Below are 110168 nucleotides of genomic sequence, written 5' to 3'. Positions count from 1 at the left end.
CCAGACGCACTACGTCGTCCCGGCGGACGCGGTGACCCCCGTCCCGGACGCCGTGCCCGCGGCGCGCGCCGTCCTCGCGGGCACCGTCGAGACCGCGGTGAACGGAGTCTGGGACGCCGCGCCGCTGCTCGGCGACCGGATCGCGGTGGTCGGCGGTGGCATGGTCGGGGCCGCGGTCGCCGCCCTGCTGGCCCGATACCCGGCCGCGCGGGTGCAGTTGGTCGACGCCGATCCGGCGCGCGCCGCCACCGCCGCGGCGCTCGGCGTCCCGTTCGCGCTGCCCGCCGACGCCCGCGGCGACTGCGACCTCGTCGTCCACGCCAGCGCCACCGAGGAGGGCCTGGTCCGGGCCCTCGAACTCCTCGCTCCGGAAGGCACCGTGATCGAGCTGAGCTGGTACGGCGACCGCCGGGTCAGCCTGCCGCTGGGGGAGTCCTTCCACTCCCGCCGGTTGACCGTCCGCAGCAGCCAGGTGGGCGCGGTCGCCCCGGCCCGGCGCGGCCGGCGCACCTTCGCCGACCGCCTGGCGCTCGCGCTCGACCTGCTCGCCGACCCCGCCTTCGACGCGTTGATCACCGGGGAATCCCCCTTCGAGGACCTGCCGTCGGTGCTGCCCCGGCTGGTCTCCGGCGCGCTTCCGGCGCTCTGCCACCGCATCCGCTACCCGGCGGCCGGCGCCCCGGCCTCCGGTGCGGTGTGACGCCCCGTCCGCGCCCGCTGCCCCCGATTCTCCGTCCGCGACCTTCCGTCGGCGACACCTCTGGAGGAACACCCGTGTTCAGCATCACCGTTCGCGACCACCTGATGGTCGCGCACAGCTTCCGCGGCGCGGTCTTCGGGCCCGCGCAGCGCCTGCACGGCGCCACCTTCATCGTGGACGCCACCTTCCGCCGGCCGGAGCTCGACGACGACAACATCGTGGTCGACATCGGCCTGGCCACCCAGGAACTCGGCGCGGTGGTCGCCGAGCTGAACTACCGCAACCTCGACGACGAACCCGCCTTCGCCGGGATCAATACCTCGACCGAGGCGCTGGCCAAGGTGATCGCCGACCGGATCGCCGACCGGGTGCACGCCGGCAACCTCGGCGAGGGCGCCCGCGAACTGAGCGGGATCACCGTCACCCTGCACGAATCCCACCTCGCCTGGGCCAGTTACGAGCGCACACTGTGAGCCGGCGCGGGCGCACCCGGTGACCGGCCCGGGCCCGGACGGTGCGCGGGTGGTGCACGCCGTCCTGCCCGGCGGCGTCGCCGACACCTGCGCACCCAGTGGCGGCAACGGCTACGACCTGCGGGTCTGCCACGACTTGGCGGCCCTCGGCTGGCGGGTGCACCGCCATCCGGTGCCCGGCGACTGGCCGCAACCGGACACCGCCGCCACGGCCGCACTGGCCCGGCTGCTGGCCGGACTGCCGGACGGTGCGGTGGTGCTGCTGGACGGACTGGTGGCGTGCGGAGTGCCCGACGTCCTCCGCCCCGCGGCCGCCCGGCTGCGACTGGCCGTCCTGGTCCATCTCCCGCTCGCCGACGAGACCGGGCTCGCCCCCGGGATGGCGGCGGCCCTGGACGCCCGGGAACGGCGCGCCCTGCACGCCGTCCGGGCGGTGATCGCCACCAGCGACTGGGCGGCCCGCCGGATCCGCACCCACCACGGGCCGGGGCTGCCGCCGGTGACGGTCGCCCGGCCCGGCGTCGATCCGGCGCCGCTCGCCCCGGGGACCGACGGCGCCGGTGGGCTGCTGTGCGTGGCGTCGGTGACCCCGCGCAAGGGTCACCACCGCCTGGTGGACGCCCTCGCCACCGTCACCGACGCCCCGTGGACCTGCACCTTCGTCGGCGGCACCCGGCACGCCCCGGACTGTGTCACGCAACTCCAGGCACAGATAGGTCAGTTGGGTCTGGAGAGCCGGATCCGGGTCGCCGGCCCACGAACCGGCGCGGCACTGGCTGCCCGCTACGCCGCCGCAGATCTGGTGCTGCTCGCCTCGTACGCCGAGACGTACGGCATGGTGCTCACCGAGGCGCTGGCGCGCGGGATCCCGGTGTTGGCGACGGCCGTGGCCGGGGTGCCGGAAGCGGTCGGGCGGGCCCCCGATGGGAGCGTGCCCGGACTGCTGGTCCCGTCGGGCGAGCCGGCCGCCCTGGCAGGGGCGCTGCGCGCCTGGTTCGACGATCCGGAATTGCGGTGCCGGCTGACGGCCGCGGCGCGCGGTCGCCGTGCCATGCTGGAGGGGTGGGAGATGACGTCGCACAGTCTGGCCGGAGCGCTGGAACGGCTGCGGAACGCGCCGTGGAGCCCGTGACGGGGGCGGTCGGCCGACCGCGGTTCTGCCCGCAGTGGCTGGAGTTGCGGGAGCGGGCGGACGCCGCGGCCCGCGCGCCGGAGCTACTGCATCCACTGCGGGACCGGCTCGCCGCGGCCCCCGCTCGGGAACGCACCGACGGCCCCGACGGCCTGGTGATCCGCGACCTGGGCTGCGGTACGGGCTCGATGGGGCGCTGGCTCGCGGTCCGGCTGCCCGGCCCCCAGCACTGGGTCCTCCAGGACCACGACGCGGCCCTGCTCGCCCGGGCCGCCGGCCGGATGCCGTCAACCGCCGCCGACGGCCGGCCCGTTACGTCCACCACCGCCTGCGGCGACCTGGCCGCCCTGACCGCCGCCGTCCTCGCCGGGACGTCCCTGGTGACCGCCTCCGCGCTGCTCGACCTGCTCACCCGCGACGAGCTGGAGACCGTCGTCGCGGCCTGTGCGGGCGCCGGCTGCCCGGCGCTGCTGGCGCTCTCGGTCACCGGCCGGGTCGAACTCACCCCGGCCGACCCCCTCGACGCCGAGATCTCCGCCGCGTTCAACGCCCACCAGCGCCGGACGGAGGGCGGCCGCCGGCGCCTGGGGCCGGACGCGGTCGCGGTGGCCGTCGAGGCGTTCACCCTGCGCGGTGCGCGGGTGCTGACCCGGCCCAGTCCCTGGCGGCTGGGCGGGCCCGAGTGCGGGCTGGCCGAGCGGTGGTTGCGGGGCTGGGTGGCCGCCGCCCGGGAGGAGCGGCCGGAGCTGGCCGCCGAGGCCGACCGGTATCTGCGGCGGCGCCTGGAGGTGTGCGCGGCGGGGGAACTGGGGGTCACGGTGCACCACACCGACCTGCTGGCGCTCCCCGATCCGGCCGGGATCCCCACTCCCCGCCTCAACTGATGAAGCGTCAGGCATGGTCCTGGCTCCGCATGTCGGGCGGATTGGCGATCCTGGCGGCCCTGTTGTGGCACCTGGGTTCCGGGGCCTTCCTGGACGGACTGCGCCGGATCGACGCCGGCACCCTGCTCGGCGCCGTGGGCATCGGGGTGCTGACGACCGTGTGCAGCGCCTGGCGGTGGTGTCTGGTCGCCCGCGGCCTGGGCCTGCGGCTACGGCTGGGGCGGGCGGTGGCGGACTACTACCGGGCGCTGTTCCTCAACGCGGCACTGCCCGGCGGTGTGCTCGGCGACGTCCACCGGGCGGTGCACCACGGCCGGGCCGCCGGGGACGTGGGGCGCGGCGTGCGCGCCGTCGTCCTGGAGCGGGCCGCCGGACAAGTGATCCTGCTCGTGGCCGGGGCCGGGGTGCTCGCCGTCCGGCCGTCGCCGGTGCGCGGGGCGGTCGCCCGGGCGCTCACCACCCCGGCGGCCGGGCTGGTGCTCGTGGTGCTCGCGGCCGGTGTTCTCGGGGCCGTGTCGCTCGGCCGGGCCCGCCGGCGCCGGGGCGGTCCGGCCGCTCGGACCGGCGGCGGGCTGCGGACCGCGCTGACCGAGGCCCGGCGGGTCATGGCGAGGCGCTGGCCGGGCGTCGTCGGGTCGTCGGCGGCCGTCCTCGTCGGCTACGTGGGCACGTTCCTGCTGGCGGCCCGGGTCGCCGGGGTACGGGCGCCGGCCGCCGACCTGGTGCCGCTGGTGGTGCTGGCGCTGCTGGCCATGGCCCTGCCGCTGAACGTCGGCGGCTGGGGACCCCGGGAGGGCGTCGCGGCCTGGGCCTTCGCCGCCGCCGGGCTGGGTGCCGGACAGGGGCTGGCCACCGCCGTCGTGTACGGGGTGCTCGTCCTGGCCGCGAGTCTGCCCGGCGCCGGGGTGCTGCTGGTCCGCTGGGGCACCGGGCTGCGGAACGCCCGCCGCCGGCCACCCAGTCCGCGCCGTCCGCCGTGTCCGCCGCGTCGCGGGGGTCGGTCGCCTTCTGTCCGTACGGCGGTCGTCGAACGGTCCGCGGACGGGTGAGCGGCCGGCGCGGTGCGGTCTGCGAGGGAGGGGCGGCGGAGGAGAGGGCGGCGGCCCGGTCGACCGGATCCGGTCGAATTTCCCTGGTTCAGCATCTACACATAAAGGCGACATAAGAGCAAAATAAGGATGAGTGGTCGATGCCACGTGATGCGGCCCCGACGCGTGACCGAAGGAGGCGAGTCGTATGGCCGACGTCTCACACCCCAGGGGAGATCTCGCTGGTCACCCTGACGTTTCCGAGATGAGGGCCCGGTTCGAGCGGACGCTCGGCGGGCGGGACGTGGTGTTCGTCGACGGGCCGGTGTTCCTGGTCGGTCTGTACTGCGCGGCATCACCCTGGATCGTGCACTACACGGCCTCGCAACCGGCGCTGGTGAACCACAACCTCATCGTCGGCATCGCGATCGCCCTGCTGGCGATCGGGTTCACCGTCACTCCGGAACGCATGTACGGCCTGAGCGGCGCGATGTGCGCGATCGGCGCCTGGATGATCGTGTCGCCTTGGATCGTTGGACGCGGTCCTGACATGGGGGTCATCTGGAACAACATCGCCATCGGCGCCCTGACCCTGCTGCTGGGTGCGCTGTGTATCGCCGTGGCATCGAGGAGTCGCCGCGTCACGTGAGGCGCGCTCCCGCGGGGGCGCGTGAAAACCACCGGCCCGCTTGCCCTTCGGAGTCCCCAAGCGACGGCAAGCGGGCCGGGCACGTCCGGCGGCGTACGGGCGGTCCCCATTCGGCTACCGGCGCTGGTCCGGTCCCCGTCCGGCTACCGGCGGTGGTCGCGGCCGGAGGTGGCGGAGCGGGGTGGTGTGAAGTGTTGTCCGGCCAGTCCGGCCAGCACCAGTCCGCCGGCCAGGAGCAGTCCGTGCGCCAGGGCCACGCCGGTGACCAGGACTGCGATTGCGGTGGCCAGTATCAGCCAGACCGCCCAGCGCCGGAACGGTGCCGCGGGAGCCGCCGGTATGCGGACGGGCGGGTAGGGGGCGGCGTCGGGTGGGAGCTGTTCCGCGAGGTCGCGGAGTTGATCGTCGTCGGGGGACAGGGAGGGTCCCTCCTCTCCCGGGTGGTGCTGCCGGTCACGCCGAACGGGCAGGGTGGTGGATGGGGCATTGCATCGAAGATCGGGCCGACAGGGCCCGAGGTGTGGTGCGCAACGGCACTCAGGCGTTGTTGTGCCCTGCCGGGCCCCGTGCGTAACGCCGTTGACCGGACATCACCGGAGAGGAGCTCCACCATGTCGGACGACCAGTCGCAGCAGCACCGCCCGCACCCGGAACCCCAGCAGTACCGGCGTGCGGACGAGGTCCGGGACGCCCTCGTCAAGCTCACCTACGGCGCCATGGCGACGGCGACATCACCGACGCCGTCTCGGAGATCATCTGGACCGGCGGCAAGATTGACCCCCGCAATTACCAGGACTTCACCGTCGCTTTCGGGCAACTGCTCACCGGAGCCAGCCAGTTGGCCTTTAAGGCGTTGCAGACCTACTCCGACGGCAAGATCGTCCGCTGGATCGAGGCGAAGCGGCCCGGCCAGCCCGAGCCGGAGAACCCGGCCCCGACGCTGAAGCTCACCGCGGCGGCCCCCGACGACGCGCCGACTGCGGCACCGAAGACTCCGACGGCCGCGCCCGCGAACGCCCACGACTCCACGGCCCGGAATCTGGGCATCGCGGGCCTGGCGGTCGGCGTCCTCGGCCTGGCCCGCTCCCGTGCCGGCAAGCAGGAGCGCGGGGCATAGCCCATGCGATGCCCGGTGGGTGACCGGCAATCCCGGAAGCTCACCGGACACCGCCCCCGATCTACCGACCAGACCGGGGGAGTAAAGAGAAGGAGGACTGGCTGCGGCCCCTGCCGGAGCCAGTCCTCCTTCATGTTCTGAGCCAGGAACTCTCGGTTCCATGGGAGTCCTCGGGCGTCGGAAGAGAGGGCCGGACAGAAGTTTCATGGGAAAACCGTCCCGGGCTGATGGGGCGGTCGGCGCTGTCGCCGCTGGTGGCCGGGGTGTGCAGCTGCCAGCGCAGATCACGCACCTGGGGTTCGCGTGTCAGCCGGACGGCCAGTCGTTCCAAGGCAGCGGCGGCGGGACTGTCCGCGGTGAGCGTCATCTGCAGGAGCACATGGACGCTGCCGTCCGACTGGATGGTGTGGAGACTGTGCAGACGCGTGTCGGTGTCTGCGAATGCGAGGAAGCACAGGGCGCGTATCTTCTTCTCGACGCGGCGGTCGCACACGGCCTGGAGCGTGCAGTGCGTCAGCACAGGGCACACAACGGTCCTGGGGCGCCGGTGGAGCAGGCGGTGCAGGAGATTCATGCGGGCACCTCCCGAGCGGGTCGGCCAATGGAGCGTGTTCGGTGGGGAGTTGACGGGCCGGCACAGCCGCTCTGTGCTTCCTGCGCAGGCGTCTCCCGCAGCGGAGACGGTGGTGGTGTCGGCCTTCTGAGGGGCGGGGGAGGTTGGGTGCGCAGCAGCGATCCCCTGCGAGGGCGCAGCACGGCGACCCGGCACGGCCGGTGGCCGCATGGGTGTGGGGGAGGGGCGCCTACAGCGCGCAGGGGAGGCGGTTACCGCGTACCGGAGGTCGGAGAAGACATACGAATGCGGGCCGACTGTGGCCCGGACTTCTGGAGTGGCCGTCCATGTCTCTCGCCTCCTTGCGGCCGGGACGCACGAGCGCCGGACGGACACGACAAAGCGCGGACCGGCCCACCATGGCTGGTTCACCCCAGCTCGTCAGAGCTTTGGACACTCCACGGCGCAATCCCCGTGCCGGGGAAGCGACTTGGGGTCACCCCTTGGGCCGGGGAGACCTGTCCTGAACCTAGGCGTCTCTTGACGTCATGGGGCCAGTGGCCGGTGACCGTGCAGACGCCTCACCGAACGAGGTGTCTGAATTCATTCGTTTCCAACGGCCAATAAACCTACCCTCGCTCTTGCCTGATCGTGCAAGCCCTTGACGCAACCTTGACCGCGGCCTCTGCGGGCGGCGCACGGCACGGGATCAGTGGTCGTCCCAGTGCCCGTCGTGCAGGGCGTGGCGGTGCCCGTCGTGGACGTAATCCACATGGTCGGCGTGCGGTATGGCGACGTGGCCGCATCCGGGCCGGTGCTGGTGGTCGTGGTCCTGGTGGACCGTGTGGCCTGTGGGCTCGCACTCGTCGGCGTGGTCGTCATGGATCCGGTGCACGTGCCCGTCGTGTACGTAGTCGACGTGGTCGTCGTGCGGGACGGCGACGTGCCCGCATCCCGCCCCGTGCTGGTGCGTGTGGTTCGTGTGAGAAGTGTGCGCACTGGTCAGCATGGCAAACCCTGCTCTCTCCCCCCGCGTCAACGGATCTCTTCCGACGGGAGAGCCTGCACCTTCAGTGTTAACCAAGCTTGGCATTCGCAAAAGTCGCCGGAGGTCGGCCGGAATCAGGGTGGTTCCGATCCCCGGTGCACTCCGCGGGCACAAATAGACATGGAATTCATTTTCATCTAGCGTGGGCGGAACCGCTGCTGAGCCGTGGACGCAGAGCACCGGCTCACCGGCATGTGACCGCACTGCCTGCCTGTGCCTTCGCCGGACGGACTCACAGAAGCGAGCTCACAGAAGCGAGCTCACGGAAGCGAGGAACCACCACGATCAGCAGGAACGCGTCAACACACTGTGGCTCCGGGTGCGTTCGCCCATGCATGCGGCTCGGTGCTCAAGACGTCCGTCGAGGAGATCCCATGCCATTGCCCGGCCAGCTGTCAGCGCGACCGCCGCAGTTCCCCGAACTGAAGGAGGCCGTGCGGCGTCTGCTCGGCCTCGACGAGGACAGCGCCGTGGTGATCCGCCAACTCGCCTGCACCGAGCCTGGTTGCCCGCCGCTTGAGACGGTCATCGCCGTCCTGCCGATGGACGGCCCCGCCCGCCGCTGGACCCTGCACCGCCCGGCCGACCAGGTCACCGAGGGCGACCTGTGCCGCCTGCTCGCCACCGCACCCGAAGGAGCCTGACCCGTCATGACCGACACCGCCGACCGGACACCGCAGGCCGTAGAAACCGCCGACGCCGTGGACGACCGCGTCCCCGTGACCGTACTGACCGGGTTCCTCGGCTCGGGCAAGACCACCCTGCTCAATCGCATCCTCACCGAGCAGCACGGCCTGCGAGTCGCCGTCATCGAGAACGAGTTCGGCGAGGTCGGCATCGACGACGCCCTCGTCCTGGACGCCGAAGAAGAGATCTTCGAGATGAACAACGGCTGCATCTGCTGCACCGTGCGCGGCGATCTCATCCGCATCCTGGGCGCGTTGATGCGCCGCCGGGAGAAGTTCGACCACATCCTGATCGAGACCACCGGCCTCGCCGACCCCGCACCCGTCGCCCAGACCTTCTTCATGGACGACGAGATCGCCGCCCAGCTGCGCTTGGACGCCATCGTCACCCTCGTCGACGCCGCCCACGTCCTGCAGCACCTGGACGAGGTGAAGCCCGAAGGCGTGGAGAACGAGGCCGTCGAGCAGATCGCCTTCGCCGACCGGATCGTGCTCAACAAGACCGACCTCGCCGACGAGGCCACCGTCGCGGAGGTCGTCTCGCGCATCCACGCGATCAACACCGGCGTCCAGATCATCCCCGCCCAGCGCGCCGAGATCGACCTGCAACAGGTCCTGGACGTCGGCGCATTCGACCTCGACCGCGTGCTCAGGGACGACCCGTCCTTCCTCACCGAGACCGAGCACCAGCACGACACCACCGTCACCTCCGTCGGCATCGACCTGCCCGGCGAACTCGACGAGGACCGGCTCAACCAGTGGCTCGGCACCCTGCTGCGCACCAAGGGCGTCGACATCTTCCGCTCCAAGGGCATCCTGGCCATCGCGGGCGCCCCCAAGCAGTACGTGTTCCAGGGGGTGCACATGCTGCTGGTCGGCGAGTTCGGCCGCGACTGGAACGACGGGGAACTCCGCGGCAACCGGCTGGTGTTCATCGGCCGCAACCTGGACCGATCCGAACTGGAACGCGGCTTCGCCGGCTGCCTGGCCGTCGCGGGAGTCGCCGTATGAGCATCGCCGCACCCGGCGCCGACCTGGGGATCGCCTGGGATATCACTCTCGACGACGCCCCGGTGGCACTCAGTACCGAACACGATCTGGTCGCGGTCGCCGGAGCCGAGGGCACCACCGGCATCTTGGACACCGCCACCGGCACCCATACCGCTACCGTCGAACTCCCCGGCGGCGCACTGCATGCGGCGCTGTCCCCCGACGCCCGGCACCTGGTGGCCACCGGGCCGACCGGATACGCGCTCTGGCAGCGGGAAGACGGCAGCACCACCGTCAGGGAAAGCGGTGCCTGGTCATCGGCCGCCCGATGGGCCGATGCCGAGCGGTTCGCCGTCGCCTCCGGCCGCCGCGCCCTCGTACTGGACACGATGGGCGAGGAGTTGTGGGCCACCGAACCGGCCGCCAGTACCGTCACCGACCTGGCCTGGATGCGGGGCGGGCGACGCCTGGCGGTCGCCGCCTACGGTGCGGTGCGCTGCCACGAACGCCACCAGGCCGCCCCGGTGCGGACCTACTCCTACATCGGCTCACACTTGGCGCTGGCCGTCGCCCCCACCGACCGGTGGATCTGCAGCGGCAACCAGGACGCCTCGATCCACATCTGGCGCACCCGGGACGCCGGCGAACTCACCATGTCCGGCTACCCGGAGAAGGTCTCGCGTCTCACCTTCGACGACTCGGGCTGCTGGCTCGCCGCCGACGGCGCCCCCGACGTCACCGTGTGGGACTTCCGCGGCAAGGGCCCGGCCGGCACCGCACCACGCTCGCTGCGCTGCCACGAAACCGTCACGGCCCTGGCCTGGCGGCCCGGTCCCGACGGTCACCTCGCCACCGGGGGCGACGACGGCACGATCGCCCTGTGGCGGGCCACCGCAGGACGGCCAGAAACCCGGCTCCGCCCCGCGCGCACCCTTGACGGCGATGCCGCGGTGACGGCGCTCGCCTGGGCGGGGCCGCAACTGCTCGTCTCCGCGTACCGCGACGGCCGCGTCCGCGCCCACCATCTGCCCTCCCGGACCGCTCTGTGACCACGCACGGGGTGGTCGGCGCATCCCAGGCCCGCCCGGTCGCCCTGGTGGTCTGCCGAGGATGCTGCTGCGGCAACCCGCGCAAGCACCCCGGCAGCGACCACGAGTGGCAACTGGACCGGCTGTACGCGGCGGCTGCCGACTCCAGCGGTCGGTTCACGGTCCGTACGACGGACTGCCTGGGCCCCTGCGACCAGGCCAACGTCATCGTGGTCCAGCCCTCCGGCGAGGGGCGGCGCCGCGGCGGGCGCGCCACGTGGATCGGCTGGGCGATGGGCGATGCCGCAACCGATGACATCGTGCGGTGGGCCGCCGACGGCGGTCCGGGGATCGCCGAGCCACCGCCCACGTTGGAGCTGCAGTTCATCCGCCCGCCGGGCGAGATACGCAAGCGTGCACGCGGGCGGGGCCGTGCACGCAGGTGAGACTGCGGCCGGTCGGCTCGCCGCCAAGTGCCCATGGCCCGAGTGCCCGGCGCACAACGCCTCGGCCGTAAGGGAACCGAGCCGGCCGAGTGCGGGTCCGACGGCCCCCATGGACGGAGCCACGGTCGCGACCGTCGCCGCCACCCTCCAAGCCCTCGCGGCCCCTTCCCGCCTTCGGATCCTCACGACACTCCGGCAGGAGCCACGCTCCGTCACCGAACTCGCCGCCGCCATCGGCCGGGAACAGTCCGCCGTCTCCCACCAGCTCCGGCTGCTGCGCATCCTCGGCCTGGTGACCGGCGAACGGTCGGGGCGTCGCATGGTCTACCGACTCCACGACAACCATGTCGCCCAACTCCTCGACGAGGCGGTCCACCACGTCAGGCACCGCACACTCGGGGTCAAGGACAGCCGGGGGTAAAGGCCGCCACGAGCACATGGCACACGGAGCGCCGTGGAGGCTCGGTGCCGCGTCGGGTCACCGGTCTCGCGCCGATGGGCAGCGCCCGATACCACCGGCGGCCAGGGCACACGCTCAAGGGCATCTTCTTACGCTTCAGTGGCCCACTTCTCATGGCCCGCCGCTGAGCGTCTGCCTCCCATGGTGCACCTCTGGCTATCCCGCGCCCGCGTCGTCACCGCACGGGCGCCTGCTCCTGGTTGCAGTCGGGGCAGAGGCCAGTGAGCTCGACGGTGTGCCGGACGTTGGCGAAGCCGGAGGTCCGGGCGGTCTTCTCGGCCCAGCTCTCCACGGGTTCCGAGTCGACCGTGAGGCTGAGGCCGCATTCGGTGCAGATCAGGTAGTGGCGGTGGTCGGGGCCGGGGCGGTAGCGGAAGAGGCGTTCGCCGTTGCTGTCGCGGACGACATCGGCGCGGCCGGCCTCGGCGAAGGCGGTCAGGGTGCGGTAGACCGTGGACAGGCCGACCGGGGTTCCGTCGTCGGCCAGTTGGTTGTGCAGTGCCTGGGCGCCGACGAAGCCTTCCACCGCCATCAGGGCCGCCAGCACGATGGCGCGTTGCTGGGTGAGGCGGCCGATCAGCGCCACTTCCTGCGCCGGTGCGGCGGTGTGCGGTCGGTTGGTTGCCATCACCGGGCTTTCGGTCACGCCCCCGCGGGGGCTGAGGTGGGGGTGCGGGTGGCGGGCCGTCGTATCAGGAAAGTGGCGACGTAGACGGCGGTGGCGGCGGCCATGATGGCGAAACTCGGCGGAATCTCCGGGAACGCGTGGGCGGCGAAGAGCCCTGCCCAGATCTCCAGTACGGCGAGTGCGGCGGAGAGGGCGAGCGCGCGGTAGGGGCGGTCGGTGAGCCGGGTCGCGGCGCCGGCGGGGGCGGCCAGCAGGCCGAGCAGGAGCAGCGAGCCGACGGCCTGGGCGGCCTCAGCGGCACTGATGCCTGCGACGGCGAGGAAGCCGAAGCCAAGCAGGCGGACAGGCACTCCGCGGGCGGCGGCCACGGCTTCGTCGAGGGTGGCGAACAGCAGCGGGCGGGCGATGAGCAGCACCGTCAGGCAGATGCCGGCGGCGACCAGGGCGGCCGTGACCGCACTGCCCGCGGAGATGCCGAAGATCGACCCGAACAGGACGCTGACGCCGGCGTTGCCGTTGGTGGTGCTGCGGGAGGTGGTGTACAGGGTGGTGAAGAACGCGCCGAGGCCCAGGATCCAGGAGAAGACACTCCCTATGACGACGTCGTCGGCTCGTGCCGTGCGGCCGAGGGCGCCGAAGAGCAGCGCGACGGCGATGGTGGCGGCGAACAGTCCGAGGCGGAGGTCGTAGCCGAAGGCGAGGGCGGCCATGGCTCCGGTGAAGGCGACGTGGCTGAGGGCGTCGCCGGTGAAGACCTGGGCGCGCAGGACGAGGAAGTAGCCGACGAGCCCCGAAGCCACCGCGATAGCGGTCCCCGCCAGCAGCGCGTGCTGGAAAAAGGGCTGGGCGAGCGGCGAGGCGGCCAACAGACCAGTCATGCCGTGACCTCCGTGGCCGGTAGGGACGGCCTGATCCGGCCGCGGATCGCGTACAGCGCGTGCCCGCCCCGGGCGATGACGTAGCCGGCGAAGGCGAACGACGTCACGAAGAAGCCCAGTGGATACGGCCAGTAGTAGGCGGCGGTCAGCCCGAGCCAGGTGGCCGCGAACGCCAGCAGCACAGCGAGCGCAAGACTCAGTCCCGGACGGGCGGTGAGGGTCTGGGCGGTGGCGGCGGGGATGACCATCAGGGCGAAGACGAGCAGGGTCCCCGTGATCTGGCTGGCCTCGGCGGTCGCCGCGCCGAGCAGGGCAAGGAAGAGCAGCGAAAGAGCGCGGACCGGGACTCCCCGCCCGGCGGCGACCTGGGGGTCGACGGACGCGAAGAGCAGGGGGCGCCCGATGAGCGCCAGCACCGCGAGCACCCCGGTGCCAACACTCGCCAGCACGGTCACCTGCGTCGAGGTGATGCCGAGGAACGTACCGAACAGAATGGTCTGCGGCCCCTCCAACAGCCCCTTGTACAGGGCGATGAAGAGGAAGCCGGAGGCGAGGAGGAAGGCTTGCACGGTTCCCGTGAGCGCGGAATCCTCGTGGTCTCCGCTGCCGCGCAGGGCCGCGATGACCAGTGCGGCGGCCACGCACAGGGCGAAGTACCCGTAGACCGCGCTCACCCCCAGCAGGACCGCCCCGGCCGCACCGGGGAAGGCGACCGCGGAGACGGTGTGCGCGGCGAACGTCTGCCGCCGCAGCACCACGAACCACCCCACCACCGCCGACACCACGGCGGTAATCGCCCCCGCCCGGAAGGCGTTGACCATGAACGGGAACGCCCACATCTGCTGGAAGTCGGCGATGAGGTTCCATGACCACACCGGGGAGTTGGCGTCAGCCAGCAGCACGGCCGCCTCCGGACGTCTCGTGCCGGTCGGTGTGGCGAGCGGGCGCCTCCGGCTGCCCGACCACGACCAGCCGCCCGGCGGAGGTCCGCAGCACCTCGACCGGGGTGCCGTAGAGCCGGGTCAGCGTCTTTGAGGTGATGACCTCCTGCGGGGTGCCGGCTGCCGCGCCGCCCTCTGCCAGGTACACGACCCGGTCGAGGTGGTGGAGTATCGGGTTCACATCGTGGGCGACCATCACCACCGCCACCCCCTCCTGATGACAGATCCGGCCGATCAGCGCGGCCACCGCACTCTGGTTGGGCAGATCCAGACTGTCCAACGGCTCATCCAGCAGCAGCAGTTCGGGCCTGCGGACCAGCGCCTGCGCGATCAGCAGCCGCTGCTGCTCACCACCGGAACACTGCCCGATCGGCCGGTGCGCATACCCCGACGCCCCGACCAGCTCGACGACCTCGGCGACGCGTTCACGCTCGGCGCGGCGGCGGGCGGTCGGGAACGGCAGGGGCACGCCCCAGCGGTCGCCGTCCAGGCCCATGCGGACGACGTCGATACCGCGGATGCGCATCGAGGCGTCGAAGCTGCGGCGCTGCGGCAGGTAGCCGATGCGGTCGTTGGCCTGCCCCGGACGGGCGCCGAGGACCCGGACCTCGCCGCCCGCGGCGGGCAGTGTGCCGAGCAGTACCTTGATCATGGTGGACTTGCCGACCCCGTTGGGGCCGAGGACGGCGGTGAACTCGCCGGGCCCGACGCGAAGGTCCGCGCCGGCCCACAGAGTCCGGCCGCCGACGCGCACGGCGGCGTCGCGCAGCGCGACCACCGGGCCGCTTCCGGCTGCTGCGGCCGTGCCGCCGGTTCGGGGCGCGGGGACGGTGTGGCCGCCACGGTCGCTGTGGGCGGCGGCTTCGCGGACCTTCGCTATCGGATTCATGGCGTCAGGTCACTTCCCGGTCGCCTTGGCCAGGGCCTGCTCGATGCCCTGGAGCTGGGTGGTCTGCCACTGCTGGAAGGTCGCCCCGGCGGGGGCGAGGGTCTCGGTCACCGTGGCGACCGGGATGCCTGCCGCCTTGGCCGCCTTGACCTGCGCCTGCACGTCCGGCGTGGAGTTCTGCGAGTTGTAGACGTAGACCTTGATCTGCTTGCCCGTGATCTGCTGGTCGATGGTGGCCTTGTCCTTGGCCGTCGGGTCCGAGCCCTCGCTCATCGCGTCCAGGAACGTCTCCGGGGTGAGCATCTTCAGCCCCAGCCCCTCCGAGAGCGGCGTGACGATCGACTCCGAAGCACCGATCGGGGTGCCCGCGTACTTCGCCTTGATGTCGGCTATGAGCTTGTTGTAGCCGGCGAGCGTCTTGGTCTCGAAGGTCGCCTTCTGCTGGTCGAAGGAGGCGGCGTCGGCCGGGTCGAGCTTCTTGTAGTCAGCGGTGATCTTCTCGATCACCTTGTGGACGTCGGCCGGTGAGTACCAGCGGTGCGGATTGCCGCCAGGCTTCACGCCGACCAGGTCGCCGACCTTCAGCTCCTTGCGGCCGCTGGCCGGGTTGGAGGCGAGCAGCTTGTCCGCCCAGGCGTCGTAGCCGATGCCGTTGACGATCGCGTACTGGGCACCGGCCACCGCGCGGCCGTCGGCGGCGGTCGGCTCGTAGTCGTGCGGGTCGGTGTCCGGGTTGGTGATGATGCTGGTCACCTTCACGTGGCTGCCCCCGAGCTGGGAGGCGATGCTGCCCCAGAAGTTCTCCCCCGCCATCACCTGGATCGTCTTGCCCGAGCCGCCACCGGAGGCGGCGGCGTTGCCGGTCTTCGCCGAGGAGGTCGAGCAGGCCGTGGCCGTCGCGGCGGTCGCGACTGCCATCGCGGCACCGAGCACGATGCGCACGGGGCGTCGGACAGAACGTGGGGCGGAAACAGGGACGGAGGACATACAGGCTCCTTCGGGCAAATGCCGGACACGGAGCGACGTGATCCGGCCACATAGCGACACGCCACAGGCTAGATGGAAATGATTTTCACATCAATCAAACATGAAAACCGTTGCCATCTTTTGACCTGGCGTGCGACCAAGGTCCGGCCCACCACCGTCGAAGATCCCCGCAGACCCCCGAGGGGCCTCCGATGCGAGTCGGCCAAAGCAGGCGAATGCAGGGGAGAAATGTGGCCTGCAGTAGCGCACAACGCCTGACGGGCCCTCCGGCGACAGTCGTTCGGCTAGCACAGCCGCACCCTCAAGTGCGGCGGCACTGATCACGGCCAGCCGAACGCCCTGAATCGCCCCGGGTTTGATGGAGACATCGAAGCCCCGGAAGGATGCCGATCATGTCTGCTCCCCGTAAGTACCCCGACGAACTGCGTGAACGCGCGACGCGTCTGGCGGTCGAGGCCCGCAAGGACCTGGTCGGCCGGGCCGGCGCGATCAAGCGCATCGCCGATCAGTTGGACGTGCACCCCGAGGCTCTGCGGGGGTGGGTCAAGCGGGCCGAGACCGACGAAGGCATCGTGCCCGGGACCACCAGCCAGGACGCCGCCCGGATCGCGGAGTTGGAACGGGAGGTGAAGGAACTGTGGCGGGCGAACGCGATATTGAACCGAACCAGCTGTGGGTGGCCGACATCACTTACATCAAAACCTTCTCCGGCTGGGTCTACGCCGCCTTCGTCATCGACGTCTTCTCCCGCATCACTCGGACCGCGGAGTCCAATACCGAGCTCTCCGCTACACCGAACGCCTTGAACAGGAGGCCGCCGTGGCCTCGGTCGGCTCCAAAGGCGACTCCTACGACAACGCCCTGGCCGAGGCGTTCAACAGTCTCTTCAAGGCCGAACTGATCCGCAACAAGGGCCCGTGGACCGGCATTAACGACGTCGAGGTCGCCGTCGCCGAGTACATCGACTGGTTCAACCAGCGACGCCTCCACGGCGAGCTCAGCCACGTCACTCCCGCCGAGCACGAGGCCGCCCACTACCTCACGGCCGAACCCCCTGCGTCACTCCAGAAAACCAGCTAACTCAGCCTCCACCAAACCCGGGGCTTGACACGCAGTCCGTGCAGAAGATCCCAGAAGGTGCCGGGCCGATCGCTGTGAGCATCTCGTTGAGGGTGAGGCCGCAGCCTTGGCCAGAGGACGGCCATGGATGCCGGGCTGTTGCCAGTACAAGTGCCGCAGCACCGCGATCAGAACCGGGGCATGAACAGCCTCCGCCTCGCCACGCAGGCGCGCGACCTGATCCAGCACGCCCTGCCGCGTGAGGACGAGCCGCCGCTCGGCCTCCGCGAGAGCGACTTCGGCATCGGTGAAGTCACGTACCGACTGCACAACGTCATCCCGGATCTCCTGCGGAATCTGCTCACTCATGCCTAGAGCCGGTGCACCAGGTCAGCCAGTACACCGTGGCCAACATCGCGGTACGGCGTTGGTCACGTCGACGCGTTGCATCCCGTCCTCCGCGGATACGCGCGTGAGGTCCCGTACCGGCGCTGCTGTGCCGGTACGGGACCTCACGCCCGTTTTATGGGAACCCCCCAAGAGGCCCTCGACCACTTGCCTTTGGTGAACCGTGGACGCGCCCCGTGGATCGTCCACTCATCACCCAACGGCAATCACCCGCTTGTGCATCGCTCTGCACGCTTGCTGCACGCCTGTCCACCGGTAGCGATCATGGCTTCCATGAAGCGCCGCTCCGCTGCCGCCGAATGATCACAGCAAGAGCAAAGATCCAGGTCAGAGGCTATCTGACCTGGACCCCAACAGAGCCCCCTGTCGGATTCGAACCGACGACCTTCGCTTTACAAGAGCAGTGCCATCGCGGTTCGAGCGGCTCGGGTCACCTCTTCGGCGTCGGGGAATCGGAGCGGTGGATCGTCGTGGTGAGGCGTCGCAGCGCGGCGTGGCCAGGTGGGCCCCAGGTGCGCTTGCCACCCGGACGGCCGTGGATGCCTGCCTCTCCGATGAAGATGCAGGCAAGGGCTTTCAACACCGCCCAGCCGCGGGCGCGGCGTCGGGTCGCTGGGTCCGGGGCCGGTTGATAGGCGTCGTAGAAGCGGTCGACGGCGCCGTCCGGCAGCAGTATCCAAGCGGCAGCGAGATCGCAGGCCGGGTCGCCCGCAAAGAGATCGCCGAAGTCGATCACGCCGCAGAAGGTGCCGTCCGCGGTGAGGACGTTGGCCGGATGCAGATCCCCGTGAAGCCACAGTGCCGGCCCCGTCCAGTCGGGCGCGGCAACGGCGTCTTCCCAGACGGCGCGGACGGCGTCCGGGTCAGGGATCAGCCCTGACTCGGTGGCCGAGGCCAAAGCCTGGGCGAACGCCTCGGCCTGGCCGGTCAGCGGCCCTCCGCGGTCGCGGCCGGTCGGCGCCCCTTCGGGGGCAGGTCGGTGAAGCGCGGTCAGAAAGGCGGCCAGGGTGTCGGCCGCCTCCGCGGCGCGCGTGGCGGGGACGCGGTCGGCGGGCGTTCCCGGCACCCAGGTGGTGACGATCCAAGGCCGCGGAAACCGCTCGGAGGGCTCGCCGAGGCGCTGCGGAACGGGGACCGGCAGAGGAAGGTGCGGGGCGAGGCCGGGAAGCCAGGCGTGCTCTTTGCGCAGCAGCGCGTCCGCGGACATCGTCGCCCAGGGCAGCCGGACGGCGAGGTCGTCGCCGAGCCGCCACAGCTGGTTGTCCCAGCCCCGCGCGCCCAGCCGCACAGGGCGATCGGCTAGGTCGGGGTGCTGGTCGCGCAACAGATCCCGGACCAGTTCCGCGGTGATCTCGATCTCGGCGTGGGTCATGCGGAGCCACGATAGCCAGCCAGCGGCCCGCCGTTGGTGACGTCCGGTGTCCTGTGCCGCGGAGGCTGTGGGCAGGGCTGTGGCTGCGTGGGCGGCGAGTTCTTCCGGTCCACCAACCTCATGGAGAACGGACACGGGTGCCGCTGACCGGTGTCGCCGCCGCAGCGCCTCACAGCTGTGCGGTCGTCTGCTCCCCGGACGCGCTGCCCGCGAGCCACTGGCCCCATTCCAGGTTGAAGTCGGCGTAGCCGTTGTCAGCCGGGGCCTTGGCGCGGGGGGAGCCGGTGATGGTGACCGGGTCGCCCTGCTTGACCTGGCCGTAGAACCACTTGGCGTCCGACATGGACAGATGGACGCAGCCGTGCGAGCCGCGGGCGCTGCCGCTGCCCGGAGTGGGGTCGCCGGTCGAGTAGTGCACGTACGTGCCGGACTGAGTCAGGTGGATGTCCCAGGGCAGCGTCAGGTCGTAGTAGTTGGGGCTGCCCTTGTCGCAGCTGATGCCAACGCTGCAGGAGGTCATGTGGACCTTCTCCTGCTTGTCGATGACGGCCATCGTGCCGTTCCACGTCGGATACTGGGCGCTGCCCGCATTGATCGACAGGGTGCGTACCGCCTTGCCGTTCCGGGTCACCTTCATGGTGTGGCCGGTCACCGAGATGTCCGCGCGCACGTCGTCGCCGATCGTGAAGGTGTGCGTGTAGTCGTTCACGCCGTAGCGTCCGTTGCCGTTGCTGACGTCCTTCATGTCAGCGTCGATCTTCACCTTCGTACCGGAGGGCCAGTAGGTCTTCGGCCGCCAGTCGGCGCGCGTGTCGCTCATCCAGTGCCAGGCGCCCGCCACCGGCTGCGAGGCGCTCACCTTCATGTGCTTCTCGACCGTGGCTCGCGCCTTCGCCGCCACCGGGTTGGTGAAAACCACCGAGATCGGCATGGCCACGCCGACCGTGGTTCCCGTTTGCGGGGTGAGCGTGTCCAGCAGCATCGGCGGGCCCGCGGGTTTCGTCGGTGACGGCGAGGCGCTCGCACTCGCCTTTCCCGAAGCCTTCGCGTCGTCCCCGCTCGCCTTGTCACTGCCGCCCCCGCCGCAGGCACTCGTGCCCACCAGCATCGCGACCGTGACGAGTGCGATCCCTATGCCGTCCCTGCGCCGCCCCACGGCCTGCCCCGCTCTCTCGCTCCCCGGCCCTGAGGGGGCCCGACGCCTTGTCAGACAGTGACGGCACGGGTCGCAGTTGCGTGCGGCACGTAGATCTTTAGTGATCCATGTCACTCAAGCGTCGATGGCGCGCACTCGGCGTTCCCTGGCACAGAACGGACTGCGCCCGCTCCACACGTGCGGCGGCCGAACTTCTTCGGTTAAATCGAACGTGTGGGCCATGCGCCCGTGATGGCCCGCTGTCCCCGAGAGGTGGCGCGCCGTGACCACTGTGCCCGTGGATGACGCCCGGCCCGTCGACGACCACGAGGATTTCGCCGACGCCGACCGGGGCTTCATCGCCTCGCTCGACCCGCCCCGGATCACCGCTGCGGACGGCCGGGTGGTCTGGGACGCCGAGCGCCACGCCTTCCTGGCCGGAAACTGCCCCGACTCCGCCGACCAGGGCCTCTGGCGCCAGGGGCGGCTGGTGAGCCGGCAGGGCCTGTACGAGGTGACCGACGGCATCTACCAGGCCCGCGGCCTGGACCTGTCCAACATGACCCTCATCGAGGGCGACCACGGTGTCCTGGTCGTCGATCCGCTGCTCTCCACCGAGACCGCCGCCGCCGCGCTGGAGCTCTACCGCAAGCACCGCGGCGACCGGCCGGTCACCGGCCTGCTCTACACCCATGCGCACGCCGACCACTTCGGCGGCGCCCGCGGCGTCCTGCCGGCCGGCCACCACCCCGTACCGGTGCTGGCCCCCGCCGGCTTCCGGGACAGCGCGGTCGGCGAGCAGCTCTACACCGGCCCGGCGATGGCCCGGCGCGCGGTGTACATGTACGGGACGCAGCTGCCCGTCGGACCGGACGGACAGATCGGCTGCGGCCTGGGCACCCTCCCCTCCGCCGGCACCCGCAGCTTCGTCCCGCCGACGGTGGACGTCACCCGCACCGGCCAGGAGGAGATCGTCGACGGGGTCCGCCTGGTCTTCCAGCTCACCCCGGGCGCCGACGCCCCCGCCGCGATGAACTTCACCGCCCCGTCCCACCGGGCGCTGTGCACCGCAGAGAACGCCGTCCACACCATGCACAGCGTCCTCACCCTGCGCGGTGCCGTGGTCCGCGACACCCGGCGCTGGGCCCACTACCTCAACGAGGCGCTGGTCCTCTTCGGCGCCGACACCGAGGTCGCCTTCGCCTCCCACCACTGGCCCACCTGGGGAAACGCCCGCATCCGCCGCCTGCTCGCGGGCCAGCGCGACCTCTACGCGTACCTGCACGACCAGACCCTGCGGCTGCTCAACGAGGGCCGCACCGGCCCCGAGATCGCCGAGGAGCTGCGGCTGCCCCCGGGCCTGGAACGGCTCTGGGCGCACCACGGCTACTACGGTTCGCTCAGCCACAACGTCAAGGCGATCTACCAGCGTTACCTCGGATGGTTCGACGGCAATCCGGCCCACCTGTGGGAGCACCCACCGACCGAGCAGGCCAGGCGCTACGTGGAGACCCTGGGCGGCGTCGCGGCCACCGTGGACGCCGGCAAGCGGTACGCCGCCGACGGCGATCTGCGGTTCGCCGCCACCCTGCTCAACCACGCCGTCTTCGCCGCCCCGCACGACCTGCGCGCCCGTCGGGAACTCGCCACCGTCTACGAGCGGCTGGGTCACGGCTGCGAGAACGGCACCTGGCGCAACTACTACCTCACCGCCGCCATGGAACTGCGCGGCACTCCGGCCGCCGCCCGGCCCGACACCACCGGCCCGGACGCCCCCGCCCCCGACCTGGTCCGGGCCCGCAGCGTCGACCAGCTCCTGGACTCGCTCGCCATCCGCGTCGACGGGCCCCGGGCCTGGCACAAACACCTCACCCTCGACCTCTACCTCGCCGACGAGGACCGCACCTGGCACCTGACGCTCTCCAACGGTGCGCTCACCCACCTCAGCACCCCCGGCGTCCCCGCCCCCGACAGCCGGCCGGACCTGACCCTCAGCCTCACCAAACCCCAGCTCCGCGAGCTGCTGGCCGGCCGCGTCCCGACCGCCGTCACTCAGGAGGGTGAGCCCGGTGCGGCCCTTCACGAACTGCTCGGCCTGCTCAGCGCCCCGGACCCCAACTTTCCCATCGTCACGCCCTGATCCGGTCCGCTCCCACGGCGGACGCGGGCGGTCAGTGGCGTGGGGCAAACTGGGCCGGTGGCGAGCAACATTCCCCAGGAATCGACGAGCTTCGTCGGCCGACGAGTCGAACTTCGGCGGTTGGCCAGTGAGTTGACGCAGCATCGGTTGATCACGTTGACCGGCCCCGGCGGTGTGGGCAAGACCCGGATCGCGGTGCGGGCCGCCAGAGCCGCCGCCGCGCGGTTCCCCGACGGGGTCCGCTGGGCCCCGCTGTGGCCCTTACAAGGCGACCAGCTGCTGGTCGCCACCGTCTGCGACGCGGTCGGGCTGGCCGACCACTCGGCCCGGACACCGGTGGCCGCCCTCTGCGAATGGCTCGCCGACAAGGACCTGCTGCTGGTGCTGGACTCCTGCGAGCACCTCGTCGACGCCTGCCGGGACCTGGTCGGCGACCTGCTGACGGCCGCCCCCGGCGTCACCGTCCTGGTCACCAGCCGCCAGCCGCTGGACATCGTCGGCGAGGCGCTCACCGAGATCGGCCCGCTGCCCTGCACCGGCGACAACGACGCGCTGACGCTGTTCACCGAGCGGGCCGGCACCGCGGCTCCCGAGCTCCGGCTCACCGACCCGGTCAACGCCGAGGCCGCGGCCCTCATCTGCCGGCGCCTCGAAGGCATCCCGCTGGCCCTGGAGCTGGCCGGCGCCCAACTGGCGCACCGCCCGCTCGCCCAGGTCGCCGAACGACTCGGCTCCCGCCTCGACACCCTCGACGGCACCGGCATGCCCTGGACCCCGCGCCACCGCACCCTGCGCACCGCCATCGGCTGGAGCCACGAGCTGTGTGCACCGCTGGAGCGGCTGCTGTGGGCCCGACTCTCGGTCTTCCGCGGCACCTTCGACGTCGGCTCCGCCGCCGCGGTCTGCGCCGACGGCCCGCTCACCCCCGACGGGGTGCGCACCACCCTGGCCGGCCTGGCCGCCAAATCCGTGGTCAGCCGCGAGGGTAACCGTTTCCGGATGCTGGACACCCTGCGCGAGTACGGCCGGATGTGGCTGGCCGAACTCGGCGAGGCGGCCGTCGTCGCCGACCGGCACGCCGACCACTTCGTCGGCTTCGGCCGCCGCGCCGAACTCGGCTGGCTCGGCCCCGACCAGGTCACCTGGTACGGGCGGGTCGCCGAGTCGTACGTCGACCTGTGCACCGCGCTGGACCACCTCCTGGGCAGCGCCCCGGCCCGCGCCCAGGAGCTCTCCGCGGCCATCGGCTTCTTCTGGACCTGCTGCGGCCATCTGCACGAGGCCCGCGACTACCTGGAGCGCGCCCTGGCCGCCCAGGACGCGCAGGGCACCCAGGACGCCCAGGGCGCCGCCCGCAGCGGGGCCCTGTGGGCGCTCGGCGTCGCCGTCCTCCTCCAGGGCGAACTGCACACCGCCGAGACCCTGGGCCGGGAGTGTGCCCGCGCCGCCCGGGAGGCCGGTGACCGGGATGCGACGCTCGCCGCCGGCTACCTCATCGGCCTCACCCACCTGATGGCCGGCCGCCCGCTGACCGCCCACACCGTCGCCGGGCAGGTGCTCGGCCCGGCGCCGGACGACCCCTTCGACTCCGCCGGCCGGCTCCGCTGCCACCTCGTCCGGCTCTTCGCGCTCACCGCCCTCGGCAGGTTCCACGAGGCGCGCGACGTGGCCACCGCGCTGCGCCACGGCTGCGTCGAGCGCGGCGAGTACTGGTCCCGCTCCTACACCGACTACCAGCTCGCCCTGGTCTCGCTCTTCCAGGGCCGGCCCGAGGAGTCCGCGGGCCACGCCCGCGCCATGCTCGCCGCCAAGCGGCGCATCGGCGACAACTTCGGGATCGCGCTCGGCCTGGACGTGCTGGCCGCCGCGGCCGCCGCCCAGGGCGACGGCGCGGTCGCCGCCCAGGTCTACGGCAGCGGCCAGGCCATCTGGCGCACGGTCGGCCACCCGCAGCGCGGCACTCCCGAACTCCGCGCGATGCGCGAGCAGTGCGAGCGGCGGGCCCGCGCGGCGATCGGTGACGACGCGTACGCCGCGGTCTTCGACCGGGCCGCCGAGCAGAACCCGGACGTGCTGCTCGCCCGGATCCTCGACGGGGAGCTGTGACCACCGCGTCGGCTGTCCGGCCTCAGCCGTCGTCGCCGGCCAGCGCGTACAGCAGCTCGTAGGCGGTGGTCACCATCCGGCAGGTGCGGCCGCGGCGGGTGGCCAGCCCGACCAGCCCGGTCCCGGACGCCGGGTGGTAGCCGACGAACGCCTGCTGGCCGAAGGTCGCGCCCACGTGGAAGAGCAGTGGTCCGCGCGCCGCCGGGTGCTGGTACCACGTCAGGGTGTGGGTGTTGCGGTGCCGCCAGCCGCGCCGCAGCAGTGGGATCCGCACCTCGCGCAGCGCCCCGGCCAGCGGGCTGCTCTCCGGGAAGAGGTGCGCCTCCACGTAGGTGAGGAGGTCGTCGGGGGTGGACCGGACCGCGCCGGCGGCGGCGAATGCCCCCATGTCGGTGCTGCGGACCGGGGTGGTGCCGTTGGTGCGGTGGCCGACGGCGTCGGTGCCGGTCGTGCCGGGCGCCAGGGTGGTGCCGGTGAGGCCGAGCGGCTTCAGCACCCGGGCGGTGAGCAGGTCGGGGTAGTCGGTCCCGGTCGTGTGGCCCATTGCCGGGCCGAGCAGCGCCAGCCCGAAGTTGGAGTAGTGCCAGCGGGTGCCGGGCCGGTGCCGGGGTCGGGTCCGGGCGAAGGTGCGCAGCAGCCGCTCGGTGTCGTAGCCGGAGTAGCCGTTCTCGTACGGGCGGACCAGCGCGCCGAGCAGCAGGTCGGTGGGGATCCGCGGCAGTCCGGAGGTGTGGGTGGCCAGGTGGCGCAGGGTGATCCGGCCGGACCACGGATGGCTCAGCGGTAGCCGCGGCAGCCGGGCGGTGACCGGATCGTCCAGGGAGAGCACCCCGTTCACCGCGAGGTCCGCCAACAGCAACACGCTGAACGTCTTGGACAGCGAACCGAGTTCGTAGCGCAGGGCCGGGCGCGGGGTGGGCGGCGCCAGTGCGGTGCCGCCGCTGACCACCGTGCGCCGGCCCTGCCGGGTGACGGCCAGGACGACGTCCGGGGCGTCGATCCGGGTCACCGCGTCCGCCAGCCGGTCTGCGAGCCCGGGCCCGCCGGATGCGGCCCGCATCAGCCGGCGGAGGTGGTCAGCGCGCGGGAGGTGGCCATCGCCGAGGCGAACGCGGCGACCAGGGTGGGGTGGTGGACCTGGTCGAAGACCACGTCCGGATCGCCCTCCGGCATCCCGTACTGGATGGGCATCGCGCCGGATTCCGCCTGGGCCGCGGCGTACCGTTCCCACAGCCGGGCGTCGAGGGTGGGGCGCGGCAGGCAGGCGTCCACGACCAGGAGTTCCCCGAGCAGGTCCCAGTGTTCGAGGTCGGCCCAGTCGTCCAGCCAGGCCGGCAGGTACCGGGTGAGGTAGTCGGCGACGTCCGGCGGGATCCGGTCCGGCGCCTCGCCCCAGTTGGTGAGGTGGAAGACGGTGTGGGTGATGTCGTACGCGATGTGCAGCTGCACCGTCCAGGGTTCGGGCAGTCGGCCCAACCAGGTGCGCGCCAGTGCCTGGTCGAAGTCGGCGCTGGGCGTCAGTCCGACCTTGCGTTCGGCGTTGAGCACCCCGAGCCGCCGGTTGGGCACCATCTCCAGTGCGGTCCAGGTCGTGGTCCGTCGGGACACCTTCAGTGCCGCCTCCAGGCCCGGGTGGCGGTGGCCCAGTTCGTGCAATGGCGCGTAGACCTCCAGCGGCACCGGGGAGTGCGGCTCGTGGTGTTGGAGCGTGGCCAGTACGTTGCCGCCGTCGAGCAGTTCCCGCCAGGCGAAGTCCAGCAGCGCACCGGCCCGGGTGCGCTGCCGGGATCCGGCCACGCCCTCCCGGAACAGCACCTGCATGTTGATGGCCAGTTCGCCGATGGGCTTGAGCCGTTCGATCGTCGCGCTGCCCGTGGAAAGGTCCTCGGGCGTCAGTCGGAAGAAGTCGCGGTGCGCGTCGAGCCAGCTCAGGGCCCGGTCACCGACCCGGTGCAGCAGAGCCGGGGAGGCCGGGGAGGCCAGGGACGCAGCCGTCACGGTCACAGCGCAGCCTCGCTTTCGATGGGGGTCCGCCCGGCCACCGCCGCCGTGTCCCCGACCCGCATCGGGCCGGCTTCGGCCTCGTCCGAGGCGATACGGGCGAGGGTGCCGGCGAACGCGGTCACCAGGGTGGAGTGGTAGCAGGCCCAGAACGTCTCGGCCGGGTCGGTCGGTATCGGTGCGGCACCGGTCTCGGGCACGCTGCCGTCGGCGGCCTGTGCGGCGGCCAGTCGCTGCCAGGCCGCCGCGTCGTACGGGGTGGCCGGCAGGCAGGCCGCGACCGCCAGCAACTCGCCCACCAGGTCCCACAGTTGCTCCTCCTGCCAGTTCGCCAACCAGGAGGGCAGCCAGAGCCGCAGGTAGCCGGCGGCCTCGGGGGCCAGTCGCCGGCGGTTGCGGCCCCAGTCGGTGAGGTGGAAGACGTCGTGGGTCAGGCCGTACGCCGCCCTGCGGTCCAGCGCCCAGGGCTCCGGCAGCAACCCAAGCCCGGTGAGCGCGAACTCGGCCTCGAAATCGGAGTGTTGGGGCAAGCCGATCCGCCGCTCGGCGTTGAGCACCCCGAGCGTGCGGGTGTGGTCCTCGCGGGCCACCCGCCAACCGCGCAGCCCGGTCGTGGTCAGTACCAGCTCCTCGACGGCCGGATGGCGCAGCCCGGCCTGGGCGAACGCGCCGTAGATCTCCACCGGGTAGGTGGCGTACGGCTCGCCGCGGATCAGCTCGGCGAACAGTTCGCCCTCGCGGGTCTCCTGCCAGGCGAAGGCGAACAGTCCCTCCGCCGCGGCCCGGAGGTCCGCGCGCGGGTGCGAGGAGGCGATGAGGTGGGTCAGTTCGGCCAGTTCGCCGAGGGGTTTGAGGGTGAGGTTGGGATCGGCGTCGGTGGTCGCGTCCGGTGGCAGGCAGAAGAAGTCCCGCCGCTGTGCCAGCCAGCCCAGGCTGGCCCCGACCATCCGGTCCAGCAGCTCCGGGTCGCCCCGGCCGGCGGTCACCAGCCCCGCCCGAAGAACCGCTGGGCGGCCACCACGTGCAGGGCCACCCGTGGGTCACCGCCACCCATCTGCCGGACGAAGGCGAGGCCCGCGTCCAGCCCCAAGGTGGGGGGCACGTTGGGGAGCCGGGCCAGCCAGCGGCCCGTTCCGGCGGCCTGTAGCCAGTCCCGGCGGCGTACCGCCCGGACGAAGCCGCGGGCCAAGTCGTCGGTGCGTGCAGTCAGTTGTTCCTCCAGGTCGGCCGCGAGCCCGGGGAGGGCCAGTGCCGCGAGTTGGGAGACCCGGTGGGCGAGTCGGGGCCAGGGGTCGGTGCCGGTCCACTCGGCACCGGTCTCGGGAGGGCGCGGCCAGGGCTGCGCGCCCGAGGGGAGGTAGGCGTGCGTGGCCTCGACCAGGCCGCGATAGCTCCATGCCGATACTTCGGAAGCGTCCGCGCCCGGGGGATAGGTCGCCAGTGTCTGCCGCACCACCGCTTCGTCGTCCGCACCCATCGGCACCGCCCGGTGCTCCAAGGCGTACGGCGCGAGCGCGTCGGCGCCCAGAACCCGGACCGCGGCCGGGGCGAGCGGGTCGCCCTGACGCAGGATCCGGGAGAGCGCATAGGGGTCGCCCCCACCCTGAAGGGCGAGGGCGACCCCGGTTGCGGCATCGGCGATCACAGCGCTGAGCGGGACTGCTCCCTGCGTCTGTTCAGCCAACGCGAATCCCCTCAGCGAACGCCGGTCTTCGGGCGAGGGGTGGGGGGCGAGATCAGCAGCAGGCCGAGCAGCAGCAGCCCGCCCCCGCACCGACGGGTATCGCGGTAGACACCGTCGGGCTCTGAGGGGCTGAGCAGCCCCTCGACCTCGGCGGACAGAGCAGTGGTCTCGATCGGTGCTGTGCGATCCGTAACCATGCGATCAACTCCTTCGACGAATGGGTCTCCAGGCTGGCATTCGCTACAAATCGCCGCAAACCGGACTATTCCAATGATGCGGGTCCGTCGAGGGAGCGCCGATTGCGCCCCGTTGAGTGAAGCGGCCGCACGGTCCGCACTAACTCAACTTCAATGCAAGGGAGTTGAAAATGTCATCCGCCGCGCCCCGCGGGCGTTCGCCGAGCACGTGCGCGAGGTGCCGAAGTCGCGCCGGCCGCGAACCGGACTGCTCTGTTCGGTGACTTTTGCCGGCAGAGCCGCAGGTGTCGGCCGGTCGGAGCGGCCACCCCCGCCCCTCCCGCCCACCGCCCCTCCCGGACCCTGGCCGACCGACCAGGGCCGCCCTAGATCGGATGGTGGAAAACTTGGTTGTGGCCAAGCAAGCACCTCCCGGTGGGAGTGATGCGCCGTGGGAAACAAGTGGGTCGCGCTGTCGAACACCACGCTGGGCGTGCTGATCGCCTCCATCAACATGTCGATCATGCTGATCGCCCTGCCGGACATCTTCCGCGGTATCGGAGTGGACCCCCTCAACCCCGGCAACACCGGGCTGCTGCTCTGGCTGATCATGAGCTACCTGGTGGTCACCGCCGTCCTGGTGGTCAGCTTCGGTCGGCTCGGCGACATGTACGGCCGGACCCGGATGTACAACCTGGGCTTCGCGGTCTTCACCTTCTTCTCCCTCCTGCTGTCGGCCACCTGGCAGCACGGCACCGCGGGCGCCCTCTGGCTGATCGCGATGCGGCTGTGCCAGGGCGTTGGAGGCGCGATGCTGATGGCCAACGCCAGCGCGATCCTCACCGACGCCTTCCCACCCGACCAGCGCGGGCTCGCCCTGGGCCTGAACCAGGTGGCGGGGATCGCCGGATCCTTCGCGGGGCTGGTGCTGGGCGGACTGCTCAGCCCGCTGAACTGGCGGCTGGTCTTCCTAGTGTCCGTGCCGTTCGGGCTGTTCGGCACGGTCTGGGCCTACCTGAAGCTGCGGGACACCGGCATCCGCACCCCGGCCCCACCCGACTGGTGGGGCAACCTCACCTTCGCCGCCGGCCTCATCGCCGCCGTCGCCTCCCTGCTGCGCGGCGGCCGCTACGTCCACGACGACCTGGCCCGACCGGAGCGCCGCACCCGGAGCCCGCAGCCGGCCCCCGCCGCGGTCCCGGAACGGCCCCCCACCCCGCCGCCGGTCGCCGACCCACCGCCCACCGCCCCGCCACCGGGCCGTACGACACCGGGAGCCCCCGATGGCTGACCGCCCCGGCTCCACGGGCGGACCGCCGGACCGGCCGGTAGAAGCGGCCGGCCGGCTGCGCGCGGTGCTCCAACAACTGGTGCCGCTGCTCCGCGGCCAGAGCCCGCACCCGGACCTCACCCCCAGCCGGCTGGCCGCCCTGGCCGAGCTCGCCGCCCACGGCCCCTTGAGGATCGGCGAACTCGCCGCCCGGATGGCCATCACGCTCTCCACCACCTCCCGCATGGTCGACCAGCTCGACGGCAGCGGCTGGATCGCCCGCCGCCCCCACCCCGCCGACCAGCGCGCCAGCCTGATCAGCCTGAATGACGCCGGGCAGGCGCTGCTGTGCGCCGTAGGGCGGGAGACCGCCGGCGTCCTCGCCGAGGAGATCGGCCGGCTCGCCCCCGCACGGCAGCGCCGGTTGCAGGACGCGCTGCCGGCGTTGGAGGAGCTGACCGAGGCGCTGCGGCGGCGCCCTCCTCCCGGACCTGCAGCTCCCGGACCTGCAGCTCCCGGGGCTGAGGGGCGCGGAGCGACTCCCAGCCGGCGGACCGGCAGACGGGCGTGGGGCGACAGGGCCTAGAGTGCCGACGTGCCCTCGTACAGCATTGGTCAGGCAGCGCGGCTGCTGGGTGTGAGTTCGGAGACCGTCCGTCGCTGGGCCGACGGCGGGCAGTTGCGGATGGACCGGGACGGGGCGGGCAACCGCGTGATCGACGGGGTGAGCCTGGCCGCGTTCGCCAAGGAACGGGCGGCCGGCGCGCACCCGGTGCCCGGCGAGGTCCGCACCTCCGTCCGGAACGCCTTCGCCGGCATCGTCACCGCGGTCACCCTCGACGACGTGATCGCCCAGGTCGAAATCCAGTCGGGGCCGCACCGGGTGGTGTCGGTGGTCAGCCGGGAGGCCGTCGAGCAGCTGGGCATCGAGGTCGGCGTCGAGGCCACCGCCCGGGTCAAGTCCACCCATGTGCACGTGGACCGGCCCGACGAGCGCGGCTGAACCCGCCCGCGGACCGCGGCGGTCAGCGGCACAGCAGCGCCGCGTGCAGATCCAGCTTGTGGTCGAGCCGCGACAGGTCGCGGCCGGTCAGGGTCTCGATCCGCTGGACGCGGTAGTGCACGGTGTTGACGTGCAGATGCAGGATCTCCGCGGTCCGCGCCCATGACCCGTGCTGGGCGAGGAACACCTCCAGCGTCTCCAGCAGCATCCGGTGCGAGGCACTGCCACCGCGCGCCAGCGGGCCGAGCACCCGGCTGCTGAACGCCGCCCGGACGTCGGACGGCACCCCGGAGAGCAGCGCGCCCAGCGTGGTCAGTTCGTCGACGGAGGTCACCTCGGCGCCCTCCGGGGTCGCCGACCGGGCCGCGGCCAGGGCGTAACGGGCCTGGTCCAGCGCCGGGTTGAGGTCACCGGCGGCCGCCGGACCGCTCACCCCGGCGTGCAGTGGCGCCTGCGGACGGCATGCGTGCAGCGCCGGCCACACCTCGCCGAGGGACGGCCGCCCGTCCTCGCCGCCGGCGACGACCACCGCGGCCGCCTCGCCGCCCGGCAGCAGCCCGGCCGCGAACGGCCCGCCGGGCGACTGCCGCAGCGCCTCGGCCAGCGCCCGGACCGCTTGCCCGGGCTCCGCACCGTCCGATGCGGCCACCACCACGTGGAACGGGCCGGTCGCGGGCAGCCCGCAGGCGTGCAGCGCCGCGTCGAGGGCCGCACCCTCGGCGGCGCCCGCGGCGATCAGGGCCAACAGGGAGTCCGTCGCCCGACGCGCGGCGGTCCCGCGGGCCGCGTCGTGGTGCCGGTACTGCGCGATGACCTCGGCGATCTCGTGCAGCACCCGCGGCGGGGCGTCGTCCGCGCCGCGCAGATGCAGGAACCAGGCGTCGTACGGCCCCGGGTCCCCCTCGATGCGCAGCGTGCTGCCGACGCCGGCGGCGAGGTCCCGCCGGGCCTGCCGGGCCGTCAGTTCGGGGGCGTCGGGGGTGTGGGCGATCACCCGGCCGGCGACGGTCAGCAGGTAGCAGGCCGGGCCGCCCAGATGCGCGAACGCCCGGTCCAGCAGGGCGTCCGGTGCGGCGTCCCCGGCGAGCAGCCCGGCGAGTTCGGTGCGCACGTTCTCGGGGAGGGCGTAGTGGCCGGCGGGGCGGCGGCTGAGGTCGCCCCACCGCCGCAGGTACACCGCCTCGGTGATGGCCCGGAAGGTGGTGTGTGCGGGCACCGCGAGCAGGGCGATGCGGTGTGCGCGGCAGGACTCGACCAGGACGTCGGGGATCTTCCCGTGGGTCTCCTCCCCGGCCAGTAGCGCGGCTGCCCCGGCGTCCGCCAGCGCCGCCACGAAGCGGTCCACCTTCTCCCGGTCGTCCCCGGGCGCCCACCACACCAGTCCGCTCAGCACCAGCTCGCCTGGTTGGAGGAACCGCGCGGGGTCCTCCAGGTCGGTGGCGGTGACGCCGCTGACCTCTTGGGTGAGCAGGGGGTCCTCGCCCCACAGGAGGGCCAGGTCGAGCGCGTCGAGCTGGAGGAGGTCGTGGACGTGCATGTGGTGGCTCCTTGGACGGCTACCGGGCACGGAACCCCGGTATCTCACATTCACGAGGTGAATGTGGGTTCTGGCATCGTAAATGCCAGGCGTTCTTGCCGGTATACCTCTTGGTTGATCATCCAGATCCGGGCCCGGACGTTGGTGCGTTTTCCGTGCTCCGGACCAGTCGTGCGCCATGCCGCCGGGTTGCTTCACTCGGTGGCATGGACCTGAACACCGTGCTGGAGGTGCGGGATGCCCGGCAGCACGCCCCCTGGTGCACCGGCGATGCCTGGCTGGGCGGCGGCACCTACCTCTTCTCCGAACCGCAGCCGCACCTCCGGCGCCTGGTGGACCTGAGCCGGATGGGCTGGGAGCCGATCAGCCAGCTCCCGGACGGCTCCCTGGAGATCGCCGCCACCTGCACCATCGCCCAGCTCTCCCGCTTCGCGGCAACCTTCCCGGCCCCGACCGCGCCCCTCTTCGAGCAGTGCTGCCGCGCCTTCCTGGCCTCGTTCAAGATCTGGAACATGGCCACCGTCGGCGGCAACCTCTGCAACGGCCTGCCCGCCGGGCCGATGATCTCGCTCACCGCGGCCCTCGACGGCAGCTGTCTGCTCCAGGCCCAGGACGGCTCCCGGCGCCGCATCAAGGTCGCCGACTTCATCACCGGCGCTGGCCGCAAGGACCTCGCCGCCGGCGAACTCCTCCGCTCGGTGACCCTGCCCGCCCGCGCGCTGACCTGCCGGACCGCGTTCCGCCAGGTCTCCCTCTACGGGCTCGGCCGCTCCGGCGCCCTGGTCATCGGCGCCCTCGACCCCCTGGACGGCTCGCTGGCGCTCACCGTCACCGCCGCCACCGTCCGCCCGTTCCGCCTCTGGTTCCCCACCCCGCCCAGCTCCGCCGTGCTGCGCGGCACCCTCGACGGGGTCGTCACCGCCCCCGAATGGTTCGACGACATCCACGGCCTGCCCGTCTGGCGGCGGCACATGGCGCTCCGCCTCGCCGAGGAGGTCCGCGCCGAACTCACCCCCCACTCGCCGTCCCCCAGGGAGGTTGTCCGATGAGCTATGCCCTTCACGTCAACGGCCGGGACTTCGACGCCGAACCGCGGCCCGGTCAGTGCCTGCGCACCTACCTGCGGGACCGCGGCTGGTTCGGGGTGAAGAAGGGCTGCGACGGCGGTGACTGCGGGGCCTGTACGGTCCACGTCGACGGCGAACCGGTGCACAGCTGCCTCTACCCGGCCGTACGCGCCGACGGCCGCCGGGTCACCACCGTCGAGGGCCTGGCCGAACCGGACGGCGAACTCCACCCCGTCCAACGGAAGTTCCTCGGCGCCCAGGGCTTCCAGTGCGGCTTCTGCACCGCCGGCTTCCTGATGACCACGGCCAAGCTGAACGAGGACCAACTCGCCGACCTCCCAAGGGCGTTGAAAGGCAACCTCTGCCGTTGCACCGGCTACCGGGCCATCGAGGACGCGATCCGCGGCGTCACCCATGTCGAGGAGCCCCGCCCCGGCGAGTCGGTCGGCCGCAGCCTCGGCGCCCCGGCCGGCCCCCAGGTGGTCACCGGAACCGCCCGCTACACCTTCGACATCGAGGTCGAGGGGCTGCTCCACATGAAGCTGCTCCGCTCCCCGCACCCGCACGCCCGGATCGTCTCCATCGACCCCACCGACGCGCTGCGCGTCCCCGGCGTGCGCCTCGTCCTCACCCACCACGACGCCCCCGAGCGGCTGTTCTCCTCCGCCCGCCACGAGCACCCCACCGAGGACCCCGACGACACCCGGGTCCTGGACGACGTGGTCCGTTTCGTCGGCCAGCGGGTGGCCGCCGTGGTCGCCGACACCGAGGGCGCCGCCGAGGAGGGCTGCCGCCGGATCGCCGTGGAGTACGAGGTGCTTCCGCACGTCCTGGACCCGGAGGAGGCGATGCGGCCCGGCGCCCCGGTGGTCCACGCCAAGGACTCGGAGGGCTGCCGGATCTCCCGCCCCCAGGACAACGTCGTCGGCGAGGTGCACGGCGAGATCGGCAGCGTCTCGCAGGGCTTCGCCGAGGCCGACCTGATCTACGAGGAGACCTTCCGCACCCAGCGGGTGCAGCACGCCAGCCTGGAGACCCACGGCGCCGTCGCCTACTTCGAGGAGAAGGAGGACGGCGACGGCGAACGGATCGTGGTCCGCTCCAGCACCCAGGTCCCGTTCCTGACCCGACGCGCCCTGTGCGCCCTGTACGACCTGCCGGAGGACGGGGTCCGGGTGGTCGCCGGCCGGGTCGGCGGCGGCTTCGGCGGCAAACAGGAGATGCTGGCCGAGGACATCGTGGTGCTGGCCGCGATGCGCCTGCACCGGCCGGTCAAGCTGGAGTTCACCCGCGCCGAGCAGTTCTTCGGCGCCACCACCCGGCACCCCTTCACCATCGGCATCAAGGCCGGCGCCAAGCGGGACGGCACCCTGACGGCCCTTCAGCTCCGGGTGGTCGCCAACACCGGCGCGTACGGCAACCACGGACCGGCGGTGATGTTCCACAGTGTCGGCGAGTCGATGGCCGTCTACCGCGCCCCCCACAAGAAGGTCAACGCCTACTCCGTCTACACCCATTGCGTCCCGGCCGGCGCGTTCCGCGGCTACGGGCTGGGCCAGGTCACCTTCGCCGTGGAATCGACCATGGACGAACTGGCCCGCCGCCTGGGCATCGATCCCCTGGTCTTCCGCGAACGCAACATCATCGGCCCCGGGGAGCACATGATCAGCCCCGGCGGCGAGGAGGAGGACCTCCACATCGCCAGCTACGGCCTGGACCAGTGCCTGAAGGTCGTCCGCGACGCGATCGCCACCGACCGCAGCGCCGACGACGCCCCCGAGGGCTGGCTGGTCGGCCAGGGCACCGCGATGTCGATGATTGCCACCGGCCCGCCCGGCGGCCACTACGCCGATGCCACCGTGACGCTCCTGGAGGACGGCACCTACGACATCGCCGTCGGCACCGCCGAGTTCGGCAACGGCACCACCACCGTCCACAAGCAGATCACCGCCGGCGCGCTGGGCACCACCGTCGACCGGATCGTCATCCGACAGTCCGACACCGACGTCGTCCGGCACGACACCGGCGCCTTCGGCTCCGCCGGCACCGTCGTGGCCGGCAAGGCCGTGATGCGGGCGGCCAACGGACTGGCCGAGCGGATCCTGTCGTTCGCCGCCGAATACGCCCGCACCCCGCGCAGCCAGTGCCACCTGCTGACCGACGCCGTGGAGTGCGCCGGGCGGACCGTCCCGCTCAAGGAACTGCACGAGGCCGCCCGCGAGCGCGACGTGGAACTGGCGGCGGCCGGGCACTGGGGCGGCTCCCCGCGCTCGGTGGCCTTCAACGCCCAGTGGTTCCGGATCGCCGTCGATCCCGACACCGGCGAGATCAAGATCCTGCGCAGCGTCCACGCGGCCGACGCGGGCAAGGTCATGAACCCGATGCAGTGCCGCGGTCAGGTCGAGGGCGGGGTCGCCCAGGCGCTCGGCGCCACCCTCTTCGAACAGGTCCTGGTCGACGCCGGCGGCAAGGTCCTCACCCCCGCCTTCCGCCGCTACCGGCTGCCGGCCTACGCGGACGTCCCGCGTACCGAGGTGCACTTCATGGAGACCTCGGACGCCATCGGGCCGCTGGGCGCCAAGTCGATGAGCGAGAGCCCGTTCAACCCGGTCGCCCCCGCCTTCGGCAACGCGCTGCGCGACGCCACCGGGGTGCGCTTCACCGAGGTGCCCTTCCTCCGGGACAAGGTGTGGCTGGCCCTCGCCGAGCACCGCGCGAAGGGCGGCGAGGAGGGCTGGTCGGCCCGGGCGCACCCGTCGCGGGAGGGCTCCGTGTGACCACGGCCCGGTCGCCCGTGCGGGGGTGGCAGTTCCGGGGCGGCACTGCGGGCCCCGGAACTGCCACCCTCTTGCCCGCATTCGACTCACTTACGCAAGGGGAACATGGGTTGCTGGTTGGTATATGTGATTGAGTCATGTGCCGCCGGGGCATCACCGGGAGGCAGCCGCCGCGTGGACCGTCTCCAGGGGGACACCAATGAGCCGACTCAGCCCGCCGCCCCGTCCCGTTGCCATCCGTGCCACGCCCGGTGACGCCCCGCCCGCCGCCCGGCGCTTCCTGATCAGCGGTCAGCTGCGCCGCCCGCTCACGCTGACCGTTGCCGACCTGCGGGAGCGCTGGCCGCAGCGGCACGCTCCGGTGGTCTTCGACTGCGCCACCAACGGCCCGCAGCACCACACCTTCGACGGCCCGCTGCTGCGGGACGTGCTGGACGAGGCGGGCCCGGTCTTCGATGCCCGGCGGCGCAAGGACCGTTCCCGTTTCCTGTTGACCGTGACCGGCGGGGACGGCCACCACACCGTGCTGTCCTGGGCGGAGATCGACGCCGACTTCGGCGACGCCCCGATACTGCTGGCCACGGCGATGGACGGGGAACCGCTGGACGCTGCGGGCAGCCAGCTCGTGGTGCCGTCCGACCGCTGCGGCGCGCGGTACATCAGCGCCATCACTGGCATCTGGGTGGGTAGTTGCCCGGTGCCGGGGGAGCGGTAGGCCGCAGGCCGCGCCGGCCGGTGGGGCGGCCCGCGTGCCGACTGTCGCCCGGGCCCGTGCGCCGTCCATGGCCCGAGCCGGGGCGGCCGCGCCGGCCCCGCGGCGGATCGCTCAGTGTTCGGCGGCCAGTGCGACTTCGGTGGACTTGATCAGCGCGGTCACCTCGGAACCGGTGGTCAGCCCCAGGTCGGCCGCCGCGTCCTTGGTGATCGCGGCGGTCAGCTCCCCGCCCGCCACGGCCACCTTGACCCCGGCCATCGCGCCGCCGGTGGCCACCGCGACGACGGTTCCCGGGAGCCGGTTGCGGATGCTGAGCCCGTCGACCGCGCCGGTGGACAGGGCGACCTCGGTGGACTTCACCAGCGCGCGCACCGCTGAACCGACCGTGATGCCCAGGTCGTTGACGGCTTCCACGGTGATCGCGGCGGTGAGCGTCTGGCCGCCGGCCAGTCGTACCGCGACGGTCGACATCACCTCCCCGGCGGTGACGGCGAGAACCGTGCCGGGGAGCTGGTTACGGATGCTGAGGCTCATGGGAACCCACTTCCTCGGGTACGAGATGTGCGGCGGAGTGTGCGGCGAAATGCCGAGCGGCGCAGCGGGATGCGACGTACTGAGATGCGGTGCAGTGAGATGCGGTACGGCGAGATGCGGTACGGCGGCGGGAAAGCTGTGTATTGAAGTGCAATGAGATGCAATGAGATGCAGTGCGATGCAATGCGGTCAAACGCGGATTACTGCGGGATATCCGTAATGTTCTTCCTGTCCCTCGCACTGTAATCGGCTCCGGGTGCGGATTCCTCGCGGGATGCGGCCTGTCGGGTGCGGGACCCGCGTATGCCGCCCGGATTTCCGGTGGCCGGAACTCGCGCTTGTCCCTTCCTCCAATGGGCCTTGCATCTGCTGTGGAGGAATGCCAAAAGGGTTGTAAATGCGAGCCAATACCTCATATCTTGTCGCACATGCAGTCCTACACAATCGGCCAGGCGGCGCGACTCCTGGGCGTCAGCCCGGACACCGCCCGCCGCTGGGCGGACGCCGGAAGGGTCGCCACCCACCGCGACGACAGCGGCCGCCGCCTGATCGACGGCCGGGACCTGGCCGCCTTCTCGATCGAGGTGGGCCAGTCCGCCGGCGGCGAGGAGGACGACACCTACACCTCCGTCCGCAACGCCTTCCCGGGCATCGTCACCGCCGTCAAACTCGGCGACGTCGCCGCCCAGGTCGAGATCCAGGCCGGCCCGCACCGCCTGGTGTCCCTGCTCACCCGCGAAGCGGTGGAGGAACTCGGACTGGAAGTCGGTATGCAGGCCGTCGCACGGGTGAAATCCACCAGCGTGCACATCGACCGCACCTGAGCCTCCGCGCGCCACCACCCGGAGGTCCGCCCCCACGTCCCCTCCGCACCGGCCGCTCCATCCAGCGGCGTCGCCCGTCCACGGCGCGGCTATGTCCCCATCCGCTCGGGCGACTCCCTCGCCCCGCGTACCAAGGAGTCCCGCACCATGTCCTCCATCCTCACCGGACGCCGCGCCGCCACCGCGCTCGTCACCGCCGCCCTCCTCGTCCCGCTCGCCGCCTGCTCCGGCGGCAGCGGTGACAGCGCCAAGAAGGGCAGCGACGCCGGGTCCGGCAGCACCACGAAGCTCACCGTGCTCGCCGCCGCCTCGCTCACCGACGTCTTCCAGAAGGCCGGCGCCGTCTACGAGAAGGAGCACCCGGGCACCAAGGTCACCTTCTCGTTCGCCGGTTCCCAGGAGCTCGCAGCCCAGGTCAAGCAGGGCGCCCCCGCCGACGCCCTGGTCACCGCCGACACCAAGACCATGGACGGGCTCAAGGCGGACACCGGCACCCCCACCGTCATCGCCAAGAACCGCCTGGTCATCGCCACGGGCAAGGGCAACCCCAAGAAGGTCGGCGCCCTCAAGGACCTCGCGGACAGCAAGCTGAAGGTGGTGCTGGCCGCTCCCGAGGTGCCGGTCGGCCGCTACAGCAAGAAGGTCCTGGACGCCCAGAAGCTGACCGTCAAGCCGGTCTCGCAGGAGCCCAACGTCCGCGCCGTCCTCGGCAAGGTGGAACTCGGTGAGGCGGACGCCGGCATCGTCTACCAGACGGACGCCGCCACCGCGCCCAAGAAGGTCGACGCCATCGACATCCCCGACGCCCAGAACGCCGTCGCCTCCTACCCGGCGGCCACGCTCAAGTCGTCCCAGCACTCCACCGCGGCCGCCGCGTTCGTGAAGTGGCTGAGCACCCCGGAGGCGCAGAAGCTCCTCCAGGCGGCGGGCTTCCAGAAGCCGTGACCACTGCGGGGTGGGGACCGTCCGGCTCGGGGGAGTGGACAGCCCCCACCCCGCCGCCGTACCTGTCGTCGTCCGCCGGCCCGCCCGGCCCCGACGCCCGCCCCGATCCCAGGGACTCCCGATGAGCCGCCCCCGCACCCCTGCCCCGGCGTCGGCCGGTCGACGCCGCGCGCCCGGTGCCCGCACCCCCGTCGCCCTGGCCGTTCCCGCGCTGCTCGCCATCGCGTTCCTGCTGATGCCGTTGCTCGGCATCCTCGCCCGCACCAGCTGGGGCGACCTAGGCACCCATCTGACCAGCCCAGGAGTGCTCGAAGCGCTCCGGCTGTCGCTGCTGGTGTCGTGCTGGGCGCTGGGCCTGTCGCTGCTCCTCGGCGTCCCGCTGGCCTGGCTGCTGGCCCGGGTCGACTTCCCCGGCAAGGTGTTGGTCCGCTCGCTGGTGCTGCTGCCGATGGTGCTGCCGCCGACCGTCGGTGGTGTCGCCCTGCTGCTCGGCTTCGGCCGTCGCGGACTCCTCGGCCCCTGGCTGGAGAACACCTTCGGCATCGTGCTGCCGTTCCACACCTCGGGTGCGGTGGTCGCGGCCACCTTCGTCGCGATGCCCTTCCTCGTGATCAGCCTGGAGGGCACCCTCGCCGGGCTCCGCCCCAGCTACGAGGAGACCGCGGCGTCCCTCGGCGCCTCGCCGGTGAGGGTCTTCTGCACCGTCACCCTGCCGATGGTCGCCCCCGGCCTGGCCGCCGGAGCCGCGCTGACCTGGGCCCGCGCGCTCGGCGAATTCGGCGCGACCATCACCTTCGCCGGCAATCTGCCCGGCACCACCCAGACCCTGCCGCTCCAGGTCTACCTGCTGCTCCAGGACTCCCCGGAAGCCGCCACCTCCGTCTCCCTGCTGTTGCTCGCCATCGCCATGGCCGTGCTGGTGTGCCTGCGCGGGCGGTGGACGGGCGGGCCCGCCGACCGGTCCGGCCGTGCCGGCCGCCGCGGTCGTGCCGGTCGTCTCGACGGCGCCGACGGCAGCGGACGCGCCAGCGGTGCTGACGCCGACCGCGACGGCGAGCCCGGCACCGGTAGCCCGGGCGCTGATGGCCCGAGCGCTTGCGGGGGCGATGCTGCCGCCGGGGCCGCCGGGGCCGTCGGGGCAGTCAGGACAGCCAGGACGGCCGGGACAGCCGGGACGGCCGGGACCGTCGCGCCGTCGGCGGTCGGTGCCGCGACCGCCGGGCATTGCGAGTCGCCCGCACCGGACCCGTCCCCCGGGGAGCGCTGGCCGCTGCACGCCGACGTCACCGGCTTCACCGAACTCGCCCTCCAGGCCACTCCGGGGACCACCATCGCCGTCGTCGGCCCCAACGGCGCCGGCAAGACCACCCTGCTGCGCGCCCTGCTCGGGCTCACCCCGCGCGCCCGGGCCGCCCTCAGGCTGGGGGAGTTCGACGTCACCGCACTGCCCCCGCACCGCCGGGGCGTGGCCTGGGTCCCCCAGGACGGGGCCCTCTTCCCGCATCTGACGGCACTGGCCAACACCGCCTACGGGCTGCGGGCCCAGGGCGTCCCGCGCGCCGAGGCCCGGCGCACCGCACAGCACTGGCTCGACCGGCTCGGCGTCGGCCCGCTCGCCCACCGCCGGCCCGCCCAGCTGTCCGGCGGCCAGGCCCAACGCGTCGCCCTGGCCCGGGCGCTGGCCGCCCGGCCGCGGCTGCTGCTGCTCGACGAACCGCTGGCCGCCCTCGACCAGACCACCCGGGCGCACGTCCGACACACCCTGCGCGGCCATCTCGCCGGCTTCGGCGGGGTCTGCCTGATCGTCACCCACGACCCCGTCGAGGCGGTCTCGCTCGCCGACCGGGTCCTCGTCCTGGACGGTGGCCATGCCGTGCAGGACGCCCCGCCCGCCGAAGTCACCCGCAATCCCCGCTCCCCCTGGGTGGCCCGGATGCTCGGCCGCAACGCCTGGCCCGGCATGGCGGCCGGCGACGGACTCGCGCTCACCGGAGGCGGCCACCTGGTGGTGGCCGACCCGCTCCCCGACGGCACCGAGGCGCTCGCGGTGATCGCCCCCGAGGCGGTCTCGGTGCACCTCGACAAGCCCGCGGGCAGTCCGCGCAATGTCTGGCCCGGCACCGTACGGGAGATCACCGCCGCGGGCAGCCGACTGCGGGTCGTCGTCACCTCCTCCGAGGCGCCCGATCTCGTCGCCGAGATCACTCCGGCGGCGGCCCTGGAACTCGGGCTCGCCGACGGCGCCGCCGTCTGGACCAGCGTCAAGGCCACCGAGGTCACTCTGGTGAAGCTCTGACGATGCGTCAGCTGCGTGATCGGCACGGCCCCGGAGTCCTGGCCCGGACACCAGCCGCAAGGAGCCCGCGGGTGCCGTGGCGGTCGTGGTGGAGTACGTCGCCGATCTCGTGAAGGTCCCGGCCGCCGACGTCGAGAAGTACATGCTGGTCGGTCGGCCCGCCGAGTATCACCGTCAGCAGGTCCGCGAGGCCCTTTGGGCAGACGGCTGGACCTCCTCCCCGTGGCCGTGCGACGTTCCCACCGGGCCGCGGACGGGCGTAGTGCGGACCACGCGGCCGACACCGTGACTCCGGTGTTCAGGTACCGCTCTGGCCGCAGAACCTCGCCTGTAGCAGATCGGTGAAGATACCGATGGGGTCGTCCCAACCACCGTCGCACCAGTCGCCGTTGACGTTGGTGGTGACCAACTGTTCGCCATCGCGAGCACCGTAGGAGTAGGACCACGACCCGAAGAGCGCACCCCCCATGCCCCAGACCGTTTCTCCGCAGGGCAGCGTCACCGAGGAAACGCCGAGGCCGTAGGCGGCGTTGGAGATCCAGTCGCGGGTGGGCACGGTGGTGAACATGTCGCGTTGCTGGTCCGGCGGCAGTATCCGGCCCCCCAGCAGGGCGCCGAAGAACCGGTTGAGGTCCCGGGCGGTGGAGATCATGCCGCCGGCTGCCCAGAACATGGAGGAGTCGAGTTCGGTCGCGTCGTGGACCGGCGCATCGGGGTCGGTCTGGAACAGCTTCGTGTAGTGCCGGGAGTGCGGCCCGTGGATCGTCGGGTCGCTGCCGTGCGGCAGGTACGTGCCGGTCAGGCCGAGTGGGTGGGAGATCCGCTCTGCGATCTCCTCGGCAAGCGCGCGGCCGGTGGCTCGCTCGATGATCATGCCGGCGAGGACGTAGTTGGTGTTGGAGTACGCCCATCCCGAGCCCGGAGTGAAGGTGGCCGGGTGGGATACGGCGATCTGCGCCAGCAACTCGGGGGTGTGGGTCTCGTACCGGTTCAGTGCTTCCTGGTCATCGGTGTAGTTGAAGATCCCGCTGGTGTGGTTGAGCAGCATCCTGATGGTCACCGTGGCACCGTCGTGACCATGTCCGTGGACCACGCCGGGCAGCCACTGTTCCGCGGTGTCGTCCAGGCTCAGCCTGCCTTCGGCCGCCAGTTGCAGCACGACGGTGGCCACGAACGTCTTGCTGATGCTGCCGATGCGGAACCGGTCCTGCTGCGAGCGCTTGCGGCCCGTTTCGGTGCCGGCCACTCCTGCGGTCCCGAACCACTGCCGGTCGCCGTCGCGGACCTCGGCAAGAATGCCGGGAAGGCCACCTTGAGTCACGGCTTGCTCCAGTACGCGCTGGATCACCTCGTAGCCCTCGGCCCTTGCGGCCGGCGCGGATTCAGGTAACGCGCCTGCAGCCTTGGCTGGTTCGGTGTTCAGGCGCCCGCTGTCTGTAGGAGCGGTGTGCTGGTGCATGCGGTTCTCCTTGTGGTGTGTGACCCGCAGATGGCCGCCCGGCCCATGGCGACAGCGTGCTTCAGTGGCCCACCGGCTTGCACCAGGGGCTCAGGGACGGTGGTCACTTGTTGCGGGTGGTCACTGATCCTGACTGTTGAGCGCCTGCCGTACGCGGTCCGCCAGTTCGGCCTGATCGATACCGGCCAAGGCGAGAGCCCGTGGCACGGTGCCGATGTGGGCCTGCAGGATTCCAAGGAGCAGATGCGCTGACCGCAGGTCCTTCTTGCGGGCGGTGGCGAAGCTACGATCCAGTGCGAGTCTGGCGGAGGCGCCCATCTTGGGCTGCTGGGAAGCGTGGCTCGGCCTGGGAAGGTCATAGGTGGCCGGAGACACTCCGATGGTGCTCAGGCTGTGCTCGAACTCTCGATCCAGTGCCTCGCGGACAGCGGTGCGATCGAGCCCGGCCGAGGCCAGGACCTGCTGTGCGGTGGACCCTTGATCGGCTGCGAGCGACAACAGGAGATGGTGCGCGTCGATCGTCGCCGATCCGTCCTCCTGGGCTTCGCACATGGCCCGCATGATGACCGCGTGCAGGTACTTGTCAAACGCGCTCATCGCCGCGCCTCCTCAGCTTGACTCCGGCGGCGATGAGCCGCTTGGCGTGCTTCTTGTGTACGGCTTGGCGGGTGACACCGAGCGCCTCGGAGACCTGCGGCCAGCTCCAGCCAGCTCGCATGGCCTGCTCGACGGCGGCGTCCTCCAGTTGATCGGCCAGGCGCCGCAACGCCACGACAGCCGCCAGGGCGTCAGCGGGCTCTGGAGGGAGGGGATTCTCGGCGGCGGACATGCAAGCAACTGTAGTTGACTAATGGAGTTAGTCAACCCGAGTTGCCAATGGCTGACGGCAGGGCGGGGTGGCGCGTCGGGGGACTCGCGTCAGAAATCAACGTCGGTGAACGGTGCGGCCGATGGATTCCGGCACCTGCCCATCGGCTACGCCCGGGGCTCGACCGCGGACCAGAATCCCGATCACCAGATCGACGCCCTGCTGCGGGCCGGCGTCGACCTGCACGTCATCGAACAGGGCATCGGCACCTCCACCATGGCGGGCCGCGCGATGTGCGGGATGCCGTCCGTCCTCGCCGAACTTCAGCGCGAGCTGATCGTGGCCAACACCAACGACGGACTCGCCTGCGCGCGGGCCCACGGCCGGATCGGTTCGGCGGGCGCCCGCAGCCCTGAAAGCCACCGGCGGGCTACGTGCTCCCTGGTATCTGCGCTAGGACTACGAACCCCAGTCGCAGCGCGCTCGCTACTGAGCGGCTGGTGTCTGGGCTAGGGCTCCGCCGCCGGCACCCGCAGTTCGCCGTTCGCCGGGCGGTGATCAGTGCGGGGTGCCCGAAGGCTCCAGCACGAAGACCGGTATCTGACGGTCCGTCTTCTCCTGATAGTCGGCGTAGTCGGGGAACGCCTCGACCGCCCGCGCCCACCACGCGGCCTTCTCCTCGCCGGTGACCTCACGGGCCGTCATGTCCTGGCGCACCGGACCGTCCTGGAGCTCCACCCGCGGATCGGCGAGCACGTTGTGGTACCAGACCGGGTTCTTGGGCGCGCCGCCCTGGGAGGCCACCGCGGCGTACACCCCCGCGTGCTCCACCCGCATCAGCGGGCTCTTGCGGAGCTTGCCGGACTTGGCGCCGCGGGTGGTCAGCACGATCACCGGCAGGCCACGGAGCGTCGTGCCCTGCGTGCCGCCGGATCCCTCGTACAGCTCGACCTGATTGCGGACCCACGCGGTCGGGCTCGGTTCGTACTCTCCCTGTAGGGGCATGTCGTCCGCCCTCTCGTCGAAGACTTCTGGTCTTCGGGGAACGACGGAGTCGGCGGGATCATTCCGGCTTCGCCGCATCAATGGTCGGCCCCGCCGTCCGGTGCCGTTGCTCCCGGCCGGGAACGTCGTTGGTCCCCGCCGGGAGCACGGTCCGGAGCGCCGGATCAGGAGACCAGCTCGACCGCCCGGCTCCGGCTTCGACGGTGCTGCTCGGCCCAGTTCGCCAAGGCCGCCTCACAGGCGTGGTCGACGTGGCGCAGCCCGCTGAGGTCGAGTTCCACGTCCCGGTCGGCCGGCAGTGACTCCAACTGGTCGAGGAGCTTGGGCAGTCGCAGGAAGGTGGCGTTGCCCACGGCCCGGACCCGCACCGGGCCCGGAACGCTGGGAATGTGCACCTCCAGGTGCGCCTTGGAGGTCTCCCAAGCGGTCTTGGCCACGGCCAGCAGCAGGCCGATCAGCACGCCCTCGAACATGTTCACCGTCACGATGGCGATCGCGGTGACGCACAGCACCACCGCCTCACCGCGGTGCGCCCGCCACAGCGGCCGCAGTTCCCGCAGCGGGATCAGCTTCCAGCCCGCGTGCACCAGCACACCGGCCAGCGCCGCGACCGGCACCACGCCCAGCGCCGCCGGGAACGCCGCCGCGAACAGCAGCAGCCACGCCCCGTGCAGTACCCGGGACGCCTTGGTCCGGGCCCCCGCCTGGACGTTGGCGGCACTGCGCACGATCACCGCCGTCATCGGCAGCGCACCGAGCACTCCGCACACCGCGTTGCCGGCGCCCTGGGCCATCAGCTCCTTGTCGTAGTCGGTCCGTGCCCCGTCGTGCAGCCGATCCACCGCCGCCGCGCTGAACAGCGACTCCGCGGACGCGATCAGGGTGAACGCCAGCACCGTGCCCAGCACCCCGAGTTCGGTCAGCCGGCCGATGTCGGCCAGACCGGGCGGCTGGATCGCGTCCAACAGCCCGCTGACCTGCACCCGGGCGACCGGCAGATCCAGTGCCCAGACCGAGGTGGTGGCCAGTGCGACCGCCGCCAGCGGGGCCGGCAGGATCCGCGCCGCACGCCGCCAACGGGGCCAGAAGACCAGGACGGCGATGGTGCCGGCCCCTATGGCGAGCGCGGCGAGCGCGGTGCCGGACCGTGCGGTGTCCAGCGCCAGCCGCGGCAGTGCCCCGATGTTGGCCAGACCGCTGCCCGGCGCCTTGGCGTCTGCCAGGGCGTAGAGCTGCCCGGCGATCAGGACCAGCCCGATGCCCGCCAGCATGCCCTGCACCACCGCGACCGAGATCGCCCGGAACCAGCGCCCCAACTTCAGGGCGCCCATGGCTAGTTGGAGCACGCCCGCGGTCAGCACCAGGGCGCCCAGCACGCCCAGGCCGTACGTCTTGACCGCTTCGAAGACCAGTACCGTCAGGCCGGCGGCCGGGCCGCTGACCTGGAGGCTGCTGCCGGGGAGCAGTCCGGTGACCAGCCCGCCGACGATGCCGGTGACCAGCCCCAGTTCGGCCGGTACGCCGGAGGCGACCGCCACGCCCACGCACAGTGGGACGGCGACCAGGAAGACCACGAGGGAGGCGGTGAAGTCCGCCTGGAGGAAAGGGAATCGCTTCATCACGTACAGCCCGCCTTCACAGAGGGAGGAACGCGTCGACGGCCGGCTGGTGCACGGACACCGACCCGGTGTGCACCTCGTAGAACCAGCCGTGCAGCCGCACTTCGCCGGCGTCCAGCCGCTCCCGCACGCACGGGTAGTCGCCCAGCCGGTCCAGCTGCTGGCGCACGTGGCGCTGTACGGCCGTGGTGACGGCCGGCCCGTCGTCGCCCGGCAGTTCGTCGGAGAGTTGGAGCGCCAGCCAGTCGCGGACGGCGGGCGCACCGGTCAGGTCCTCGCCGCGGGCCCGGGCGCCGACCGCGCCGCAGTGCGAGTGGCCGCAGACGACGATGTCGGCGACCCGGAGCACCCGCATCGCGTATTCGATGGTGGCGGCTTCCGCGCTGGCCGCCATGCCTTCCTGGTAGACGGGCACGGCGTTGCCGGCCGTGCGGAGTTCGAAGAGTTCGCCGGGACGGGCCCCGGTGATCAGGGACGGGATGACCCGGGAGTCGGAGCAGGTGATGAACAGGGCGAGGGGCGACTGCCCGGCGGCGAGCCGGCCGAAGGTCTCCTGTTCTTCCTGCTGTGCGGCAATGCGGGCGGTCAGGCCCCGGGCATGCTGGATGAAGGTCTCCACGAGGAGGTCTCCTGCTGATGAGTGGTGCCACCGTGGGGATGGCGAGGGCGTGCGGCACTCAAGTGGCGGGACACGGCGCGTGGCCGTTGCTCGCCACGGGGCCGATCAGCAGCGGAAGACGCAGTGGAGAACGGGGAGTTGGGCCGGTCTGGGCGCCGCTGGGCCACCGTCGGTGGCCGGCCCCCGTCCTGGTGGTTCATCGTCGCCGGTCGCACCGCTGAGGTGTGGCGGCAGCGGGCGCCGGGTGGGCGGTACCCCCTCCGCGGCCGGCGTCAGCCGCCGGGGGCGGCTGCGCTCGGTCTCGCGCTTGGAGTGTTTCTCCTCTTCGGAACTGGAATTCGCGGCGGCCGGTGCGCTGGCGGACTTGGACGCCGAGGCGGCCGGGCGCGCGGACTTGACCGCGCACGCCGGTGCCGCCGCGCCGAGCAGGAACGTCAGGACGACGGCGAGCGCGGTCAGCGGCAGACGGCACAGGGCCGGTATCCGGGGGCGCGCCCCCGGTATCCCGGTGTCCTTCCGCATCGTCGTCCTCCGCTTCGCCCCGTGTTGTCGGGGGCCGTTCGGTCGTTCGGCAGGGGGTGGGGCCGCCGCGCGCTCGGCGCGATCGACCGCGGTGCTACCCGGGCTTGGTCGTCGGGACGTGGTACGGACCGCGTGCGCTCAGCGCCGACCGCGTGTTCCGGAACCGCGCTCCCATAGTGCAGCATCCAGGTTTCCAGTATGAAAACGAGAAATGACGCCATGTTGCGTGGTTTCTCAGGGATATCGGGCGTCGCCGTCCCCCCGGGCGGCCAGTACGGCCACAGGGACCACCGCGGCCGCGAACACCCCACAGACCAGCGCCAGCACCGGGAATCCGCCCGTGGCCAGTACCGGCCCGGAGGCCATCCCGCCGGTCGCACCGGCCAGCGCGATCCCGACGTCCACCAGCCCCTGGGAGGTGGCGCGGCGGGCCGGCGGCAGCGCATCGGTGACCAGCGCGGTACCGCTGACCAGCCCGAAGTTCCAGCCGATGCCCAGCAGTACCAGCGCCACGGCGAGCCCGGCCACCGCATGCGGCGGGGTGAGCGTGGCGAGCAGCCCGGCGCCCAGCAGCGTCACTCCCGATGCCCCGGCCACCCGGTGCGGCCCGACCCGGTCGACCCACAGCCCGGTGAGCGGGGACGGCAGGAACATCGCCCCGACGTGCAGCGCGATCACCAGTCCGGCCGTCTGCGTGTCGTGGCCGTGCGCGCGCAGGTGCACCGGGGTCATGGTCATCAGCGCGATCATCACCAGTTGGGTGAGGAGCATCACCGCGGTGCCGGCGGCCAGACCGTGCCGCTGTCCGGCCGTCAGGCCGGGGGCCGCGGGGGAGGCCGACCCGTCATCCGGTGGCGCACCCGCACCGGACGCCGCCGGTGTCCGGTGCGCCGGCAGCGGATCGGGCCGCAGCAGGCAGGCCAGGACGACGGCCGCGGCAGCGAACGCGGCGGCGGCCAACAGGAACGGCCCGGCGAGCCGGGGCACGCCCCAGGCCAGGGCCAGGTTCCCGGTCACCGTCACCAGGTTGGGGCCGGCCACCGCGCCGAGCGTGGTGGCGAACAGCACCGTGCTCACCGCGCGCCCGCGCCGGTCCGGCGGGGCCAGGTCGGCGCCCGCATAGCGCGCCATCAGGTTCGTCGCGGTGCCCGCGCCGTAGACCAGCAGCGACGGGAAGAGCAGCAGGACGCTGTCCAGGGCGGCGGCGGCCACCACGCCCAGGCTGCCGAGCACCCCGGCCCCGTACCCCAGCACCAGCCCGGAGCGACGGCCCCGGCGCTGGGAGAGCCGGCCGATGCCCGCGGCGCCCAGCGCCGACCCGGCGGTGAACAGGGCGCTCGGCACGCCGGCCAGCCCGGTGGAGCCGAGCATGTCCTCGGCGAGCAGCGCCCCGACCGTGATCCCGGCCGCCAGGCCCGCCCCGCTGAGCACCTGCGAGAACACCAGGACGGCCAGGAGCCGCCGCGGCGCGGTACCGGTCATGCGGCCAGCGGCTCCAGCGCCGCGATCTCCGCGAGGGACAGCCCCATCCGCTGGTGCAGGAAGCGGACGATGGTCCAGTGCGGCAGCGCGTCCTCGTCGAACGGGCCGAACTCCCGGCAGTACAACGGGATCCAGCGCAGCGCCTCGTCGAGCGCCCGCTCCCGGCCCGGCTCCTGCTGGTACGCCTCGTAGCCGATGCTGCGGTGCTCGATGAAGTAGCCGCCCGGGAGCCGCTCCTCGCACAGCGCGCGGTATTCGCGGGTTTGCAGGATGAGGTAGTGCCAGATCTCGTCGATGTCCTGCTCGACGGGGAGGAACAGCCCGCTGAGCCGGTCGCGGTAGTGGGAGACGAGGTAGAGGTAGCGCAGGCATTCGGTGACCTGGCGCGCCACGAACTCCCGCGGCGCACCGGTCTTCTCCTCGAAGTGGGCGAGGACTTCGGCGTGCAACGGTGTGCCGAGGAGGTCCCGGAGGTCCTCGACGGAGATCAACCGGTGCGGGGCTGTCGCGGCGGGTGCGGTGGCCGCGGTCGCCGGCGCGGTCCGGTGGGTCATGCCTCTCCTCTCGCCAGCCAGGAGTACTTCCCGGACCGGCCGATGGGGATGTGCGGACGGTGGTCGAGCCGGCAGTGCCGGCCGGTGAGTTCGGTGATGCTCCGCTCCAGCGCGGCGGTGTCCGCCGGCGCCAGGGGCGCGCCGCTGAAGGTGGTGTACGCCAGTCGCGCCTCGGCGGTGCCCACCAGCCGTAGTTGGTGGACGAAGATCTGTGGGGTCGTCTCGCCGATGCACCGGTCGAGGTCGCCCTGGGCCACCGGACCGTGCCGGGTGTCCAGGAGTTCCTTCTGGCGTCCGCAGAACTGGGCGATCTTCTCCGGGTCGGGGGTGCCGTCCGTGGTCCGCACGCAGTCGCCCGAGCGGTAGCGGATCAACGGCATGTAGGGGTTGCGCACGCTGGAGACGATGAGGTGGTACAGGGTGCTGTCCGGGGCGACCGGGTGGAGTTCGACGCTCATCTTGTCCAGGTGCGGCCGGTAGTTGCCGCGGCGGTCGCTGGAGTAGAGGTAGCCGAGTTCGGTGCTGCCGAAGAGGTCGATGATGGGGCAGGCGAAGTGCTGGTGCAGGAAGCGCTGCACGTTGACCGGTGTGTATTCGTAGGCGTGGATGATGCTGGCGGGTGGCGGGAAGTCGTCCCACAGCCCCCATTCGCCGACCTTCCGCACCAGGTGTGCCAGGTGGTAGGCGGAGCAGTCGAGGTGGTACCAGCCCTGCGGGTGCGCCTGTTGGGCGGTGCGGAGTTCGTCGAGCATGCGGACCACGTCGTCGCGGCTCCACAGCGCCGGGTCGAGCCGCAGGTTCAGGTAGCACGTGCGGTCGTCGAGCCGGCGGTCGTCGAGGCCGGGCACGGGGTCGGGTGCGGCGCCGCGCTTGGCGGCGTTGACCCGTGCGACGTGCTCCGTCGCCAGGACGGTCGTCAGCGAGACGCGGCGGCATCCCGCTTCCCAGGTGGCGGCGAGGTCGGGGTGCTCGCTCCACAGCCGGTAGTAGGACTGCAGCAGGAAGTACGGGGGCCGGATGAGCTGCATCCGGGCGTGGTTGGTGCCCGTGGTGAGCACGAACTCGGCCTCGCCGGCCTCCAGCGCGGCGGCCAGCTGGGGAGTCATCCAGTTGTCGGGGAAGCCGCGGGCGATCTCCGGCTTGTCGAGCACCGGGAAGTGGCCCTTCGCCAGTGACGCGCGGTAGATCGGGATGTCGCGGATCTGCTCGATGACCTCGGCGGTCGGCTGGCCTTCCATGGGATCCCTCGGGTGTGTGCGCGGGCGGGGCCGCCCGGGACGTCGGGTGCGGTGGGCCGGTGGGCGGGCCGGCGGCGGTACGGTCGCCGCCGGCCCGCCGGGGCCGTCAGCCGGGCGTCAGGAGATACAGCCGCTCTTGGGTGCGGCGCTGATGCAGCCGGCCTTGGGGGCGGCGCTGATGCAGCCGTTCTTCGCCGTCCGCGGGTCCACTCCCGCGGAGTTGGCGGCCACCCAGCTCTGCCAGACGTTGTCCTGGGCCATCTTCTTGATGAGCTGCTCCATGGGGACCTCCATAGGTGTGGGAAGGGGGGCGGCACTCGGCGGCGTGGTGCTGACCTGCGCCGATGCCGACCCAACGAAAGTAAAAGGATCCCCAAGTGAATGTCAATGAAAGGCAATGCCGGGGGCTCGGTAACGAGGGACGGTGCGCCAACTTTGGCGCGATCCCGCCGCGGTGATCGGCCGCGGAACTTTCTGACGAGCGGTCAACTCGACGGTGTGGCGCCACACCACGACGGTCCGCCGCCCGGCGGTCCCGGGTCGGGTGCGTTCGGGTGACCTCCCCAGCGGGTCCGCCGCCCGGCCGCCGCGCACGGGGAACGATCACGACCGTCTACCGCTTCCCCCACCCCAGGGAGCCCGCTGTGCGCATCCTGCTCCTCGCCGGCGCGTTCAACAGTCTGACCCAGCGCGCCCATGCCGAACTCGCCGACCGCGGACACCACCTCGGCGTCGAACTGGTCACCCGCGGGACCCCACTTGCCACGCTGGTGCCGCGACACGCCCCCGACCTGATCGTCGCGCCGATGCTCACCACGGCCGTCCCCCGCGAGGTCTGGTCCGCCTGGCCGTGCCTGATCGTCCACCCCGGCCCGCTCGGCGACCGCGGGCCGTCCTCGGTGGACTGGGCCGTGCAGCTGGGAGCCGAGCGGTGGGGCGCCACCGTCCTCCAGGCCAACGACGAGATGGACGCCGGCGACATCTGGGCGACGGTCGAGTGCCCGGTCCCGGCCGTCGGCAAGAGCGACCTGTACCGCAACGAGATCGCCGACGCGGCCATCGAGGCGTTGCTGACCGCCGTCGCCCGCTTCGCCTCCGGCACTCACCGCCCGGAACCGCAGCACACCCTCCCTGCCACCCGGCTCCTCGGCCGCCCCCGCCCCCCGCTCCGCCAGGCCGACCGCCGCATCGACTGGGCCGCCGACCCGACCGAGACCGTCCTGCGCACCCTCCGGGCCGCCGATTCCCGCCCCGGCGTACGGGACGAACTCCTCGGCGGCACCTGGTTCCTGCACGGCGGCCACCCCGAAGACACCCTCACCGGGCGCCCCGGCGAACTGCTCGCCACCCGCCACGGCGCGCTCTGCCGGGCCACCGTCGACGGCGCCGTCTGGATCCCCGAACTCCGTCCGGCCCGCGCCCCGGGGGAGCCCGCCACCGTCAAACTGCCCGCCACCTCGGCCCTGGGTGACCGGCTCCCACCACTGCCCGAGGTACCGGCCCCCCTGGAGAGCGGCGCCGGCCCCCGCACCTGGACCGACATCCGCTACCACGAGGACGGACCGGCCGGATTCCTGCGCTTCGCCTTCCCCGGCGGCGCGATGAGCACCGACCACTGCCGGCGGCTGCTCGCCGCCTACCGCTACGCCTGCACCCGGCCCACCACCGTCCTGGTCCTCGGCGGACAGCGGGACTTCTTCTCCAACGGCATCCACCTCAACGTCATCGAGGCGGCCGCCGACCCCGCAGCGGAATCCTGGGCCAACATCAACGCCATCGACGACCTCGTGCACGCCGTGCTCACCACCACCGACCGGCTGGTGATCGCCGCCCTCGGCGGTAACGCGGCGGCCGGCGGCGCGATGTTGGCGCTCGCCGCCGACGAGGTCTGGTGCCGCTCGGCCACCGTCCTCAACCCGCACTACCGGCTGATGGGCCTCCACGGTTCGGAGTACTGGACGTACACCCTGCCGCGCCGGGTCGGGCCGGAGACGGCCGGGCACCTGACGGCCCGCGCCCTGCCGGTCACCGCGGCCCGCGGGCAGCGGCTCGGCCTGGTCGACCGGATCCTCGACGGCACCGCGCAGGAGTTCGGCGACCACACCGGACGGCTCGCCCGCCGACTCGCCGCGTCACCGGGCGTCCAGTCCCGGATCGCCGCGAAGAAGGACCGCCGGGAGAGCGACGAGGCGCGGCGACCGCTCGCCGCCTACCGGGAGGACGAACTCGCCCGGATGCGGCGCACGTTCTTCGATCCGGACGCCCCGTACCACGCGTTGCGCCGCGCCTTCGTCCGCAAGGAGCCCTCGCCCGGTACACCGGCGTACCTGAACGCCGGTGCGGCGCACGCGGGCGGCACGGGCAGCACCTCCGGCTGACCGGGCGTACTCGGCCGGAACGGGCCGGTGGCCGCGCAGGTGCGGCCGCCGGCCCGTTCCTCTCGTAGCGCTTACGCGGCCGGATTCACGGCGTCGGCAGGTACTTGTACCCGATGCCGAAGACGGTGCTGATCAGCTTCCGTCGGCCCGGTCCCAGCCGCCGCCGGAGCCGGGCGATGTGCACGTCCACCGTGCGGTCGCTGGACCGGCAGTCTGGCCAGACCGCGGCCATCAGCTGTTGCCGGGTGAACGCCCGCCGCGGGTTCAGCACCAGGTGGGCCAGCAGGTCGAACTCCAGCCGGGGGACGTCGATCTGCCGACCGTCGATGGCGACGGTGCGGGCCGCGGTGTCGATCTGGATCGGCTCCGGGGCGGCCGCTCCGGACGGCTGCGTACCGGAGAGCGGAGCGGGCGGCTGCGTGCAGGGCGGCGCGAGGATGATGTGGAGCTTGTCGGAGGTCAATCGATGAACCGATACAGGCTCCAAATCGTGCAAGGTGAGTTGCCACTTGCCGTCGGGGAGCCGGTCGACCGCCAAGGGTGGCCCTCCGCCGGGGCCGGCCTTTGCCGGCCGTCCGAAATCGGCATCCGGTCGCAACGCAAGGGGGGTCGTCGACGCGTTCATAAACATGATCTGGGCCCATTCCTCTTGCAAAGCAGGCGTGTTCGGACAGACATGGCGGTGCTCGACGTGCGGCGCGCGGTTCGGTTACGCCGCAATCGCTGCGCAGGCCGGTGGGGAGTCGGGCGGGTGCACCGGCACTCGTGATGCGGGTGCGCCCAGCGGGCTAATCACCCTCCCATCCCTGTTAGGGAGGGCGTTCGCGCCCGTGCCCGGACTCAGCCGTGACGTGAACAACCGTCACGTCACCGGTCCGACCGAACGCTACATGTGATCGCGCGCTTCCGGATAGTAGCTTCCGCTAATTACGGTTGCTCTTGAGCCGATTTCATGTTTGCCCGCTTCGGGGTGGGCGGCGACCCGAAGCGTCGAGTCGCCGACGGTCGGGAAGCGGTGTATTGCACACCGATTTCTTTACGGCTCCCTTATGAACCCTTCTCCTTCTCCCGCCGGGCGCGGTGTCGCCGTACCGCATCGCGATTGGCGCAGGTGGGGGAGCAGTACCGTTGTCGGCCCGCGCGACTGAAGTCCCCGAAGGCATTGCCGCATTCAACCAATGCGCAGCGGCCCAGCCGGTGCATGCCCAGCCCGGTCAGATGGAGCGCGGTGCCGACGCTGGCCACCGCCCGCAGTACCCCGGCGAGGCTCTGGCCGTCCTCGCGGTAGTGGATGTGCCAGCCGCCGTCGGCGTGATCGGTGAGGCGGGGGTGCCTGGCGGCGTCCGCGAGCAGCGCGTTGAGCAGTTCCGCCCGGTGGGCGTCGGTGGTGGCGTCGACGACCTCGGCCCAGCGGTCCACGTACGCCAGCACCTCGGCCAGATCCTCGTCCGTCACCGGCCGGTCCAGGACCATGCCGGCCGCGACGGAGCGCTCGGCCAACTCCTTCGCGCTGCTCGGCGGGGAGTTGGTGAGGTCGGTCACATAGCGGACCGCGTCCTCCCCGTAAGGGTTCAACTGCATAAGACCATTACAACAGGGTGGGGTCATGGACGCACCCCGAGCCGCCCGGCCACCTTGTCCCTCTTCCCGGTCCGACAACACCCCGCCGGACCACGGCAGTTGGCTGACCCTCGTGGCGGCCTGCCTGGGCACCTTCCTGTTGTTGGTCTACGCGACGATCGTGACGGTGGCGCTGCCCCGGATGGCCGGCGATCTGCACGCCGACTTCGGGGCCCTGCAATGGATCACCGACGTCTACACCCTCGCCCTGGCCGGGCTGTTGCTGGGGATGGGTTCCCTCGGCGACGTCCTGGGGCGCAAACGCCTCTACGTCCTGGGGCTCGCCATTTTCACGGTCGCCACCCTCGCCTGTGCGCTGGCCGGGAACGTCCCCCTGCTGATCGCCGCCCGTGCCGTGCAGGGCTGCGCGGGCGCGGCGATGTTCGCCACCCTCGTCCCACTGATCGGCCTCGCCTACACCGGGCGCGACCGGTCCCGCGCGTTCGCCGTCTGGGGCGCGGTCGCCGGCGCCGCCGCCGGTATCGGCAACGTCGCCGGCGGCATGCTCACCCAACTGCTGTCCTGGCAGTGGATCTTCTACGGCGCGCTGCCGTTCTGCGCCGTGGCGCTGTGGCTGGCCACCAAGGTGCCGGCCGACCGGGTCCGGAGCGCGGCCCGGATCGACTGGCCGGGGATCGCCACCTTCAGTCTCGCCGCGACCGGCATCACCTTCGGTTTCATCCGCGGCGGCGAGGCGGGCTGGGGCGATGGCTCGACCCTGCTGGGCCTGGGCACCGGTGTGGTACTGCTGCTCGCCTTCGCCGTCGTGGAGCGCGTCGCGGACCGTCCGATGGTGCCGCTCGGACTGTTCCGCACCCCCGCCTTCAACGGGTTGCTGTTGGCCTCCGGCGCCTACTACCTCGGCGCGTTCGCCTTCCTGCCGGTGCTCTCCCTCTGGCTCCAAAACGGCGCCGGGCTCAGCTCGTTCGCCACCTCCCTGGTCATCACCGTCCAGCCGCTCGCCTTCTTCGCCACCTCCGCGCTGGCCGGCGGCGCACTGCACCGGATGCCCGCCCGCTGGAGCGTCGGCGGCGGCACCCTGCTGGTGGCCGCCGGCGACCTGCTGCTCCTGGTGCAACCCGGTTCCACCTGGCCGGTGTTGATACCGGGCCTGATCGTCACCGGAGTCGGTGCCGGTCTGGTCTCACCGGTCCTGCCGGCGCTCGCGATGGCCGCGGCGGAACCGGCCCACAGCGGGGTCGCCAGCGCGGCCGCCAACAGCGCCCGGCAGCTCGGACTGGCGCTGGGCATCGCCCTCTTGGGCACCGTCTTCCGCCGGTCCGTACCGGGGACGGGAACGGGCGCCGCACCGGCGGCGTACGCGGACGGACTGGGCGCGGTGTTCCTCGTGGCGGGCGCGGTCGCGGCGTTCGGCGGACTGGTGGCATGGCTGGTCTGCCGGAAGGAGTGAATATGCCAGCCATAAGCTGCCGACGCAGTGGTTTGCGTTTCAAACTCCGTGTGGCGAAAAGGTGCGGAACCAGATATTCCAGACGACTGTTTTCGAAAAGAGGACGAAATGAGTAGGGTGTGGGCCGCTGCCGACTGACCAGCGGCGGCGGTCCGGCCGAATTCGGCATGGACGAATGCGCAGGTGCCGCAAGACACCTGCGTGCACCGGGAGGGGAACATGCCGGCCGGCTCATTCGAGGGGCAGTACGTATGGAGTCCAGCAGCCGATGACCGGGCGCTGGCACGAGCGTGTATGGATGTCCGCACCGGGCGCTACTTCAGCGCTCATGAAGTACTGCGGGAGACCCGTCAGGATTTCGAGCTACGGGCCCACCGATCACTGGTACTGGCCTCCGAAGCGGCCGGTACCGACCTGGCGGAACGGTGGCTCGCCGAAGAACCGGGACCGGACGCCGCCCTGTTATGGGCGCGGGTGGCGATGCTCCGGGCACTGCGTATGGCCGACGCCGGCGACCGGCGGGCCGGCGCCCTGGACCGGATAGCGCGCACCGCCTGCGAACGGGCCGCGAAACTGGCGCCCGAGGACCCCACCCCCTGGGTCGCCCAGCTCGCCCTGGCACGGCTCGACCGCCCCCAGGACGCCGCTCCCCAGGGACTGCTGACGTCGCCCACCGGGCCTTGGTACCTCTTCGCGCACATCCTCCGGCTCGACCCCTGGCACCGCGAGGCCCACCACCGCTTCCTGTCCTTCTTCTTCACCCGCTACGGCGGCTCGACCAGTGCCAGCTGGGACGTCGCCGCCTTCCTGAGCCAGCGCGCCGCGGCCTCCTCACCGCTCCGGCTGCTGCCCCTGGTGGCACTCGTCGAGGACTACAACCCCGACGCGCTGCTGGCCGACCGCACCTGGGAACAGCCGCAGTGGATCACCGCCGCGTCGGGCGTCCACCGCAACTGGTTCCCCACCGTGGCCGGCTACCGCTTCACCCCGGTCGTGGACCTGGCCTATCTCGCCCATGCGCTGTTCATGGCGAAGTGCGAATTCGAGGCCCGCGAAGTCCTGACGGCCATGGGCCCTTATGCGTCACGGATGCCCTGGAGTGCCTTCGGTGATCCGGAAGAGCAATTGACCAAAGCACGAAGAGCGTGCGGACTCCCCGTTCCGCACGATCCGTGACGCACTGACCGCATTCCCGCCGAACCGTTGACCCCACCAACAGAAAGGTTTCGGTAGTGTCCGATCGTACGTCCTCCCCACCCCGCGCCAAAACCCGCTCGAAAATCCCGCACGGTGTGGACCCCGCCGCCCTCGATGATGACGCGACCCTGCATGCCATGGGTTATCCGCGGAAACTCACCCGGAGATTCCGGCCCTTCGACAATTTCGCCATCTCCTTCACCATCATCAACATCATCTCCGGCATCTTCTCCTCGTTCGGTTTCGGCCTGAACGCCGGCGGCCCGCGCATCCTGATATTCGGCTGGATCGCGGTCTCCCTCATGGTGCTGTTCGTCGGCGCCGCCATGGGCGAGATCGCCTCCGTGTACCCGACCAGCGGGGCGCTCTACTTCTCCGCCGGCAAGCTCGCCAAGCGCCACCAGGGCGCCTGGTCCTGGTACACCGGCTGGCTCAACTTCGTCGGCCAGGTCGGTGGCACCGCCGCCACCAACTTCGCCGCCGCCACCTTCATCCAGGCGTTCATCGCCATGCAATGGCCTTCGTATGTGCCCACCGGGCCGCAGACCGTCGGCATCACCGCGGTCATTTTGCTGGTGCAAGCCCTTGCGAACACCTACACCGTGCGACTGGTCGCGGTACTCAACCGTATTTCCGTGTGGTGGCTGCTGATCGGCATGGTGGTCATCGTCGCCACACTCGCCCTGATTCCGACGCATCATCAAGAACCGTCCTTCATCACCCACTTCGCCAACAACACCGGCTTCACCAACGCCATTTACGGCGGAATGCTCGGTCTGCTCGTCGCCAGCTGGACGTTCACCGGCTTCGACGGAAGTTTCCACATGTCCGAGGAAACGGTGAAGGCGACCGTCAATGCCCCGCGCGGCATCATGCGGGCCATCAGCTGCTCCGCGATCACCGGACTGATCCTCATACTCGCTCTGGTGTACGCCATCCGTGACTACGGTCACGCCGCGAAGGCCGACGCCCCGCCGGTGGCGATCCTCATCGACGCGCTCGGCGTACACACCGCGAAGCTCCTGCTGTTGATCGTCATCGGCGCCATGCTCTTCTGCGGACTCGCCAACATGACCAGCAACACCCGGCAGATCTTCGCCTTCTCCCGCGACGGCGCGATGCCCGGCTCGCGCTGGTGGCACTCGGTCTCCGACCGCACCCGCACCCCCGTCAAGGCCGTCTGGCTCGCCGCCGTCTGCTCACTCGTCCTGGTCATCCCCGGCTGGTGGTCGCAGACCGCCTTCACCGCGGTCGCCAGCGTCAACGTCGTGGGCCTCTTCCTCTCCTACGGCGTACCGATCTTCCTCCGACTGCGACTGGCCGACTTCCAGGCCGGACCGTGGAACCTGGGCCGCTACGGCAGGCCGGTCGCCGCGATCGCCGTCCTGTGGATCGCCGTCAGCAACCTCCTCTTCATGCTGCCGCAGCACTACCCGGTCACCCCGGACTCCTTCAACTACGCGCCGATCGCACTGGCGGTGGTCCTGGTGATCGCCACGGTCTGGTGGTTCGCCACCGCCCGCCGCCGCTTCCAGGGGCCGGTCAGCTACGGCAGCCCCGACGAGGTCGCGGCGATGGACCTGATCTGACCGAAGCCCCACCAGAAAGGGACGCACCCCCGATGCGACCGACCACCCACACCACCCCGGCGGACTTCGGCCAACTCACCGTCACCGCAGCCCCGTTGGACCACTGGCACGAGATCGCCGGCTGGACCGCCGACGAAGGCTGGAACCCCGGCGACGGAGACATCGCCCACTTCCACCCCACCGACCCCGACGGCTTCTACCTCGGCCGCCTCGGCGACCGCACCGTCTCGGCCGTCTCGCTCGTCAACTACTCCGCCGACTACGCCTTCTTGGGCTACTACCTCGTCGCCGCCGGCCTCCGCGGCCAGGGCCTCGGCCTCGCCACCTGGCGCACCGCCTTCCCGCACGCCGGGGCCCGGACCGTGGGCCTGGACGGGGTCCCCGCCCAGCAGGACACCTACCGGCGCGCGGGCTTCACCCCCGCCCACGACACCCTCCGCTACACCGGGCGCCCCACCCCCGGCGCCCCGCCCTCCCCGGACACCCACCCGGTCACCGTCGCCCACCTCGACGCGATCGCCGCCTACGACCGCCGTTGCTTCCCCGCCGACCGACGCGGCTTCGTCGCCCGCTGGCTGACCGCGCCCGGCCACACCGCCCGGGTCCACCTCCGCGACGGGGAGGTCGCCGGATACGGCGTGCTGCGCCCGGCCCACTCCGGCTACCGCATCGGCCCGCTCTTCGCCGACTCCCCGCAGACCGCCGGAGCCCTCTTCGACGCCCTCACCCTCCGCCTCGACCCCGCCGACGAGGTCAGCCTCGACATCCCCCAACCCAACACCCCCGCCCACACCTTGGCCACCAGCCGTGGCCTGACGCCCCGTTCGCACACCGTCCGCATGTACACCGGCCCGGTCCCGACCGTCGACGCGTCCCACACCTTCGGCGTGACCAGCCTCGAACTGGGGTGACCGACCCCCCGCCGCGCCCCCGCCGGCCGACCGCTGCCGCGGACTCTCCAGGGCTCAGTCCCCGGAGGTTCGCGGCAGCGCCGTCGTGCGCCACGCCGCTGGCGCGTGTCCGCCGGCGGGCGGTGGGTGCGCTCGTGCCGGGACGGTCACGCGCCGGTCGGCACACCGGCGTTGAGGAGGACCTCCCGCGAGGGCAGGGCGATGCTCTGGGCGGCGGTCAGGCCGGAGGCCGCCAGGTGGGCGTCCACGATCCGCAGCCCGGCCGCGTACCCGGCGAAGTCCGGCAACCCCACGGGCTCGTGCCCCATGAGCCGTGCCGTGGCGTCGCCGTACACGTACGGCGGCAGGTTCTGCATGCCGGCAAGGTCGATCGCGGCGGTGACCTTCTCGTACGCACGGTCCAGTTCGGCGCCGGTCAGTGCCGTCGCCCACGGGCCCATGGCCTGCTCGCCGGCCATCTCCCGGACGAACGCCTCGGCCAGCCCCTCCGCGACGACCTGTTCCCCGACCGTGACGGTCATCGGGTTCCAGACCACGTTCGCGTAGCGCACGTTGTGGTGGAGCTCGTGCGCGGCGGCATGGCCGATCTTCGCCAGGCTCGTCTCGGTGGGCCACATCAGCAGGTGGATCGCGCCGGGGAACCCGCCCAGCCCGAGATAGCCGCCACTGCGGACCGTCAGATGGTGGTCGTCGGGATCGCCGAGCACCACGACCACGTGCAGGGTCTCGGCGTGCCTGATCCCGGGCACCGCGCCGCCGATCCGCTCCCAGGCGGCCGTGAGCGAGTCCTCGATCCGGTTCCACACCCGCGCGTCCTGCATCTGGTGCAGGGCGGCCACGTACCGCGGGTCCTCGCGATCGAGGCGGAATCCACTGCCCCGTTGGTGCATCTGGACCTGATCCACGTCACCCATCACCGCCATCGGGCCGCGGAGCGGGCTGAGCATCTCTCGTAGGGCGTCGGGCCGCTCCTGCTGCGGGCGCTGGAGGAGGTCGAGCATCGCGGACGCCGTGTCGTGAACAATGATCTTCATGTCTCGGGACCGTAGGGCCTCCGGTAACCGGAGGGTCAAGCCACGTCGACGAAGCCGGCCCCCGCCGCCGACCTAACCACCCACCCACCGGTCCGATCCTGCGCCGCCATGCGTCCTGCGCCCGGGCCGCCCCGCCCCGCGCCGGCCGGTTCGTGAGCCGTCGCACACGATCTCCGGTTACCTTCCCCCGCCCCTGACCGTCCTACAGGGGGATCACCGACCATCGACCACCGGACGCACCGAGCCCCCAAAGATCAGCGCATCGGAGGCTGAAGTCCGTCCGCAGGAAAGGAAGTTGCTCATGGACGTCTACGAAGCGGTCGCCAGTCGGCGGGCGGTGCGTGGCTTCACCGGTGCGGAGGTGCCCCGGCAGGTGCTGCGACGGGTGCTGTCCGCCGCCACCCGTGCACCGTCCGGCGCCAACCTCCAGCCGTGGCACAACTACGTACTGACCGGCGCACCGCTCGCCGAACTCAAGCAGCGCACCGCCGGGCGACTGGCCGCGGGCGACGCCGGTGACGAGCGGGAGTACGAGATGTATCCGGCCGAGTTGGCGTCGCCGTACCGAGAGCGCCGGTTCGCCGCAGCCGAGCAGCGGTACGCCGCGCTCGGCATCGCACGGGACGACACCGCGGCACGCCAGCGGGCCGTCGCGGCGAACTGGGAGTGCTTCGGTGCCCCCGCCGCGCTCTTCTGCTACATCGACCGCGGGTGGGCGCCGACCCAATGGGCTGACCTCGGCATGTATCTGCAGACCGTCATGCTGTTGCTCCGCGCCGAGGGGCTGCACAGCTGCCCGCAGGTGGCGTGGTCGGCGTACCACCGGACCGTCGCGGAGATCGTCACCCCGCCGGAGGAGCTCATCCTGTTCTGCGGCATGTCGATCGGCTACGAGGACACCACCGTCAGGCACGCCCGAACCGACCGGGCCCCACTCCCCGAGACGGTCACGTTCCTCGGCGCGGACGGGGACGGATTGCGGGAGGGCCCGGGCGATCAGGACAACTCCGGCGCCCCGTAAGGGGCGTTCGGTCACGGCCGGGACCGTGCCGAGCGCTGCCCCCGAACGTCGGTGAGCGGCTCGCGGCGTGCCTGATCAGTGGGCGAAGACCGTGCTGGCCAGGACGACGTGGACGGTCGTGCCGCCGAGGATGCTCAGCAGGGCGTTGCGGCGCCACAGGTGCAGACCGATCGTGACGGCCAGGGCCACCAGGGGAGCGAGCGCCCGCGGTTCGGTCACCGGCAGGTCGCGCAGGCAGTAGACGAGCAGGATGACCATGACGCCGGCGGGCATGCGGCGGCTGAGGTACTGGACGGTCCTGCTCGCGCGCAGCGGGGCGAGGGCGGCGAACGGGAGGGCGCGCAGGGCCCAGGTGACGGCGGCGGAGACGGCGACCGCGGCGATGAGGTAGGGGGTGTCAGGCACGGGCGGCCCTCCTGCCGGCGACGAAGTGGCGGGCCAGGAGCCCGGCGGTGAACAGGGCGAAGGCGGCCGGGAGCAACTGCTCGGGGAAGGCGAAACGGGCGACCAGGGCGCTGATGAGGGCGAGGACGGGGGTGGGCAGGTCACCGCGACGGTCCCGGATGGCGTCGATGGCCAGCACGGTGAACAGGGCGGTCAGTGCGAAGTCCAGCCCGGTGACGCCGTCGGGGATCAGCGAGCCGAGCAGCGCTCCGGCGGTGGCGCTGCCGGCCCAGTACAGGTGCATGAACAACTGGAGCCACAGAATGCGGCGGCCGGGCCAGGACCGAGCCTGTTCGCCGGTGGACAGGGCGTACGCCTCGTCGGTGAGCGCGAAGGTGCTGTAGGTCTTGGCGAGCCGGCCCTCAACGCGGTGCAGGGGGAACGAGAGCGCGTAGAAGACGTGCCGGATGTTGACCAGGAAGGCGGTCAGGGCGACCGTTGCCAGCGGCGCGACGGCGGTGACCAGGCCGATGAGCAGGAACTCGAACGATCCGGCGTAGATGAGGGTGGTGAAGAGGCTCGCCCACCACCAGGCGAGACCGGAGTGGGTGACGAGCACGCCGAAGGCCAGGCCGAGCGGGACGAGGCCGAGGCCCACGGAGGTGGAGTCCTTGAAGGCGGCCCGGGCCTGGGGCGGCAGCCGGGGTGAGGGTGCGGGAGGCGCGGACCGAGCGGGAGCGTCGACGGTGGCCGAAGGTATTGCCATGCCGAAATTTTACGACCAAATGGATCTTATATGGTTGCTGATTATGCCCGTAGAATCGCCTTGTGAGCAATAAAATTGACATTGATGCCATCGATCGAGAAATTTTGTTTCATCTTCGACAGGACGGGCGGCTGACCAACGTCGAGCTGGCCAAGCGCGTCGGGCTGACGCCGCCGCCGTGCCTGCGCCGGGTCAAGCGCCTGGAGGAGGTCGGGGTCATCGCCGGCTACCGGGCCGTCATCGACCCTGCGGCGGTCGGTCGGGGCCTGGAGGTCCTGGTCGACGTCGAGGTGTACGCCACCGATCGCGAGACCGTCGAGGAGTTCGAGAACACCGTGGCGTCCTATGAGGAAGTCATCGAACTACGCCGGTTCTTCGGTCGTCCGGACTACTTCCTCCGCGTCGCGGTCGCCGACCACGCGGCCTACGAAGCGTTCCTGACCGGCAAGCTCACGGGCCTGCGCGGCGTCCTCCGGGTGGAATCCCACCTGACCATGAAGAAGATCAAGACCGACCTTTGAACGGCCGCTCGACGCCGCACTTCGGCCGCCGGCCGAGTCCGTGGGGCTGCCCGTCGTGCCCGCTGCGTCCGTCGCGTCCGTCGCGTCCGTCCGGCGTCAGAGGAACCGTTGGGCCAACGGAAGCACCACCATCAACACCAGGCAGGCGGCCGCCGCGGCCGCCGCCCCCGCGGACAGTCTGCTGAGTAGCCACAGCAGTGCACCCCAGGGTTGCGGATTCGCGCCGAGCCGTGCGCCCTCCCCGAAGGAGACCCGCAGGGGCATCAGGCACAGGAAGAGCAACAGCGCCGCCGCGCCGCTCACGATCGCGAAGACGATGCCGAGGATCATCGCGGCGCGCGACGAAAGGGGTTGGGTGTATCCGCCGTCGGACCGGCGCTGCAGCCTTATGGGGCGGTCGTCGATGCGCGCGACCTCGTAGGCGTGTGCCGAGGGGTCGGTGAATGCGCCCTTGAGGGCGACGAACGTGCCGGTGCAATCGCGCCTGCTGTACTTGCCGCCGCCGGTGACGTGGCAGTGGGCCGCGGTGAGCGTGCCCGGCGTCCCAGTCAGGGCCGCGCGATAGGCGAACGGGCCCCAGACCAACGACACCAGCCAGACGGCCAGGGCGAGCACGCCCGCGGCGAGGAGCAGGCCGAAGGCGGTCAACGACGGACTGGGCGACAGGTCGGGCTTTTCTTTCACCCCTGCGTTATATCCGCCGTCCGCCAAGTGCCCCGACGGTCGCCTCGCGGATCCCTACGCGACCTTGACGTGCGCACGTCCGCGATGCGGTGCGGGGGCGGGCCGGCGTTCGGGCACCGGCTCCGGCCTCGACCACCGCGCGCCGACAGGGAGAGCCGCCAACTGCGATGTTCCGCCCTGCCTGTTCGGGCGCTCGCCCGCCGTATCGACAGGTCCCACCGCCACCCCTGACCGTCAGGGGTTGAACACCGTGTTCCAGGCTGCGGTCAGCACCGTGACGGCTTCGCGGTCCACCAAGTGCGGTGCGCCGAGGGCCATGGCGGCATCGAGCAGCGCGCCCAGGGCCGTCTCCCAGGGGTCTGCCAGGACTTGATCGCCGTCCTCATCGAGGGTGAGGGACCCCGGGCTGCCTCGGTCCTGGGCACTTGCGCTCACCGTCTTCCAGATCAGGGAGAAACCGTGCCCGATCGGTGATCTCGAAGGGCCGGCCCCGGGGATCGACAGGGTCCAGGCGTGATCGAGGTTTCGGTACGGCGCGGCTGCTGGCTGTTCGGCGAGCCACCGGTGCCATGCCTTGCCGTACTCCCGCTCGGCTGCCGGGTGGCGAGCGGACGCGAGGGCCCGTGCACCTGCCTCGTCCAGGGCGCTTCCGGCCTCGATGACGCGGCGGACAGCGTCGCCGTGGGGGCCGAAGAGCACCGAGGGGGAAAGCTCCTCCAGCAGGTCGATGGCGAGGGCGCGCGTGTAGCCGGCGTGCGAGGCCAGGCCCTCGGCGGCTCGTGCCATCGCGGCACGCTCCTCGTCTGTCGTGGGAGGCACCACCCGCACCCGGAATAGCCGCCCCGGCCAACTCGTGACAGACACGCGTTCCCATGCGTGGTGGACCACGATCCACGGCGGAGTGAGCACGGGCAGCGTCACCCGCGTGCCAGCCGTCGCTGTCTTCAGGCAGCCAGGGGACGCGTCACTGACGAAGACGAAACCCCCCGTCGCGCGCGGATCGGCAAGGTCCTGCACTGCCCCCCCCGGGTTCCTGCTCGCCCAACCTTCGATGGCGAACGTACGGGCCATCAGCCTCTGATGACAACGAGCGGACTTCGATGGCCCGGGCATGGCTCGGGCCACCAGTCGCACGACGCCATGTTCACTCTTGTGAGTGCTGCACCGTAATTCGAACATGTGATGCAATTTGGTTCATGACGCACTACACCTTTCCTCCCGACCTCGTACAGGCCCAATCCGCCTGGTACGCCGCCTATCGACAGCTCGCCGCGGAGAAGAGCCCCGCGCAGACGACCGTGCTGCGCCGCCGACTTCAGCGGCTCTCCGTGCAGATCGCCACGCACCCTTACTGGGCCGACATCCCTGGCCATGCTCCGGCCGCCCGGATGGCGCTCAAGGAAATGACCTGGGAGGGGCACCAGTCATGAGGCGCCGGCAGATGCGGCCCCGGGCGGCCGCCGACCGAGTCCGGCCCTCCCCTCAGGGTGAGGGGGCAGCCCTGGAGCGGTGGATGGTTCGGGACGGACGTCGTGAACGGGGGCAGGCGGAGAACAGAGGCAGAGAGGGGCCGGGGGCGGAGGCGTCGACGGGGCCGGGGAGAGGCCGTGGCAGAGGGGTCAGCGGAAGGCGGGGGAGTGGTGCCGGGCCCAGTCGGCGAAGGTGCGGGGTGGGCGGCCGAGGACGTGTTCCACGTCGGGGCTGAGGCGTTGCTCGGCGGGGGAAGGGGCGCCGAGGATGGCCAGCGTGGTCTCGACCACGGGCCCAGGCATGAAGTGCAGCATCTGCGCGCGGGCCGCGTCCCGGGTCTGCTCGACGAAGTGGACCGGTTCGCCCAGTGCGTCACCGAGCGCCCGGGCGCGCTGCCGGGGCGTGGTGAGCGCCGGCCCGGTCAACTCGTAGATCCGGCCCGCGTGTTCGTCTCTCCGTAGCGCTACCGCCGCGACCCCGGCGATGTCGCCCGGGTCGACGGTGGGCAGCCCGATGTCGCCGAACGGCGCGTGGACGGTCCGTTGGCTGCGGACCGACTCGGCCCAGGCGAACGCGTTGGAATGGAAGGCGGCGGGCCGCAGGATCGTCCACGCGAGCCCCGACTGTCGTAGGGCGTCCTCGGCGGCGCGTGCCGTGCCTCCGTGGGAGACCGACTCGGGCCGGGTCGCGACACCTTGGGAGGACAGCAGGACGACCCGAACGACACCGGCGGCCTTGGCGACGTCCAGGATGTCCCGCGGACTCAGCAGGTGTGCCTGGGCGCCGCCGCTGTGCAGGAAGAGCGCGTCGGCGCCGTCGAAGGCGGGCCGCAGGCTCGCGGTGTCGGTGAGGTCGGCGTGCTGCGATAGGGCGCCCTGCGGCACGTCCGCATCCGAGATTCCCCGGGATGTGGCGGTCACCTGCTCGCCGGCGGCCACGAGCGTCCGCACGAGCGAACGGCCGACGTTGCCGGTCGCCCCCGTCACTACGATCATGAACAACTCCCTTGTCAGGGTGGAGGGTTGGTGGTGCCCATGTGGGCGTGACCGCCTCGGAGGATGTGAACTCCGGGCGACAGAGGGACGCTAACATCGGCCGTATAGTAGGTACCTACAGGAAAGTGACTATCCCGAAGGGGAGTTGATGGGGAGCGTCATGGCACGGCAGGTGTCCGCGGCCACCGATCCGGAGCTCGCCTGCCCGATCGGTCCGGTGGTGGACATCGTGTTCAGCCGGTGGACCACGCCGATCCTGTGGTCCCTTCATACGTACAGCCGCCAGCGTTTCGTCGAGGTGCAACGGCGGATCGCCAAGATCACCCCGAAGGTGCTGACCCAGCGGCTACGGCAGTTGGAACGCGACGGTCTGATCGTGCGCACCTACCACCCGGAGGTGCCCCCGCGCGTCGAGTACGAGATCAGCGAACTCGGCCGCAGCCTCGCCCCGCTCTTCGCCCACCTCACCGAATGGGCCGCCAGCAACCTGGACAAGGTCGAACGGGCCCGGCAGGACTACGACGCGGACCCAGATCGATAACTGCCCGTGCTGGCAGCCGCGCCCGAAGGCCCGTCGGCGCACGCATGACGTCGCATGCGGCCCCTGCCGACGGACCGTTCCGAGGAACGGGCACGCGTACCGGCACGGGAACAGGCACGGGAACGGGAAGAGGTGCGGGCGTGGGCACGGACATCGCGGTGTCCGTGCCCACGCCCGTGTCCACGCCCGTGCCTGTGCGCGTGCGGTGGGTCGCTGCGGCTCAGCGGCCCAGTCGGCTGCGGAGCAGGGTGAACATGGCGTTGAGTTCGGGGATTTTGAGGAGGCGGGCGAGGGCCAGGAAGAGGCCGAGGAGGACGACCGTGCCGGCGAGGAGGGCGGTCAGGGAGCTCAGGGCGGTGGTGCCCAGGGCGTGGAGCAGGGCGGTGGAGGCGGCTCCGGCGGCGAGTGCGGCCGGTGCGGCGGCGGCGCACAGGCGGGTGTAGGTGCGCAGGATGCGGGCGCCGTCCAGGTCGCCGCCGAGTCGTGTGCGCAGACGGCGCCAGGCGACGGCGATGCCGACGGCGAAGGCCAGGCCGTAGGAGGCGGCCATGCCGGTGACGGCCCAGCGCGCGGGGAGCAGGGCGAAGCACAGTCCGGAGGCGGCGGCGTTGACGAGGGCGACGACCAGGGTGTTGTAGAAGGGCGTGCGGGTGTCCTCGTAGGCGTAGAAGCCGCGCAGGACGACGTACTGGGCGGAGTAGGGGATGAGGCCCAGGCCGAAGGCCATCAGGACGTGGCCGATGCCCTGGGCGCCCTCGGTGCCGGAGCTGGCGTAGAGCAGCGTGGCCATCGGCGTGCCCAGGGCGAGGAAGGCGAAGGCGCAGGGCACGACGGCGACGGCGGAGGTGCGCAGACCGTAGGAGATGTCGTCGCGGACGGCGGTGGCGTCGCCAGCGTGGGCCGCGCGGGAGATGCGGGGCAGGACGGCGGTCATGACCGACACGGTGATGATCGCCTGGGGCATCTGCCATATCTGGTACGCGAAGTTGTACGCGGTGATGCCGGCGCCGGTGTGGCCGGCACGTTCGGCGGCGGCGCCCGCCTTGGTGGCGAGTTGGGTGACGACGGTCAAGCCGATCTGGTTCGCGAGCACGAACAGCAGCGTCCACTTGGCCAGGCCGACGGCCTTGCCCAGGCCGTGTCCGCGGAAGTCGAAGCGGGGGCGGAGTCGGACGCCGGCGTCCCGCAGGTACGGCAGCATGGCCAGTGCCTGGACGGCCAGTCCGAGCAGGGTGCCCAGGCCGATGAGCCGGACCCCCTCGGGGGTGATGGTCGCCGGGCCGACGCCGGAGGCGGTGAACCCGCCGAACGCCCAGATGAACGCGCCGAAGCCGGCGATGGTGACGACGTTGTTGAGGACCGGGGTCCACATCATCGCGCCGAAGCGGTCACGGGCGTTGAGGATCTGTCCGAGCACGACGTGGATCCCCATGAAGAACATGGTGGGCAGGCAGTAGCGGGCGAACGCCACGGTGAGCGCCATGCGTTGGGGGTCGGCGGCGATGTCCGGCGACATCATGCGGACCAGCAGCGGCGCGGCCAGCACACAGAGCGTGGTGGCGCCGGCGAGGACCACGACGACGAGGGTGAGCAGCCGGTTGGCGTACGCTTCGCCGCCGTCCTTGTCCTTCTTCACGGCGCGGACGAGCTGGGGCACGAACACCGCGTTCAGTGCCCCGCCGCCGACCAACGTGTAGATCATCGTGGGCAGGACGTTGGCGACTTGGTAGGAGTCGTTGAGGGTGCCGACGCCGATCGCGGCCGCCATGACGAGCGTGCGCAGGAACCCGGTGATCCGGGACACGATGGTGCCCGCCGCCATCAGGGCGCTGGACTTGGCCAGGCGGGCGGTGCCGCCCTTCGGCTCGGGCTCGGGTTCGGGCTCGGGTTCGGACGTGGTGGGAGCCGTGCGGGGAGGGGCGGGGGCGTGTTGGACGGGCGTGCGGAGCGGCAGGGTGTCGTCCGGCAGCTGGCCGTGGAGTCCTCCTCGTCCGTTGGACTCTTCGTGTGGCGCAGCCATGCCTGTTCCTCCTCGTCAGGACGGGCCCCCGCGGCCCGTCGTGGCTCGACAGGACACCTTCGCACCCCGCCGCGACCAGGTGTGCACGGGCTGCCGTGGACCGGGACTTTTCCGTCATGTTCTTCGTGATCCGGCGTTGCGATCCGCCGTCGTGATCCGGCGTCATGATCCTCGGTCGGGATCGGTCGGAGGCCATCGCGGGGAGGCGTGCCGCGGTGTCCTTATGATCACGGACGAACTCCGGTCCTCCGGGCGGGAGTCGCGTATCCGTGGTCCAAGGCAAGACGTTCACCAACCGGTGGGAGATGCAGGTGCAAGGCCGGCCGGACGCTCCGGATGAGGTCCCTTTCCCATGATGGAAAGGGACCTCGTTGCGTAGCGGGTCAGGCGCCGACGGTTCCGTCGACGCCCTCGCGGAGGAAGTCGGCGTGGCCGTTGTGACGGGCGTACTCGTGGATCATGTGCAGCATGATCAGGCGCAGTGAGACGTCCTCGCCCCACCGGGGTTGGTAGGCGGTGAGGTCGAGCGAATCGGCCGCCCGCTCGATGCGCCGGGAGTGGGCCACCTCCTCCTGCCAGGCGGCGAAGGCCGAGGCGCCGGTGGTGTCGGCGTCGTCGAACGCGGCCTTGTAGTTGCCCTCGTCGGACCAGACCAGGGGGATGTCCTCACCGTTGACCACCCGGCGGAACCAGGTGCGTTCCACCTCGGCCATGTGCCTGACCAGGCCGAGCAGGGAGAGCGTGGACGGCGGCATGGAGCGCTGCCGCAGTTGCTCGTCGGTCAGCCCCTCGGCCTTCATGGCGAGCGTGGCGCGGTGGAAGTCGAGGTAGGCGCGTAGCGTCTCCCGCTCACCGGCACGTCGGGGCGGATCGAGGCGTTCGATTGTCATGTACGGAGAGGGTAGTGGGGGAACGGAGCGGGGAGCGGTCGACGCCCGCGCGGTATGCCGCGGCCCGGGGGCCGTTGCACCCGGGCCTTACCGGCGTGTGACGGCGGAGCCCCGCCGCTAAGGCAGATACCGCTCGATGGCGGCCCGCCCCTTCTCCTCGATCAGGCGCTGGGCCCAGGCCAAGCTCTGCGGAGTGGGTTCCCGCCCGGACGCCCTGACCAGGTCCTCCGCGTCGAAGGGCCGCTCGCTACCGGTGTACAGCTCCGCCGGCCGCCGCTCGGACGGGGTCTTACTGCCATTGGTCGTCACAGGTCCTCCTCTGTCCGCGCCCGCCGAGTGCCGGGACCTCGCTGGTTCCATCATGGGACCGGCGCCGGCGACCCGCACGGCGTACCCCGGCCCATCTGCTCAGCCCACCGGCCGCGGAGCCCCCGGATAGTGCGACGGGAACGCCTGTTCCGTCCAGATCGTCTTGCCGAACGGCGTGTACCGCGTCCCCCAGCGCTGCACCAGCTGCGCGACGATGAACAGCCCCCGGCCGCCCTCGTCGTCGCTCGCGCTGTACCGCAGGTGCGGCGAGGTGTGGCCGGTGTCGGAGACCTCCGTGACCAGGGCCAGATCCCGCAGCAGGCGCAGGTGCACCGGCCCCGAGGCGTGTCGCACGGCGTTGGTGACCAGCTCGCTCACCGCCAGCTCGGTCGCGTACGACAGCTCCGCGAGGCCCCACTCCGCCAGCTGCCGGGTGGCCAGCGCACGGGCGGCGGCCACCGCGGCCGGCTCCGCGGGCAGCTCCCAGGCGGCGACCTGCCGGGCGTCCAGCTCCCGGGTCCGCACCAGCAGCAGCGCCGCGTCGTCCGGCGCCGCCCCGCCCGGCAACAGCGCCGCCAGCGCCCGGTCGCACAGCTCCTCCAGCGGACGCCGGTTCTCCCGCAGGACGTCGCCCAGGATCGCCAGTCCGGCGTCGACGTCCCGGTTCCCGCCCCGGAGCAGACCGTCGGTGAACAGGGCCAACAGGCTGCCCGCCGGCAGCTCGGTCTCCCACGACTCGAACGGCAGGCCGCCCAGCCCCAGCGGCGGACCGGCCGGCAGGTCCGGGAACGACACCTCGCCCCCGGGGTCCACGATCGCCGGCGGCGGGTGCCCGGCCCGGGCCATCGTGCAGTGCCGCGACACCGGGTCGTAGACCGCGTACAGACAGGTCACCCCGGTGGCCACGTCGTCCGGGGCGGGTTCCGCGACGGTGCCCGCCGCGCGCTCCTCCGGGGTCTGTCCCACCTGGTCGTCGAGCCGGCTCAGAAGTTCGTCGGGCGCCAGGTCCATGCGGGCCAGCGCCCGGACGGTCGTGCGCAGTCGGCCCATGGTGGCCGCGGCCTGGAGACCGTGTCCGACGACGTCCCCCACCACCAGGCCGACCCGGGTGCCGGACAGCCCGACGACATCGAACCAGTCGCCGCCCACCCCGGCCCGGTCGTCGCTGGGCAGGTACCGGTAGGCCATGTCCACCGCGGACTGCGGCGGCAGGCGCTGGGGCAGCAGGTTGCGTTGGAGGGTGAGGGCCGCGGCGTGCTCGCGGGCGAAGCGGCGGGCGTTGTCCATCGAGACCGCGGCCCGGATGACCAGTTCGTCGGCCAGCTCGATCTCGCCGCTGTCGAAGACCGCCGGGTCGTCCCCGCGGTCGAACGTCACCAGCCCCATCGGGGTGCCACCGGCCCGCAGCGGCACCACGATCGTCCGCTCCGTGCGGATCATCCCGCCCGACGACAGGCTCCGGTACGGGAGCGTGCCCCGCCGGTACGCGACCGGGTACGGCGGGTCCGGCGGCCGGTCCGGCGGGTCGTCCCAGGAGCGCGAGGCCACCCGGATCAGGTCCGGCCCGCCGCCCTCGCCCGGATCCGGATCACCGCCCTCCAGCACCGACCGCAGCAGATCGACGGTGACCGTGGCCGCGAAGAGCGGTACCGCGACCTCGGTCACCTCCCGTGCGGTGCCGACCATGTCCAGCGTGGTGCCGATCCGGCGGCCGGCCTCCACCAGGAGGTTCAGCCGGCGCTGCGCCTGGTAGCGGTCGGTGATGTCGAAGGAGTCCTCGCACACCCCCAGCACCCGCCCGTCCGGGTCCTGCAACCGGTAGTACGAGCAGGACCAGACGTGCTCGGTCCCCGGGTCGGTGGGCTGTTCGCCGACGAAGTGCAGGTCGAGGAACGGCTCACCGGTCGCCAGCACGTGGTGCATCACCGTGTCCAGGCTGTGCGGGTACCCCTCCGTCACGAACTCGCCCGGATACAGCTCGTCCGCCAGCTTGCCGCTCAACTCCCGCAGCGGCAGCCCGACCTCCCGCCCGTACGAGGTGTTGAACCACGTCAGCCGCAGATCGTTGTCGTAGATGGCCAGGCCCACCGGCGATTGGGTCGCCAGGCCGTGCAGCATTGCCTGCCGGGCCTCCCATTGGCGCAGGTCGCCGAGTGACGTCGCCACCAGCACCCGGGCCGGTCCGGGCCCGGCGTCGGGGAGGGCGTCGGCCAGTGGGCACATCGTGATCGCCACCGACAGTTGGTGGCCGTCGGCGTGCCGGGCGGTGCGGGTCTCGATGCGGGTCGGTTCCCCGGCCGACGGTGCCGCGCCGTCCGGAGCCCGCTCCAGCAGGAACGTGCCGGCCGGCCGACCGATGATCTCCTCCGGTGCGTACCCCAGCAGCTTGCGGGCCGCCGCGCTCCACCCGATGACCCGTCCCCGGGCGTCCAGAACCGCTGTGGCCGCCCTGGTGACGTCGAGGGGACCACGGAAGTCGGCGCTCGTCGCCGCGCTCCATGCGTTCATGGCATCAATCCAGCCCGGTTCAGTACCTCCAGCATCGAGCCCGGTCCCCACCCGCACAACCGGCCCTGCCCCGAGCGGGCGACCGCCGGGGCGGGCCTCCCTTGGTGCGGGGCCGGGCGGTCGCTGGCACAGTGGGAGGGGCGCCGGGGCCCGGCCGCGCTCCGCGCCGACCCGCGCGGGCTGATCCACGCTCACCCGTCGGACCGGCCCCGGGCCCGGTCGCAACAGGAGGCCGATGACCATGCCGTGCCCACGCCCGACCGCACCGGTCCGCGGTGCGCCCTGCTGGGTGAGCCTGATGACCAGCGACCTGCGGTCCGCGCAGCGCTTCTACGGGGCCGTGCTGGGCTGGCACTTCCGGCCGGCCAGTTTGGGCGAGGAGTTCTCGGTGGCCCTGCACGACGGGGAGCCGGTCGCCGGGGTGGGGGCGCTGGTGCCCAGTTTCCAGGTGCCGGTGGCCTGGACCGCGTACTTCGCGGTGCCGGACGCCGATGACATCGCCGCCCGGATCCGCGAGCGGGGCGCCACGGTGGCCGTCGGACCGCTCAAGCTCGGCCCCGGGCGGGCCGCCCTCGCCGCCGACCGGGACGGCGCCACCTTCGGCTTCTGGGAGGGGCAGACGCTGGCCTGGTCGGTGGGGACCGGCCACGCCCCGGCGATCCTGGAACTGCGGACCAGGGACGCGTTCGCCGCGGCCATCTTCTACGCCGAGGTCTTCGACTGGGCGTCGGAGGAACCGGGCGGCTGCCAGGTGACGTACGAGCACGACCAGGTGATCGTGCACGACGGCACGCACGTGGTGGCGGCGCTGCGCGGCGGCGCGGTGGAGGCAGCCCCGGACCCGCGGGTGCGGCCGCAGTGGCATGTGCACTTCCGGGTGCCGGACGTTGACGCGGCCATCGAGGCCGCGGTGGCCGCCGGTGGGACCGCGACCCCCGTGACGTCGACCCGGGACGGTAACCGGAGCCGGGCGATGGTGCGCGACCCGGACGGTGGGTTGTTCACCGTGACGGGTCCCGGAACGCCGTCCTGACGCCCGCCCGGCGCCGGTCACCCGCCCTTCCCCAGTCATCGGTCGTCCGTGCCTGTCCAGACATCAGTTATCCATACCTTTCCAGTCATCGGTCGTCCGGGCTTCGCCGGGCGTCCGCCGTTCTTCCGTCACCCGCCCTGCTCCGGTTGCAGGGGCGGGCACCACGTGGACTGGGTGCGGCCGCCGATCCGGCCGCAGTAGCCGGCCTGGGTGGGCTTGCCGACGCCGTCGATGTGCTGCACCGACAGCAGCTTGTCCAGCGGGACCTGACGGTCCACCTCACCACCGAAGCTGATGATCCCGCTCTCCCCGTCGAGCGCCCCGTCCCCGTGCACCCCGCTGATCGCGTGCCAGACGGCGGGCGGGCTCAGCGGCATGCCCGCGGCGTCCTCGCGCAACTGCTTGACCGCGTTGACGTACAGCTTCACCGCGTCGAAGCCGAGTGCGGCGTGGCCGTCGAGGGAGGAGTTGGGGACCTTGACGCACTCCTCGGGGAAGAGTCGGGACATCTCCGAGTACAGCTCGCTGGAGTCCTCGCAGTGCGCCGAACCGAGGGTGAAGTCCAGGAAGTCGTAGGGGATTCCGGGGTACTGCGCGCGGCGGACCGGGTCGGCGGCCAGGCGGGCCACGTCGTCGCCGCCGATGACGGTCGGCGGGGCCGAGTTGCAGGACTCGTTGATCCCGCCGAGGAAGGTCTCGAAGTCCTCCGCGCGGCCGGCGTAGAACACCAGCCCCGGGTAGGAGCAGCTGCGCTGGCCGACCGAGCCGGCGCCCGGCGCGTCCGAGGACGGCTCGTCGCCCGGGGGCGGCGGCGGGCTGAAGGCGGTCCGCTCGACCGCGAAGCCGCGGGCCCGGAACTGCTTGGCGACGTCGTCGCTGAGCGTCTTGCTGTAGGTGTCGGTGGGGTCGGCGGAGCTGATCACCCGGACCCGCCGGGTGGGTTGGGTCCGACCGTTGACGAGGTGGTCGGCGTAGGCGCCGGCGATCTCGGCCTCCCGGCTGTTCTGCGGCGACACCTGGAAGTACATCGGCGACTGTCGTACCAGGGAGTCAGCGGAGAGGGTGGTGGCGACCATGGGCAGCCCCGCCTCGGTCAGCTTGCGGATCGTCCGGTTGGTGGCCTCGCGGCTCTGGTCGAGGCCGGTGACGCCGACGATGGACGGGTCCTGGACCTTCAACTCCTGGAGTATGGCGACGACGTCGGTGCCGTAGCGCATGCCGGAGCCGGCGTTGGCGGGGAAGATCCGCAGGATCGGTTCGGTGCTGCCGGTGGTGCGCAGCTGTCGGGACTGGGCGCTGGCCGCGCCCTGTAGCGCCTCCCGCCCGTAGGCGAGCTGGGCGGTGGACTTGCCGGTGCTGCTGAGCAGCGCGGAGAGGTGGACGAGGGTGACCAGCGGGCGTTCCGGAGACGCCTGGTGGATCTGGTCGGCGCGGGCGTTCTGGTCGGCGATGGTGCGCAGGGTCTTGTTGAGTTCGTCGTCGGGGGAGTGGAAGGTGAAGCCGTGTCGGGAGACGCCGATGCACTCGCCGGTCTCCACGGTGCGCAGGGTGTCGGCGTCGTCCTGGAAGCGGCCGAGTCCGCAGTGTGCCTTGCGGTAGGCGCCCTCCTGGCCCCAGAGCAGCCCGCCCGCGCCCAGCAGGGTCGCGGTCACCGCGCAGGCGACCGCGACGGAGACCACGCGCCGTGCCCACAGCGGCGGCTCGGGAAGGCGTAACCGGGCGTCCTGCGCCACTTCTTGACGACGCGTCAGTTCGTACTGGGCCTTGGCCGCAGGGTCGTCGGAGGGCGGCATCAGTGCGGGTACGGTGACCGGCAGGTACCAGGGGGCCCGGTTGCGGGCCCGGCCGGTGTGCAGGAAGGTGTCCCGCCAGCCGCCGTAGAGCCGGTCGGAGAGCTCCCACAGTGAGCTGTGCCCCCAGTCGGTGCGGATCTCGGTGCCCTCCGCGGGCGGCTGCGCGCCGCAGCTGATGACCAGCAGCGGATCGAAGGCGCCGGTCTCGTTGCGGACGTCGATGACGGTGCGCAGCAGCGGATAGCCGCAGTTGTCGGCGTCCGCGCCGGCCAGCAGGGCGACGCAGTACGCGGTCCGGCGGGCCGAGCGCGGACGCCACGGGCGGCGGCGGAACGCGATCCGCAGGTCCTCCAGGAAGGCGTTGACCATCAACTTCCGTAACTGCTCCGGGTCCTCGACCTGGTTGTGCGGGACGGTCAGCCGCTCCGCGAAGCCGATGAACGTGCCCGGGTCGCGCGGGGCGAGGTAGGGCTGGTTGAGCAGCCAGCGGTACTCCCGGCCCAGTCCGCGGCGGACCCGGAACCACGCCAGTGGGAAGAGGTGCACCGCGAACAGCCAGACCCACCAGGGCACATGGCCGTCCACCGCGAGTTCGGTCTCCGGCGCCCGCAGCAGGCCGAACAGTCGGCGGCGCCGGAACTCCCGCTCCCGCAGCCCCTGGAGGAGGCTGTGGTCGGTGCCCTCGACGTCGCCGGCTCCGCCCGGGTCGCCGCCGGCACCGGTCTGCACCAGCCAGTTGACCAGGCCGAACCGGCGGAACCGGACCCGCCCGTCGGCGCCGTTGACGCTGCGGGCGAAGCCCTGTGCCAGCCGCTCCAGCGTCCGCCGGACCGCCTCCACCGACCCGGGGTCGGTGGACGACGGCTCGGCCGTCAGGTCGTGCAGGCAGTGCGGGACCCGCCGGGGGTCGGCGTGGGTGAGGAAGTAGTTGATGCCGCGGGCGAGCTGGGCGTGGTCGTCGCCGGCGACCAGGCAGAGGACCGGGAGGCCCTCGCGGCCCTGCGCCACGCCCCGGTGCCGCACGGGTTCCGGACACTCCCTGCGGCGCGGTCGGCGGACGAGATCGGCGATCAGCCGGAGCAGATGCCCGGCCCCGTGGAAGACGGGTATCTGGGAATCGAGTTCGTTCGGCGCCATGGTGCCCCTGAGGCCGGTTCCGAATAAGGCCGGTATTGTGCCACCGCCCGTCGGCCGGAAGCTACGGTTCGGCCCCCTGTGCCCCGAGCTCTCGGCGAACCTGTCTTGGCCGTGGGTGTCCCGCTGCTGACGGACTGCGCCACCGGCATCGACGACGGTGGGTCGGCGCGACACCCCGGTGGCGGCCGGGCCGGCGCCCCCTTGCACGAAGTGGTCTCGCCGCAGGCCACCGCGGTGCGCGGCCGCAACGGCCCGGGGGCGTGATACCGCCCGAAAGGCCCGTGGCGTTGCTGTGCTGGTGTGCTCCGACGGGCGTGACGTGACGGATGTGCACACTCGGTGCGGGTGGGGCGTAAAGGGGAGCTGTGGGCGCGGTTAAGAAAACCTCGATGGACCGGAAGGCCGCCGTAGGGAAGATTTCTGGCCGGAGATCGGCGGCCCGCAGCGGGCCCCGTGAACGTCACAGCACTCATTCACGTACGGGAGCCGTTGCGGTGAAGGCACTGGTCAAGCAGAAGGCGGAGCCGGGACTCTGGCTGACGGACGTGCCGGAGCCGTCGATCGGCCCGGGCGAGGTGCTGATCAAGGTGCTGCGCACCGGCATCTGCGGCACCGATCTGCACATCCGCGCCTGGGACGGCTGGGCGCAGCAGGCCGTCAGCGCCCCGCTGACCGTGGGCCACGAGTTCGTCGGGGAGGTCGTCGAGACCGGTCGCGACGTGGTCGACATCAAAGCCGGCGACCTGGTCAGCGGCGAGGGCCACCTGGTCTGCGGCAGCTGCCGCAACTGCCTGGCCGGCCGGCGCCATCTGTGCCGCGCCACGGTCGGCCTGGGCGTCGGCCGGGACGGCGCCTTCGCCGAGTACGTCGCGCTGCCCGCCGCCAACGTGTGGGTGCACCGGGTCCCGGTCGACCTCGACATCGCCGCGGTCTTCGACCCGTTCGGCAACGCCGTACACACCGCGCTCTCCTTCCCCCTGGTTGGCGAGGACGTCCTGATCACCGGCGCGGGGCCGATCGGCATCATGGCGGCGGCGGTCGCCCGGCACGCCGGCGCCCGCAACGTGGTGATCACCGACGTCAGCGAGCAGCGCCTGGACCTGGCCCGCAAGGTCGGCGTGAGCCTCGCCCTCAATGTCTCCGCCACCTCGATCGAGGCCGGCCAGCGCGAACTGGGCCTGCGCGAGGGCTTCGACGTCGGCCTGGAGATGTCCGGCCGGCCGGAAGCGCTGCGCGGCATGATCGGCAACATGACGCACGGCGGCCGGATCGCCGTCCTGGGACTGCCCTCCGAGGAGTTCCCGGTCGACTGGTCCCGGATCGTCACCTCGATGATCACGATCAAGGGCATCTACGGCCGGGAGATGTTCGAGACCTGGTACGCGATGTCCGTGCTGCTCGAAGGCGGCCTCGACCTCTCACCCGTGATCACCGGCCGCTACCCGTACCAGGAGTTCGACGCCGCCTTCGCCGACGCGGCGAGCGGCCAGGGCGGCAAGGTCATCCTCGACTGGAGCGCCTGACCCTCGCCCGGACCGCCCGCCACCCCCAGACGACGGCGCTGAGCGCCGGCTCCCTTCGCGCCTAAGGAGACCTCCCCCATGTTCGACGCCGTACGCGACGACCTGCGCACCGCCCTCGACGAGATCCGCGCCGCCGGACTGCACAAGCCCGAGCGGGTCATCGGCACTCCGCAGTCCGCCACCGTCGCGGTCACCGCCGGCGGCCGCCCCGGCGAGGTCCTCAACTTCTGCGCCAACAACTACCTGGGCCTGGCCGACCACCCCGAGGTCGTCGCCGCCGCCCACGAGGCCCTGGACCGCTGGGGCTACGGACTGGCGTCGGTCCGCTTCATCTGCGGCACGCAGGAGGTGCACAAGGAACTGGAGCGCCGGATCTCCCACTTCCTCGGCCAGGAGGACACCATCCTCTACTCCTCCTGCTTCGACGCCAACGGCGGCGTCTTCGAAACCCTGCTCGGCCCGGAGGACGCGGTCATCTCCGACGCCCTCAACCACGCCTCCATCATCGACGGCATCCGGCTCTCCAAGGCCCGCCGCTTCCGCTACGCCAACCGCGACCTGGCCGACCTGGAACGGCAGTTGAAGGAGGCCCAGGGTGCCCGGCGCACCCTCGTGGTCACCGACGGCGTGTTCTCCATGGACGGCTACCTGGCGCCGCTGCGGGAGATCTGCGACCTGGCCGACCGCTACGGCGCGATGGTCATGGTCGACGACTCGCACGCGGTCGGCTTCGTCGGCGCCGGCGGCCGCGGCACCCCCGAGCTGTGCGGGGTGATGGACCGGGTCGACATCCTCACCGGCACCCTCGGCAAGGCGCTGGGCGGCGCCTCCGGCGGCTATGTCGCGGCGCGCGCCGAGATCGTCGCGCTGCTCCGCCAGCGTTCCCGCCCCTACCTCTTCTCCAACTCGCTCGCGCCGGTGATCGCGGCCGCCTCGCTGAAGGTGCTCGACCTCCTGGAGTCCGCCGGTGACCTGCGGGAACGCCTGCACGCCAACACCGCGCTGTTCCGTTCGCGGATGACCGAGGAGGGCTTTGCGATCCTGCCCGGCGAGCACCCCATCGCGCCCGTGATGATCGGTGACGCGTCCGAGGCGGGCCGGATGGCCGAGCTGCTGCTGGAGCGCGGGGTGTACGTCATCGGCTTCTCGTACCCGGTGGTCCCCCAGGGCGAGGCCCGGATCCGGGTCCAGCTGTCCGCCGCCCACTCCACCGAGGACGTGCACCGCGCGGTGGACGCCTTCGTGGCCGCCCGCGCGGCGCTGGGGAGCTGACCGGACCGACCGGACGGCCGCGGGGCGCGACCCGGGCGAACCCTGCGAAACTGGCACCATGATCGAAGCACGTCGGCTGCACATCCTCCGTGCGCTGGCCGACCACCGCACGGTGACCGCCGCGGCCGCCGCGCTCTACCTCACCCCCTCGGCGGTCTCCCAGCAGTTGGCCGCGCTGGAGCAGGAGACCGGCCACCGCCTCGTCGAGCGCGGTGCCCGCGGCGTCCGACTGACCGCAGCGGGCGACATCCTGCTCGGTCACGCCAACGCCGTCCTGGCCCAGCTGGAGCGCGCCGAGGCGGAGCTGGCCGCATACGACCAGGGCGAGGCGGGCACCGTGACGGTGGCCGCGTTCGCGACCGGTATCGGGCTGGTGCTCGCCCCAGCCCTCGCCGAACTGGCCGGTTCCGCGCCCGGCATCCGGGTCCGGGTCCAGGACGCGGAGGGCGACGCCAGTCTGCTGATGGTGCTGGACCGGCAGGTCGACGTGGCGGTGGCCGTCGAGTACCGGGGCGCACCGGACGCGGACGACCCCCGGCTGACCCGCGTCCCGCTCTACGCCGAGCCGTTCGACGCGGTGCTGCCGCCCGGGCACCCGCTGGCCGGGGCGGCGGCGGTGCCGCTGGCCGGGCTCGCCAAGGACCCCTGGATCGGGCCCTATTCCGGCAATCCGTGTCATGACGTGGTCGTGCTGGCCTGTGAGTACGCCGGGTTCCGGCCGCGGGTGGAGCATTCCTCGGACGACTTCCGGGCGGTGGTGGCGCTGGCCTCGGCGGGGGTGGGGGTGGCCCTGGTGCCGCGCTCGGCGCTGCGCGGGATGGACCTCGGGGGTGTGGTGGTGCGGCCGGTCGACGGGGTGGCGCCGACCCGCCGGGTGTTCGCCGCGGTCCGGCGGGGCGCGGAGGACCATCCGCTGTTCCGTCCGGTGCTGGCGGCACTGCGGACGGCGGCGGCCGAGCAGGGGTGAGCCGGCGGAACCGCCCGTCGGGCTGACGGTGCACCAGAAGGGGGCTGGCGGCCGTCAGGCCGTGGTGCCGCGCGGAGGGCGACCGGTGCGCTTCCAGGTCGCCAGCTGGCGGGCCGTCCAGGTGGTGATGATCCGGCCGGCCGGGACGCCGCACTCCTCGGCGCGGGCGCAGCCGTAGATCTGCCAGTCCAGCTGGCCGGGCGCGTGCGCGTCGCTGTCGACGGCGAAGAGGGCGCCGGCGTCCAGGGCCTGCCGCAGCAGGCGGCGCGGCGGGTCGAAGCGGTCCGGGCGGCAGTTGATCTCCACCGCGGTGCGGTGCTCGGCGCACGCCGCGAAGACCTCCGCGGCGTCGAACTCCGACTCCGGGCGGAGCGTGCCGGTGAGCTGCCGCCCGGTGCAGTGGCCGAGGACGTCCACCAGCGGATTGCTGACCGCGGCCAGCATCCGCCGGGTCATCGGCCCCTTGGCCATCCGCAGTTTCGAGTGGACCGAGGCGACCACGACATCGAGCTCGGCCAGCAGCTCCGGTTCCTGGTCGAGTGAGCCGTCGTCGAGGATGTCGCACTCGATCCCGGTCAGCAGCCGGAACGGCGCCAGGCGTTCGGCGACCTCCGCGACCAGGTCCAGCTGCTTCCGCAACCGTTCGGCGGTCAGCCCGCGGGCGATGGTGAGTCGCGGGGAGTGGTCGGTCAGTGCGCACCAGGCGTGGCCGAGGTCGCGGGCGGTCCTGGCCATCTCCTCGACGGGGCTGCCGCCGTCCGACCAGTCCGAGTGCAGATGGCAGTCGCCGCGCAGCGCCCGCCGAAGGGCCCGCCCCTGTTCCCCCTCGACCAGTGGGCCGCCGGCCTCCTCCTCCAGCCGTGCCAGATAGGCGGGCCGTTGTCCGGCGAGTGCCTCCTCGGCGACCCGGGTCGTCTTGGGGCCCAGCCCCTTCAGGCGCCCCAGCGTTCCGTTCCGGGCCCGCTCGCCCAGGGCGTCCGCGGGCAGCCCGGCGATCACCGACGCCGCGGTGCGGAACGCCTGCACCCGGTACGTCACCGCCCCCTGCCGCTCCAGCAGGAACGCGATCCGCTCCAGCGCCGCTACGGGATCCACGTACCCACCGTGCACCGGGCGGTGGTCGGCTGCCACCGCTGCCGGGCCCGCAAGTGGCCCCTACCGCAGTTATGCGAATATGTCCGTTCTCTGGATGGTCGATCCGTTTCCATCGGAATGACGGGGCGATAGTGGTGATGATTCCGGGCATTAGTGCACGGGAAGTCGAGGGCAATCATGTTCGGTTAAAACCTGTGCAACATCCCGGCTGTACTGCGGAAACGCGAATCGGACTTCTCGGCCTCGCGGAGCGCTGGCCGGACGTTAAGTTCGAGCGCCTTCAGGAAATCTGCACACCGAATGTGCAGCCGGCACACGGGCCGGGGTTTCGTGTGGGGGTGGTACCGCGCTGGTCAGTGGCTTGGTTCCGGAATGCCCTATTCCGCGGAAGTCGCAACGACGGTTCGGCGGAGAAGAAACCGGGGGAGTTGTGAAGATGCTTCGATCATGTCATGGACGCACGTACACGTCCGGTAATTTCGTGGAGCAGTTGCGCCGGGATCGCCGCTCATCCGATTAGCAGCGCAACCCACCTGCATGCTTTGATCCATCGCACCGCGGCAGTCGGCGGGGTTTCCGGATATCGGGAACCCGACCACCGTGGTCGCGGCCGGGTCACCCACCGGACGGCCCGTACGCAGTTTTTTCTTGATATTTATCCGAAGGGAAACATCATGAACAACGCCCAGGTGCAGACCCAGGAAATCTCCGACGCCGACCTGGACAACGTGTCCGGTGGCCTCGTCGGTGGCGTCCTGAGCACCGTCACCACCACCGTCGACTCCGTCGCCCCGGTCTCCGGTGTCCTCGGCACCGCCACCGGCCTGGTCCAGCAGACCACCGGCCTGAACCTCCAGGGCGTCGCGGGCGGCCTGACCTCCGGTCTCTGATCCGAGCCGCCCCTGTGCCGCAGCGCGGCACAGCCGGTGACGAACGGTCGTGACGGCAATCGGCGCCCCCTCCCTGCCGATCTGCCGTGCCGAGTGCCCCGGACAACCCGGTTCAGGCCGGGTCCGGGGCATCCGGCTGTCCGCCGTCGGCCCTGCGACGGCGGCGCGCTACCGTACCCCTACCAGTGCCCGCAGTTGAGGGAAGAGTGTCGTGCAGTTTCGCCAACAGGCCCTTTCCAAGCTGCAATCGCCCGAGGAACTCGATCTGCCGGTGCGCTTCGCCCGCCCCCAGGGCTGGTTGGTGCTGACCGTCACCGTCCTCGTCATGATCGCCGCAACCGTCTGGGCGATCACCGGCACCGTCTCCTCCACCCTCACCGCCCCCGGCATCCTCACCCACGGCCACGGCAGCTACGTCCTGCAGAGCCCGGTCGCCGGCCAGGTGACCGCGGTCCTCGCCGAGGAGGGCAAGCAGGTCACCGCCGACGCCCCACTGGTGCGGATACGCACCCCACAGGGCACCACCACCGTCGTCCGCGCGCTGGCCGCCGGCCGGCTGACCAGCCTGGTCGCCACCATAGGCGCGGTCGTCACCACCGGCGCCGACCTCGCCTCCGTGGAGAAGACCACCGGCAGCCGCGACCCGTTGACGGCCACCCTCTACGTCCCGGCCGAGAGCGCCGCCACCCTCCCCGCCGGCGCCGCCGTGGACCTCACCGTCGCCTCCGCGCCCACCCAGCGGTTCGGCGTACTGCGCGGCCACGTCGCGGCCGTGGGCCGGACCGCCCAGAGCCGCCAGCGGATCTCCGCGTTCCTCGGCAGCGCCCAGCTCGGCGAACTGTTCTCCCGCGCCGGCCAGCCGGTCGCCGTCCTGGTCCGGCTCGACGCCGCACCCACCGCCTCCGGCTACACCTGGTCCACCTCCGACGGGCCGCCGTTCGCCCTGGACTCGATGACCCAGGCCACCGCCGCCGTCCACCTGGCCGCGCAGCACCCGATCGATTGGCTGCTCTCGTGACCGCCCCCGACGCCTCAGCGGCGCCCCCGCAGCACCTGCCCCCCGCCGGCCGCGGCCGGCACCGCCCCGAGGGCGCCCCGCCCACCCGGCGCCGCCGGCCGCCGGCCCCCGCCGCCAAGGCAAAGAAGTCCGTGCGCACCCCCACCGTGCTCCAGATGGAAGCGGTCGAGTGCGGTGCCGCCTCCCTGGCCATGGTGCTCGCCCACTACGGACGGCACGTCCCGCTGGAGGAACTGCGGATCGCCTGCGGCGTCTCCCGCGACGGCTCCCGCGCCAGCAACCTCCTCAAGGCCGCCCGCAGTTACGGCCTGGCGGCCAAGGGCATGCAGATGGAACCGGCCGCCCTCGCCGAGGTCCAGGCACCGGCCATCCTCTTCTGGGAGTTCAACCACTACGTCGTCTACGACGGCGCGGGCCGTCGCCTCGGCCGCCGCGGCGTCCACGTCAACGACCCCGACAAGGGCCGCCGTTTCGTGCCCGTGGAGGACTTCGACACCAGCTTCACCGGCGTGGTCCTGGTCTTCGAACCGACCGAGTCGTTCCGCAAGGGCGGTCGCCGGCCCAGCGTGCTCAGCGCCCTGCCGGCCCGGCTGCGCGGCACCACCGGCACCCTGCTGGCCGCGTTGCTCGCCAGCCTGCTGCTGGTCGGCGTCGGCGCTGCGCTGCCCGCGCTCAGCCGCACCTACATCGACATGTTCCTGATCGGCAACCAGACCTCGCTGCTGGGGCCGCTGTTCGCCGCGATGGCCGCGATGGTGGCGCTCACCGCCGTCCTGACCGGCCTCCAGCAGGCCAACCTGCTCCGCGGCCGGATCATCTCCTCCACCCTCAGTAGCGCCCGCTTCCTGCGCCACCTGCTGCGGCTGCCGGTCACCTTCTTCGCCCAGCGCGCGCCCGCCGACCTCGTCCAGCGCCTCCAGTCCAACGACGCGGTCGCCGAAACCCTCGCCCGCGACCTGGCCGCGGCCGCCGTGGACGGCGTGGTCGTCGTCCTCTACGCGGTGCTGCTGTGGACCTACGACCCCCAACTCACCGTCATCGGCGTCCTGATCGCCCTGCTCAACGTCGTCGCCATGCGGATCGTGGTCCGGCTGCGCGCCACCCACACCCAGAAGCTGCGCGCCGACACCGCCCGCCTCACCAACACCTCCTACACCGGCCTCCAGCTCATCGAGACCATGAAGGCCACCGGCGGCGAGAACGGTTACTTCCGCCGCTGGGCCGGGCAGCACGCCGCCACCCTGGAGGAGCAGCAGCGACTCGGCGTCCCCAGTGCCTGGCTGGCGGTCGTCGCCCCCACCCTCGCCACCCTCAACAGCGCACTGATCCTCTGGATCGGCGGGCTGCGCGCCGTCGAAGGCCACCTCTCGATCGGCCTGCTGGTCGCCTTCCAGGCGCTGGTGACCCGCTTCACCGCCCCGGTCACCCGCCTCAACGGCGTCGCCGGCCGGATCCAGGACTTCGCCGCCGACGTCGCCCGCCTCAAGGACGTCGAGAGCTTCCCCGCCGACTCCCACTACTCCCGCCCGGACGCGGACGCCGGCACCCGCCGCCTCAAGGGCCACGTCACCCTCGACGACATCACCTTCGGCTACAGCCCGCTCGACGCGCCGCTGCTGACCGGCTTCTCGCTGGCCGTCGGCCCCGGCCGGCAGGTCGCCCTGGTCGGCGGCTCGGGCAGCGGCAAATCCACCGTCTCCCGACTGATCTCCGGCCTCTACACCCCCTGGGAAGGCACCATCCGGATCGACGGGCAGCGCCTGGAGGACATTCCGCGCAGCGCGCTGGCCGCCTCGGTCTCCTTCGTCGACCAGGACGTCTTCCTCTTCGAGGGCACCGTCCGGGACAACGTCGCGCTGTGGGACCCCTCCATCCCGGACGACGCGGTGATCGCCGCCCTCCAGGACGCGGCCCTCTACGACGACGTCATCGCCCGCCGCCCCGACGGCATACACAGCCGCGTCGAGCAGGACGGCCGTAACTTCTCCGGAGGCCAGCGGCAGCGCCTGGAGATCGCCCGGGCGCTGGTCCGCCGCCCCAGCATCCTCGTCCTCGACGAGGTCACCAGCGCGCTGGACGCCGGGACCGAGGCGGTCATCATGGACAACCTGCGGCGCCGCGGCTGCGCCTGCGTCATCATCGCCCACCGGCTGAGCACCGTCCGCGACAGCGACGAGATCGTGGTCCTCGACCACGGTGCGGTCGTCGAACGCGGCCGGCACGCGGAACTGGTCGCCGCCGGCGGCGCCTACGCCGAGCTGGTCAAGGAGCACTGACGTGGCATCCGTACACCCGTCCCCGGACGCGGGACCCGGCACGGAGCCGGCCACCGCACAGGTCACCGCACCGGCCGCCGCATCGACCACCGGACCCGGCGCGGCCGACGCGGTCACGCACGCCCTGGGCGGCCTCGGCGCCCCCGTCGACTGCACCGGACAGCGCAACGTGCCCCTCGAAGGCCCGCACGTCCTCTGGCTGGTCACCGGCGGCACCCTCGACCTGTTCGCGGTCGACGCCACCCAGGAGGGCCACTGGCACTTCCTCGGCCGCCTCGAAGCCGGCACCCTGCTGCTCGGTCCCGTCCAAGGCCCCCAACACACCCTCGTCGGCCGCCCGTCCCAGCACTGCGGACTGCGCCGGATCCCCCTGCGCGAACTACCTCGCCCCGAGCACGGCGGCTACGGCGACCAGGGCGCGCCCCCCGAGGCGTACGGGTACGACGACACCTACGGCGCACCGGCGGCCACCCCCCTGGAGCACGCCTTCGCGCTCGGCACCGCCCGCGGACTGGGCGTGCTGTTCGAGGCGCCGCTGGACGGCCGGCCCACCGACGAGGCGGTCGCCGACGACGACGTCCTGTGGATGCCGGTGCCGCCCGGCAGCGTCCAGTACGGCGCCTCCTACAGTGCCGAGGCCGCCGCCGACCTGCTCGTCGACGGGGCACTGTGGCAGCGGATGGTCAACCAGCAGTTCCGGCTGCTGTCCGCCGTCGACCGCTGGATCGAGCAGCTCGAACGCGCCCACGAGGACCGCGCGGCGGCCGGCATCAAGGCCGGCGAAGCCGTCCGGGAGCACGCCGACCAGGCACTGCTGGCCTCCATCGGCAAGGACCGCTCCGGACGCGCGGGCGCGGGCCGCGACCGGGCCGGCGACGACCTCACCTTCGCGGTCTGCCAGAAGGTCGCCGAGGTCGCCGGGATCCCGCTCACCGAGCCCCCCAAGGGCGCCGCGGCCGGCGACCGGATCAGCCCGGTCGAACGGATAGCCCTCGCCTCCCGGATCCGCACCCGCGCGGTCCGCCTCGACGGCCGCTGGTGGCGCTCCGACGCCGGACCCCTGGTGGGACACCGCGCCAAGTCCGGCGCTCCGGTGGCACTGCTGTGGCGGCGCGGCCGGTACGAGGCGGTCAACCCGTCCTCCGGGCTGCGGATCCGGATCGGCAAGGACAACGCCGACGAGTTCGAACCTCAGGCGGTGATGTTCTACCGGCCGCTGCCGGAGCGCCGGCTCACGCTGTGGCGGCTGATGCGCTTCAGTCTCCGCGGCACCCGCACGGACCTGCGCAACCTCGCCCTCAGCGGACTGGTGACGGTCGCCCTCGGCGCGCTCGTCCCGCTCGCCACCGGCCGGGTCCTCGGCGTCTACGTACCGGCCGCCGAGCGGGGCCTGATCGTTCAGGTCGCGCTCGCCGTCATCATCTCCGGCGTCGTGGCGGCCGCCTTCACCCTGCTCCAGAACCTCACCGTGCTGCGCGTCGAGGGCCGGATCGAGAGCATCCTCCAACCCGCCGTCTGGGACCGGCTGCTGCGCCTGCCGACCAAGTTCTTCGCCGCCCGCTCCACGGGCGAACTGGCCAGTGCCGCCATGGGCATCAGCGCCATCCGGCGGGTGCTGGCCGGCGTCGGCCCGATCGCCGTGCAAGCCACCACGGTCGGTGCGGTCAACCTCGTACTGCTGCTCCTCTACAGCGTCCCCCTGGCCCTCGCCGCGGTCGCCATGCTGCTCGTCATCGGCGCGGTCTTCCTCGTCCTGGGACTGTGGGAACTGCGCTGGCAGCGCCGGCTGATCACACTCGGCAACAAGCTCAACAACCAGGCGTTCCAGACCCTGCGCGGGCTGCCCAAGCTGCGCGTCGCCGCGGCGGAGTCCTTCGCGTACGCGGCCTGGGCCCGGGAGTTCGCCCGCTCCCGGGAGCTCCAGCAGAAGGCCGGCCGGATCAAGAACCTCACCACCGTCCTCAACGCCGTCTACCTCCCGCTGTGCTCCCTCGCGTTCTTCGTGCTGCTGGCCGGCCCGGCCCGCGGCACGCTGTCCGCCGGCGCCTTCCTGACCTTCAACACCTCGGTGACCATGCTGCTCACCTCGATCACCCAGGTCACCGGCGCGCTCCTCTCGGCCGCCGCGGCACTGCCGCTGTTCGAGCAGATCAAACCGGTCCTCGACGAGGCCCCGGAGGTCCGCGGCGGCAGCTCCCAGCCCGGTGTGCTCTCCGGTGCCATCGAGGCCCGCAAACTCTCCTTCCGCTACAGCGAGGACGGTCCGCTCGTCCTCGACGACGTCTCCCTCCAGGTGCGGCCCGGTGAGTTCGTGGCGATCGTCGGCCCGAGCGGCTGCGGCAAGTCGACCCTGCTCCGCCTGCTCATCAGCTTCGACCGGCCGTCTTCCGGCAGCGTCCTCTACGACGGCCAGGACCTCGGCGCGCTCGACCAGGCGGCCGTCCGCCGCCAGTGCGGGGTGGTCCTTCAGAACGCCCAGCCGCTCACCGGCTCGATCATCGACTGCATCTGCGGCGCCGAGGCGTTCACCCAGGAAGAGGTCTGGGCGGCGGCCGAGATGGCCGGGCTGGCCGAGGACATCAAGCGGATGCCGATGGGGCTGCACACCATGATCGCCGGCGGTGGCGCCATCTCCGGCGGCCAGCGGCAGCGGCTGATGATCGCCCAGGCGCTGGTCCGCCGCCCCCGCATCCTCTTCTTCGACGAGGCCACCAGCGCGCTGGACAACGAGACCCAGCGGATCGTCATCGACAGCACCCGCGCGCTCAGCGCCAGCCGGGTGGTCATCGCGCACCGCCTCACCACGGTGCTGGACGCCGACCGGGTCCTCGTCATGGCCGACGGCCGGATCGTCGAACAGGGCGCCCCGGCCGAACTCCTCGCCGACACCGGTGGCCGACTGCACGACCTGGTACGTCGTCAGATGGCCTGACCCCGCCCCGTCCACGGGCCGGCGGACCGTCCATTCCCCCGATCCCCGCAATCCGCCGCATATCGTGCGAGGCGCCGGAGAGCGGTGGATGGAGGATGCCATGACCAAGGCCAAGCACCTGTTCGACGCGATGCCCCCCGACCGGCGCCGTCGACTGACCGAAGTCGCCCACGAGGTGGCGCTGCCCCGCGCCACCCGCCTCTTCGAGGAGGGCCGCCGGGCCGACCGGTTCTGGATCATCCGTTCCGGCCGGGTCGCGCTCGACCAGCGGGTCCCCGGCCGTCGGGCGGCGATCGTCGAAACCCTAGGCCGGGACGAACTCCTCGGCTGGTCCTGGCTGTTCCCGCCCTACATCTGGCACCTCGGCGGGGAGACCGTCGGCCCCGTAGAGGCCGACGAATTCGACGCCGCCGCCGTCCGCGCCCTGTGCGAGGAGGACCCGCTCCTGGGCCGCGCGGTCTACCGCTATGTCGCCGAAACCGTCGCCGAACGCCTGCACGGCACCCGCACCCGCCTCCTCGAACTCTACGGCCCCCAAGGGAGCGGCGAGGGGCCCTGAGCGGCATCCGGCGGTGACCCGCGGCACGACCTGTGCGGATCCCGGGAACCGGATGCGGTATCCGCCCGACTACCTGTGCCGGGCCACGAGGGTGGCTCGCGCCCGGCCGACCGGCCGGAGCGGCACAGTGGTAGGGGAGAAGGCCCATGCGCCCAGGAAAATGGTGCGGACTCGCGATGGTCGTCGCGCTGACCGCCACGGCGTGCGGTTCAGCCGGCGGCGAGCGCGGAACGGGGGCGGGCGGCGGCCCACCGGGCCGCGACGGCTTCCCCGTGCGGGTCGCCGACTGCAAGGGCGCCGAGACCACGTTCACGGCCTCGCCCCGGAAGATCGTCACCAGCAACGCCACCGCCCTGGAGATGCTGCTGCGGCTGGGCGCCGGCGACCGCGTCATCGGCACCGGGTTCCCGCCCGGCAAGGGGACCCTGCCGGGTGACCTCGGCGCCCGGGCCGCCAAGGTGCCGGTGCTCGGGACGGCCGTCATCCCGAAGGAGAAGCTGCTGGGTTCGGGCGCCGACCTCTATATCGACACCTTCGCCGCCATGGGCGCGATGGGCGGGGCGGGCGACACCCCGACGGAGGAGGAGTTCGCGGCGGCGGGCATCCGCCACATCTACCTGGCGTCCACCGCCTGCGCCTCGATGGCCAAGGGGCCGCAGCGCGACCTGTCTGGCGTCGAGGGCGACCTCACCCGGCTGGGTGCCGTCACCGGCACCGCACCTCGGGCCCGTGAGCTCGTGGCCGGCATGCGGGCCAAGGTCGCCGCCGTCCACAAGGCGCTGGCGGACGTCCCGGACGGGAAGCGGCCCCGCTACTTCTTCTTCGACTTCGACGCCGGAACCAAGCAGCCGATGGCCCTCTGCGGCAAGCAGGTCGCCAACGCCGTGATCACCCAGGCCGGTGCCCGCAACGTCTTCGCGGACTGCGACGGGGACTTCAAGCCGGTCTCCTGGGAGGACGTGGTCGCCAAGAACCCCGACTGGATCCAACTGGGCGTCCGCGACCGCGGCGACGCGGCGGCCAACGCGAAGGCGTACGACCAGGCCGCCCAGTTCCTCAAGACCTTCCCCGCCACCAAGGGCCTGGCGGCCGTCCGGAACGGCAAGTTCCTGCGGATCGGCTCGGAGCGCACCACCCTTCCCGGCACCCGCACCGCGGACACCGTCGAGGAGATCGCGCACACCCTGTACCCGACGCGCTTCAAGGCGGCGCAGTAGTGGGGGAACGGTCACACGCCCCACGCACCGGACTACTGGCCCTCCTCCTCGCCGTCGCCCTGATCGCGGCGCTGACCGCCGCGGTGTCCCTGGGCGCCACCGACATCGCGCCCGGACACGTCTGGTCCGTGGTCCTGCGGCGGCTCGAAGGCGCCCCGCCCCGGACCGGCACCGACGAGCTGATCGTGTGGCAACTCCGGGTGCCCCGTGCCCTGTTGGCGGCCTGCGTCGGAGCCGGCCTGGGCCTGGTCGGCACCGCCACCCAGGCCCTGGTGCGCAACCCGCTGGCCGACCCGTACTTGTTGGGCATCTCCAACGGCGCCTCGCTCGGTGCGGTCGCCGCGATCGTGTTGGGCGCGGGCGCCGGCGGGGCACTGGGCCTCGGGTTGTCGGCGGCCGCCTTCGCCGGGGCGCTCGCCGCCTTCGCCCTGGTGTGGGCGATGGCGCGCCGGGGCGGCGGATTCTCGCCGCTGCGGCTGGTGTTGGCCGGGGTGGGCATCGGCCAGTTCCTGTCCGGCTTCACCAGCTATCTCGTCCTCCAGGCCGGCGACGAACAGCAGACCCGCGGGGTGCTGTTCTGGCTGATGGGCAGCCTGAGCGGGGCCACCTGGGGCGCGCTGTGGCTACCGGTCCTCGCGGTCGCGGCCGGTCTGTTGGTGCTCCAGGCGCGCGCCCGGGCGATGAACGCGCTGCTCATGGGCGACGAGACGGCGGCCGGACTCGGTGTGGACGTGACGCGGCTGCGCCGCGAACTGTTCGTGGTGACCAGCCTGTTGACCGGCGTCCTCGTCGCGGTCTCCGGCGCCATCGCGTTCGTCGGCCTGATGGTGCCGCACCTGTGCCGGCTGGTTCTCGGTGGCGACCACCGCCGTCTGCTGCCGCTGGCGGCCCTCACCGGAGCCCTGCTCCTGGTGGTGGTCGACCTGGTCTGCCGTACGGCGATGGACGGCCAGGAACTCCCCGTCGGGGTCGTCACGGCCATGATCGGCGCCCCGGCCCTGCTGTTCGTCCTGGACCGGCGGCTGGAGGCGGAGCGATGAGGATCGACATCGAGGAGCTGCGGGTCAGCTATGCCGGGCGGGACGTGGTCGCCGGGGTCCACCTCATGGCCGCCGCCGGCGAGATCGTCGGGCTGGTCGGCCCCAACGGCAGCGGCAAGTCCACCGTCCTACGGACCGTGTACCGCCATCTCCGGCCCACCGCGGGCCGGGTGCTGCTCGACGGGACCGACCTGCGCACCCTCTCCCTGGGGCGCACCGCCCGCCACATTGCGGCCCTGCCGCAGGAACGCGCCGCCGACTTCGAACTGACGGTCCATGAGGTGGTGGCCATGGGCCGGACGCCCTACAAACGGGCCTTCGCCGGCGAGGACCGCACCGACCGGGAGACGGTGGCCGGCGCGCTCGCCGCCGTCGGCATGTCCGACCAGGGCGCCCGCCGGTTCTCCGCCCTCTCCGGCGGCGAGCGGCAACGCGTACTGCTGGCCCGGGCGTTCGCCCAGGACCCGGACGTGCTGGTGCTGGACGAGCCCACCAACCACCTCGACGTCCGCCACCAGGTCGACCTGCTCGCACTGCTCCGCGACCGGGCCCGGACCACCTTGATCTCGCTGCACGACCTGAACGCCGCGGCGTCGCTCTGCGACCGGCTGCACGTCCTGGACAGCGGCCGACTGGTGGCCTCCGGCCCGCCCCGTACGGTGCTGACGCCGGAGCTGCTGGCGGAGGTCTTCGGCGTACGCGCCGCGGTGACCGAACACCCGCTGACCGGCGACCCGTTGATCGCCTTCGATCACCGGCGGACCCACCCCTGACGGCTCCTGCGGGTCCGGCCCGCAGGAGCCGCCGACCGGGCCCGCGCCCCGAGGTCCCCAGGGACCCTTCGGGGCGCGGGCCCGGTGTCGTTCACCCCGTCGCCGGGTCCGCAGGGGCCGCGAAGTGGCTGGGTCGCCCGTGGCGCAGGACCGGGCGGCCCAGTCGCTCGGCGTCCGCCCGGCGCAGCAACTCCCGTCGCCCGTCGGCGTGTTCCAGGACGCAGGCGTGCCAGGGCGTCATCCACACGTCCGGCGCGGCCAGCAGCCGGATGCCGAACTTGGCCGACCCCCTCGGCTGCGGATGGATGGACAGCCGCACCGCCCCCGGGTGGTGGTCGGCGATCAACTCCCCCCAGGCCCGGCTCCGCCGGATCACGCCGTAGGCCCGCGCCCGGCACTCGCGCTGGAGCGCCGAACGGGTACCGGGGTACGCCCGGAAGTCGGTGTCCTCGAAGAGGAACCGGGTGATCCCCTGGTACAGCCGCCGGGCGGTCTCGTCGGCCCGGGCCTCGGCCCGCAGCATCTCCAGCGTCGGCCCGTGCGCCGCCTCGATCCTGGCCCGCTTCTCGTCGTACGTCAGGTCGCCGTACGCCGCGCGCAGGTCGAAGACGTCCAGTCGGGCCGCGAGCCCCTCGTCGCCGATCAGCGCCCGCAGTCCGTCCGCGTACGCGTCGATGGTGGCGTCCGGCACCCGGATGAGGTCGCTGAAGACGTGTCCGTCCGAGCAGATCAGCATCCGCGCACCGGGCGGGTACACGGCCGTGATGCGGGCGCACAGCCGGTCCAGGAAGCGCAGCGCGAGCCGCTCGCCCTCATCGGGGAGCGGGCCCAGCACCTTCGCGGGATTGGGGGATTTGCAGGGGAAACCCGGCAGGGTGAACAGGATCGGCCGGCCCGCCGCGACCCAGTGGGACAGCTGCCGCACCTGGAGGGGGAAGGCGTCCGGGGTGTCCCCGTGGGGGTCGTCCAGGGTGCGCCGGTAGGGGAGGAGGACGCGGAGGATCTCCTCACAGGTGGCGTGGGTCGCGGAGGTGGGGCTGGACGCACCGTGTCCGGCGGGAGCGACCGCGGTGACGGGCGGGGTCAGCATGCTGCTTCCGGTGCGTCGGGTGTGCTCGGTGCGTGCGGTGTTTCCAGTGAGTGGGGTGCGTGTGGTGCGTGCGGTGCCGGTGTTGGGTTCGTGGCACGGGATGCGGCCATCGGGCAGCCGGGGGACTGAGGGTCGTACGTCACCGGAAGGCGGTTCACGCCGCGGGCCAACACCGCGGGAATCCAGGTGAGTTCGTCCTCCGGGACGGCCAGTCGGAGGGCCGGCAGCCGCCGCACCAGGGTGCCCAGTGCGATCTGCAACTCGGCGCGGGCCAGCGCGGCCCCCGGGCAGAAGTGAATGCCCTGGCCGAAGGCGAGATGCGGATTGGGCGAGCGGTCGAAGTCGAGGACGTCGGCGTCGGCGAAGCGCCGGGGATCGCGATTGGCCGCGCACAGCGAGACGATCACCGAGTCGCCGGCCGGGATCCGGGTTCCGTGCAGCTCGCTGTCCTCGGCGAAGAACCGCCAGGTCGTCAGCTCGAAGGCAGCGTCGTGGCGGAGCAACTCCTCGACGGCGCGGGGCAGTAGCTCCGGGCGGGCGGCGAGCGCGGCGAGCTGGTCGGGGTGGCGCAACAGGGTGACCAGCGCGGTGGTGATCTGGTTGGTGACCGGCTCCTGCCCCGCGACCAGCAACTGGAAGATCATCGAGTCCAGTTCCTCCGGGGTCAGCTCGCCCGCGTCGCGCGCCACCACCAGACGGGACAGCAGGTCCGCCCCCGGTGCCCGCCGTTTGTGCACGACCAGATCGGCGATGTACTGCTGGAGCCCGCGCAGTCGCGCCTCGTACGCCGGACGGCCGGGATCCGTGGGACCGACGGGCTGCACCACCTTCCCCCAGTCGCGGTCGAAGCGCCCCGCGAACGTCTCGGGCAGGCCGATCACTTCGGCCAGTACCCGGAAGGGGAAGTGCGCGGCGAACTCCGCCACGAGGTCGGCCCGACCGGACGCGGCGAACCGGTCCAGCAGCGCATCGGCCTGCTCCTGGAAGCGGGGGCGGAGCGCCTCGACCCGCTGCGGGGCGAAGGCGTCGGTGATCATCCGGCGCATCGCGGTGTGCCGGGGCGGGTCCTGGTGGAGCAGGTGCACCTGGAGCTGGGAGTGCTGCGGCTCGGGCATGATCGACGCGCGGGCCCGCCAGGCCGCGTTGCCGCGCGAGTGGTGCTTGCCCAGGCGCGGGTCGGTCAGCGCCTGCTGCGCCGCGTCGTACCCGGTGACGAGCCAGGCGCACACCCCACTGGGGAAGCGGACGCGGTGGACGGGCCCGCGGGCCCGCAGCTCGGCGTAGAGGGGATAGGGGTCGCGTTTGTAGTCGGTGCCGTACAGGGCTATGGGATCCGTGGTTCTGCTCGGATGCGTGGTTCTGGTCGGGTGTGTGGCGCCGGTGGGGCGCGTGGCACCGGTGCGGTCCGTGGCGCCGATGGGGTCCGTGGTGCCGGTCGTGTCGGCGATGTCCGGGGTGTCCGGGGTGTCCGGTGAGTTGGTGAGCGGTTGCATGGGGTCTCCTCCGCGAGGGGGTGGGGTGGTCCGGGAACGGGGTGGGGTGCGGCCCGTACGGGCGGGGTGGCTCACACGGTGATCTCCGGCCGGTACTGGTCGAGCCACAGCGCGAGGTCCACCACCCGCTCCAGCCGCAACCGGTGGCCCCACTCCAACCGCTCCGGTTCCGTCGTCAGGCCGGCCGTGATGACGCGCTCGTCGACCAGGTCGCGCACCTGCCCGCCGGCGGCGTCCAGTGCCTGGCGCGCGAGCTCCTGGAGCCCGCGGTTGTAGTCGGGGTGGTGGGTGGCCGGATAGTGGTTCTTGGCCCGCCACAGCACCGACCGCGGGGCGAGCCCGGCACCGGCGGCGCGCAGCAGGCTCTTCTCCCGGCCGTCGTGACGGTGCAGGTCCCAGGGCGCGTTGACGGCGTACTCGACCAGCCGGTGGTCGCAGTACGGCACCCGCACCTCCAGGCCCTGCGCCATGCTGAGCCGGTCCTTGCGGTGCAGGAGCTGGCGCAGCCAGCGGGTCAGCGACAGGTGCTGCATCTCGCGCTGTCGGCGCTGGTCCGGGCCCTCCCCGTCGAGGTGCGGGACGGCGGCCAGCGCCGTGCGGTAGGTGTCGCGCTGGAACTCCCCGATGCGCAGCGTCGCGGCCAGGTCCGGGTGGAGCGGCATGGCCGCCTCGTCGCTGGTGACCCGCAGCCACGGGAACGTCGGCGCGGCCAGTGCCGCGGGGTCGTGGAACCACGGGTAGCCGCCGAACACCTCGTCCGCGGCCTCGCCGGACACCGCCACCGTCGAGTGCTCCTTGATCCTGCCGAAGAGCAGGTAGAGCGAGGTGTCCATATCGCCGACGCCGATGGGCGAGTCGCGGGCGGCGACCACCGCCGCACGGTGCGCGGGGTCCAGGAGCGTCTGCGGGTCCAGGACGACGGTGTGGTGATCGGTGCCGATGAACGCGCCGGCCTCCACGGCGTACGGCGCGTCGTGCCCGGTGCGCAGCACGTCGCCGGTGAACCGCTCCGCCTGGTCGCTGTAGTCGACCGCGTACGAGCGCAGCCGCGCCCCGGGCCCTTCGCGGCGCCGGAGTTCGTCCGCGAGCAGCGCCGTGACGACGGTCGAGTCGAGCCCGCCGGAGAGCAGACTGCACCGCGGTACGTCGGCCTCCAACTGGGCCCGGACCGCGTGCTCCAGACGGTGGCGGATCCCGGCGGTGGTGGCGGCGAGGTCGGCGTCGTCGTGCGGGCGCGCGGTCAGCTGCCAGTAGAACCGTTCGGTCAGCCCGTCGCGGTCGAAGACCAGCAGCCCGCCCGGCGGCACCTCCCGGACGCCCGCCCACAGCGTCGCCCCCGTCCCGAACACCAGGCCGTACGCCTCCCGGAGTCCCTGCGCATCGACCCGTGGGGCGCAGTCGGGGTGCGCGAACAGTGCCTTGGGTTCGGAGCCGAAGAGCAGTCCGCCGTCCGGTGTGCGGGCGTAGTAGAGCGGTTTGACGCCCATCCGGTCGCGCACCAGCAGCAGCCGCCGGGCCTCGGCGTCCCACACGGCGAACGCGTACATGCCGTCCAGTCGCTCGGCGAGCCCGGCGCCCCACTCCTGGTAGCCGCGCAGTACCACCTCGGTGTCGCTGCGGGTGGCGAACTCCCGGCCTCGGGCACGGAGTTCGGACCGCAGCTCGTGGTGGTTGTAGACCTCGCCGCTGTAGCTGAGGACGACCGCGGCGGGGTCCGGGCCGCCGGTGGCCCGCGGTGCGCCGGCGGTGCCCGCCGTCATCGGCTGTGCCCCGCCCTCGATGTCGAGCACGGCGAGCCGCCGGTGCCCGAGCGCGGCGTGCGGACCGCGCCAGACACCGCAACCGTCGGGCCCGCGGGGTGCGAGGGCGGCGGTCATCCGCTCGATGACGTGGGGTCGGTGACCGGGATCCGCGCCGAACGAGATCCAACCGGTGATGCCACACATGGGGTTGCCTTTCCAGGGAGGTGGAGTGGGGAAGGTGCGGGGCCCGCGTTCACGGCGGCGGGGCGGGGGAGCGGTGCGCCGGTGCGGTCTCGTGCCGCACCGGTCGTCGGGCCAGTAGCAGCGTCGCCAGGAGCGCCGTCGCGGTGGCCAGTGCCGGCCCGGTGCGCGGACCGCCCAGGCCGCCCAGGGCGGTGGCCGTCGCCGGCCCCAGTGTGAAGCCGGCGCTCCGGGCGAGTTGTACGGTCGAACCGGCGGTGGCCATCCGCGCCGGCCCTGCCGCATCGAGCACCATCAGTTGGACCGGCCCGCCGTACAGCCCCATGCCGAGCCCCGCCACCGCCATTCGCCAGCCGACCTGGAACGGCGGCCAGGCACCCGCCGTGGCGAGCAGGCCGAAGCCCACGGCGACCAGCGCCGCTCCGGCCACCGCCACCGGTCGGGCCCCGTAACGGTCGGCGAGGCGGCCGCCCACCGGACCCGCCACCGCCATGCCGGCGGGGAAGGCGAGCAGCGTCAGCCCGGTGGTCGACGCCGAGACGCCCGCCGTGCGCTGGAGCTGCACCGCCAGCAGGAAGTGCACCGCCGCGAAGGCCGCGGCGAGGCCGAGGACGGCGCCGTGGATCCCGCCCGTACGGGTCGCCCGCAGTGCCTCGCGCACCCGGCGCCCGCCCGTACTCCGCGCCCACACCACGCCCGGCACCAGTGCGACCGCGCACAGCACCGCCCCGGCCCACCCCTCGGGCAGCAGCGTCAGCCCGAGCAGCAGGGCCCCGACGGCGGTGCCAGCCACCGCGGCGTCCCGGCATTCCGCCCGGCCCGGCGCGGCCGGCCGCCCACCGGGGGCGAGCCCGCGCCGAGCCAGCCACCAGGCGACCGCGCACAGCGGCAGCTTCACCAACAGCACGGCCCGCCAGCCCCAGTGGTCCAGCAGTACCCCGCCCAGCGCCGGTCCGGTGACGGCGCCGAGCGGCCCGAGCGTGGCCGGTACGCTCATCGCCCGGCCGCGCCGCTCGGGGCGTACCGCACGGACCGCCAGCAGCGGCATCAGCACGAACAGCACCGCGCCGCAGGCCCCTTGGAGCAGCCGCGCCGCGAGCAGTACCGCCGCGACCGGTGCGGTGGCCGCCGCCGCACCACACAGCCCGAAACCGGCCAACGCGCCGAGCACCACCGGCCGCAGCGGCGCCCGGTCCAGCCACCGCCCGGCCGGCAACAGCAGGGCCACCACCGGAAGTTGGTACCCCAGCACCGCCCATTGCGCGACGGAAACCGGGACGGCGAAGCCGGCCGCGATGCCCGGCACCGCCACCGCCACCACGCTCATATCGAACATGGCCAGGAACGAGCAGATCCCGGCGACGGCCACCAGCCCCCACCGCTCCTCCTGTGCTCCTGCCAGGTCCCGTGGCATCGCCCCGTCCTCTCCTCGACACACCGCAGACACACCGCACCGGTCCGGCACGGCGGTGTCTGAGAGGTCGGGCGGAAGGCGGCCCCAGTTCCCGGCGAAGCGGGAAATTTCCCGTGCGCGGGGGCCTCGGCACGTCGAAGTGGGCGGCGGGCAAACCCAGTTAGTCGGCCCGGAACGACCCCGAGTTCCGTCGGATAGACAGGACAAACCTCACGCCCCGAACGGCCCCCGATCGTCCGTTGACCCCCGTTCCCACCTGCCACGATGACGCGATGACCACCCCCGTGATCTCCGCTTCGCCACCCGACCGCGCCCGGCGCCCCGGACCTTCGGCTCCCCTCCGCCCGCTCCGGCGGCTGCTGCCGGCCCGCTCGGTCCTCGGCTTCGTCGCGCTCCTGGCGCTGCTGTTCGGCCTCTCGTACGCGGTGGGCGGCGCCGTCGGACCGGTCGCCCCCGGACTGCATCCCGCCGACCGCCCACGCACCGGGAACCCCGATGCGCCCGGCGGCGGAGATTCCGGCGGGATGCCCGGGATGGCGGGCATGAACGCCCGGGGAGCCGCGCGGGCCGTGCCGGCAACCGCGGTCGGCACGGCCGCGACCCACCCCGCACCCGTCCTCGCGGCACGGGGAGCACGGCGATGACGCAGCACCACCAGGCGCCCCGCCCCCGCACGGCCGGTAGCCCCGCCCCGACGCCGGCCGCCGCCCCGAGCCCGCCGGCGGACCCCGGCCGCACCACCACCCTCGCCGTCGGCGGCATGACCTGTGCCGCCTGCGTGGGCCGGGTCGAGCGGAAGCTCGGCCGGCTGGACGGCGTCACCGCCTCGGTGAACCTGGCCACCGAGCGGGCCCGGATCAGCCACCCCGCGTCGATTTCCGTCGACGACCTCATCGCCACCGTCGAAGCCGCCGGATTCACCGCCCACCTCCCCGCACCCGCCCCGGCCGCGCCCCACCCGGCCGAGACCCACCAGCCCACCGCCGGAAACGGCAACGGCCACGGCGACGATCCCAGCGGCGACGACCCTCACCATGACCGTGCGCGTGACCACTCCGCCCGCGACGGCCGCGCCGCCACTGGGGGCACTGGGGGCACCGAGGACGCCGAGGACGCCGACACCCGCGCCGAGCGCCGCCGGCTGCTGCTGACCGCCGCGCTCTCCCTCCCCGTGCTGGCCCTGTCGATGGTGCCCGGCTGGCAGTTCCGCAACTGGCAGTGGCTCTGCTTCGTGCTGGCCGCCCCCGTCGCCGTGTGGGGCGCGGCCCCCTTCCACGCCCGCGCGCTACGCGGCCTCCGGCACGGCGCCGCGACCATGGACACCCTGGTGTCGCTCGGTGTCGCCGCGTCGTTCGGCTGGTCCACCTACGCACTGTTCCTCGGCGGCGCCGGCACGCCCGGCATGACGATGCCGTTCAGCCTGCTGCCCTCGGCCGGCGACGGCACCGCCCACCTCTACCTGGAAGCCGCCGTCGGTGTCCCGCTGTTTGTGCTGGCCGGCCGACGGATGGAGGCCCGGGCCCGGCGCGGCACCGGCGCCGCACTCCGCTCGCTGGCCGAACTCGCGGCCAAGGAGGTGTCGGTGCCCGGGCCGGACGGCACCGAACGCCGCATCCCCATCGTCCGGTTGCGGGTCGGCGACCGGTTCCTGGTCCGGCCCGGCGAACGGGTCGCCACCGACGGCACCGTCGTCACCGGCAGCTCGGCCCTGGACCTCTCCCTGATCAGCGGCGAGAGCCATCCCGTCGAGGTCGGTCCGGGCGCCGCGGTGGTCGGCGGTGCGGTCAACTCCGGTGGTCTGCTGGAGGTCCGGGCCGACGCGGTGGGCGGCGACACCCAACTCGCCCGGATCACCCGGCTCGTCGAGGACGCGCAGACCGGCAAAACCCGGGCCCAGCGGCTCGCGGACGCGGTGGCCGCGGTCTTCGTCCCCGCCGTCCTGACCATCGCGGTCACCGTCCTGGGGTTCTGGCTCGGTGCCGGCGCCGACCCGCAGGCCGCGATCACCGCCGCGGTCGCCGTGCTCGTCGTCGCCTGCCCGTGCGCCCTGGGCCTGGCGACCCCGACCGCGCTGCTGGCCGCCACCGGCCGCGGCGCCCAGCTCGGGATCCTGGTCAGCGGCCCGCGGGCGCTAGAACGCCTGCGCCGCATCGACACCGTCGTCCTCGACAAGACCGGCACCCTCACCACGGGACGGATGGCCGTCAGCGACTTCACGCCGCGGACGGACGGCCGCGACCCGGACGACGTGCTGCGGCTCGCCGCCACCGTGGAGCAGGGCTCCGAGCACCCCGTGGCCCGCGCCCTCCTCGCGTACGTCCGCGATCACCGGCCCGATGCGCCGCTCGAACCGGCCGCCGCCGTCGGCGACTTCACCGCCACCCCCGGCTTCGGCGTCCGCGGCGTGACCGACGGGCGCATGGTGACCGTCGTCCGGCCGCCCGACGACCTCACCGGACTCCCGGCGCCGCTGCCGGACGCGGTCCGCGCCGCCGAATCCGCCGGCCGCACCGCGGTCCTGGTGACCGTCGACGGCACTCCGGAAGCCGTCTTCGCCCTCGGCGACAGCCTGCGCCCCGACGGCTACCGGGCCGTGGACCACCTGCGTCGCCTGGGCCTGCGGCCGGTGCTGGCCACCGGGGACCGCGCGGCCACCGCCCGGGCCGTCGCCGGACAGCTCGCCATCACTGAGGTCCACGCCCAGGCCCGCCCGCACGACAAGGCCGCACTGGTGACGACCCTTCAGGAACAGGGCGGTCGGGTCGCGGTCGTCGGCGACGGGGTCAACGACGCGGCGGCCCTGGCGCTCGCCGACCTCGGCATCGCCATGGGCAGCGGCACCGACGCGGCGATCGGCGCCGCCGACGTCACCCTCGTCCGCGAGGACCTCCAGGCGATCCCCGACGCGGTACGGCTGGCCCGCCGCACGCTCGGCACCATCCGCGTCAACCTGCTCTGGGCCTTCGGCTACAACCTCGTCACCGTGCCGCTCGCCGCCGTCGGGCTGCTCAACCCGATGCTCGCGGCGGCCGCCATGTCCGCCAGTTCCCTCCTCGTCGTCGGCAACAGCCTGCGGCTCCGCGCCTGGCAGCCGCCGACCGCCAACCGCACCGCCCGCCGCCCGGCCACAACACCCCGCGACCGCACCAACCCGCCCCGCCATCAGGGCACTTGGGAATCCGCATGAACCGCTCACGCCTCTTCGCCGGCGCCGTGCCGCTCCTCACCTGCCTGGCGACCCTCGGCACCCTCACCGCCTGGACCGCCACCGGCAACGCGGGCACCCCGGCCCGGCTCACCGCCACCGACGGCCGGGCACTGATCCCCGCCGGGAACGACGCCACCGCCGCCTTCTTCACCCTCCGCAACACCGGTACGGCGAACGACGTCCTCACCGCCGTCACCGGCCCGCCCGGTCACCGCACGATGCTCAGCCGCGACGTCGCCATCGGCCGCAACGCCCGGTCCATGGCCATGGTCGAGGGCGCCACCGTCCCCGCCGGCGGCACGTTGACCATGTCCCCGACCACCCTCGACATCATGATCAGCCCGCCGCCCCGGCTCGCTCCCGGAGACCGTCTGACCTTCACCCTCCACTTCCGCGACAGCCCGCCGTTGACCGTTGACGCCCGCGCGGTACGCCCCGGCCAGTAGCGGACCGGAGCGCGCCGCGCCGCCACCGGGGCCCACGGGCGGACCATCGCCCACCCGTGGGCCCCGTCGGCCTGCCGCGTCCGGCCGATCAGACCAGGGTGGCGGCGAGCCGGCGCGGCTGCCGGTCACCCGGCCCAGGTCTCCGGTGCGGTACGTCGCGCGGGGCCGCGGTCGCGCTCCGGTGCTGACCGACCCCGTCGGCCCGCACCGCGGACCCGGCGCCGGTCTCGCCCCCGGCCCCCGATTCCGCCTCCGCCAGCAGCGCGATCAGCGTCTCCCGGGCGCGGGCCACCCGCGAGCGCACCGTCCCCACCGGACAGCCCATCACCCCGGCCGCCGCCGCGTACGACTGCCCCAGCAGCTGCGTCAGCACGAACGCCTCCCGCCGCTGCGCGGACAGCGCCGCCAACAACTCGGCCAGCGCGATGCCCTCCTCGAAGCCCGGCACCCCGCGCGGCTGGACCCGCTCGGCGGCGGTCTGCCAGTCGTCGGTCGCCGACAGCCGCGGCCGGACCGCATGGGTGCGGATCCGGTCCGCCACCACCCGTCGGGCGATCGTCAGCAGCCAGGTCCGTGCCGACGACCGGCCCTCGAACCGCGGCAGGCTGCGCAGCGCCCGCACATAGGTGTCCTGCACCAGATCGTCGGCGGCCTGGGCCTCCCCGCTGAGGTGCGTCACATAGCGCCGCACATCGAGTTGGGTGGCCCGGACGAACTGCTCGACGGCCCGCTCGTCGCCGTCCCGGGCGGCCAGCGCCCAGCCCGTCACCGTCTCGTCGTCACGCATTCCGGAACCGCCCCTCGCCGGTCCGGACCAATTCGGGGAGGATGGGGGCATGCTCTGCTCGCGCATCCGTACGGCACTCTCCGCCCGCCTCGACGGAGAGGCGCTGCCCCCGGGGTTCGCCGCCCGCCGTCTCGACGACCACCTCGCGGGTTGTCACGACTGCCGCCAATGGGAGGCCCGCGCGCGAGCGCTGACCGCGGCCCTCGGCCACGCCACCGCGTCCCCGGCCGACGGCGACCCGGCGGCCGAAGAGGCGCTGCTCGCCCGCCTCCGGCCGGGACGACGGGCGGGCTGAGCGGCCGGGGAGCGCCGGGCGCCCGCCACGGCCCTCCCACTGACGGGGAACGGACGCGGGCAGCGGAGCCACCGGCATCCGGACAGGAATCATCATCTGGAGTCCTCTGGAGTCCTTCGCGTGATCCGGTCGCCGCGCGACGGCGCGGACGACCGGTGAAGTCGGAGCCGGGACACCGGGCGCGGGGCAACAGCCCCTGCGCCCACCGTCGGTCCGGCTCGGGAATTCGACCGTGCTGTCAGACGACAGCCGGTTCACGCGGGGGACCCCGCAAGGACATCGCATGGGCCAGCAGCAACTGCCGCACCGCGCACCGCGGCTCCTGCCGGGCGGGGCGCGGGACCGGGCCGGAGGCGGGCAGCGCCACCCGCAGTACCAGGAGCAGCGGCGCGAACAGCCAGGCGGACACGCTCCGGACGAGCCGGAACGCCGCCCGCTCCCCGCCCCACAGCCACCACGCGCTGAGCAGTGCGACCAACAGGTGCGCCGCGAGCATGCCGCCGGCGCTGCCGTGCATGCCCATATGCGACATGCCGGACGAGGGATCCATCGAAGCCATGGACCCCATCGACCCCATGGACTCCATCGAACCAGTCGCGCCCATCTGGCTCGTCTGGCTCATCTGGCCCATCGGCGACAACGCCCGCGCCGCGTCGATGTCGGCGAGGGACAATCCCTGGGCGCCGCAGAGCCAGGTGTTCGCCCAGGCGCGGGCGAGGGACGCCCGGTCCGGGCCGGTCCCGCCAACCGCCTGTCCCAGGGAGAACGCGCTGTGCAGGGCGGCTTGGGTGCCGACGGTCAGCAAACCCACCGCCACCGGACCGCGTTCACGTCCGGCCAGGCACCAGGCACCGGCCGCCGTCGCCGCACCGGCTGCGAGCAGCATCCAGCCGGGCACCGCGGCATCCGACATCACCGCGTGCCCGAGTGCAGCCAGGAGCACGCAGACCGCCGCGAACACCGCGGCGCGCAGCCCCCTGAGAACGTGCCCCGCATCCATGACAGGCCCCATCGTCGCACCTCGCCCCCGGAAGCGAACCAGGAGGGGCGGAAGAGGCGCACAACGGGCACCGGCACCCCTACGGGGCCACGTCCTCCGGCTGCGCTGCCGCCGGCCGAGCCGCCTCCGCCGCTTGCGCCGCCTTCTGGAGGGTCTTCAGCAACGCCCGCCGATCGCCGCCCGGCTCGACCGCCGCCCCGATCCGCTGCCGCAGGGTGTCCCGGACCTTCGGCCAGGTGCTCCGCCCGACGGGATGGAACTCGGCCCTGGGCATCTGGTCGATGAACGGCCACAGGGCCCGCTCGGACGGCTGGGCTGGTCGTCGATGCTGAGTGCATGCCTCCATCGGCGACGGCGACCACACCATGTTCGTCGCCTCCGACCAAGTGCTATGCCGCCCGGGAGACCTTCCAGCTGTTCGGGCCCGCACGGTCATGCCCCGTCATGGGGGCAGCTGTGAAGGCAGGGGAGAGGACCTTTCGCGGCGTGTGTTCGGTTCAGACGTAACGCGTGCCGACCCGGCACTCCAGTCGGGTGAGTGACTGGCGAGTGCTGCGTCGTGCCGCTGCTGGAGGGGGCGACCATACCGGCGAGGGGGTCACCGACGGGAAAGGATTCGCCGTGCGCCGTGCATTGATCGTCGTCGATGTGCAGAAGGACTTCTGCGAGGGCGGCAGCATTCCGGTGAAGGGCGCCGCGGACAGGGCCGCCGCCATCGCCGACCTGGTTCGGAGCGCCGACGGGAGTTACGCGTATGTCGTCGCCACCCGCGACCACCACATCGACCCGGGGGCCCACTTCTCCGAGCACCCTGACTTCGAGAACTCCTTCCCCGTGCACTGCGTCGTCGGCAGCGAGGGAGGCGAGTTCCATCCGAACTTCGTGCCTGCCGTCGACTCCGGGGCCGTCGACGAGGTCTTCTACAAGGGGGCGCACTCTGCCTCGAAGAGTGGTTTCGAGGGTTCGACCCAGGACGGCACGTCACTGGCCGACTGGCTGCGTGCCCACGACGTCGGCAATCTCGACGTCGTGGGCATCGCCACCGACCACTGTGTGAAGGCCACTGCGCTGGATGGCGCACGAGCGGGTTTCGCGGTACGGGTGCTGCTCGACTACACCGCCGGCGTTGCCGCCGACACCACCAGCACGGCGATCAGCGAGCTGCGTCGCGCGGGTGTGACGTTGAGTGGCGAGCCGGTCGTCCTCGCCTGAAGCGACTCGCACTTCCGCCGTGGACCGGCAGTTCCCCGACGGCTGCGTGAGCCGTTACCGAAAGGTGGCTGGCAACGGTCTGATGGCCCGTTGCCGGCGTCGCTCTACCGTGGCGTATGCACACCGGCGGTGACGGCCTGTCAGGCGAAGGCGACGGCGAAGCGGGCGAGGGAGATCTTGCCGGCTTTCTTTGCTGCGGCGGCGCCCATTTCGGTCCAGTCGCCGACGTTGTCGGCCATGCCCTGGGTGAAGTCGAGAGTGGTGGCGATGTCTTCCGCGGTGTCGGTGTCGTCCATGCCCGCCAGGGCGACGACGGTGCGGATCTGGGTGGCCAGGTCGACCGTTCCCTGGATCACCTTCCCGGCGACCTTGCCCTGCCTGGCGCTCGCGTTGATGAACGTGGCGCTCTTGGTGCCGAGGTAGTGGGCGATGGTCCCCGCCTCGGCCGCGGCGGCGCCGCCGGTCGCGGCGAGGAAGGCACGCCCGCTGCTGCGGAAGGCCACGCTCGCCCTGCCGACCGAGCGCATGGAGAGGTTGCCGGCCCGCGCGGCCTTGCCGAGCGCACCGACGACGGCCTGGGCGCCGAGCACGTCGGCGCCCAGGCCGATGACCGTGCCGGCGTCCCAGTCGCCCTGGATGACCGCGTCCGCGGTGTGCGCGGCCAGGGAGCCGACCGCCGTCGCGATGGCGACGGGCCCGGCCAGCGGGGTCAGCACCGGAACCATCGCCAGGACCCCGGCGACGGCGGAGACGATCCCGAGGACATCCCCGAGAATGCCCCAGAAGCTGCTCCCCCCGGCTTCCGCAGCTGCCTTGGCGGCGGCCTCCCTCAGGTACTCGACCTCCTGGCCCCGGGTCTCGACGACACGCTCGAACTCGCGGTCCAGCAGCAGGCTTTGCAGCTGGTACTTCGCCTGCACGGCGAGGACGAGGTCGATCAGGTCGCGCAGGGCCGGGTCCGGGATGCGGTCCGCTCCGTAGCCCTTGTCCTTCAGCCGCCCGAGGGGGATGGAGGAGGACCATCCACCCCCGTTCAGCGAGGGGACGTGCGCGATGTCGGGATCGGTGAAGTCGATGACCGAACGGTCCGGCCGCCGCGGGTACTTCCGCGCCAGGAGTTGATGATCAGGTCGATCCGGTAGCGGAACTCTGCGGTTCCCGGCTCGCCCTTCCAACCCCAGATCAGGCATGCGGAGGTCGGGTCGTCGGAGTGCAGTGAGTACCGATTGAGCCGCACGGTTTCGCCGGACGCCGCACCGGCCCCGCACCCGGCGAGCCCGAATGCGCACCCGCGTCCCGCCCCCGGCCGAGGCGCCGCCGGGCCGGATTCGCGGTGCGGACGCGGGTGCTGCGGGAGCCCGAGGGATACGAGAAGGGCCGGCAGGCGTATCTGCTGGCCCGCGAGCCGGTCGAGTAGCGGCCGGAACCGGGCTGTTGGGGCGCCGGGCGGCTGCCGCGCCCGGCGCCCCGCGCCGCTATCCGGCCGGCGTGCCGCTCAGTAGCCGCCCGGCCCCCGGGACGCGGGCCTCCAGGCCCAATTCGCCCAGTACGCGGTAGGCGGTCGCGGTCGCCGCCGACAGCACCGGCAGCCCGGCCGCGTCCTCGACCGGCTGGATCGCGGCCAGCGACGGCATCTGGACGCACGCCGAGAGCACCAGGGCGTCCGCCCGCCGCAGATCCAGCCGCCGCCAGTGGTCCAGCAGCGCACCGGGGTCGAGCCGGGCGACCGCCAGATTGTCCGGAACCTCCAGGCTCAGTGCGTCCACCACCTCCACCCCGGCGTCCTCGATGTACGCGGTGACCAGCGCCGTCAGCTCCTTCACATACGGCGTGACCACCGCGATCCGACGGGCACCCAGGGCCGCTATCCCCGCCAGCAGGGCGCCCGCACTGGAGACCACCGGCGCCGCCGAACCCTGTGCGCGCAGCACACCGGCGATCTCTGCCTCGGCCGTGCAGTGATGGCCGGGCCCCTGCGCCATGATGGCGACCAGACAGGCGGAGGCGACGACATCGGGCCGGGCGTCGGCGAGTTCCGCCGCGGCCCGCTCCGTCTGGGCGTTCATCTCCCGCAGCTGCTCGGGCGTGACGTGCCGCATCCGCATCCGACTGCTGTGGAAGACGAAGCGGTCCTCGGGGTGCACGGCCTCCCGGTCGCGCAGCATCCGCGGCAGCTCGGTCTCCATGGTCAGGTTCGAACTGGGCACGATCAGGCCGATGTGACGGTCCGTCACGGGGTCCTCCTCAGGACGTACGGCGTACGCGGACGTACGCGGCCATACCGGGACGAGGCACCCGCACGGTGGGCCGGGTGCCGGTCAGAAGTCCCCGGCCAGGCCCTCCCAGTGGTCGGCCAGGGATGTCAGCAGGTGCATCACGTCGGCGCGCTGCCCGGCGTCGTACGGCGCCAACAGCCGCTCGTCCAACCGCCGGGCCCGGTCGTGAGCGGCGCGCAGCGTGCGCTTGCCGTCCTCGGTCAGGAACAGCAGCTTGCGGCGACCGTCGGCGGTGTCGGTGCGGCGGACTATCAGGCCCCGGCTCTCCAGTCGCCGGGCCACGTCCGCCATCGTGGAGGTGTCCAGCGCCACCGCCGTGGCCATCGACCGCTGGTCCCGCCCCGGCGTCGCGTCCACCGCGGTCAGCACCGCGAACTGCGGCCCGGTGAGCGTCGGATCGACCGCGCGCACCCACACGGCCAGATACGCCTGGTAGAGCCGGCGCACCTGATAGCCGGGCGCCGCCGTCAGGGCCTGCGGAATCGCCACCCCGGAATCGGCGGTGCGGGGAGCCGCGGGGGAACCGGGCGCGGAAGATGTGGTCTCGTCAGCCATGGGGCAACTCAATCACGGTGCGACGGGCCGGTCCCCGCGGATGGTCATCATGTTCACGCCAGCATGCGGCGCAGTGCCGCACGCAGTGCGCCCAGCGCGGCCGGTGGGTTGTCCCAGAAGATCATGTGGCCCGCGTCCGGGACCGCCGTCACGGTGGCCGACGGCAGCAGCGCCCGCGCCTCCGCGGCCCCCGCCGCCGTGACCACCGGGCTCTGTGCGCCGTACAACAGCGCCGTGGGCCCGGCGACCCCCGGCCACCAGTCGAAGAAGTCCTCGGTCTCGAAACCGCGGTGGGTGGCGGAGATCGCCCGCCGGTCGCAACTGGACAGCCACCGCGCCCGCAGCTCCTGTTCGCGGCGCGGCCATCGCGGCCACGACCGGGCCACCTCGTCGGCGTCCGTACCGCGTTCGGCCTCCGCCAGTTGCCCCAGGAACGCCGCCAGCGGGGTCGGGTACGGACCGCGGCCCGGCCCGCTCAGCGGCGGATCGGCCAGTACGCTGCCGCCGAGCGTCACCTTGCCGCGCGCCGCGACCACCGCCGCGATCCGCGCGCCCAGGGAATGCCCGAAAAGCAGCGGCCGGGCCAACCCGAACCCCTCGATCACCGCCTCGGTGTCCGCGGCGTACGCCTCCAGTCCGTAGCCGCACCCGTCGCACCCGCCGCCACCGCCGTCCTCCGGGCCGTCACCGCTCCCGTCCGACAGCCCGCGCCCGCGCATGTCGACCACCAACGGTCGTACCAGCTCGGTGAGTTCGCGGGCGACGAAGTCCATGGTGACGGCCGGACTGGTGATGCCCGGCAGGACGACCAGCGCGGGTCCGCCACCGCCGTAGTCCAGCACGTGCAGCCGGGTGGCCCCCGAGCGCACCCATCGGCTGGTGGCGGGCACGTCGGCCAGGTCCGCGAGTGCGGATTGCCGCACGAACCGGGCAGGCGGGGCGGACCGTGCGGAGTGCGGCATGGGGACACCTTCCTGACGGAGCACGAGAGCGGAGGAGGGGAGGGGAGGGGAGGGGAGGGGAGGGGGCGGCGGGCTGGTGGGCGGGGCGGTTCAACCGTCCACCAGCCCGCCCAGGTAGCCGACCGCGTCCTCCAGCGCGATGACATCGCCGTACTTGGCCTGGATGTCGAAGAGGGCCGCATCGTGCGGGCCCACCGCCCGGTCCCCGACGCACTCCCGCGGGACCAGCACCGGGAAGCCGGACTGCACCGCGTCGACCGCCGTGGCCCGCACGCAGCCGCTGGTAGTCGCACCGCACACCACCGCGGTATCGCAGCCCAGCGAGGTCAGGGTGGCGGCCAACGAGGTGCCGAAGAACGCCGAGGCGCCCTTCTTCACCACCAGCGGGTCGGTCTCCCGCCGCGGCAGCCGCGGATCGACCGCAACCGCCTCGCTGCCCTCCAACAGCGCGCCCAGCCCCGGCGCCTTGCGCAGCCAGGCGAGGTGGCCGCCGGACACCTCGGCGGGCGCGTAGGCGAGGGCGGTGAACACCACCGGAACGCCGGCGGGCCGGCCCGCCTCGATCAGTCGGGCGGTGGCCCCGACGACCCCGCTCAGATCGGCACCGGTCGGGAAGCGGTCCTCGGTGAACCCCCGGGTCAGATCGACGACGATGAGCGCGGGCCGCCGGCCGCGGCGCACCGGGGCACCGAACCCGGCCCGCTCATAGGTACGGTCGGTGGCCGTTCCGTAGTGGCTCATGAGCGCCCCCGCCGCAGCGTCTTGAGCTCCCGCCGCATCCCGGCGAGCCGCCCCAGCAACCACCCCTCGCACACCCCGACCGCGAACGCCGCGGCCAGCGGCCCGTACTTGACCAGCACCGGCCCGACGGCGGGCCCGACCAGAACTGACAAACCATCAATTCCTTTCGCTGACACGGTGGTTGACGGGGGCGATGCCTGTGGGGATGCGGGTTCCGGTGGCCGCGCGGCGCCACCGTTCCGCTCCGTCTCCAGCAGCCCGCCCAGGTTCCGGGCGAACTGCTCCAGGATGCGGGTCGAGACGGTTCCGATCGCGCCCTTCCCGAACTGGGCCAGCTTGCCGCGGATCACCAGATCCGTGACCAGCTCCAGCCGCGCCCCCTCCGGCGCCTCGGCGACGGTCAGCGTCACCTCCGCCTCCGCGTCACCGTTCCCGTGGGCATCCGCCCCGCGGGCCTGCACCCGTAGCCGCCGGCGGTCGGCGTCGGTCTCCAGGAACCGCACCGTGCCGGCGTACGCGGCCGTGACCGGCCCGACCTTGACCCGGACCCGGCCCTGCCAGGCGTCGCCGTCCCGACCGTCGAGCACCGCGCCCGGCATGCAGGACGCCACCCGTTCCACGTCGTTGACCAGCGCGAACACCGCATCCGGCGGCGCCTGTACCGGCACCGTGTTGCTGAGCTGCATCACTTCTCCTTCCGGGCGTCCGACCGGGCGGCCCGCTCGGCGCGGCGGGCCGCGGCGCAGTCCTCGATCGCCTCGACGATGGGCTGATATCCGGTGCACCGGCACAGATTGGCGGCCACCACCTCGCGGATCTCCTCCTTGTCGGGGTCCGGCCGCTCGGCGAGGAACCCCTCGGCGAGCATCAGGAATCCCGGGGTGCAGAAGCCGCACTGGAGGGCGTGGCGGGCCCGGAACGCGCGCTGGAGATCGCTCAGTTGGCCGGCGGGATCGCGCACACCGTCCGGCGCGTCCGGCGCTCCCGCCGACAGCGCCTCGACGGTGCGGATCCGCGCCCCCTCCGCCTGCGCCGCGAACATCAGACAGGACCGCACCGGCCGCCCGTCGACCAGGACCGTGCAGGCGCCGCAGATGCCG

The 110168-nt window shown here is 72.3% G+C and carries 107 protein-coding genes, 3 pseudogenes and 1 riboswitch (2 of these 111 running past the window's edge); of the genes and pseudogenes, 55 read left to right on the top strand and 55 right to left on the bottom strand.

Going from position 1 to position 110168, the window contains the following annotated elements; translation table 11 throughout:
• The 7 genes from ACO0M4_RS34445 to ACO0M4_RS34415 all read left to right on the top strand — a co-directional run.
• On the top strand, positions 1–700 hold the 3' portion of the coding sequence (locus ACO0M4_RS34445) for a zinc-dependent alcohol dehydrogenase (protein WP_430375010.1). The gene continues 356 nt to the left of window position 1, outside the view; the window shows 700 of its 1056 coding nt (coding positions 357–1056); its start codon lies beyond the left edge, outside the window; its stop codon occupies positions 698–700.
• Positions 701–774: 74 nt separating this feature from the next.
• Entirely contained in the window at positions 775–1173 is a 399-nt protein-coding gene (locus ACO0M4_RS34440) for a 6-pyruvoyl trahydropterin synthase family protein (protein ID WP_430375009.1), read from the top strand.
• 19 nt (positions 1174–1192) lie between these two features.
• Positions 1193–2305, top strand: a complete 1113-nt coding sequence (locus tag ACO0M4_RS34435; protein WP_430375008.1) for a glycosyltransferase family 4 protein — start codon at positions 1193–1195, stop codon at positions 2303–2305.
• The gene (locus ACO0M4_RS34430) at positions 2302–3189 is read left to right on the top strand and encodes an SAM-dependent methyltransferase (RefSeq protein WP_430375361.1); all 888 of its coding nucleotides are present in this window, start codon (positions 2302–2304) and stop codon (positions 3187–3189) included. The genes ACO0M4_RS34435 and ACO0M4_RS34430 overlap by 4 nt, the downstream gene beginning before the upstream one ends.
• The gene (locus ACO0M4_RS34425) at positions 3189–4238 is read left to right on the top strand and encodes a lysylphosphatidylglycerol synthase transmembrane domain-containing protein (RefSeq protein WP_430375007.1); all 1050 of its coding nucleotides are present in this window, start codon (positions 3189–3191) and stop codon (positions 4236–4238) included. Before ACO0M4_RS34430 ends, ACO0M4_RS34425 begins: the two co-directional genes overlap by 1 nt.
• Before the next feature lie 187 nt (positions 4239–4425).
• A complete protein-coding gene (locus tag ACO0M4_RS34420; RefSeq protein WP_430375006.1) occupies positions 4426–4866 on the top strand; it encodes an SPW repeat protein in 441 nt (146 codons plus the stop codon).
• Between the two features lie 589 nt (positions 4867–5455).
• On the top strand, positions 5456–5983 hold the full coding sequence (locus ACO0M4_RS34415) for a DUF1775 domain-containing protein (RefSeq protein WP_430375360.1): 528 nt from the start codon (positions 5456–5458) through the stop codon (positions 5981–5983).
• 130 nt (positions 5984–6113) lie between these two features.
• Here ACO0M4_RS34415 and ACO0M4_RS34410 read toward each other — a convergent pair whose 3' ends face one another.
• Positions 6114–6557 (bottom strand): hypothetical protein, encoded by a 444-nt coding sequence (locus ACO0M4_RS34410; RefSeq protein WP_430375005.1) that lies wholly within the window; start codon positions 6555–6557, stop codon positions 6114–6116.
• A gap of 404 nt (positions 6558–6961) precedes the next feature.
• A riboswitch (M-box (ykoK) riboswitch) is annotated at positions 6962–7136 on the bottom strand.
• Between the two features lie 109 nt (positions 7137–7245).
• Positions 7246–7545, bottom strand: coding sequence for a hypothetical protein (locus ACO0M4_RS34405; RefSeq protein ID WP_430375004.1), 300 nt, complete (start codon positions 7543–7545; stop codon positions 7246–7248).
• A 413-nt stretch (positions 7546–7958) separates the two neighbouring features.
• Here ACO0M4_RS34405 and ACO0M4_RS34400 point away from each other — a divergent pair, with 413 nt between their 5' ends.
• The 5 genes from ACO0M4_RS34400 to ACO0M4_RS34380 all read left to right on the top strand — a co-directional run bounded on the left by ACO0M4_RS34400 (position 7959) and on the right by ACO0M4_RS34380 (position 11155).
• Positions 7959–8228 carry a hypothetical protein gene (locus tag ACO0M4_RS34400; RefSeq protein ID WP_403406679.1) on the top strand — a complete coding sequence of 90 codons (270 nt, stop codon included), beginning with the start codon at positions 7959–7961 and terminating at the stop codon, positions 8226–8228.
• Positions 8229–8234: 6 nt separating this feature from the next.
• Positions 8235–9281 carry a CobW family GTP-binding protein gene (locus ACO0M4_RS34395; protein WP_430375003.1) on the top strand — a complete coding sequence of 349 codons (1047 nt, stop codon included), beginning with the start codon at positions 8235–8237 and terminating at the stop codon, positions 9279–9281.
• Entirely contained in the window at positions 9278–10309 is a 1032-nt protein-coding gene (locus ACO0M4_RS34390) for a WD40 repeat domain-containing protein (RefSeq protein WP_430375002.1), read from the top strand. Before ACO0M4_RS34395 ends, ACO0M4_RS34390 begins: the two co-directional genes overlap by 4 nt.
• A complete protein-coding gene (locus ACO0M4_RS34385) occupies positions 10306–10734 on the top strand; it encodes a (2Fe-2S) ferredoxin domain-containing protein (protein ID WP_430375001.1) in 429 nt (142 codons plus the stop codon). Before ACO0M4_RS34390 ends, ACO0M4_RS34385 begins: the two co-directional genes overlap by 4 nt.
• Positions 10735–10843: 109 nt before the next feature.
• Positions 10844–11155 (top strand): ArsR/SmtB family transcription factor, encoded by a 312-nt coding sequence (locus ACO0M4_RS34380; RefSeq protein WP_430375000.1) that lies wholly within the window; start codon positions 10844–10846, stop codon positions 11153–11155.
• Between the two features lie 214 nt (positions 11156–11369).
• On the opposite strand, the gene ACO0M4_RS34375 is transcribed toward ACO0M4_RS34380, so the two are convergent.
• Genes ACO0M4_RS34375 through ACO0M4_RS34355 form a run of 5 tightly spaced genes read right to left on the bottom strand, consistent with a single transcriptional unit; the run spans position 11370 to position 15448 of the window.
• The gene (locus tag ACO0M4_RS34375; protein WP_430374999.1) at positions 11370–11822 is read right to left on the bottom strand and encodes a Fur family transcriptional regulator; all 453 of its coding nucleotides are present in this window, start codon (positions 11820–11822) and stop codon (positions 11370–11372) included.
• A 14-nt stretch (positions 11823–11836) separates the two neighbouring features.
• Complete coding sequence (locus ACO0M4_RS34370; RefSeq protein WP_430374998.1) at positions 11837–12700, bottom strand: metal ABC transporter permease; 864 nt, start codon at positions 12698–12700, stop codon at positions 11837–11839.
• Positions 12697–13602 carry a metal ABC transporter permease gene (locus ACO0M4_RS34365; protein WP_430374997.1) on the bottom strand — a complete coding sequence of 302 codons (906 nt, stop codon included), beginning with the start codon at positions 13600–13602 and terminating at the stop codon, positions 12697–12699. Before ACO0M4_RS34365 ends, ACO0M4_RS34370 begins: the two co-directional genes overlap by 4 nt.
• Complete coding sequence (locus tag ACO0M4_RS34360; protein ID WP_430374996.1) at positions 13589–14530, bottom strand: metal ABC transporter ATP-binding protein; 942 nt, start codon at positions 14528–14530, stop codon at positions 13589–13591. The genes ACO0M4_RS34365 and ACO0M4_RS34360 overlap by 14 nt, the downstream gene beginning before the upstream one ends.
• Before the next feature lie 9 nt (positions 14531–14539).
• Positions 14540–15448: a metal ABC transporter solute-binding protein, Zn/Mn family gene (locus tag ACO0M4_RS34355; protein WP_430374995.1), complete on the bottom strand. Its 909-nt coding sequence runs from the start codon at positions 15446–15448 to the stop codon at positions 14540–14542.
• 452 nt (positions 15449–15900) lie between these two features.
• Between ACO0M4_RS34355 and ACO0M4_RS34350 the strand changes: the two are divergent.
• The 3 genes and pseudogenes from ACO0M4_RS34350 to ACO0M4_RS34340 form a co-directional block, all read left to right on the top strand.
• Positions 15901–16110: pseudogene (locus ACO0M4_RS34350) on the top strand (transposase); the annotation flags it as partial.
• Positions 16111–16178: 68 nt separating this feature from the next.
• Positions 16179–16597 (top strand): annotated as a pseudogene (locus ACO0M4_RS34345) (transposase); the annotation flags it as partial.
• Between the two features lie 180 nt (positions 16598–16777).
• Positions 16778–16951 (top strand): hypothetical protein, encoded by a 174-nt coding sequence (locus ACO0M4_RS34340; RefSeq protein WP_430374994.1) that lies wholly within the window; start codon positions 16778–16780, stop codon positions 16949–16951.
• Between the two features lie 463 nt (positions 16952–17414).
• On the opposite strand, the gene ACO0M4_RS34335 is transcribed toward ACO0M4_RS34340, so the two are convergent.
• Both ACO0M4_RS34335 and ACO0M4_RS34330 read right to left on the bottom strand, forming a co-directional pair.
• Positions 17415–18356 (bottom strand): aminoglycoside phosphotransferase family protein, encoded by a 942-nt coding sequence (locus ACO0M4_RS34335; protein ID WP_430374993.1) that lies wholly within the window; start codon positions 18354–18356, stop codon positions 17415–17417.
• 169 nt (positions 18357–18525) lie between these two features.
• Entirely contained in the window at positions 18526–19512 is a 987-nt protein-coding gene (locus ACO0M4_RS34330; RefSeq protein ID WP_430374992.1) for a L,D-transpeptidase, read from the bottom strand.
• Between the two features lie 262 nt (positions 19513–19774).
• Between ACO0M4_RS34330 and ACO0M4_RS34325 the strand changes: the two genes are divergently transcribed.
• Both ACO0M4_RS34325 and ACO0M4_RS34320 read left to right on the top strand, forming a co-directional pair.
• Positions 19775–21631 carry an alkyl/aryl-sulfatase gene (locus ACO0M4_RS34325; protein ID WP_430374991.1) on the top strand — a complete coding sequence of 619 codons (1857 nt, stop codon included), beginning with the start codon at positions 19775–19777 and terminating at the stop codon, positions 21629–21631.
• A gap of 57 nt (positions 21632–21688) precedes the next feature.
• Positions 21689–23737, top strand: coding sequence for an ATP-binding protein (locus ACO0M4_RS34320; protein WP_430374989.1), 2049 nt, complete (start codon positions 21689–21691; stop codon positions 23735–23737).
• A 22-nt stretch (positions 23738–23759) separates the two neighbouring features.
• On the opposite strand, the gene ACO0M4_RS34315 is transcribed toward ACO0M4_RS34320, so the two are convergent.
• Genes ACO0M4_RS34315 through ACO0M4_RS34295 form a run of 5 tightly spaced genes read right to left on the bottom strand, consistent with a single transcriptional unit; the run spans position 23760 to position 27619 of the window.
• Positions 23760–24797 carry a serine hydrolase domain-containing protein gene (locus ACO0M4_RS34315; RefSeq protein WP_430374988.1) on the bottom strand — a complete coding sequence of 346 codons (1038 nt, stop codon included), beginning with the start codon at positions 24795–24797 and terminating at the stop codon, positions 23760–23762.
• Positions 24797–25741 carry a DUF6895 family protein gene (locus ACO0M4_RS34310; RefSeq protein WP_430374987.1) on the bottom strand — a complete coding sequence of 315 codons (945 nt, stop codon included), beginning with the start codon at positions 25739–25741 and terminating at the stop codon, positions 24797–24799. The genes ACO0M4_RS34315 and ACO0M4_RS34310 overlap by 1 nt, the downstream gene beginning before the upstream one ends.
• On the bottom strand, positions 25738–26724 hold the full coding sequence (locus ACO0M4_RS34305) for a DUF6895 family protein (protein ID WP_430374986.1): 987 nt from the start codon (positions 26722–26724) through the stop codon (positions 25738–25740). Before ACO0M4_RS34305 ends, ACO0M4_RS34310 begins: the two co-directional genes overlap by 4 nt.
• A complete protein-coding gene (locus ACO0M4_RS34300) occupies positions 26721–27422 on the bottom strand; it encodes a hypothetical protein (RefSeq protein WP_430374984.1) in 702 nt (233 codons plus the stop codon). Before ACO0M4_RS34300 ends, ACO0M4_RS34305 begins: the two co-directional genes overlap by 4 nt.
• An 11-nt stretch (positions 27423–27433) precedes the next feature.
• Positions 27434–27619, bottom strand: a complete 186-nt coding sequence (locus tag ACO0M4_RS34295) for a hypothetical protein (protein WP_430374983.1) — start codon at positions 27617–27619, stop codon at positions 27434–27436.
• Positions 27620–28049: 430 nt separating this feature from the next.
• Here ACO0M4_RS34295 and ACO0M4_RS34290 point away from each other — a divergent pair.
• The 3 genes and pseudogenes from ACO0M4_RS34290 to ACO0M4_RS34280 all read left to right on the top strand — a co-directional run.
• Positions 28050–28721: pseudogene (locus ACO0M4_RS34290) on the top strand (MFS transporter); the annotation flags it as partial.
• A gap of 160 nt (positions 28722–28881) precedes the next feature.
• Positions 28882–29454, top strand: a complete 573-nt coding sequence (locus tag ACO0M4_RS34285) for a MarR family winged helix-turn-helix transcriptional regulator (protein ID WP_430374982.1) — start codon at positions 28882–28884, stop codon at positions 29452–29454.
• Between the two features lie 9 nt (positions 29455–29463).
• Positions 29464–29871: a TOBE domain-containing protein gene (locus tag ACO0M4_RS34280; RefSeq protein ID WP_430374981.1), complete on the top strand. Its 408-nt coding sequence runs from the start codon at positions 29464–29466 to the stop codon at positions 29869–29871.
• A gap of 22 nt (positions 29872–29893) precedes the next feature.
• Here ACO0M4_RS34280 and ACO0M4_RS34275 read toward each other — a convergent pair whose 3' ends face one another.
• The gene (locus ACO0M4_RS34275; RefSeq protein ID WP_430374980.1) at positions 29894–31408 is read right to left on the bottom strand and encodes a PucR family transcriptional regulator ligand-binding domain-containing protein; all 1515 of its coding nucleotides are present in this window, start codon (positions 31406–31408) and stop codon (positions 29894–29896) included.
• A gap of 206 nt (positions 31409–31614) precedes the next feature.
• On the opposite strand from ACO0M4_RS34275, the gene ACO0M4_RS34270 reads away from it, so the two are divergent.
• From ACO0M4_RS34270 to ACO0M4_RS34260, 3 genes are all read left to right on the top strand, one after another.
• On the top strand, positions 31615–32457 hold the full coding sequence (locus tag ACO0M4_RS34270) for an FAD binding domain-containing protein (RefSeq protein WP_430374979.1): 843 nt from the start codon (positions 31615–31617) through the stop codon (positions 32455–32457).
• Entirely contained in the window at positions 32454–35252 is a 2799-nt protein-coding gene (locus ACO0M4_RS34265; RefSeq protein WP_430374978.1) for a molybdopterin-dependent oxidoreductase, read from the top strand. The genes ACO0M4_RS34270 and ACO0M4_RS34265 overlap by 4 nt, the downstream gene beginning before the upstream one ends.
• Before the next feature lie 199 nt (positions 35253–35451).
• Positions 35452–35967: a molybdopterin-dependent oxidoreductase gene (locus ACO0M4_RS34260; RefSeq protein WP_430374977.1), complete on the top strand. Its 516-nt coding sequence runs from the start codon at positions 35452–35454 to the stop codon at positions 35965–35967.
• Between the two features lie 111 nt (positions 35968–36078).
• Here the strand turns inward: ACO0M4_RS34260 and ACO0M4_RS34255 are convergent, their stop codons facing one another.
• On the bottom strand, positions 36079–36501 hold the full coding sequence (locus tag ACO0M4_RS34255; protein ID WP_430374976.1) for a TOBE domain-containing protein: 423 nt from the start codon (positions 36499–36501) through the stop codon (positions 36079–36081).
• 428 nt (positions 36502–36929) lie between these two features.
• Here ACO0M4_RS34255 and ACO0M4_RS34250 point away from each other — a divergent pair, with 428 nt between their 5' ends.
• The 4 genes from ACO0M4_RS34250 to ACO0M4_RS34235 all read left to right on the top strand — a co-directional run bounded on the left by ACO0M4_RS34250 (position 36930) and on the right by ACO0M4_RS34235 (position 40855).
• Entirely contained in the window at positions 36930–37325 is a 396-nt protein-coding gene (locus ACO0M4_RS34250) for a TOBE domain-containing protein (protein WP_100601900.1), read from the top strand.
• A 147-nt stretch (positions 37326–37472) separates the two neighbouring features.
• Positions 37473–38270 carry a molybdate ABC transporter substrate-binding protein gene (gene modA, locus ACO0M4_RS34245; RefSeq protein WP_430374975.1) on the top strand — a complete coding sequence of 266 codons (798 nt, stop codon included), beginning with the start codon at positions 37473–37475 and terminating at the stop codon, positions 38268–38270.
• 121 nt (positions 38271–38391) lie between these two features.
• Positions 38392–40566, top strand: a complete 2175-nt coding sequence (locus ACO0M4_RS34240; protein WP_430374974.1) for an ABC transporter permease — start codon at positions 38392–38394, stop codon at positions 40564–40566.
• 76 nt (positions 40567–40642) lie between these two features.
• Positions 40643–40855 carry a hypothetical protein gene (locus ACO0M4_RS34235; RefSeq protein ID WP_430374973.1) on the top strand — a complete coding sequence of 71 codons (213 nt, stop codon included), beginning with the start codon at positions 40643–40645 and terminating at the stop codon, positions 40853–40855.
• A gap of 9 nt (positions 40856–40864) precedes the next feature.
• On the opposite strand, the gene ACO0M4_RS34230 is transcribed toward ACO0M4_RS34235, so the two are convergent.
• From ACO0M4_RS34230 to ACO0M4_RS34220, 3 genes are all read right to left on the bottom strand, one after another.
• On the bottom strand, positions 40865–42025 hold the full coding sequence (locus ACO0M4_RS34230; protein ID WP_430374971.1) for a serine hydrolase domain-containing protein: 1161 nt from the start codon (positions 42023–42025) through the stop codon (positions 40865–40867).
• A gap of 120 nt (positions 42026–42145) precedes the next feature.
• Positions 42146–42622 carry a Clp protease N-terminal domain-containing protein gene (locus tag ACO0M4_RS34225; protein ID WP_430374970.1) on the bottom strand — a complete coding sequence of 159 codons (477 nt, stop codon included), beginning with the start codon at positions 42620–42622 and terminating at the stop codon, positions 42146–42148.
• Positions 42609–42854, bottom strand: coding sequence for a hypothetical protein (locus tag ACO0M4_RS34220; RefSeq protein WP_430374968.1), 246 nt, complete (start codon positions 42852–42854; stop codon positions 42609–42611). The genes ACO0M4_RS34225 and ACO0M4_RS34220 overlap by 14 nt, the downstream gene beginning before the upstream one ends.
• Before the next feature lie 105 nt (positions 42855–42959).
• On the opposite strand from ACO0M4_RS34220, the gene ACO0M4_RS34215 reads away from it, so the two are divergent.
• A complete protein-coding gene (locus ACO0M4_RS34215) occupies positions 42960–43346 on the top strand; it encodes a recombinase family protein (RefSeq protein ID WP_430374966.1) in 387 nt (128 codons plus the stop codon).
• 45 nt (positions 43347–43391) lie between these two features.
• Here ACO0M4_RS34215 and ACO0M4_RS34210 read toward each other — a convergent pair whose 3' ends face one another.
• The 8 genes from ACO0M4_RS34210 to ACO0M4_RS34175 form a co-directional block, all read right to left on the bottom strand.
• Positions 43392–43838, bottom strand: coding sequence for a nitroreductase family deazaflavin-dependent oxidoreductase (locus ACO0M4_RS34210; protein ID WP_430374964.1), 447 nt, complete (start codon positions 43836–43838; stop codon positions 43392–43394).
• Positions 43839–44002: 164 nt separating this feature from the next.
• Positions 44003–45457, bottom strand: a complete 1455-nt coding sequence (locus ACO0M4_RS34205) for a SulP family inorganic anion transporter (protein ID WP_430374963.1) — start codon at positions 45455–45457, stop codon at positions 44003–44005.
• Positions 45458–45473: 16 nt separating this feature from the next.
• A complete protein-coding gene (locus ACO0M4_RS34200; protein WP_430374962.1) occupies positions 45474–46076 on the bottom strand; it encodes a carbonic anhydrase in 603 nt (200 codons plus the stop codon).
• Between the two features lie 105 nt (positions 46077–46181).
• A complete protein-coding gene (locus tag ACO0M4_RS34195; RefSeq protein WP_430374961.1) occupies positions 46182–46598 on the bottom strand; it encodes a hypothetical protein in 417 nt (138 codons plus the stop codon).
• A 234-nt stretch (positions 46599–46832) separates the two neighbouring features.
• The gene (locus ACO0M4_RS34190; protein WP_430374960.1) at positions 46833–48080 is read right to left on the bottom strand and encodes an MFS transporter; all 1248 of its coding nucleotides are present in this window, start codon (positions 48078–48080) and stop codon (positions 46833–46835) included.
• A complete protein-coding gene (locus ACO0M4_RS34185; protein ID WP_430374959.1) occupies positions 48077–48634 on the bottom strand; it encodes a hypothetical protein in 558 nt (185 codons plus the stop codon). The genes ACO0M4_RS34190 and ACO0M4_RS34185 overlap by 4 nt, the downstream gene beginning before the upstream one ends.
• Positions 48631–49872: a hypothetical protein gene (locus ACO0M4_RS34180; protein ID WP_430374958.1), complete on the bottom strand. Its 1242-nt coding sequence runs from the start codon at positions 49870–49872 to the stop codon at positions 48631–48633. Before ACO0M4_RS34180 ends, ACO0M4_RS34185 begins: the two co-directional genes overlap by 4 nt.
• Positions 49873–49989: 117 nt before the next feature.
• Positions 49990–50154 (bottom strand): hypothetical protein, encoded by a 165-nt coding sequence (locus ACO0M4_RS34175; protein ID WP_430374957.1) that lies wholly within the window; start codon positions 50152–50154, stop codon positions 49990–49992.
• Positions 50155–50516: 362 nt separating this feature from the next.
• Between ACO0M4_RS34175 and ACO0M4_RS34170 the strand changes: the two genes are divergently transcribed.
• Positions 50517–52250 carry a hydrogenase maturation protein gene (locus ACO0M4_RS34170; RefSeq protein ID WP_430374956.1) on the top strand — a complete coding sequence of 578 codons (1734 nt, stop codon included), beginning with the start codon at positions 50517–50519 and terminating at the stop codon, positions 52248–52250.
• 85 nt (positions 52251–52335) lie between these two features.
• Here ACO0M4_RS34170 and ACO0M4_RS34165 read toward each other — a convergent pair whose 3' ends face one another.
• Together ACO0M4_RS34165 and ACO0M4_RS34160 are read right to left on the bottom strand one after the other, a co-directional pair.
• Entirely contained in the window at positions 52336–52713 is a 378-nt protein-coding gene (locus ACO0M4_RS34165; protein ID WP_430374955.1) for a winged helix-turn-helix domain-containing protein, read from the bottom strand.
• Between the two features lie 584 nt (positions 52714–53297).
• Positions 53298–53831 (bottom strand): CGNR zinc finger domain-containing protein, encoded by a 534-nt coding sequence (locus tag ACO0M4_RS34160; RefSeq protein ID WP_430374954.1) that lies wholly within the window; start codon positions 53829–53831, stop codon positions 53298–53300.
• A gap of 25 nt (positions 53832–53856) precedes the next feature.
• Between ACO0M4_RS34160 and ACO0M4_RS34155 the strand changes: the two genes are divergently transcribed.
• The 4 genes from ACO0M4_RS34155 (at position 53857) to ACO0M4_RS34140 (ending at position 58978) form a co-directional block, all read left to right on the top strand.
• The gene (locus tag ACO0M4_RS34155; protein WP_430374953.1) at positions 53857–55281 is read left to right on the top strand and encodes an MFS transporter; all 1425 of its coding nucleotides are present in this window, start codon (positions 53857–53859) and stop codon (positions 55279–55281) included.
• A 219-nt stretch (positions 55282–55500) separates the two neighbouring features.
• Positions 55501–56457 (top strand): hypothetical protein, encoded by a 957-nt coding sequence (locus ACO0M4_RS34150; RefSeq protein ID WP_430374952.1) that lies wholly within the window; start codon positions 55501–55503, stop codon positions 56455–56457.
• 158 nt (positions 56458–56615) lie between these two features.
• On the top strand, positions 56616–58067 hold the full coding sequence (locus ACO0M4_RS34145) for an amino acid permease (protein ID WP_430375359.1): 1452 nt from the start codon (positions 56616–56618) through the stop codon (positions 58065–58067).
• 32 nt (positions 58068–58099) lie between these two features.
• Positions 58100–58978, top strand: coding sequence for a GNAT family N-acetyltransferase (locus ACO0M4_RS34140; protein ID WP_430374951.1), 879 nt, complete (start codon positions 58100–58102; stop codon positions 58976–58978).
• A gap of 146 nt (positions 58979–59124) precedes the next feature.
• Here the strand turns inward: ACO0M4_RS34140 and ACO0M4_RS34135 are convergent, their stop codons facing one another.
• The gene (locus ACO0M4_RS34135; protein ID WP_430374949.1) at positions 59125–60012 is read right to left on the bottom strand and encodes a DUF2268 domain-containing protein; all 888 of its coding nucleotides are present in this window, start codon (positions 60010–60012) and stop codon (positions 59125–59127) included.
• 301 nt (positions 60013–60313) lie between these two features.
• On the opposite strand from ACO0M4_RS34135, the gene ACO0M4_RS34130 reads away from it, so the two are divergent.
• Positions 60314–61033, top strand: coding sequence for a nitroreductase (locus ACO0M4_RS34130; RefSeq protein ID WP_430374948.1), 720 nt, complete (start codon positions 60314–60316; stop codon positions 61031–61033).
• Positions 61034–61108: 75 nt separating this feature from the next.
• Here ACO0M4_RS34130 and ACO0M4_RS34125 read toward each other — a convergent pair whose 3' ends face one another.
• On the bottom strand, positions 61109–61438 hold the full coding sequence (locus ACO0M4_RS34125) for a branched-chain amino acid transporter permease (protein WP_430374947.1): 330 nt from the start codon (positions 61436–61438) through the stop codon (positions 61109–61111).
• Complete coding sequence (locus ACO0M4_RS34120) at positions 61431–62117, bottom strand: AzlC family ABC transporter permease (RefSeq protein ID WP_430375357.1); 687 nt, start codon at positions 62115–62117, stop codon at positions 61431–61433. The genes ACO0M4_RS34125 and ACO0M4_RS34120 overlap by 8 nt, the downstream gene beginning before the upstream one ends.
• A 128-nt stretch (positions 62118–62245) precedes the next feature.
• On the opposite strand from ACO0M4_RS34120, the gene ACO0M4_RS34115 reads away from it, so the two are divergent.
• Positions 62246–62704 carry an Lrp/AsnC family transcriptional regulator gene (locus ACO0M4_RS34115; protein WP_430374946.1) on the top strand — a complete coding sequence of 153 codons (459 nt, stop codon included), beginning with the start codon at positions 62246–62248 and terminating at the stop codon, positions 62702–62704.
• A 96-nt stretch (positions 62705–62800) separates the two neighbouring features.
• Here the strand turns inward: ACO0M4_RS34115 and ACO0M4_RS34110 are convergent, their stop codons facing one another.
• Together ACO0M4_RS34110 and ACO0M4_RS34105 are read right to left on the bottom strand one after the other, a co-directional pair.
• Positions 62801–63388, bottom strand: a complete 588-nt coding sequence (locus tag ACO0M4_RS34110; RefSeq protein WP_430374945.1) for a hypothetical protein — start codon at positions 63386–63388, stop codon at positions 62801–62803.
• 234 nt (positions 63389–63622) lie between these two features.
• A complete protein-coding gene (locus ACO0M4_RS34105) occupies positions 63623–64174 on the bottom strand; it encodes a hypothetical protein (RefSeq protein WP_430374944.1) in 552 nt (183 codons plus the stop codon).
• A gap of 410 nt (positions 64175–64584) precedes the next feature.
• On the opposite strand from ACO0M4_RS34105, the gene ACO0M4_RS34100 reads away from it, so the two are divergent.
• Positions 64585–64818: a hypothetical protein gene (locus tag ACO0M4_RS34100; protein ID WP_390014256.1), complete on the top strand. Its 234-nt coding sequence runs from the start codon at positions 64585–64587 to the stop codon at positions 64816–64818.
• Positions 64819–65007: 189 nt separating this feature from the next.
• Here the strand turns inward: ACO0M4_RS34100 and ACO0M4_RS34095 are convergent, their stop codons facing one another.
• Entirely contained in the window at positions 65008–65853 is an 846-nt protein-coding gene (locus tag ACO0M4_RS34095; protein WP_430374942.1) for an NAD(P)H-binding protein, read from the bottom strand.
• Between the two features lie 160 nt (positions 65854–66013).
• Here ACO0M4_RS34095 and ACO0M4_RS34090 point away from each other — a divergent pair, with 160 nt between their 5' ends.
• Positions 66014–66394 (top strand): winged helix-turn-helix transcriptional regulator, encoded by a 381-nt coding sequence (locus ACO0M4_RS34090; RefSeq protein WP_430374941.1) that lies wholly within the window; start codon positions 66014–66016, stop codon positions 66392–66394.
• A 220-nt stretch (positions 66395–66614) separates the two neighbouring features.
• On the opposite strand, the gene murJ is transcribed toward ACO0M4_RS34090, so the two are convergent.
• The 4 genes from murJ to ACO0M4_RS34070 all read right to left on the bottom strand — a co-directional run bounded on the left by murJ (position 66615) and on the right by ACO0M4_RS34070 (position 72121).
• The gene (gene murJ / locus ACO0M4_RS34085) at positions 66615–68414 is read right to left on the bottom strand and encodes a murein biosynthesis integral membrane protein MurJ (protein WP_430374940.1); all 1800 of its coding nucleotides are present in this window, start codon (positions 68412–68414) and stop codon (positions 66615–66617) included.
• 383 nt (positions 68415–68797) lie between these two features.
• Positions 68798–69304: a DinB family protein gene (locus tag ACO0M4_RS34080; protein WP_430374939.1), complete on the bottom strand. Its 507-nt coding sequence runs from the start codon at positions 69302–69304 to the stop codon at positions 68798–68800.
• A gap of 117 nt (positions 69305–69421) precedes the next feature.
• Positions 69422–69613: a hypothetical protein gene (locus tag ACO0M4_RS34075; protein WP_430374938.1), complete on the bottom strand. Its 192-nt coding sequence runs from the start codon at positions 69611–69613 to the stop codon at positions 69422–69424.
• A 99-nt stretch (positions 69614–69712) separates the two neighbouring features.
• Positions 69713–72121, bottom strand: coding sequence for a SpoIIE family protein phosphatase (locus ACO0M4_RS34070; RefSeq protein WP_430374937.1), 2409 nt, complete (start codon positions 72119–72121; stop codon positions 69713–69715).
• Positions 72122–72362: 241 nt separating this feature from the next.
• On the opposite strand from ACO0M4_RS34070, the gene ACO0M4_RS34065 reads away from it, so the two are divergent.
• Positions 72363–73154 (top strand): VOC family protein, encoded by a 792-nt coding sequence (locus tag ACO0M4_RS34065; protein WP_430374936.1) that lies wholly within the window; start codon positions 72363–72365, stop codon positions 73152–73154.
• 128 nt (positions 73155–73282) lie between these two features.
• On the opposite strand, the gene ACO0M4_RS34060 is transcribed toward ACO0M4_RS34065, so the two are convergent.
• Entirely contained in the window at positions 73283–76084 is a 2802-nt protein-coding gene (locus tag ACO0M4_RS34060) for an ABC transporter substrate-binding protein (protein ID WP_430374934.1), read from the bottom strand.
• 111 nt (positions 76085–76195) lie between these two features.
• Here ACO0M4_RS34060 and ACO0M4_RS34055 point away from each other — a divergent pair, with 111 nt between their 5' ends.
• From ACO0M4_RS34055 to ACO0M4_RS34040, 4 genes are all read left to right on the top strand, one after another.
• Positions 76196–76348 carry a hypothetical protein gene (locus tag ACO0M4_RS34055; protein WP_430374933.1) on the top strand — a complete coding sequence of 51 codons (153 nt, stop codon included), beginning with the start codon at positions 76196–76198 and terminating at the stop codon, positions 76346–76348.
• Positions 76349–76578: 230 nt separating this feature from the next.
• Positions 76579–77607 (top strand): L-threonine 3-dehydrogenase, encoded by a 1029-nt coding sequence (gene tdh, locus ACO0M4_RS34050; protein WP_430374932.1) that lies wholly within the window; start codon positions 76579–76581, stop codon positions 77605–77607.
• A 78-nt stretch (positions 77608–77685) separates the two neighbouring features.
• On the top strand, positions 77686–78879 hold the full coding sequence (locus ACO0M4_RS34045) for a glycine C-acetyltransferase (RefSeq protein ID WP_430374931.1): 1194 nt from the start codon (positions 77686–77688) through the stop codon (positions 78877–78879).
• Positions 78880–78937: 58 nt separating this feature from the next.
• The gene (locus ACO0M4_RS34040; RefSeq protein WP_430374930.1) at positions 78938–79846 is read left to right on the top strand and encodes a LysR family transcriptional regulator; all 909 of its coding nucleotides are present in this window, start codon (positions 78938–78940) and stop codon (positions 79844–79846) included.
• Positions 79847–79900: 54 nt separating this feature from the next.
• On the opposite strand, the gene ACO0M4_RS34035 is transcribed toward ACO0M4_RS34040, so the two are convergent.
• Positions 79901–80941: a PHP domain-containing protein gene (locus ACO0M4_RS34035; RefSeq protein ID WP_430374929.1), complete on the bottom strand. Its 1041-nt coding sequence runs from the start codon at positions 80939–80941 to the stop codon at positions 79901–79903.
• Positions 80942–81615: 674 nt separating this feature from the next.
• Between ACO0M4_RS34035 and ACO0M4_RS34030 the strand changes: the two genes are divergently transcribed.
• The 8 genes from ACO0M4_RS34030 to ACO0M4_RS33995 all read left to right on the top strand — a co-directional run bounded on the left by ACO0M4_RS34030 (position 81616) and on the right by ACO0M4_RS33995 (position 91646).
• On the top strand, positions 81616–81831 hold the full coding sequence (locus ACO0M4_RS34030; RefSeq protein ID WP_430374928.1) for a type A2 lanthipeptide: 216 nt from the start codon (positions 81616–81618) through the stop codon (positions 81829–81831).
• A gap of 211 nt (positions 81832–82042) precedes the next feature.
• The gene (locus tag ACO0M4_RS34025; RefSeq protein ID WP_430374927.1) at positions 82043–82849 is read left to right on the top strand and encodes an HlyD family efflux transporter periplasmic adaptor subunit; all 807 of its coding nucleotides are present in this window, start codon (positions 82043–82045) and stop codon (positions 82847–82849) included.
• Positions 82846–85125 carry an NHLP family bacteriocin export ABC transporter peptidase/permease/ATPase subunit gene (locus ACO0M4_RS34020; protein WP_430374926.1) on the top strand — a complete coding sequence of 760 codons (2280 nt, stop codon included), beginning with the start codon at positions 82846–82848 and terminating at the stop codon, positions 85123–85125. The genes ACO0M4_RS34025 and ACO0M4_RS34020 overlap by 4 nt, the downstream gene beginning before the upstream one ends.
• Positions 85126–85249: 124 nt before the next feature.
• A complete protein-coding gene (locus ACO0M4_RS34015; protein ID WP_430375355.1) occupies positions 85250–88057 on the top strand; it encodes an NHLP bacteriocin export ABC transporter permease/ATPase subunit in 2808 nt (935 codons plus the stop codon).
• A 100-nt stretch (positions 88058–88157) separates the two neighbouring features.
• Positions 88158–88616 carry a cyclic nucleotide-binding domain-containing protein gene (locus ACO0M4_RS34010; RefSeq protein ID WP_430374925.1) on the top strand — a complete coding sequence of 153 codons (459 nt, stop codon included), beginning with the start codon at positions 88158–88160 and terminating at the stop codon, positions 88614–88616.
• A gap of 146 nt (positions 88617–88762) precedes the next feature.
• The gene (locus ACO0M4_RS34005) at positions 88763–89833 is read left to right on the top strand and encodes an ABC transporter substrate-binding protein (RefSeq protein WP_430374924.1); all 1071 of its coding nucleotides are present in this window, start codon (positions 88763–88765) and stop codon (positions 89831–89833) included.
• Positions 89833–90873 carry a FecCD family ABC transporter permease gene (locus ACO0M4_RS34000; protein WP_430374923.1) on the top strand — a complete coding sequence of 347 codons (1041 nt, stop codon included), beginning with the start codon at positions 89833–89835 and terminating at the stop codon, positions 90871–90873. The genes ACO0M4_RS34005 and ACO0M4_RS34000 overlap by 1 nt, the downstream gene beginning before the upstream one ends.
• Positions 90870–91646 (top strand): ABC transporter ATP-binding protein, encoded by a 777-nt coding sequence (locus tag ACO0M4_RS33995; protein WP_430374922.1) that lies wholly within the window; start codon positions 90870–90872, stop codon positions 91644–91646. Before ACO0M4_RS34000 ends, ACO0M4_RS33995 begins: the two co-directional genes overlap by 4 nt.
• A 91-nt stretch (positions 91647–91737) precedes the next feature.
• Here ACO0M4_RS33995 and ACO0M4_RS33990 read toward each other — a convergent pair whose 3' ends face one another.
• The 4 genes from ACO0M4_RS33990 to ACO0M4_RS33975 form a co-directional block, all read right to left on the bottom strand.
• Positions 91738–92736: an L-tyrosine/L-tryptophan isonitrile synthase family protein gene (locus ACO0M4_RS33990; protein ID WP_430374921.1), complete on the bottom strand. Its 999-nt coding sequence runs from the start codon at positions 92734–92736 to the stop codon at positions 91738–91740.
• On the bottom strand, positions 92730–94229 hold the full coding sequence (locus ACO0M4_RS33985) for a cytochrome P450 family protein (RefSeq protein WP_430374920.1): 1500 nt from the start codon (positions 94227–94229) through the stop codon (positions 92730–92732). Before ACO0M4_RS33985 ends, ACO0M4_RS33990 begins: the two co-directional genes overlap by 7 nt.
• 71 nt (positions 94230–94300) lie before the next feature.
• Positions 94301–96175, bottom strand: coding sequence for an asparagine synthase (glutamine-hydrolyzing) (gene asnB / locus ACO0M4_RS33980; RefSeq protein WP_430374919.1), 1875 nt, complete (start codon positions 96173–96175; stop codon positions 94301–94303).
• Positions 96176–96224: 49 nt separating this feature from the next.
• Positions 96225–97586, bottom strand: a complete 1362-nt coding sequence (locus ACO0M4_RS33975; RefSeq protein WP_430374918.1) for an MFS transporter — start codon at positions 97584–97586, stop codon at positions 96225–96227.
• Positions 97587–97858: 272 nt separating this feature from the next.
• Between ACO0M4_RS33975 and ACO0M4_RS33970 the strand changes: the two genes are divergently transcribed.
• The 3 genes from ACO0M4_RS33970 to ACO0M4_RS33960 are packed head-to-tail and all read left to right on the top strand — an operon-like array spanning position 97859 to position 101240.
• Complete coding sequence (locus ACO0M4_RS33970; protein WP_430374917.1) at positions 97859–98230, top strand: hypothetical protein; 372 nt, start codon at positions 97859–97861, stop codon at positions 98228–98230.
• Entirely contained in the window at positions 98227–100773 is a 2547-nt protein-coding gene (locus tag ACO0M4_RS33965) for a heavy metal translocating P-type ATPase (RefSeq protein WP_430374916.1), read from the top strand. Before ACO0M4_RS33970 ends, ACO0M4_RS33965 begins: the two co-directional genes overlap by 4 nt.
• On the top strand, positions 100770–101240 hold the full coding sequence (locus ACO0M4_RS33960) for a copper chaperone PCu(A)C (RefSeq protein WP_430374915.1): 471 nt from the start codon (positions 100770–100772) through the stop codon (positions 101238–101240). The genes ACO0M4_RS33965 and ACO0M4_RS33960 overlap by 4 nt, the downstream gene beginning before the upstream one ends.
• Before the next feature lie 88 nt (positions 101241–101328).
• On the opposite strand, the gene ACO0M4_RS33955 is transcribed toward ACO0M4_RS33960, so the two are convergent.
• Positions 101329–102027 (bottom strand): sigma-70 family RNA polymerase sigma factor, encoded by a 699-nt coding sequence (locus ACO0M4_RS33955; protein WP_430374914.1) that lies wholly within the window; start codon positions 102025–102027, stop codon positions 101329–101331.
• A 49-nt stretch (positions 102028–102076) separates the two neighbouring features.
• Here ACO0M4_RS33955 and ACO0M4_RS33950 point away from each other — a divergent pair, with 49 nt between their 5' ends.
• A complete protein-coding gene (locus ACO0M4_RS33950; protein WP_430374913.1) occupies positions 102077–102322 on the top strand; it encodes a zf-HC2 domain-containing protein in 246 nt (81 codons plus the stop codon).
• Positions 102323–102560: 238 nt separating this feature from the next.
• Here the strand turns inward: ACO0M4_RS33950 and ACO0M4_RS33945 are convergent, their stop codons facing one another.
• Complete coding sequence (locus ACO0M4_RS33945; RefSeq protein ID WP_430374912.1) at positions 102561–103334, bottom strand: PE-PGRS family protein; 774 nt, start codon at positions 103332–103334, stop codon at positions 102561–102563.
• A 67-nt stretch (positions 103335–103401) separates the two neighbouring features.
• A complete protein-coding gene (locus ACO0M4_RS33940; RefSeq protein WP_430374911.1) occupies positions 103402–103668 on the bottom strand; it encodes a hypothetical protein in 267 nt (88 codons plus the stop codon).
• A 275-nt stretch (positions 103669–103943) separates the two neighbouring features.
• On the opposite strand from ACO0M4_RS33940, the gene ACO0M4_RS33935 reads away from it, so the two are divergent.
• The gene (locus ACO0M4_RS33935; RefSeq protein ID WP_430374910.1) at positions 103944–104534 is read left to right on the top strand and encodes an isochorismatase family protein; all 591 of its coding nucleotides are present in this window, start codon (positions 103944–103946) and stop codon (positions 104532–104534) included.
• A 140-nt stretch (positions 104535–104674) separates the two neighbouring features.
• Here the strand turns inward: ACO0M4_RS33935 and ACO0M4_RS33930 are convergent, their stop codons facing one another.
• From ACO0M4_RS33930 to ACO0M4_RS33900, 7 genes are all read right to left on the bottom strand, one after another.
• Positions 104675–105724, bottom strand: coding sequence for a hypothetical protein (locus tag ACO0M4_RS33930; RefSeq protein ID WP_430374909.1), 1050 nt, complete (start codon positions 105722–105724; stop codon positions 104675–104677).
• A 285-nt stretch (positions 105725–106009) separates the two neighbouring features.
• Positions 106010–106768 (bottom strand): maleate cis-trans isomerase family protein, encoded by a 759-nt coding sequence (locus tag ACO0M4_RS33925; protein WP_430374908.1) that lies wholly within the window; start codon positions 106766–106768, stop codon positions 106010–106012.
• An 84-nt stretch (positions 106769–106852) separates the two neighbouring features.
• Positions 106853–107365, bottom strand: coding sequence for a MarR family winged helix-turn-helix transcriptional regulator (locus ACO0M4_RS33920; RefSeq protein WP_430374907.1), 513 nt, complete (start codon positions 107363–107365; stop codon positions 106853–106855).
• Positions 107366–107418: 53 nt separating this feature from the next.
• Positions 107419–108327 carry an alpha/beta fold hydrolase gene (locus tag ACO0M4_RS33915; RefSeq protein WP_430374906.1) on the bottom strand — a complete coding sequence of 303 codons (909 nt, stop codon included), beginning with the start codon at positions 108325–108327 and terminating at the stop codon, positions 107419–107421.
• A 90-nt stretch (positions 108328–108417) separates the two neighbouring features.
• Positions 108418–109068 carry an isochorismatase family protein gene (locus ACO0M4_RS33910; RefSeq protein ID WP_430374905.1) on the bottom strand — a complete coding sequence of 217 codons (651 nt, stop codon included), beginning with the start codon at positions 109066–109068 and terminating at the stop codon, positions 108418–108420.
• Positions 109065–109754 carry an SRPBCC family protein gene (locus ACO0M4_RS33905; protein WP_430374904.1) on the bottom strand — a complete coding sequence of 230 codons (690 nt, stop codon included), beginning with the start codon at positions 109752–109754 and terminating at the stop codon, positions 109065–109067. The genes ACO0M4_RS33910 and ACO0M4_RS33905 overlap by 4 nt, the downstream gene beginning before the upstream one ends.
• Positions 109754–110168: the 3' portion of a (2Fe-2S)-binding protein gene (locus ACO0M4_RS33900; protein ID WP_430374903.1), read on the bottom strand. The gene runs 206 nt beyond the window's last position; the window shows 415 of its 621 coding nt (coding positions 207–621); its start codon lies beyond the right edge, outside the window — the gene reads right to left on this strand; its stop codon occupies positions 109754–109756. Before ACO0M4_RS33900 ends, ACO0M4_RS33905 begins: the two co-directional genes overlap by 1 nt.

Source organism: Streptomyces sp. RGM 3693 (assembly GCF_050471125.1).
Taxonomy (GTDB): Bacteria; Actinomycetota; Actinomycetes; order Streptomycetales; family Streptomycetaceae; genus Streptomyces.
Note: the sequence above shows the minus strand (reverse complement) of the source record. Positions and strands in the feature narration are given on the sequence as shown.

Bases quoted from the DNA above. Each gene is read 5' to 3' on its own strand.
- ACO0M4_RS34255 (WP_430374976.1), bottom strand. From the start codon at position 36,501: ATGAGCCTCAGCATCCGTAACCAGCTCCCCGGCACGGTTCTCGCCGTC.
- ACO0M4_RS33965 (WP_430374916.1), top strand. From the start codon at position 98,227: ATGACGCAGCACCACCAGGCGCCCCGCCCCCGCACGGCCGGTAGCCCC.
- ACO0M4_RS33975 (WP_430374918.1), bottom strand. From the start codon at position 97,586: ATGCCACGGGACCTGGCAGGAGCACAGGAGGAGCGGTGGGGGCTGGTG.
- ACO0M4_RS33970 (WP_430374917.1), top strand. From the start codon at position 97,859: ATGACCACCCCCGTGATCTCCGCTTCGCCACCCGACCGCGCCCGGCGC.
- ACO0M4_RS34135 (WP_430374949.1), bottom strand. From the start codon at position 60,012: ATGAAGATCATTGTTCACGACACGGCGTCCGCGATGCTCGACCTCCTC.
- ACO0M4_RS34090 (WP_430374941.1), top strand. From the start codon at position 66,014: ATGGCACGGCAGGTGTCCGCGGCCACCGATCCGGAGCTCGCCTGCCCG.
- ACO0M4_RS34175 (WP_430374957.1), bottom strand. From the start codon at position 50,154: ATGGAGCAGCTCATCAAGAAGATGGCCCAGGACAACGTCTGGCAGAGC.
- ACO0M4_RS33995 (WP_430374922.1), top strand. From the start codon at position 90,870: ATGAGGATCGACATCGAGGAGCTGCGGGTCAGCTATGCCGGGCGGGAC.
- ACO0M4_RS33940 (WP_430374911.1), bottom strand. From the start codon at position 103,668: ATGGAGGCATGCACTCAGCATCGACGACCAGCCCAGCCGTCCGAGCGG.
- ACO0M4_RS34070 (WP_430374937.1), bottom strand. From the start codon at position 72,121: ATGAACGCATGGAGCGCGGCGACGAGCGCCGACTTCCGTGGTCCCCTC.
- ACO0M4_RS34205 (WP_430374963.1), bottom strand. From the start codon at position 45,457: ATGAAGCGATTCCCTTTCCTCCAGGCGGACTTCACCGCCTCCCTCGTG.
- ACO0M4_RS33905 (WP_430374904.1), bottom strand. From the start codon at position 109,754: ATGCAGCTCAGCAACACGGTGCCGGTACAGGCGCCGCCGGATGCGGTG.
- ACO0M4_RS34220 (WP_430374968.1), bottom strand. From the start codon at position 42,854: ATGTCCGCCGCCGAGAATCCCCTCCCTCCAGAGCCCGCTGACGCCCTG.
- ACO0M4_RS33990 (WP_430374921.1), bottom strand. From the start codon at position 92,736: ATGCTGACCCCGCCCGTCACCGCGGTCGCTCCCGCCGGACACGGTGCG.
- ACO0M4_RS33915 (WP_430374906.1), bottom strand. From the start codon at position 108,327: ATGCCGCACTCCGCACGGTCCGCCCCGCCTGCCCGGTTCGTGCGGCAA.
- ACO0M4_RS34180 (WP_430374958.1), bottom strand. From the start codon at position 49,872: ATGGAAGGCCAGCCGACCGCCGAGGTCATCGAGCAGATCCGCGACATC.
- ACO0M4_RS34250 (WP_100601900.1), top strand. From the start codon at position 36,930: ATGCAGTCCTACACAATCGGCCAGGCGGCGCGACTCCTGGGCGTCAGC.
- murJ (WP_430374940.1), bottom strand. From the start codon at position 68,414: ATGGCTGCGCCACACGAAGAGTCCAACGGACGAGGAGGACTCCACGGC.
- ACO0M4_RS34270 (WP_430374979.1), top strand. From the start codon at position 31,615: ATGGACCTGAACACCGTGCTGGAGGTGCGGGATGCCCGGCAGCACGCC.
- ACO0M4_RS34230 (WP_430374971.1), bottom strand. From the start codon at position 42,025: ATGCACCAGCACACCGCTCCTACAGACAGCGGGCGCCTGAACACCGAA.
- ACO0M4_RS34095 (WP_430374942.1), bottom strand. From the start codon at position 65,853: ATGATCGTAGTGACGGGGGCGACCGGCAACGTCGGCCGTTCGCTCGTG.
- ACO0M4_RS34005 (WP_430374924.1), top strand. From the start codon at position 88,763: ATGCGCCCAGGAAAATGGTGCGGACTCGCGATGGTCGTCGCGCTGACC.
- ACO0M4_RS34185 (WP_430374959.1), bottom strand. From the start codon at position 48,634: ATGACCCACCGGACCGCGCCGGCGACCGCGGCCACCGCACCCGCCGCG.
- ACO0M4_RS34140 (WP_430374951.1), top strand. From the start codon at position 58,100: ATGCGACCGACCACCCACACCACCCCGGCGGACTTCGGCCAACTCACC.
- ACO0M4_RS33945 (WP_430374912.1), bottom strand. From the start codon at position 103,334: ATGGGGCCTGTCATGGATGCGGGGCACGTTCTCAGGGGGCTGCGCGCC.
- ACO0M4_RS34335 (WP_430374993.1), bottom strand. From the start codon at position 18,356: ATGACCCACGCCGAGATCGAGATCACCGCGGAACTGGTCCGGGATCTG.
- ACO0M4_RS34100 (WP_390014256.1), top strand. From the start codon at position 64,585: ATGACGCACTACACCTTTCCTCCCGACCTCGTACAGGCCCAATCCGCC.
- ACO0M4_RS34265 (WP_430374978.1), top strand. From the start codon at position 32,454: ATGAGCTATGCCCTTCACGTCAACGGCCGGGACTTCGACGCCGAACCG.
- ACO0M4_RS34395 (WP_430375003.1), top strand. From the start codon at position 8,235: ATGACCGACACCGCCGACCGGACACCGCAGGCCGTAGAAACCGCCGAC.
- ACO0M4_RS34010 (WP_430374925.1), top strand. From the start codon at position 88,158: ATGACCAAGGCCAAGCACCTGTTCGACGCGATGCCCCCCGACCGGCGC.
- ACO0M4_RS34040 (WP_430374930.1), top strand. From the start codon at position 78,938: ATGATCGAAGCACGTCGGCTGCACATCCTCCGTGCGCTGGCCGACCAC.
- ACO0M4_RS34195 (WP_430374961.1), bottom strand. From the start codon at position 46,598: ATGCGGAAGGACACCGGGATACCGGGGGCGCGCCCCCGGATACCGGCC.
- ACO0M4_RS34260 (WP_430374977.1), top strand. From the start codon at position 35,452: ATGAGCCGACTCAGCCCGCCGCCCCGTCCCGTTGCCATCCGTGCCACG.
- ACO0M4_RS34105 (WP_430374944.1), bottom strand. From the start codon at position 64,174: ATGGCACGAGCCGCCGAGGGCCTGGCCTCGCACGCCGGCTACACGCGC.
- ACO0M4_RS34425 (WP_430375007.1), top strand. From the start codon at position 3,189: ATGAAGCGTCAGGCATGGTCCTGGCTCCGCATGTCGGGCGGATTGGCG.
- ACO0M4_RS33920 (WP_430374907.1), bottom strand. From the start codon at position 107,365: ATGGCTGACGAGACCACATCTTCCGCGCCCGGTTCCCCCGCGGCTCCC.
- ACO0M4_RS34155 (WP_430374953.1), top strand. From the start codon at position 53,857: ATGGACGCACCCCGAGCCGCCCGGCCACCTTGTCCCTCTTCCCGGTCC.
- ACO0M4_RS34060 (WP_430374934.1), bottom strand. From the start codon at position 76,084: ATGGCGCCGAACGAACTCGATTCCCAGATACCCGTCTTCCACGGGGCC.
- ACO0M4_RS34275 (WP_430374980.1), bottom strand. From the start codon at position 31,408: ATGCACGTCCACGACCTCCTCCAGCTCGACGCGCTCGACCTGGCCCTC.
- ACO0M4_RS34225 (WP_430374970.1), bottom strand. From the start codon at position 42,622: ATGAGCGCGTTTGACAAGTACCTGCACGCGGTCATCATGCGGGCCATG.
- modA (WP_430374975.1), top strand. From the start codon at position 37,473: ATGTCCTCCATCCTCACCGGACGCCGCGCCGCCACCGCGCTCGTCACC.
- ACO0M4_RS33910 (WP_430374905.1), bottom strand. From the start codon at position 109,068: ATGAGCCACTACGGAACGGCCACCGACCGTACCTATGAGCGGGCCGGG.
- ACO0M4_RS34030 (WP_430374928.1), top strand. From the start codon at position 81,616: ATGAACAACGCCCAGGTGCAGACCCAGGAAATCTCCGACGCCGACCTG.
- ACO0M4_RS34375 (WP_430374999.1), bottom strand. From the start codon at position 11,822: ATGGCAACCAACCGACCGCACACCGCCGCACCGGCGCAGGAAGTGGCG.
- ACO0M4_RS34150 (WP_430374952.1), top strand. From the start codon at position 55,501: ATGCCGGCCGGCTCATTCGAGGGGCAGTACGTATGGAGTCCAGCAGCC.
- ACO0M4_RS33960 (WP_430374915.1), top strand. From the start codon at position 100,770: ATGAACCGCTCACGCCTCTTCGCCGGCGCCGTGCCGCTCCTCACCTGC.
- ACO0M4_RS34370 (WP_430374998.1), bottom strand. From the start codon at position 12,700: ATGACTGGTCTGTTGGCCGCCTCGCCGCTCGCCCAGCCCTTTTTCCAG.
- ACO0M4_RS34405 (WP_430375004.1), bottom strand. From the start codon at position 7,545: ATGCTGACCAGTGCGCACACTTCTCACACGAACCACACGCACCAGCAC.
- ACO0M4_RS34315 (WP_430374988.1), bottom strand. From the start codon at position 24,797: ATGCGGGCCGCATCCGGCGGGCCCGGGCTCGCAGACCGGCTGGCGGAC.
- ACO0M4_RS34145 (WP_430375359.1), top strand. From the start codon at position 56,616: ATGGGTTATCCGCGGAAACTCACCCGGAGATTCCGGCCCTTCGACAAT.
- ACO0M4_RS34420 (WP_430375006.1), top strand. From the start codon at position 4,426: ATGGCCGACGTCTCACACCCCAGGGGAGATCTCGCTGGTCACCCTGAC.
- ACO0M4_RS33950 (WP_430374913.1), top strand. From the start codon at position 102,077: ATGCTCTGCTCGCGCATCCGTACGGCACTCTCCGCCCGCCTCGACGGA.
- ACO0M4_RS33930 (WP_430374909.1), bottom strand. From the start codon at position 105,724: ATGCCTGATCTGGGGTTGGAAGGGCGAGCCGGGAACCGCAGAGTTCCG.
- ACO0M4_RS34045 (WP_430374931.1), top strand. From the start codon at position 77,686: ATGTTCGACGCCGTACGCGACGACCTGCGCACCGCCCTCGACGAGATC.
- ACO0M4_RS34065 (WP_430374936.1), top strand. From the start codon at position 72,363: ATGCCGTGCCCACGCCCGACCGCACCGGTCCGCGGTGCGCCCTGCTGG.
- ACO0M4_RS34355 (WP_430374995.1), bottom strand. From the start codon at position 15,448: ATGGCAGTCGCGACCGCCGCGACGGCCACGGCCTGCTCGACCTCCTCG.
- ACO0M4_RS34285 (WP_430374982.1), top strand. From the start codon at position 28,882: ATGGCTGACCGCCCCGGCTCCACGGGCGGACCGCCGGACCGGCCGGTA.
- ACO0M4_RS34210 (WP_430374964.1), bottom strand. From the start codon at position 43,838: ATGCCCCTACAGGGAGAGTACGAACCGAGCCCGACCGCGTGGGTCCGC.
- ACO0M4_RS34190 (WP_430374960.1), bottom strand. From the start codon at position 48,080: ATGACCGGTACCGCGCCGCGGCGGCTCCTGGCCGTCCTGGTGTTCTCG.
- ACO0M4_RS34390 (WP_430375002.1), top strand. From the start codon at position 9,278: ATGAGCATCGCCGCACCCGGCGCCGACCTGGGGATCGCCTGGGATATC.
- ACO0M4_RS34410 (WP_430375005.1), bottom strand. From the start codon at position 6,557: ATGAATCTCCTGCACCGCCTGCTCCACCGGCGCCCCAGGACCGTTGTG.
- ACO0M4_RS34080 (WP_430374939.1), bottom strand. From the start codon at position 69,304: ATGACAATCGAACGCCTCGATCCGCCCCGACGTGCCGGTGAGCGGGAG.
- ACO0M4_RS34160 (WP_430374954.1), bottom strand. From the start codon at position 53,831: ATGCAGTTGAACCCTTACGGGGAGGACGCGGTCCGCTATGTGACCGAC.
- ACO0M4_RS34360 (WP_430374996.1), bottom strand. From the start codon at position 14,530: ATGAATCCGATAGCGAAGGTCCGCGAAGCCGCCGCCCACAGCGACCGT.
- asnB (WP_430374919.1), bottom strand. From the start codon at position 96,175: ATGTGTGGCATCACCGGTTGGATCTCGTTCGGCGCGGATCCCGGTCAC.
- ACO0M4_RS33985 (WP_430374920.1), bottom strand. From the start codon at position 94,229: ATGCAACCGCTCACCAACTCACCGGACACCCCGGACACCCCGGACATC.
- ACO0M4_RS34240 (WP_430374974.1), top strand. From the start codon at position 38,392: ATGAGCCGCCCCCGCACCCCTGCCCCGGCGTCGGCCGGTCGACGCCGC.
- ACO0M4_RS34295 (WP_430374983.1), bottom strand. From the start codon at position 27,619: ATGGTTACGGATCGCACAGCACCGATCGAGACCACTGCTCTGTCCGCC.
- ACO0M4_RS34400 (WP_403406679.1), top strand. From the start codon at position 7,959: ATGCCATTGCCCGGCCAGCTGTCAGCGCGACCGCCGCAGTTCCCCGAA.
- ACO0M4_RS34380 (WP_430375000.1), top strand. From the start codon at position 10,844: ATGGACGGAGCCACGGTCGCGACCGTCGCCGCCACCCTCCAAGCCCTC.
- ACO0M4_RS34130 (WP_430374948.1), top strand. From the start codon at position 60,314: ATGGACGTCTACGAAGCGGTCGCCAGTCGGCGGGCGGTGCGTGGCTTC.
- ACO0M4_RS33955 (WP_430374914.1), bottom strand. From the start codon at position 102,027: ATGCGTGACGACGAGACGGTGACGGGCTGGGCGCTGGCCGCCCGGGAC.
- ACO0M4_RS34340 (WP_430374994.1), top strand. From the start codon at position 16,778: ATGAACAGCCTCCGCCTCGCCACGCAGGCGCGCGACCTGATCCAGCAC.